Origin of the sequence: Bowmanella denitrificans (assembly GCF_002887595.1) — a bacterium.
GTDB classification, from domain to species: Bacteria; Pseudomonadota; Gammaproteobacteria; order Enterobacterales; family Alteromonadaceae; genus Bowmanella; species Bowmanella denitrificans.
In genome coordinates this window covers 459,574-574,916 of the sequence record NZ_PEBU01000001.1, presented here as the reverse complement: position 1 = coordinate 574,916, position 115,343 = coordinate 459,574, and the positions used below count along the sequence as shown (strand labels likewise).

Below are 115,343 nucleotides of genomic sequence, written 5' to 3'. Positions count from 1 at the left end.
TTGACTCATTGTGTGTCGCGCCCATTGATGATTCCAGTCTGTCCAGGCTGACGATCACCACTGTGGGTGATGACAAAGTCATTGAGCAGATCACCAAACAGGTGAATAAGCTGATTGACGTATTGAAAATTTCAGATCTTACCGACGGCAGCCATGTTGAGCGGGAGCTTATGTTGGTGAAAGTGGCCACCCGCAGTGATGCGATACGGGATGAAGTGAAACGCACGGTGGATATCTTCCGTGGTCAGGTGGTGGATATTACCCCGCGTAATTACACTATTGAGATAACCGGCACCAGCGACAAACTGGACGCATTCGTGCAAACCATGGCACAGACTGCAGAAATCGTTGAACTGTCGCGCACCGGCGTGTGTGGATTGTCTCGTGGCGAGAAAGCCATGCGCCCCTGAGCATTGAGCCAGAAACGAACACCCGCCCACAGTGCGGGTGTTTTTGTTTGCACGGCTTACTCGGTTTTTAACTTATCCAGTTGTTGTTGCAGTTGCTTAACACTGTCACTGATAGCGCCAGCGCTTTGTGTTGAAGAACTGGCCAGCTCCGCTACCTGACGGGTGGCGTCGCCAATGGACACCATATTCTGATTAATCTCTTCGCTCACTACGCTTTGCTGTTCCGCTGCGGTGGCCATTTGCATGATGCGATCAGAAATATGGGTAATTTCGCTGACGATATTGCTCAAATCGGCAAAGGCTTCCCTGGACTTATCCGCCGCCGAGCCAGCGCGGCTGCTGTTGGCGTCAATCACCCCCACTGTGGTTTTCACTTCTTGTTGCAAACCGGCAATCACATCGCCAATTTCTTTGACCGAGTCTGCAGTTTTAGATGCCAGTGCCCTAACCTCATCTGCTACTACGCTAAAACCGCGGCCATGATCGCCTGCTCTGGCAGCCTCTATCGCCGCATTAAGCGCCAGCAAGTTGGTTTGATCGGCTATCGCACCAATTACGTCGAGAATCTTGCGGATATCATTACTGCGCGATGCCACGGCGGATACCGCAGAGGCAGCCTGGCCCATATCTTCGGCCAGCTTGGTCACTTCGTCGACGGCAAATGACAGGGTTTGTTCTGTGGTATTAGCCGAATCTCTGGCCGATTGTGCACTGTCGGCGGCGTCGTTGGCATGTTTGGCCACGTCGCTGGCAGTGGCCGACATTTGTGTAATCGCTGTCACCACGCTGTCTATTTCTTCGTGCTGGCGGTTTATCTGGCTGCTGGTTTGCTCGGCATACCCAGAGGTCTGATGGGCACTTTGTGAAACATCACGACTGGATGATTTTACTGACTGCAGCAGCAGGCGAATTTTTTCCTGGAACTGGTTAAAACCTTCAGCCAGCTCAATCAATTCCTGGTGAGTACTGACATGCAGGCTGTTGGTCAGATCGCCACCCTGTCCTGCCAGTTCCTTCATACGCTGCGCTACCAGTTGAAGTGGACTGACAATACTGCGGGTAAACAGCCAGACGATGGCCAGTGAGGCACCCACCAGAATTAAAGCGATTAACAGAAGCTGGCCCAGCAGCGCAGAGACTTCCTCCTGAATAGCAGTGGAAACCTTGCCAACCGCTGCCATGGCAGAAGGGTAGTCCACGCCGATAATCAGTTGCCACTGAGTTTGTGCGGTTTTTATTTCAACTTGATTGGCAACATACAGGAAGTTATCCAGCTTCAACGTGTCACCTGACGTTGCTAAACCGCGCAGTTGTCTGGCCTGTTCGGCATTAACGACTTCGGCAAAAGGCCTGGCTAACTTATCCGGATTGCTGCTGGCGGCCACCAACATACCGTCCTGGCTGACCAGAAACACTTTGCTTTTACCGGCAAACAGTGACGCTGCCAGTTGCTCTGCTCTTTGTTGCAAAATGGGGAGGTTCATATCGGCACCCACCACACCGCGAAACCGACCCTGGGCAATCACCGGCACGGTCAGGCTGGTCATCAGTTCTTCATAGCCCGGGCGAATTTCGTAGTTGTAGGGATTGGTCAGACAAGGGCGCATTTTTTCCTGATTACACAAGTACCATTCTGCTGCGCGAAATCCGAATTCATCCCGCGTGGTGTCGTGTTTCTCATCAGCATCTTCTACCGGTTCCTGGTTGATATTGCCGTTAGACTCACGGACGAAATAAATCTCCAGTGTCCCGGCTCCAGGTACCGAATGGCTGGCATTGCTAATATAGTCCTGGTCTTTGTCATAAAAGCCTCCGGCTTCAAACTGGGCATACAAGGACGAAGACGGGCTGGCGCTTAAGGTATAGCGCACCAGGTCTTCCACCTGTTTGCGGGTTAGTGGTTGTGCCCCGGGGGTTTCAATGGTTTTGCCTAGCTGGCTGGCAACGGCTTTAGGGTACTGATAAACACTCTCTATGCTAGCGGCTACCTCGGCAGCGTGCATACCGGCTTGCGCTTTAAGGCTCTCTGTTACGCTGCTTTCCAACTGCTGCGACACCTGGCCGACTATGACCTGTTCAGAGCGATTCAGAGACCAGTTGCTGTAAAGTAAAAACGCCAGAGTGACCAGTATCAGCAACAAACCCACGGTGAGTAGCAGTTTAATGGCCAGTGAGGCTTGTTTAATGGAGAGGGTGGGAGAAGAAGGCTGTTTGGCGATTTTTTGCATAGCGGACCACAACTTGTTGTTATCTCAGAACCTAAGTAACAGTGATGCGATGTTCCTGAATCACTGCAGAAAATTCCAATTCCGTCTGAAAATTCTATTTCCCTGAACCACTTGTATCGTCAATTTTGGAAAAACTAGCAACAAAAAATTAAAACTAATGCAGTTAGTGTGTACAGAGGACTCAGAAAAGCCAAGTTTATAAGACAATTTTTTGCACACAATTTGAATTTTAATTTCATTTATTTATATGTAACGCGCTGCAAGGGGCGTCGGCAGCACATATTGTGTTTCATTTGGGACAGATTACAAATATTTAACTGATTGAAAACAATAGAGACACAGACCAAAAAGCAGAACCGGGTAGGCTTAATCAGGCAAGCATGTGCTTGTTCTTTAACGAGGTGAACCTATGAAAGCCCTAAGCCTGTTTTGTGCCACTACGTTGCTTAGCGCCCCTGTAATGGCCAACACTGATGACAAACCAATATCACGTTATGCATTTACCGGTGATGTGGCCTTTGCCAACTTTTGCCGCTCTGCACTGAAAGACGACGTAGCCTTATTGCGCCGCTCGGTATTTCAGGAAATTGGTCGGGTAGCCAGCAGTGAAAACGGTGTCTACCGGACGGTATTAGCTTTGGATGGCCTGAAATGTGATGGTCTTAATCTGGTGGATTTTGCCAGACAGCGTCAGGCTGAGTCAGTCTATCAGTATCTGAGCAAAAAGGCCCAAAGCCTATGACAACGCAGAATAAGGCCGCCTGCAAATTGCAGGCGGCCTGATCTTGCTGTTTTCTTCCTCTTTGCCCGGCTCTGTCAGTACGTTAAGGTAAGTAACATCAGTTTATTGCTTTTCTCAGTGTAAGGAGAAGCATTGCAACGTATCAGGCAAATAGAAACCGAACTTGTCCGTGTTGACGGTAAGCTTGGCGTGGGTAAGCACCGGAAAATGATCGCAAATCCCTATGTGTTTATGCGTGGCGCAGCTCAGCTGTTTTACGCTGACCTGGCCAGTGGCTTGTTGAATTTACCGCAAGCGCTACTTTCTGTTCCTTTGACGATCGTGATGGGGGATTGTCATTTGGGCAACTTTGGGTTTTTAACTGAAGAAGGCTCCCATGGCGATCAGGTTATTTTTTCTCCCAATGATTTTGACGATGCCTGTATTGGCCATGCGGTGTGGGATCTGGCGCGCTTTTGTTCCAGTCTGTTGCTTTGTGTTGATTATTGCCAGGGGTTGTCTGCAGGGCGCTATAACAATGGTACCCAATGCCAGGAGGACCCTGCGGTCAGCCCGGAGCAGGGACTACAGGCCATGCACGGATTTCTGGACCAATACCTGAACATCTGTAAAGCCAGTATCGATGTGCCTGAGTCGCGCATGCAGGTACTGAAGTTGTTTAAAAAGCCTCATCTGCTGGCTAAAAAGCAGAAGAAAGCCGTGGCACGAGCAGCCGGAGGTGAGCAATTTCACAGTAAAAGTGCGTTAGCCAAGGCCGTGGATCTGTCGCAGTTTCCGCCCAGATTTCGTCATCTACCGGATAAATTTCGCCCCCTGACCGCTGAGCTGGATGCCAGTGTGCGCCAGGCGTTTGCACCCTATATGGATGATGCGATTCTGGACATCGTACGGCGACTGGATGCAGGCACGGGCTCGGCCAATATGCAGCGTTTTTATATGCTGGTGGGGCCAGCCAATTGCGCTTCACCTGACGACCTCCCTCTTTGCCATGTGGTGGAAGTGAAGAAACAGCGCCAGGCCGCGCCATTGCATTGGTTTGCCGATTTAAGCCAGGTGAATCAGCTAAATCCGGCGCATCTTACCGCAGTCTGTCAGCGCCGCATGCAACGTCGGCCAGACTTACTGTTGGATGAAGTATACTGGCAGGGCGAGCACTACCTGGTGCGTTCCCGTCACCATGCCCGAGTGGGGATTGATCCTGAAGATATCGGTTTGGGTAATAAGGCCGTCAGCGGTGGTTTTGTTGCTTATGCACAGGCTTGTGGTCAGGCATTGGCGCTGGCCCATTGTCGCGGTGACAGACGTTCGGTGCGTTTTGAAACGGCGATGGCAGATTTGTTGCCCGGTCATAAAGAGGCGTTGATAAAAGCCGTATCTGACTATGCCAAATATCAATTGGATGATTGCAACCTGCTGAAATCCCTGTTAAAAATCAATTCGTGAGCGATACTCTTCCGTTAATTCTAGCCGGCCCTGTGCTTAGGCACTGCACAGATACCCAGTTAACCTTGTGGCTGGCAACCTCCCGTGCCTGTGATTTCGCCCTGCAACTTAACACCGCAGATGGCAGCGTTTTCTCTGCAAAAGCAACCAGAACAGAACAAATCCAGGTTGGTACACATTGTCATATCCAGCTACTGCACTTTCAACTGGATAGTCCGCTGCAGGAACACCAGTATGTGCATTATGACCTGCTGGACGAACAACAGCAGGGCCTGACAAAACATATTGATGGCTTGTGTTATCAAGGCGAAACACAGCCTGGCTATATGCTGAAGTCGCGCGTGGATAATCTGCTACATGGTTCTTGCCGCAAGCCGCACCACCCCAGCAGTGATGGCTTACTCGAGGTCGATAAATTGCTCGCCAGGCATCGCCATAGTGACAGCGAACGCCCTGCTATGCTGTTATTTTCCGGTGACCAGGTCTATGTGGATGATGTGGCCGGCCCTACTCTTTGGGCTATTCATCAGGTGATCGAAAAACTCGGTTTATACAGCGAGACCTTTGCAGGAGCGACGGTCACATGCAGTGATCAATTGCGTGAAAGCAGCCATTGCTACTACATGCGTGAGCAACTGCTACCGAAAAACAAAGCCAATGAAAAGCTGGTGGAGCGCTTCTTTGGTGGGGCCAGGAAACCTATTTTTACTTCGTCCGGGGCACATAATCATCTGATCTGCCTGGCTGAGATCGTTGCCATGTACCTGCTGGTGTGGTCTGACACTTGCTGGCAGTGGGTTGATTTGGCTAGTGGCAGAGCGCGGATTGACGACAAGTTTAAAGCCCGTTATGACAAGGAATGCCTGGCAATAAAGGATTTTGTCGCGGGCTTGGGCCAGGTTCGCCGGGCTTTGGCGCATATGCCAACCTATATGATCTTCGACGATCATGATATTACCGACGACTGGAACCTGACCCGGGGTTGGGAAGAATCCGCCTATGGTCACCCATTTTCCCGTCGCATTATTGGCAATGCCCTGATTGGCTATTTGCTCTGCCAGGGGTGGGGCAATCAACCTGAACGCTTTGACGAGCTACTGGCAGATATGCGCCAGAGTTTCCGTGACGGCCAGATACAAGCGCAGGATAGCTTGATAGACAAGCTGCTGGACTGGCAGGACTGGCACTATCACCTGGCCACCTCACCGAAAATCATTGTACTGGATACCCGTACCCATAGATGGCGCTCAGAAAGCAGTGCGGCCAAGCCATCAGGTTTGATGGACTGGGAATCATTGTCTGATTTACAACAGCAGTTAATTGGTGAACCGGCGGTGATTCTGGTGTCGCCAGCGCCGATCTTCGGTGTGAAGCTGATTGAGGCGGTGCAGCGCATTTTTACCTTTTTTGGCAAGGCTCTGATGGTGGATGCAGAAAACTGGATGGCGCATCCCGGTGCCGCCAATGTGATTCTGAATATTTTCCGCCATCACAAAACACCGCCACATTTTGTGATCCTATCCGGTGATGTGCACTACAGCTTTGTCTATGACATTACCCTGCGTTTTCGCAAACACAGTCCACAAATATTGCAGGTGACGGCCAGTGGTATTAAAAACTGTTTTCCGGCGGGACTGCTGCGCTGGTTTGATCGGATCAATCTGTGGCTGTATGGCAGTCGTTCACCGCTTAACTTTCTGACCAAGCGCCGTCGTATGCTGATAAAGCGCCGCCAGCCCCAGGGGCAGCCTGGTGTGCTGTATAACAACAGTGGCATTGGTCAGTTATGTCTGTCGGATCAATATGAACATATTCAGGCCCGGGTGATCAGTAAAGATAAAACCGTGGAGTTCAAGTAAGCTTTCCCTGAACTCCAGGGTTTATGGCCTGAGTTTAGGCTTGCAGTTCTTTGCGGACAATCTCAGCCCCGGCACTGAGCGCTTGCAGCTTGCCTCTCGCTACCTGGCGGGACAGCGGTGCCATACCACAATTGGTGCAAGGGTAGAGTTTGTCGGCGTCAACAAACTGCAGGGCTTTTCGCAGGGTGGCGGCAACGTCCTCTGCTGTTTCAATGGTATTGGTTGCCACATCAATGGCACCGACCATGACTTTTTTACCGCGAATCAGTTCTAGCAAATCAATTGGTACGCGGGAGTTATGACATTCCAGTGAGATGATATCGATTTTAGATTTTTGCAGTTTGGGAAAGGCCTCTTCGTATTGTCGCCACTCAGAGCCCAGGGTCTTTTTCCAGTCGGTATTGGCTTTAATGCCATAGCCGTAGCAAATATGTACCGCCGTCTCGCATTTAAGGCCCTCTATGGCTCTTTCCAGCGTGGCAATACCCCAGTCATTGACCTCATCAAAAAATACATTAAATGCCGGCTCATCAAACTGGATAATATCCACTCCCGCTGCCTCTAATTCCCTGGCTTCCTGGTTGAGGATTTTGGCAAATTCCCAGGCGAGCTTTTCACGACTTTTATAATGATCATCATACAGGGTGTCGATCATGGTCATCGGGCCTGGCAGCGCCCATTTTATCGGTTGTCTGGTTTGCTGGCGCAAAAACCTGGCATCTTCGACAAAAACCGGCTGTTGCCGGGAAACCGCTCCAACTACAGTCGGAACGCTGGCATCATAGCGATCACGAATCTTAACGGTTTTGCGATTCTCGAAGTCCACGCCGCTAAGGTGTTCAATAAAGGTCGTAACGAAATGCTGGCGCGTCTGCTCGCCGTCACTGACGATATCAATGCCAGCCTGTTGCTGTTCCTGCAATGACACACGCAAGGCATCCTGTTTACCGTCAATTAATTCCTCCCCCTGTAATTTCCAGGGGGACCAAAGTGTTTCAGGTTGTGCCAGCCAGGAAGGTTTAGGCAAGCTGCCCGCGGTTGAAGTCGGTAGTAAAGTTTTCATAATCGCTGCTGCTGTATCTTCTGATTAATTAAAGAGAGAAATTAGCTGACCACTGCTCAAGTATATTTTGGTAAGGTTTGATAAAGTGTTCTTCAGCAAATTTACCCTGCTTAATCGCCAGCTTGCTGCGCTCTTCCCGGTCATACACAATTTGAGTTAACGAATGGTCTGAGTTTTTCAGATTGGGTTTGTAGCACTTACCGGCAACCGCATTGGCGTTATATATTTCTGGCCGGTAAATCTTCTGAAATGTTTCCATCGTACTGATAGTACTGATAAGTTCCAGGTTGGTGTAATCATTAAGTAGATCACCAAAGAAATAGAAGGCTAACGGCGCAACACTATTGGGTGGCATAAAATAGCGAACCTGCAGCCCCATTTTTCTGAAATATTGTTCAGTCAGAGACGATTCATTGGGCTGATACTCAAAGCCTAATACCGGATGCTGATTTTCGGCACGGTGATAAGTCTTGTTATCCGACACGCTCAGACAAATAACCGGTGGCTTGTTAAAATTCTCTTTGTAAGCACTTGAGTTGACAAAGTACTTGAATAGCTTTCCATGCAGCTCACCAAAATTATCCGGAATACTGAATACGCTTTGGTCCTTATTGTGATTAAGCAGTAATACGCTAAAGTCGTAATCACGCACATAGGAAGAAAAATTATTCCCGACAATCCCTTCAATGTGCTCGTTGGTTTTATGATCAACAATATTGGTCTTTAATACTTCAATGGATGGGAAAGTCTGACCGCTACCTTCAATATCTATATCTACGGAAATAATTTCCAGTTCAATAGAGTAACGATCGCCGTTAGGGTTGTCCCAATGCGCTCTGGAATTAAAACTGTTGTCTATCATTTTTAAGGCGTTGCGCAAATTCTGCTGACGGCTTTCACCTCTGGCCAAATTCGCAAAGTTGGTAGTAATGCGTGTATTGTCTGATGGGTGATAATTCTCATCGAGACAGATACGTTTAATTGTGAAAGTAAAGTCATTATTCATTGTCATCTGGCATCCAATTTTTGAGATAAAACCTGAATTGAGTCCCTGCTCTTTGCTGACTTTCCAACTTCTTCTTCACATTATTGCAGTCAGTCGTTGTCACCACTTGATTGACTTGATTCCAATCGCATCATCAAGAAACCGCGGTGATCTTGTATAGAGTTGAGAGCATAGGGTGATTTATACTTGGACCATTTTATGAATAAAAATGATTTATTCTCATTGATTCATGAGTGATACTCATGATTTAAGGTTTGGAACGATTTCATGCTGGAACGTATTCATCTGGCGATCCTGTCCGCCATTGAGGAGCAGGGTACGCTGACCCAGGCGGCCGAGGCGCTGAATTTAACCCAGTCGGCGCTAAGCCACAGCATTAAGAAGCTGGAAGGACAGATTGGTACCGCCATCTGGGAAAAGCAAGGTCGTAACCTGCGATTGACCGCAGCAGGCAAGCGCATTCATGCCTTATCGCGCAGGTTGCTGCCACAATTTGAGCATACCGAATTATTACTTAAACAGATTGCCAAAGGCGAGATGGGCTCGCTACGTATTGGCATGGAATGTCACCCATGCTATCAGTGGCTGCTCAAGGTCGTGGCACCTTTTCTGGAGCAATGGCCTGACGTCGATATTGATGTCCGCCAGGAATTCCAGTTTGGCGGCTTACGGGCGCTGTTTGATTACGAAATCGATATGCTGGTGACCCCCGACCCGCTATTTAAACCGGAGCTGGAGTATTTCCCGGTGTTTGGTTACGAGCATCGCCTGGTGGTGGCCAAATCGCATGCATTGGCTGAGCTGGAATGGGTCAAACCCGAACAACTTAGTAATGAGGTACTGTTTACCTATCCGGTGGAACCGCAGCGCCTGGATATTTTTAGTCAGTTTCTCAACCCGGCCCAATGCACCGTGCGCCAGCACAAAGTGATTGAAACAACCGAAATCATGCTGCAAATGGTGGCCAGTGGCCGCGGCATTTGCGCCTTACCAGGATGGTTGGTTCAGGAATTTGAATCGACCCTGCCCATCGCCAGTTTGCGGATTGGCGAAACGGGGATTCAAAAAAGCATCTACTTGGGGATCCGCAAGGGCGATGAACAGATCCCTTATGTCAGTGAATTTATTCACCTGGCAGAGCAAACTTCGTAACAACGGCGCTGAATTTGTATTTATACAAGATACAGCCACTTAGCTGGAGCACCATTAAACCAGCGACGGTCAGTTGGTTAGGATGGCTGTCATTATTCAGCACAGGGATTCCTCTCAGAGATAAACAACCGCCATAGCCCGGTACGGCCATGTGCACCGGGCAGGATCTGAATATCGCAGGAGCAAAAACAACGCCCATCTATTTTTTATTTTTCAATAAGATAGATTTTCTTCCAAGTCGTTTCGCTTATAGAGTTCTTATAGGATGTGGGCCGTCAGGCAGGAATATAAAACGCCCAGCGCCGCTGTCCTTGCTTTTGTAGTTTACCGTCTTTGTAGAGTTTTTTAAGCAGATAGGAAGCACGGCCATGGTCAACGCGCAGCAGTGCCTGAGCAGTGTTATTGTCAATACGGCCTGTATTGTTGGCATAGTTCATCAGTAAGGCTTCAGCAGATTCAGTGTTGCTGTGCGGCTTAGCAGGTTCATGGTAAGGAAGGTCCACAGCACTTTGCTCGGCAGACAAGTCAACGAAGCGCAGGTGGTGTGCGCCAATAGGCCTGCCGCGACTGGCAATCAGGGCATATTCAATCAGATTCTTTAGCTCTCTGACATTGCCCGGGTAGTGGTACTGTTGCAGTGCCAGTAACGCCTGTGGCGTTAAGGTGGGGTAGTCTTTGCCCATTTGACGTCCCAGTGACGTCAGGAAGTGGTCAACCAACAGCGGAATGTCTGATAATCGTTCCCGCAGTGGTGGCAACTGAATCTGATAACCTGCCAGACGAAAATACAGGTCCTGACGAAATGCCTGTTTGCGGATCTTGTCACTGATATTGGCGTTTGTTGCCGCCACAATACGCACATTCACCCGTCGGCTCTGGCGTCCGCCTACCGGCGTTACAATACCGTCTTCCAGTACCCTTAATAATTTGGCCTGCAAATGTATTGGCATATCGCCTATTTCATCCAGAAACAGCGTGCCACCATCTGCCTGAACAAAGTAACCACTTCTGTCACTGGTTGCCCCGGTATAAGCGCCTTTTACATGACCGAAAAATTCTGCATCGGCCAGCTCGGCGGGAATGGCGGAACAGTTAACCGCGACAAAGGCGCTGAGTTTGCGTTTGCTGCCAAAATGGATGGCTCTGGAAACCAGCTCCTTACCCGTACCACTCTCACCTAACACCAGAACGCTTGTGTCGGGTGCCTGTTGCAGGTTGCGCACTTCCTCAAGCAATTCGGCGACAACACGACTGTCGCCGACGAAGGCATCAATGCCCCAATGTTCTGCTTCCTGACGGCTGAGCGCTGACAAACGTTCATCCGCCAGTTGCAATGCGTGCTCTACTTGTTGTCGCTTGTTTACCTGCTCCTGCAGTTCCTTATTTAATTGAACCAGTTGTTGATTTTTCAAACGTAACTGCTGCTTTTGCTGGCTAATGGTCAGATGGGCCTGAATGCGCGCTAATACTTCGGGGCGTTGGAAAGGCTTACTGATAAAATCCACTGCGCCGGCATCAAATCCCCTGACTTTGCTATCAGTATCGGTCAGGGCACTCATAAAAATAACCGGACAATGACGGGTTGTTGGCATGTTTCTGAGACGGTCACAGACTTCATAGCCGTTAAGACCTGGCATCATAACATCCAGTAGGATCAGGTCCGGCACATACTCAGCAGCTAATTCCAGGCCTTGTTCGCCATCGGTAGCCACCTTAAGTTCTAATCCACACTCGGCCAGGTAGTTGACCAATAGATCCAGATTGTCCGGTTTATCGTCTACCAACAACACCAGAGGGATAGATGACATAAAGCACTCGCGACAATAACGGTGCTTGTTAGTCTATAAGAATCTATAAGCAAAGGAAGTGTTCTATAAGCATATTCGCTATAGGATGAATGTGAAGTTGGATTAATGCGTTGATATTTAAGATTATTTCAAGTTGGCGGTGGTTTTGCATTGAGATGCCTTGTTTAACCGAATTTATTTGCACCGCGTCTGAGAGAATTGATGAGTATTAAAATGGAATTCAAGCAACCTACCGTACTGGCCGTCGACGATATTCCGTCCAACCTGGATATTCTGGTTGCGCACCTGATAGAGGAAGACATTGAGCTGATGGTAGCATTGTCCGGCGAGGAGGCCCTGGCATTGGTGCATCAGCGCCGCCCCGATCTTATCTTACTGGACATTATGATGCCTGGGATGGACGGCTATGAAGTGTGCCGTCGGCTAAAACAGGACCCGTCCACCGCAGACATTCCCGTTGTGTTTCTCAGCGCCCGGGACAATGAGGTAGATATGGAGAAAGGCCTGAGTTTGGGAGCCATAGACTATATCAACAAACCCTTTTCCATTCCGGTCCTCAAGGCCCGGTTGCGTAATCATCTGGCACTGAAACAAAAAGGCGATAAGTTGGCGGAACTGGCCTGCACCGACGAATTGACGTCTCTGATGAATCGTCGCCACTTTAATCAGGTGTTCCGACAAGAATGGTTAAGAGCAATACGCAACAAATCGCAACTGTCATTGCTAATGATAGATGTGGACCACTTCAAAGCTTACAACGACAGATTCGGCCATACGCAGGGAGATGCGTGTTTGCAAGCCATTGCCAGAGTTCTGTCTATGGGGCTGCGGGACCCGGCCGATGCGGTAGCCCGTTTCGGAGGTGAGGAGTTTGTGGTGTTACTGCCTGACACGGATCGCGAGGGGGCTGCCAAGGTGGCCGAGCGTTTACGTCGGCTGGTTCTTGCCGAAGCGCTGCCTCATCCGGACTCTTCAGGTTGCTTCGTCAGTATCAGCCTGGGCGGGGCTACATGTTCTCCAGAGCAAAATATGGCTGAGTTGGCATTGTTGCAACAGGCCGACGAGCAGCTCTACCGGGCGAAACGCCATGGTCGAAATTGTTACAGCATGGAGCACAGAACCTGGCAGGATTAAGTTGACTGACGGCAGAGCGGATAAAAATGTTTGTTTGCCGCCAAACAGGCCATTAACCTACTGAAAATTGCAGTAACGAGAGCATAATGACAACAAAAAATCATGCGATTAGTAGCCCCTTGGTGGTAATCACGTTTTTAACCACTTTTGCGTTTTGGCGGCCAGTCAGTGCCGAAAACCTGGAGGAAATGCAGGAAATGGCCGAGCTGATGGCCATGCTTGAAGAAGAAACCGCCCTGGCTACCCATAGCAAAATGAACGCTGATTATGTACCTGGTATGGTCAGTGTATTGCATGGTGATGATCTTACCGAACGTGGTGTGCACAATGTTGGCGCTGCCCTGGATCAGATTGCCGGTTTTTACACTATGGTCAACAACAGCGGCGACATGGTTAGCGTGGTCAGGGGCATAGGGGCAACGCTAAATGGCAGCAACCTGAAAATTCTGGTCGATGGCGTACCGGTCAACCGCCCGGTGGATGCCTCGGCCGACTGGCTGATGCGCTTGCCAGTTAGTCAGGTGGAACGTATTGAAGTGGTGCGAGGCCCTGGTTCGGCACTGCATGGGGAATTTGCCTTTGCCGGGGTGGTGAATGTGGTTACCCGGCAACAAAATAGCCTGCTACTAAGAGCAGGTAGTCAGGATTACGGTCAGATCGATCTGTCACTGAATCACCAATGGCAAAACGGCCTGTCAACCTCATTCAATTTTTCAGCCTGGGATCAGAACGATGTTGGCAGACTGACCAATCCGGATAATTTTGCTCGTGGAGGGCATGGTTACTCACCTGGTGAAATCTATGATCGCGAAAAAGGTCGATTGCTGCTGGCCCAGGGCGAATATCAGGGCTATCAACTAAACCTCCAGTATGCAGAGGTTGAACGTGGCGGGTGGTATGGAAAAAACGCAGCCATGCCCCAGGCACTGGAACCCAGACTGGAGACAGTGCAGGGGATTCAGTTAAGGAAAAACTGGACCCTGGCAACAGACATGGAATTGGGTTTGACGCTGGCCAGTATGCAGACCCGCCTGAATGAAGCGACTTACTTGCCTATTCCAGCCGGTATTAATGGGCCTGGTGGCAGGCCAGTGCTGCGGGATAATTTCGTTCGTGAAGGCAGTGAAGACTCCACCTTGCGAGCCGCACTTGACTTGCATTGGCAGTTTTCAGCCAATCATCAATGGTATGCACAAATAAGTCATAGCCTGAATAAGGTGGATAATGCCTTCCACCAACTATATGCGCTGGGGCAGCCCATTGTAGAAAGCCCGCCAGAGCGTGTGCTGGTGATGCCGGGAGTAGAACGACGCCTGACCAGTATTACGTTGCAGGACCAATGGCAAGCCACAGACAAGCTGGAGATCACATGGGGCGCACGCTATGACAATTATGACGATTGGGGTAATCAAGCTTCACCCCGCATAGCGGCGGTGTGGCGACACAGCGACAGTCATATTTTCAAGGCGCAGTATGCCGAAGCGTTCCGGCCGCCTACTCTGAAAGAAAGCTACCCGGGCAGTCTGTCTGTGGTGGCGTCACAGTCCACCAAACTTAGCGAAGAGTCTTTGTCATCCAGCGAGCTGGCATATATCTATCGGGCGCCGGGTTTTAGTTTTCGCTCCACCTTGTTTTTCACCAAGGTTACTGACCTGATTGAATACTATCTGCGCCCAGGTCAATCCCCTGTTTGGCGCAATCGAGGAGATATTGACAGTCGTGGTGTGGAACTGGAATGGCAACAGGATATCAATCGAAACTGGCATTGGTTTGCCAACTTGTCTTATGTGCATGCCAAGGACCATCTGGATGAAACCGACGGCAAACTTCTGGGAGCGGTGGATTGGCTGGGTAACCTGGGGGTGACCTGGCGTTCTGATAGCATGGCGACCCATCAGGTAATGCTTCGCCACACAGGCACACAAGAGGGCTGGGATGTGCAATTGCGTACACCTGTTACTCGTGAATTTGATGCACACACTACCCTGGATTACAGCCTGACCATTAACGAATTGTTTGACCAAAATGGTCTGACGTTCACCGCCAGTATCAACAACCTAACGGACCGGGAGTATGACATTGTGCCAAATCTGATTCAGTACCCTGAAGGACTGCCATATGGTGGACGTCAGGCTTATGTGCAACTGCAATATGCATTCAGATAGGATTTGTCGTCATCCTGAAACAAGGTGATGCGACAAGATTATGCAGCATATAAGGCGCTGGTTTGCATGTCTGTTGACACTGACTGTCTTGTCAGTGCCAGCACCTGTGCAGAGCCTATATCTGGCCGACGGTTATGGCCAGCATCGTGCCTATGTTGGTCTGAAACTGTTTCGAACCCTGGTGACCTCAGATCTTGGCCTGCACGAGCGAATTGCACAGGACCAGACGCTGGTGTTTTACCTGATTCATGTCAATTCCGATGAGGACGCGCAGCTTTACCGGCAAGTACTGGCAGACAGTTTCGAGCAGTTGCAGAATGCCAAAACCCGTGTAGAAGTTGTCACTCTGGAAGAGCTGCTTGCGTTGCCGGGCAAACAAATTGCCGGCGCTTTTATTACCCAACCGCTAAATGACGATGAACTTAAGGCACTGGTGGCGAAGAGTATCGCTGAACCTTTTGTGTTGTTCTCGCCTTTTGAAGGGGACGTTGAACAAGGGGTGCTTGGCGGCTTGTCGGTGCAGGCAACAGTGCGCCCCTACATTAATTTGCGCACGCTGAAACGCAGTGGCCTCAACATTAAGTCCTTCTATATGAAGGTAGCCATACAATATGAATAACAGGCAAATACAACGCTGGCTCAAAGGCAACAGCAATCTGGTCAATCACCTGGTGATTGCCATTATCTTTCTGACCCTGCTGGCGGTTTTTCTGTGGTCATTGGACAGGTACTGGCAAAAAACCTTACAGCCCAGATTGTATCTGGCGGCGAAAACCCAGGCCAGTATCCTGGCCCAGTCACAAGGCACGGTTTTATTAGGAACCTTGGAACACAGTAATGCCCTGGCTGAGGACTTGATGAATACCATTCGACAGATGCTGATTGTGGAAGATCCAGCAATTGGTGGGCGTTATATTCATCACTTCAGCCTGGAATTAAATTATGACGCCATCGGGGCCCCGGCAGGGAGCCTGGATTACAGTACCGAAGGCACCCCCTGTCCTGATTGCTTTCGCGTGGATATTCCGCTCATCAGCCACATGGGAGAATTGATGGGTGTGGCCATGTTTGATATTAGTGACGCCTATTTTCGAAGTTTAAGCGCGGAAATGAAGTCCAAGTTGTATGCTGAATCCAGCATTGCCCTGGGCTTGTTGGTGGCTGTGTGGTTGGCACTGGCCATTATGTTCCAGCGACTCAATTCCGCCAAACTGCTGATTGAGGCTTCTGATCAGGCTAAAACAAAGTTTATGGCCAATGTAACCCACGAGCTACGTACGCCATTGAATGCCATTCTTGGCTACACGCAGCTATACAAGCAAAACAGTACGCTGATGCAGGAACACAGTCACGGTATTGAAACCATAGACCGCAGTGCCGAACATCTTTTGTTGCTGATTAACGATATTCTGGAATTTTCCCGCACCGATGAGGACAGCCTGACAATCCACCCCCACGAGGTTAATTTACCCTTACTCCTGCGCACGCTGGTGGACATGATCAGTATCAGCGCAGAGGTGAAAAACCTGACGTTCACTCATGTATTTTCTGCAGACCTGCCGGATATGGTGCTGGTGGATGATAAACGCCTGCGCCAGGTATTGCTTAACTTGTTGCACAATGCGGTGAAGTTTACCCATTCAGGACAGATTAATTTTAGCGTCACGCACTTGAAACAAAGCCGCGATCATCGGCATAAGGTGCGCTTTAGTGTCAAAGACACGGGGATTGGCATCGCCAAAGAGCAACTTCAGCACATTTTTATTCCCTTTCAGCAATTGGACAACGACATTACCCGCGCCGAAGGCTCAGGCCTGGGTCTGACTATCAGCCAGCGACTGGTCAGGCTGATGGGAGCTGAATTAGAGGTGCGCAGCGTGCCGGAACAAGGTAGTGAGTTCTGGTTTGAACTGGAGCTGCGCAGTATTGCTAACGCGGCTGAGATGGAAAACGCGCCTGAGCCCAGTCAAATTAACACGCCGTTAGTGCTGCCGTCGCAGGACATTCTGCAGCAACTACAACTGCTGGCCCGGCAACACAATGTGTTGGGCATTCGGGAACTGGTTAAGGATCTGGAACTGCAACATGAATATCAGGCGTTTGTGCAAAAGATCCAACCTTTTATCCGCCAATACAGGTTCAAGCAACTGGTGGTCTGGTTAAATCAGTTGCCCTCAGACGACAGATAAAACGGGCTAATTTCCAAGGGGTATCAGCCTGTCATCAGTTGTTTCATTTCCTCTTCCGATTTGCGCTTATGGCTTTCCACATAGGTTTGCAGGAAATTAAACGTGGCTTTGGGGTGCTCGCCCTGAACTATCTTGATCGCGGCGTCCTTAATCAGGCTCTGGTACAGTAATATTTCATTACTGCGGGCGCTGAGTTTTTTCGCCAGTGGCGTGGTAATACCATTGGCAATCAAAGCACCGTATAAGGTGGTCAGTAACGCCACCGCCATTTTTGGTCCAATACTGGCAGGATCCTCCATATTTTGCAGCATCGCCACCAGGCCCACCAGTGTGCCTATCATTCCCATCGCCGGGGCGAATTCAGAAAAGGTCATCAGTACCTTAACGGATTGCTGATTACGCTCACGGGTCAGGTAGATCTCTTTGTTCAATAACGCTTCAACCGTTGTGACGTCATAACCATCAACCAGCATGTCCATGGCTTTTTTCACAAAAGGATCGGCATAGCTTTCCTGATCCAATGCCAGCAACCCGCCACGGCGGGATTTGTCAGCCAAACGTACACAGGTTTCAATGGCTTGCGTCATATCCAGTTGGTTGCGTCTGAAGGCATAAGCGATATTGCTGATGGCCTGAAAGAAAACCTCAGGGCGAACGCTGAGGATTACTGCGCCCAAAGTACCTATCAGCACGATGGAAACCGACGGGACATTAATGTAACTAAACAGTGATTCACCGCCACTGATAATACCCAGGATGATGGCGGTAACCACCAGAAGTAATCCGGCAACTGAACCTTTATCCATTGTGATTTCCTTGTTGAAGTTCGATTAAAGACAGCTCCCGATTGATGGCTTTCCCCTGACTTAAGGTGATTTCCACCCGACGGTTACTGGCCCGGTTGGCGGAGCTGGTATTGGGCAGCAGCGGCTGGGTATCTGCCAGACCTTCTACTTTTAAACGCCAGCGATTGGCCTCATTGCTCAGCACCCTGGCAATAGCAATGGCCCGGGCTGCTGACAACTCCAGGTTGTCCTGAAACAACTCATTACGCTGGGGTAGGTTATCTGTGTGACCGCTGACAATGATCTCCCCTGGTACATCACCGAGTATCCCGGCAATCTGTTGTACCAATGGTACAAACTGAGGTTGCAAAAAGGCACTGCCGCTGGCAAAGGCACCTTTTTCATGTATGCGAATGACCAATTGTTGTCCCAGATTGTCCAGCTCGAAACGGCCTTCTTTAAGGTGTTCTGCCATGTCGGTCTGAATGCGGGTTTGAGCCTGTTTAAGGGACTGACTCAGGGCGGCTTGTGCAACCTTAGCCTGGCCATCAAGCCTTTGTACCAGGGGCTGTGAATCGTTAGTGGTGTATTGGCGAACCTGATTGACAGGACTTGGCTCTGGCTTGCCTGGGCTGAATTCCTGGGCAATGACACTGGTCCCTTTGGGAATATCCTCTGCCGGAATACGTTGCTGTACGCCAAAGGCATGCTTCATTGACCCAGCCAGCTGTTTAAATTTGATCACGTCAATTTCAGAAAATGACAGCAGCAGCACGAAGAAGCACATCAATAGCGACATTAAATCAGCAAAGGTTGCTAACCAGCCTTGCTCACCTTCGCTGCGTTCGGTTTCGTGCAGCAGCTCCTGACTATTCATGTCTGGACTCCACTAACAGGTTAAGGCGCTTGATCAGCAGGCAGGCCAGTGGCGGTAAGCTGTAGCATATATGCAGCACCATGAAAGCCAACACGGGGCCAACTTGCCGGGCTGGCGGCGTGTACCAGAAGATATAAAGTTTGCCGATCAGATACGGCGTAAAGATAAGCATCATAAATATCCCCGTGAGTTTTGCAGTAGTAGTGCGATTGCGGTGGTAGCAATACCAGCCCATGGCAATGCTCAGCAAACTCCACAGCAGGGCGGGGGGATGCACTAAGAACCAGAGATCTTCCACCTCGGTCAGAGCCAGAGGAAACTGTGCCCAAATGGCGCTTTCCGTCAACAGCCCAGGAAGCTGGCCAGTAATTAAACGTTGCATACCTTGTTCGACGCCAGTGGGGAACTGGTCAAAACTGGATAACCAGGCAATAAAGGCAACCAGCACGGGCACTAATGCCAGGCTGGCATAGGTCGTATAACGCAGCAATTTTATGATGACAAGGGAATGCGTAACGACATAGGGCAGGCTATGTATTGTTTGTTGCCAGTACCATGCTCTTGCTGCTGGTATCGAAGAGACTGCCCGCTGTTGGAATTCTTCATACAGGTCGCCCAGTAAGGGGGCTGCCTTGGCCTGCCCGGCCAGTATTTGCAACAAACCCTGAGCAAGTAACGGCGGCTGCACAGGGGTGTTTTGACTAGTCATAAACCATCTCCCCTGAGGAACAGATTATGATGCCCTGCCACATAGTATCCAATGCGGCTTTACATTGTTTCAGGGCCAGTCTGCCTTTGGCGGTCACTTCAAAGTAGCGTTTAGCACGCCCTCCCCGCTCGGGAGTGGCATCGCCAAGCCAGGATCTGACTAATCCTTTCTTTTCCATACGCTCTAACGTGGCATATAGCGCACCTAGGGCGACATCCCGGCTAATTCTGCTATGCAACAATTGTCGTATCGCTGCACCGTAAGCACAGTTGTCCAGTTGCAGCAGTGCTAGCAGGGTCACCTGCTCAAACTCACCTAGTATCTTTCCGGGTTCAGCCATCACCTTTCCCCATCTATTCCTACTTTGTAGTAGAAATAAACCACGAGCAGGATTATTTCTACTACTTTGTAGTTTTTATGGATATGTTTAACGATACCTGTGACGAGCGATTAATATCTGGGACCGCGTTGGAAGAGCAATAAGTTGTCCGCTGAACCTTCTAACTTAAAGGGGCCAAGGGAAGAAAAACCGGCTCTTTCCAGTTGACGAATGGAGGCCTGATTGTCTGACTGGCAATAGGCCAGGATTTGCTTCAAACCTGTGGCGTCAGCATTTGCCAGCACCGCCTGAATGGCTTCCTGCGCATAACCTGCGCCACGGCCTGCCGGCAGAAATGCATAGCCCAGATCCGGGTGGTCAAGATAGTCACGTTTAAGCAGGCCACATAAACCTATGGCTTGGTCTGTGTCCCGCAGAGCCACCCTCAGCAGGCAGTAGCCATGGCTTCTATACATGGCTAACGGGCCATCCTGAATGTGCTGGCGGGCATCTTCCAGACTTCGCACATTTTTGTCACCGATATACTGCAAGAACGCCGGATCATTGAGCAGTGCGAGGATAAAGTCGGCATCCGCTTCGGTCAGCAGGCGTAAAGATAATCTTGGCGTCAATAATTGCATGGTGGGTGTACAAGTGTAGAAATCATCTCAGGCATCATAACTGGGAGAAAATATGTTGCCAATCAATGCTTTTCTAATGACTTTTTTGAGGGCAGTTGCCGGCGGACTCAAGCCGCCGGACAATAGAACAGCTTAATAGCCGCGGCGCTGGCGGTATGCCAGCACTGCCAGGCTTAACAGGAAGATGGCAAACAGTGACGGCTCTGGCACTTGTGCCACACTCAGGCTGTAATCGTAGACATCTATGCCTGGGCCAAAGTCATTGCCACCCACGGCCAGGGTATAGAACCCTGCAGCCAGGTTTATGCCAAACATATTGCCCATGCCTGGTACATAAGGTTCGCTGCCACCAACATAGGCAAGTTCTCCGTCGAACAAGCTGGTGAAGTTTTGATCATGGAAGAACAAAAAACCTGGGTCAGCGCTCAGGGTGCCGCTGAACAACGACAGGCCGAAGGTAATGGCTGAACTGACCGAAAATTCATAGTTGCCAGCCTGGGTGACTTCAAAAGTCCAGAAATCCACCCCGGCGGTGTCATCCATTTGCCAGGCATCCTCGCCAACCACTTGGCCCGTTACTGTGCCAGGCACGGTCATCGACATAATGGCCGCCTGAGTGGTAGTGCTGAGCATCAGCAGCAAAGCCAGGCCAGCGGATTTTATTAATGTTTGCATTGCTATTCTCCAATTAAATAAGGCGGGGCGCAGTGCGCCCCGGAGTCAATTACAGGGCGCCATTTTCCCAGGGACCGGTAATCGCAAATGTCACGCCAGGGGTCTGGATATTGACGAACAACCAACGATCATGGAAACAGGCTCCGGCCCACTCACTGCTGGTGAAGCTGCGGCGACTGGAACCATCGGTGGAATTGCCAACACTGGAGAGGAAGTTGGCACGAGTGCCAGGGTATACGGCATCAATAATGGCCAGGTCGCCCTGATCCAGCGCAATGCGGTTTTCAGCAAAATGGAACGTATTGCCTTCCATCGTTAAGCCGACCATACGCTTGGGATTGGAACCCCCATCTTCACACATCAGAATGTTGCCACGGGGGCTAACGGCGATATTGTCCGGGCCATCTACTTCATCACGGCTCTGAGACTCAAACACCAGGGTGAGTTGCTCTTTACGTGGGTCGTAGCAGAAGATCTGTCCCAAATTGGCTGCACCGCCAGAGGTGGAAACAAAGTAAATTTTACCATCGTCATACCAGCAACCTTCACCACGCTCGATAATGGCTGCGTCGGTTGCCTGGCTGAAACATCTCTCGTTAAAGGCATCGGGATCTGCAACTTCCTGCCAGCTCACGTTCCATGTACTGCCTTCAACCAAACCGCCGCGCAGGTCCAGGCGAGGCGTATTGTCCAGCACCATGGCATACAACTTACCGCCTGATTTCAGGTCGCCCCATTTACCGGCAGGAACAAATTTGTAGAACGCTGACTGACCCGCATCTTCGGTTTCGTACACTACGCCGGTGGCTGGGTCGACGGCAGCAGCTTCATGAGAGAAACGGCCCATTTCACGAATAGGTTCACCGTCAGACAGGCCAAATCCAGGTACTTCAAACACATAGCCATGATAGAAACCTTGCGCATTCTGATAGGTTTCTTCACAGGACATCCAGGTCCCCCAGGGCGTCAGTCCGCCAGCACAGTTGCGAATGGTGCCGCCCAGGCTGTTGTAAGAAGACAGGAATTTACCCTGAATGACATCAAACAGGATATTACTGGTACCGCCGCGCTGAGCGGAGTTGTAAACACCACGACCACCGCGAGGTGCGGAAGTATGGCCGCTGCCGCCTTGCTCATGGTTACGGACTAAACAAACTACGCTGCCTTTGGCGGCAACCACAGCCATGCCATCATGGGCGCCAGGGGTGGGCTGGCCATCCGCCTGGTTGTATCCGGTCCAGCCAAATGAGGTATATTCAAAACCTTCTGGCAGAGCCAGCAGCTCAAGGCCTGTGGCCTGACATGGCTTCATGGTCAGTGGGCCATAAGAATCAGAATACGGCAGACTGGCAGCAACAGCGCGATTAGCCATCATGGCAAAGGCGGTACTGGCGGCGACCATGCCGCTGCCTTTTACGAAGTCGCGTCGATTAACTACGGGTTGGATTTCATTGCTATCGTTGGAAAGATTACTGGTCATCATTGCACCTGCTAAACAGTTGTTTTTGAAATTCTTTGGGTTACCTGTAAACCTCAAGGCAACAACACCCAACTGGTTATTCCAGCCAAGCCAATGTAGCGGGGGCAGATGACAGTGTTCCGTCAAATAGTTGACACTTAGTGGAAAGTTTTATGACACCAAATGCAGAATTGATATGAGGGATAAATCGCTATTGCGGGTAGGTTAGATACTGGCCTGACGTCGCTGGCGGCTGCTGGCGTCGGCCTCGGTCCAGTGAATCAGCCAGATGGACAATTCGTACAACAGTAAAACTGGCAAACCCAAGGCAATCTGCGAGATAAGATCCGGTGGCGTGAGGAGAGCCGCCAGCAAAAAAATCGCCACTACGGCATGGCGACGATAGCGTTTCAGTCCTTCGGCACTGGCTATTCCGGCTTTGGCCAGTACCAGTAGCAGGATGGGCAGTTCAAAACACAGGCCAAAGGCCAGAATCAGCTTAATGACCAAACCCAGATATTCACTGACCTTGGCTTCCAGCTCCACACTGATGGCATCACCGCCGCCCGGTGTTTCAAAACTGATAAAAAAATCCCAGGCCAGTGGCATGACGATGTAAAACGCCAGGGCGGCCCCGCCAACAAACAATACCGGTGTCATGGCAAACAATATCGACAGGCTTTTTTTCTCATGTTGATAAAGCCCCGGTGCCAGAAAACGCCATAGCTGGATAAGCATCAGTGGCAGGGTAAAGAACAAGGCGCTGAAAAATGCCAGTTTCAGGTACGTAAAGAAGGCTTCATGCAGGCCTGTGTAGATCATTCTTCTGCCACTGTCTGGCCCAAAAATGACTAACAAAGGGCGCTGCAAAAAGTGATAAATATCCTGAGCAAACACATAAGAGAGGGCAAATGCCAGAGCGAAGAAGCCAAGGCAATACAACAGCCTGGTACGTAACTCCAACAAATGGCTGAGTAATGGTGCCTTGGACAAATCCAACGGGTCCTGATGGCTCATGGCTGTTGCTCTTTGCTCTGCATGGCCTGCTGCCGGGCTTGATCCAACTGAGTGCGACGTTCAGCATGCTGTTCGGCACTCATGCTGCCTGGCGTGAAGTCAGCCGGCAGGTTGCGCACTTCGTCGGGGAGCCACTGTCGCCATTGTTCGTCGGGCTGGCTGGTTTTACCGGAGGCCATATCCACCTCCCGCTCCAGTTGACTGATGCTGCCAAGCATATCCTTGTAGATGCGCCTGGCTTTTGCCATCAGCTTGCCACCGGTGCGAAACAGGGCAGGCAGGTCTTTGGGGCCAATTACAATCAGCGCCAGCACTGCGACAAACAGCAATTCCATCCAGCTAAGGTCAAACATGATCAGGAAGAGGGCTGTTGGGACTTAGTGTTTTGTTCGGCTTTATCGGCGATATGGCCCTGCTCGAGCCTGGAAGTTGTTTGCTCAGCTTCCTGCTGCTCTTCGCTCATGCCTTTCTTAAAGCTCTTGATGCCAGCGGCCAGGTCACCCATCAACGCAGGAATTTTGCCACGGCCGAACAGCAACAGGAATATCAATACCACCAACAGGATTTGCCAAACACTCAGGCCCATAACGCCTCCGTAGACAATTAACTATCCGGCAATCCTAGTGGTGGTTTATGTCGGGCACATGACGGAAATATGAACGATTTCAGTCAGCCAGATAATACTCAATAGTCGACACAACCCTGATGGTTTTAATATGTGGATTGTTCTTATCGCGATCTTCAATACTGAACTGGCCCTGAGAAGCTCGGCGAATCTTACCGACCTGGCTTTGCGAATCCTTGGCGAACTTCTCAGCTACGGCGCGGGCGTTGGTGGTGGCTTCCTGCACCATGGCCGGTTTTAATTCGTTCAGGCCGGTAAACTGGTATTCGGTCATATGTTCGTAGTTGTTGGCACTGAACACCAACCCTTGTTTACCCAGCTCAACAATATCCTGCATGGCGTCACGAACCAGCTCTATTTGCGGGGAATAAACTGTCACCACCTGAGTGGCCAGAAAGCGAAATTCTGCTTTTTCACCGCCACCCCATTGCTGGGCTGATTTGTCAGTAACGGATGGCGCGTTAATACTGACAGCGCTTTCATCTATGCCTTTGAGAGTGAGATAAGCGCGGATCTTTTCAACGTTTTTTTCCATATCCAGATACAGTTGCTCCAGGTCGTTTCCTGCTTCGGTAAAGGCAATCGGCCATATCACCACATCGGCCGATACCTCTCGTTCAGACAGGCCTTTAACGGTGACGGTGCGCTCATACTCTTTAACTTGAATGGCTGCATTGCCGAGCAAATAGCCGAGCAGCGCCAGGCCTAAGAAAACGCCCAGTGCCAGCAGACTGTTTTGTTGTTTTTGCATATGCTTTCTCTCTTGTATATATGTTGACCCGGATAGTTGGCCAAGCGTAACGCCAAATCCTGGCAATACTATGGCAGCAAAAAGATGAATAGGGGATGACGCAGGCTAGGAACGGGGCAAAAAACCGAACAAGCGCTTACTCCAGTCTTCAACATAGCCCTGCTCCAAACGCAGCCGGGCTTTTGCCTGCCAGCTTGCAGATAACGCATCGCAAGCCAGTAATTGCTTCAAGAATAATGAATTTAACGGGTGGTTGAAAAATTGCCAGGCTACTATGCGTACGGTTAACTCCGGCCAGTTTCGCTGCAACAAACTGACGCTATCACCGGGTGTTACCAAACCGGGCTCCAGCACCCGCAGCAGATAGCCAGCCCGGCCGGTCAGTTGCAATTGCAAGGCCATATCCGGCACCCCAAAGCGCAGATTCAACTTAAAGCAAGGGGAGCGTGGCTGACTGATTTGCACTGTTGCCTGGCCTATCTGAAACACATCGCCAATACAAACCTGTTCCTCTGTCATACCGGTCAGGCTGATATTTTCACCAAAAGCCCCCGGCACAAAGTCTGGATGCTCAGGGTATTGTTGCTGCCAGTAGGCATAGTGTTCCTGCGGGTAAATATGCAGGGCGCGATCCGGACCGCCGTGATGTTTCTGGTCGGCCTGCTCGTCCCCGGCAAAACCCTGTCGGCTAAGTAGCAAAGCTTGCTGCTGTTTATGCTTAAAAATAGCGCTTTGTATATCCTTACCAAGCTTACCTGACTGACCAACAAACAGGTCTAAATTCATACGCATACCTTTCCTGTAAATTAATACAATTCATATTACTTTTTGTGCTGGGCGCAGATTATTTGCAGGCCAGCAAAGGCGACTGTGTTGGCTCTATCAGCGATTTACTGAAACACCTGATGAAACGTGGACAGGTCCGGCAGGCGCCAGCCGAGCCCCTTGCCAGGCTGATACATGGCGGCCTGATGGATGCTGTCCTATGGATAGCTGACAGCGACCAACCTCAGCAAGCTCTGATGGATTCATTGCAGAGCCCGGATTTATTACTGGATGGGCTCAAAGTAGCGTAGTGCTGTCGTGCGGACAAGAAACTGGCTCTGTTAGCAAATTAAGTGCTAATAGTAAGTTGCTTCTGCGGGAATAGAGGCCTCCTGCATTATTTGGGTTAGTTTCTTGCGGTTTTTACGATATTCATTGAATCTCTACTATATCCATCACTTGGTTTTTCATTGAACGTAGAATTGTGAAACGTGAGTATGACAAAGGATATGCACGTGAGAAAGACAATATGGCAGGTTGCTGGCACCTTCTTCATCGGTGTCTTTGCCACTGGCCTTATTACATGGGACGTGGAACGAACCACTAAGGTAAGAATCGAAGAAGCCCTTGCTGACAGTCACAATAAAGCTGTCGCCGCCGTACTGGAGCGGATAAGACTCTACCAATATGGTCTGCATGGTGTGCGGGGGGCTGTTCATACTGTCGGGTTGGCAAACCTGTCCAGAGCCGCATTTTTGCGTTACACCGAAACCCGGAACTATAACCGAAACTTTCCTGGAGCAAGAGGCTTTGGTGTTATTCGCAAAGTGTTGCCTCAAGAGACTGAAGCATTTGTTCAACAAGCCAGGGATGATGGTTGGCCTTCTTTTAGCCTCACTGAGCTATCTGCCAATGCAAGCGAGCGCTATATCATTCAATACATTGAACCAGTAGACAGAAATGTTAAAGCGGTAGGGCTGGATATCGCATCAGAGAGAAATAGGCGAGAAGCGGCAAGAAAAGCGCTACTCACTGGTGAAGTGCAGATAACCGGGCCAATTACCTTAGTTCAGGTATCAGGGAAACATTTGCAATCATTCCTGATCCTCATGCCTATCTACCAAAGCACCACACTCCCCCCTGTTGCACAAAGAGAAGAACTGGCATTTGGCTGGAGTTATGCACCATTGCTAATGTCCGAAGTGCTGGCCGATATTAAGGTCGATACGGATACAAGTTTTCTACGGATTCAGGATATTACCGAGAGTGAATCAAGAGAGTACTTCTACGTCAGTGAGCCGTCGGATGAAGACATCATTCGTTGGCAAAGTTCGACTGTTGAGGTATTCGGACGAAAATGGAAGTTTGAATTTGGTATTAAGCCGGATTTCATATACCAGTTGAGTCCAGCAAACAGTATGCATTACCTGGCTGGAGGACTAAGTTTAAGCTTGCTTTTGTCTACCCTTGTTTATGTACTGGCATTGGGAAGAAGGAGCAGACAAGCGACTATTGATGCGCAGGCTAAGATGGCCTCGATTGTTGAGAATTCGGAAGACGGAATTTTAGGTCTGACAGCTAACCGGGAATTAATTAGTTGGAACCATGCTGCCAAAGAGCTGGTTGCCAATCAGAAGCCTTTGGAGCCTGGCGATGAGTTTCACAATCTTTGGGAGCCGCGATATCAGCCTTTTCTTGACCAGGCGTTTTCTGCATTGGACAAGGGGCAGCGCATTCATACTTTCCATATTCAACGGGAGCGTGATGAAAAAGTTCAATGGTTAGCGATCACGATCAGTGTTATTGGCGATACTGAACAAGGGTACTCAGTTGTGATCCGCAATGAGACAACGCAAAAAGAGGCTGAACTAACCATACAAAATGCCAATCTCCTGTTAGAGAAAAAAGTCGCATCCAGAACAACAGAACTTCAGAGTGTTAATCAGCTGCTCCAATCTGTATTAGATGCAGCGTCACAAGTTGTCATTATTGTTTTTACTGCAGAAGGTATTGTTACCTTGTTTAACCGTGGTGCCGAACAGGTGTTGGGGTACAACGAAGACGAGACCCTTGGCAGCAACATATTGGCGCTGTTCAATGACAATGAATTAAACGCCAGAAATGTCAAACTAGCCGCAGGAGTCAACTACTGCCCTGTTGGTTTAGCGGCACTCACCGGGCCTGCACAAACAGACGGTATTGAAAAGTTCGAATGCCACCTTATCAAGGCTAACCGCTCAACAGTACCTGTATCAATGGTTATCACGGCTATCAGAGGAACTGATAATGTCACATCGGGTTATCTTCTTATCGCCAACGACATCTCTGAACAAAAAAGCATAAAGGCGGCGCTGGAGGACACCAGGGATCGCTTGCTTATGGCAACGAGTGTTGCTGAGTTGGGTATCTGGAACTGGGATGTTCAAAGCGATGAGCTTAACTGGAACGACAGGATGTACGAAATCTATGATTACGGCACTGATATCAAATCGCAGGGCATCACCTATCAACATTGGCGCCGCAGAGTGCATCCTGACGATATAGAAATGGCTGAGTCAGCATTGATGGACGTTGTGCTAAGAGATCTGGAATACAACACGAAGTTTAGGCTTATCAGTCCCCAAGGTGAGATTAAGTTCATAAAAGCGGAGGCTCGCAGCGTAAAAGATAGTGACGGTCGGGTAATTTATGTAACTGGTATCAACATAGATGTTACTGACCAAGTGGAAGTCGAACAAAGTTTACGGCGTGCCAAAGAGAATGCTGACGCGGCCAGTGCCGCTAAGTCAAATTTTCTAGCCAATATGAGTCATGAAATCAGAACCCCAATGAATGCAGTGATTGGCATGTTACAACTCATTAATCAAACGTCTCTTACTGACAAACAGCAAGATTACCTCAGCAAAGCACAATCGGCATCAAAGTCACTGCTACAATTGCTTAACGATGTTTTGGACTATTCAAAAATTGAAGCGGGAAAAATTGATATCGATTTACATCCCGCAGACTTAGAATCCTTGATAAGAGAGCTCACCGTGGTGTTCAGCGGGAGTCAGATGAAAAACAGCGTAGAACTGCTGTATGACATTGATACTAATTTACCTAAGTCAGTGCTTGTTGACAGTCTCAGATTAAAACAGGTGTTGATAAACCTGGTCAGCAACGCCTTAAAGTTCACTATGGCAGGGACGGTCACCGTTGTGGTGAAACGACAATCTAACGGAGAAATTCAGTTTGGTGTTAAAGATACAGGTATTGGTATTACTGAGGCGCAACAAAAGAAAATATTTCAAAGTTTTAGTCAAGCCGATCCATCGACCGCCAGACGCTTTGGTGGCTCGGGCTTGGGGCTTGTTATTTCAAGACGCCTGACCAACTTGATGGGGGGAGAGCTTCAATTTACCAGTGAGGAAGGAGAAGGTAGCCACTTCTGGTTTTCACTCCCACTAGTGGCTGTAGATGACGCTAATACACCATCCATAACAACAGCCCAAGTTCTCTTTAAAAGGGTTCTAGTGATTGATGACAATCCCTATGCTCTCGAAATTCTCTCAGAGAGCTTAAAAGGATTTGGTCTTGAAGTTGACCAAGCGAAAACGGGCCAAGAGGGTATCGCAAAGTTTGAACACCATAGTAGATCGCATCCGATAGATCTATTGTTGGTTGACCTGCGCTTACCGGATATCAGTGGATTAGATGTGGCGCGCAGCGTACGTCGCTCTGCACCCTCATCGTTGCAACCTAAAATTGTAATGGTCACTGCGCATGGAAGGGATGAGCTAGAAAGTGAGTTAAACGGTGAGCAGCCTTCCTTTGACTGTTTTATCACCAAACCTGTAACGCCTTTACAGTTATTTGAGTTGATAAGTGCTGGGAAAAAAGATGAGGCAGTTAGTGAGAGGTCCAAGAATAGCCAAAAAGCTAAACGGCTTAGTAATGTGACTATTCTTTTGGTTGATGACAATGAAATCAACCGTGTTGTCGCCAATGAATTACTGTCTGCTGAAGGAGCCAAAGTCTATTGCGCTGAGGGCGGTGCGGAGTGCATTACTATGCTGAAAGCAAATAAAGAGCGCATTCAATTAGTGTTGATGGATATGCAAATGCCGGACGTCGATGGAATTGAAGCGACCACTCGCATAAGGAAAATCCCCGAATTTACTTCTCTACCTATAATCGCTATGACGGCCAACGTCTCAAAGGATGATATTCAGGCCTGTTTAGATGCAGGTATGAATGACCATATTGGGAAACCGTTTGATCTAGAGAACGTTGTTGAGAAGATTTTAAGCGTACTAGCTCGAACCTGATATAACTGCTAGCCAATAGGTAAATCAGCAGCATCAGTGAGTTGCTTCATCAAATCTGAATAGCTATTTTGTATTTTGGCGAGAAAAGGGGGAAATAAACTTGTATCCCCTCGTTTCGCCACATCTTCCAATTCGGACAGCTCTGATGCCAAATGTGAGGCACCGACATCACCCGCTAATCCCCGAAATGCGTGGGCCGTTTTTCTTACCGCATCAATGTCTTGTTTCTCTATAGAGCTATTGAGTAACTGCAGTTTCTCACCGGAATAATCAATAAACATTCGAACCACTTTGTCAAACAGCGTTTGGTTGTTCTGCATTCTGGTTAATGCTGCGTTTTTGTCCCATACCGGCAGGCTGCTACTTTCCCTGGGCGGCACTTTTTTAGGAACCTTCTTTCCATCACACCACTTAATCAGCTTATCTTCCAGGATGGTGGCTGAGATAGGCTTTGTAAGGTAATCGTTCATGCCACTGGCCAGACACTTCTCCCGCTCTCCGGCCATCGCGCCTGCCGTCATCGCAATAATCGGGATCTCAACCAGTTTGTCACCAACTTCACCTGCTCTTATCCTCTGTGTTGTCTCGAAACCATCTAAGATGGGCATCTGGCAATCCATTAAAATACAGCTGACTGATGGATGCTCAGACAATACATGCAGTGCCTCTTTTCCGGAGTTGGCAACAAGGATATCTACTGACAACGGTTCTATTAGCCCTTTTGCCACTTCAACATTGATGGCATTGTCGTCCACAATCAGGATGGTGTGCCCTAAAAGTGATCTATTGGAAGTTACTTGCGGTCTTTCGAGGGTTGATTGGACATTCGAGGTCACGGATGCCAAGCCTGCAACTTTTTCAAGTAGCTCTGTTTGGGTCAGTGGTTTGTTTAATATCGAGTAATCAACAGGAAGTGCTTTTTCCTCGTCCTTAAATAGGCCTAACAGCGCGAAGCAACGGAGTTGTTCTTGCGCTAACATGTCTACTACCTCTGTCAGTTCGGCATAGTTGTGATCAAATATGCAAATATCAGACTTCTCCAGAGCTTGTGGTAGTAAACTACTGTCCTCAGGAGCCGTTGCCGATGCGCCGAGTTTAACCAACAAGCGCTGCGTACACTTCCGCAGGACAGGGTGACCTACAAGAATGGTGACATGTTTGTCATTAAGGGCGGCGGAGACATCGTGAGTCAGTATAGGTGGCTTCTCTGGAACCACGTAAAATCTAAAGCAGCTACCCTCGCCTTTTTGGGACTCGAATTCGATTTCTCCTCCCAAGAGGTGGCAAAGTTGCCGACAGATAGATAGCCCCAGTCCAGTTCCACCATATTGCTCTGAAATGCCAGAATGCTCCTGGCTAAAAGCCTGAAACATCTTGTGCTTATTCTCATCAGCTATGCCAACACCACTGTCCTGAACCTCAAAGTGCAGTCGATCTTTTCCATTTTCATCTACGTCATTGAAAGCCGATAGCTTAATGTAACCATGCTCGGTGAACTTGGACGCGTTGGATAACAAATTGGTCAGGATCTGTTTCAAGCGCAGTATATCGCTTTGCACTTCATCAACATGCAGGTCAGCTAGGTCCAAAATAAATTCCAATCCCTGCTCTTGTATCTTTACCGCCATGGAACCTGCCAACGTTTCGAGCATATGTACAACATTGAATGAGGCTAGTTCAATATCCAATTTGCCGGCTTCAATTTTTGACAGATCCAGAATGTCGTTGATCAGCGTGGCTAAGGTGTTTGTGCTACTTTCGGTCATCGCCAGATATTTCTTCTGGTTATCTGTCAGGGCATCACGTTTTAATAACTGTATTGAACCCATCATGCCATTTAACGGGGTGCGCATTTCGTGGCTGACATTTGAGATAAAAGCACTTTTTATCTCGCTGGCCTGCACGGCCTTTTGGTGCGCAAGGGCCAGCTCAGCGGTTCGCTGCTTGACCTGTTTTTCCAGTTCTTCTTTGGCCAGCTGGCTTTTCTGCTCGGCTATCTTTTGTGCTGTTATATCCTCAATTGACACGGCAAAACCTTTCAAAGTACCGTCATTTGTAATCACCGGTGACAGGGATATCTTTGCATCTATTTGAGACGTCACCGTTTTAAATTGTGTTTCGGTAACTTCAACTGAACTGCTGTTAATTGCCTTATCTATGGCTTCATTTAGCTGTTTGTTGTTCAAAGCCGGTAAACTGTTATATACCGCCCCTAAGACATTGGCCGTAGACAAACCAAATAATCTCTGCGCTGCAACATTCCAAGTCTTAATGCGTCCAGCAAGATCTATGCTGAAGATGGCATCGGAGGCACCATTTACTATCGCTTCGGTTTCTGCCAGTGTCTCAGAAAGTTTGATTTGGGATCTAAGTTTCCCATTAAAGATCAATAAAATGGTTAAAAGTATGCTGGATAAAATAAACACAAAACCATAAGACGAAAGGCGTTCTTGCATTAGCATGAGTTGAATATTTGCTTGGGGATAAGCGAGGAGCAGTTGCAATATCCCGTCATCGGAGCTACCGCTAATGCGGATATCTTTACGGATAAACTGGAATGCCTTGGCGTCTTCCCTTGAAACGAGGCTTCCCCGGCGACCACTATCCGTGGTTGAAAGCATATACTCTGAATTCAACGATAATTCAGGGTTTAAATCTTCTGAATACTGCAGTCGTTCATCTGGGTGATAGATAAAGTGTCCGTCGTCGTCTAGCAGCATTAAGACAACCTCAGAATCCAGGGAATTAATCAAGCGGGTAAGCAATTCTTTCGCGCTGATGTTGATGATCAGGAAACCATACTGAGCGCCAGAGTCGTAAAAAATGGGCAGTGCCAATCTAAGCATTGGACGGTAAGGGTATTCAATTTTTCCGTACTCGCGATTTAGATTGATATTGGATATATAGAGCTCACCAGGGTGAGAGTCTTTAAGTACCTTAAAGTAACCGCTGTCAGATTTAGTTTGTAAGCGTTCTGTGGGGGTAGTTAACAGTGCACCAGCCACTCGATCAACTCGTACGACTTCCCTGCCAGCCCTTTCAGTACTGATAACTCTTAATTGATCAATCTCAATTCTATTCTGCATCAGAGCAGTAAATATTGTACTAAGGCGTTGTTTCCACTGTTCCAGTTTTGTGCCATCTAACGGGTCAACACCGTTGTTTTCTGTTGCTCGCGCTAAGCCTGAAATAGGGGGAGTGGCATGTAAAAAAAGTAGTTCTTGTCGGTATTGTCTAATCGCTTCGTTGACTAGATTAGCACTTAAAACTATGCCTTGCTGGAGCCGTTGATCTACCTCATCCTTAACTTCTTCATTGAGTCTCGATTCATAGTAAATCGTCAAAAGCACGGTAATAAATGCAACAACGGTCAGGGCGGCAGGCAGAAAGTACTTGAAGACATCTAAGCGTTTTACACCGCTATTAAACGCTACTCGCTTTTCATCTGAGCCTTCTGAGTCCACTGTCATTGTTTCTTCTCAATCTATTGGCCATTTGAGGTAACGCAGACATGATTACGTCCATCTGTTTTGGCCCTATACAATTGATCATCTGTACGTTGGAGCCAAGCCTCCCAATTCGCGCCATCTGACTCCTCAAGTTGTGAGAGTCCCCCGCTCAGCGTGACGACCCCAAAAGGGGATTCTGGATGACGTAATTCAAGTTGCTTAATCGCCGCTTTGATGCGTTCGACCACATTCAGTGCGCCATTTAAGTCTGTATCTGGTAACAGGCATAGAAATTCTTCACCACCATAGCGGACCAAGGCATCTGAGGGGCGCAATAGGGTACTTTTCAGTGCGTGTGCTACCTGTTTTAGGCACTGATCGCCCTGTATATGGCCAAAGTGGTCGTTGTAGCGTTTAAACCAGTCCACATCAAACATGGCTAAGCAAAAGGGCTGTTGCTTTCGTCTGGCTTGTCGAATTAATCGTGGCACGGCGTCGTTTAGCCAGTGTCGGTTATATACCCTGGTTAAGCCGTCCAGCACACTCTGCAGTTTAAGGAAGTCAGTTTGTAATTTCAGTGTCAAATGGGCTTTTACCCGATTGATCAAGGTAACCGCATTCACGGGCTTGACAACATAGTCGACGCAGCCAGCCTCCCAACAAGCTTGTTCGTCGTCGTCCTCGTTCAATGAGGTGATAAAAATAACGGGGATGTGCTGAAGGCCCGCTTCGGATTTAAGCAATTTACAGAAGGATAACCCATCCATTTCCTTCATTAAGATATCGGTCAATATAAGATCGGGAGGATTGCGAGAACAGTACCTGATTGCTTCTTCCGCACTGGCAACAACGGCAACCTTACAAAGATCGTCAAGATAGTTCGCAATAATTGTTCTGGTAATAGGTTCGTCTTCGACGATGAGTACCGTAGATGTACTTAGCTGGTAGGGAGTGTCGATCAAACTTTGCAAGGCCAAGCATCCTTAATATCACTTGCGAAACACTCATAAAATGAATGATTTATGCGCATTTACAGCAATTTACAGCAGCATTGATGAAAATAGTCGATACTCTGGGAAAGTGCCAGTACGGAGACGGCTTAACTATGTTGTTCATCCCACAAAAGCAAGATCTGCCCATCATTCTAATCGTGGATGATGAAGCAATTAACCGAATCATTCTTTCTGAGGCTGTGCAGGATCTCGGTAAGCTTGTGGAAGCCGAAACCGGCGAGCAGGCTTTGGAGCTGGCAGATAAATTGCGCCCAAAGGTGGTGCTGCTGGATATTGATCTACCCGGCATTGACGGTTTTGAAGTCTGTAGGCGTTTAAAAACCAATCCAAGCACGTCAGAGTGCGCTGTTGTTTTTGTGACATCTCACAGTGAATCCAGCTACGAATACCATTCCCTTAGTCAGGGGGGGATTGATTTTATTGGTAAACCAATAGATTTGGGTCTGTGTCGCCTGCGGGTTAAAAATCAATTAATACTGCAACAGCGCACAGAAGCGTTACAAGTCGCCAAAGATGACCTACATGAACTGGTGACACAAGTACCGGTGTTCATCTCCTGTTGGTCCAAAAAGCTAGAAAACTTGTTTAGTAACGATTTCGGAGGTGACTGGTTTGGTATCAACGCCAAAGCAATGACTGATCAATCTATGCAGCATGTATTCCCAGCAAGTCTCTACAATCAGATTCAGGAAAAAATACAAGAAGGTCTCCCCCTGGGTACGTTCACCGTTTACATGCCAGAGCGGCCTAATGACATTGAGTATGCGCAGGTTTACTTAACCGCCCGTCGGATGCAGGAAGAAGAAATTGGCTATCTGCTGACATTGGTTGATGTCACAAGTGTCAGGCGAGCCAAGCATGATTTAATGCTGGAGAAAGAACGGTTAAAAGTCACTTTAAATTCCATTGGGGATGCCGTTATCGCGACGGATACAGATGGCCGTGTGACGTTTATGAACCCTATTGCTGAAAGAATGACAGGGATGCGCTCCAAAGAAGCCGAAGGTGAGCATATCGAGTCAGTCATGAACCTTTGTGACGCAGATTCTAAAAAGCCCGGGATAAACCCGATCATGCTGGCACTTCAGGAGAAAAGAATTGTTGCCATGGCGCTGAACAGTCAGCTTACCGCTAAATCTGGCGAGGTATACAGAGTTGAAGACTCAGCTGCGCCCATTCGTGATGATGAAGGTAATATTATTGGTGCCATTATTGTGTTTCACGATGTTAGCGAATCCATCGCGATGGCCGTTAAGATGAGTTACCTGGCCAACCATGACCAACTCACGGATTTACCCAATCGCATTTTATTGCATGACAGGCTTGGTCAGGCCTGTAAACAAGCCAATTCGATGGGCAGGCAAGTGGCCGTATTCCTAATCGACGTCGACCATTTTAAATACCTGAATGACTCGCTTGGCCATCATCATGGTGATTTGATCATCAAACAAGTTGCCAAGCGATTGGAATCGTTGGTTGATGTCAGTGCAACACTGGCGCGAATAGGCGGTGATGAATTTGTTTTAGTGGTACCAGGTATTCGAAATTCAGGGATTGTGGATAGTATTGCCACGGCCATTGTTAAGGAAATGGCTGACCCGTTTATTATCGAAGCGCAAGAATATCGATTGTCAGTCAGTGTCGGTATTAGCCTCAATCCAACCGATGCTGATGATGAAGAAAGCTTAATGCGCCATGCTGATGTGGCTATGTATCGTGCTAAGCAAGAAGGACGAAATCGTTATTGTTACTTCTCGGAAGAGCTAGAAGCAAAACTATTACAGCGCCATAACGTAGAGTTAATCCTCAGGGCTGCAATCTCTAACGATGCGCTTGAGGTACATTATCAGCCTCAGATCGAATTAAACTCTGGGCGAATTATTGGTGCTGAAGCACTTGTCAGACTGCGCGATGACAAAGGTGGCCTGATTTCGCCGATACATTTTATACCATTGGCCGAAGAGACTGGGTTGATTACTCAATTAGGCCTACAGGTGATGCGTAAGGCCTGCATGGCGGCGAGCAACTGGCAACAGCAAGGGTTCGACATCAGAGTGTCCGTCAACATTGCAGCAAAACAATTTGTCGAGTCCAGTTTGAGTGACGATGTCGCCAGGCTTTTGGAAGAGACAAAATTATCAGCCACACAACTCGAACTTGAAGTGACCGAGAGTGCCCTGATGGACAACTTTGAAGAAACGCAGAATATTTTAACCAACTTGGTGGAAATGGGTGTTTCGATTGCAATTGATGACTTTGGTACCGGCTACTCTAGCCTGTCTTACATGAAGGCATTTCCCATTGATGTGTTAAAAATTGACCAGTCTTTTGTTCGTGACATGCTTTTGGATAAGCAAAGTCTGGATATCGTGAAAACCATTGCTTATCTGGCATCGTCATTAGGTCTGACGCTGATTGGTGAAGGTATTGAAGAAGAACAACAAAAGTTGGCACTTATGGATTTAAATTGCGAGCTGGGGCAAGGCTACTTATTCAGCAAACCCTTGCCTCTCGAATCGTTTGATAAGTTACTTTTAGCAGGGCAAGTGTGAACAATTATGGAGTGTTTATGGGCAAACATCGGTGTTTACCCTGCCTGCCCTATGTAAAGTATTCAAAGCGCCGGTAATTGATTTGTTTTAGCGCATCGTCACGTATTCTTCGGCACTGGTGGGGTGAATGGCGACGCAGGCATCAAAATCGGCTTTGGTCGCGCCCATTTTTATGGCCACGGCAAATCCCTGCAGAATTTCATCCATGCCTAAACCTATACCGTGCAAACCTACCACTTTTTCCTCTGGGCCCGCGCAAATCAGCTTCATCCGGGTAATCTGCCGATGGCGTGTAACGGCAGTGTACATAGCGCCAAAACTGGAGTTGTAGACTTTGATGTTGTCTTGTCCATACTGCTCAGCCGCCTGGGGTTCTGTCAGACCGATGGTGCCGATGGTGGGATGGCTGAATACCACAGTCGGCACCAGGTTATAGTCCATATGGGCCTGGCTCTGGCCATTAAACAGCCGCTCTGACAGCAGGCGACCGGCCTTGACCGCCACAGGGGTCAGTTCAACTTGCCCGGTGTTGTCACCAAGCGCATAAATACCTGGGGTGCTGGTGTTCTGGAATTTATCCACTTGGATGTAGCCAATGGCATCAGTGGCTACCCCGACTTTGTCCAGATTGAGCTTATCGGTGGCAGGCTTGCGGCCAATTGCCCAAATCAGGCAGTCCACCAGTAAACTCTGACCATTTTTAAAGGTGACATCCAATGCGCCATCGCCGCGCTTATCCACCCGCTGTACATCACTGTGGGTATGTAACTTAGGGCCATGCTGCGCCATCAGTTCTACCAGAGTATCGCTGAGCATAGGATCAAAACTGCGTAGTGGCTTTTCTTTACGTACCGCCAGATGGGTTTGGGTGCCCAGGCTATGTAATACACCGGCCAGTTCAACGGCGATGTAACCGGCACCTACCACTAATGCTCGTTTGGGCTGCTGGCGCAGGGCAAAGAAGCCATCCGAATCTATGCCATGCTCAGCACCCGGTACATCCGGCCAGCTAGGTCTGCCGCCAGTGGCAATCAGAATATGTTTGGCGCGATAGTGTTGGCCATTAACCTCAATGGTATTGCTATCCTCAAAACGGGCAAAACCCTGAATACGTTGGATGTTGTTGTTGCCCAGTACCCGATCATATGAACCGTGGATACGCTCAATATAAGCCTCGCGACTGTCCACCAGGGTTTTCCAACTGAAATTGTTCAGGGTCAGGTCAAAGCCATAATCCGGGGCGTAGAGCTTAATGGCCTCGGCCACCTGGGCACCAAACCACATGGCCTTTTTGGGTACACAACCCACATTCACACAAGTACCGCCAATTTTATTCGCTTCGACCAGGGCAACGTTGGCACCGTGGCTGGCTGCGCGGTTGGCCGAGGCGATACCGCCGCTGCCACCGCCTATACAGATATAGTCAAATTCTTGCATCTTGGGTGCTCACTTACTCTTGATACGGTGATTCTGCCAAACTTCATTGGCAATGTCAGAACATTAAGGGACCCGGCTATCTATGTTTGTCTTTCTACTTGGTAAATCTAATTGCGACGGCCCTATAGAAAGCACAGCCACGATTGCAAATTGATACAGTTTCTTCCATGCCAGGCTGGTCAAAGGTTAGCGAACTTTTTTTTCACTAGTTTGATTAAATGTGTGGCGATATTGTTAACAAAATGTTGACTGATAGGGGGGGAGTGATATGTTGGATTTGAGCGATTTTTGCTCACAAAGAAATAGATATCATCAAGGAGAATTAAGATGAAACAACAATCCCCTACCAAGCCTTTTGCCTTTCAACTGGCAGAAAAAACCAAATCCACCAATCAATGGAAAGTCCGTAAAAACGTTGCCGTAGCTGGTTGCTCGTTACCGGACTATCGTGCAGATCACCCCTGGACCGGTCGTCGTGATGCCGGTATGTGGTGCTAACCCCCCTTAGATCTGTCAAAGACTAAGGTAACAACTGTTCCAGACTATTTTCGCCCAGGTGTGTAAGGCCTGTTTGGCTTGTCGGACGATTGTGTCTGGAAATTTTTATTTCAAGGAGATAGACATGAATAAACAATCAGATAATAAAATTTTTGCCTTTAAAGTTGCTTCACAATCTGCGCCTGCCAAGCAGTCCTGGCAAGTCAGAAGCAAAGTATCAACTGCAGGTTGTTCAGGCCGCTTTACTCGTGCTGACAATATCTACACTGGTGCCCGTGATGCGGGCATTTATTGCTAGGTAGGCCTTCAACCCTGTCCCGGTCTAGGACCGGGACTTTCTAAGTTATTCTATGCAAAAAAAAATCCTGATTATTACCAACAGCCATGATTTGCATGCAGATCTGTTGGACAGCAAATTACAGCGCAAAGGTCATCAGCCTTTCAGGGTGAATCTGGATCATTTCCCCTGCGATTACCATATTCAACACACGTTCAGTCGTGGACAAGTCCGGGGTGAACTCACCCACCTGCCTTCATTAGCTAGCCTGAAACTAGAGGAGGTGGCAGCAGTGTGGCTGCGTAAGCCAGCCGATTACCGCTATTTCAGCGATGATTTGAGCGCTCAGGAACGTGCCTTTGCCAAGCTGGAAACCGATCAAGCCATGTTTGGCTGGCTTTATTGCCTGGACTGTTACTGGATAAGTCATCCCCTGAGTTTACGTGGGGCAATGTGGAAAACCGAGCAACTTAATCGTGCCCAAGCCCTTGGTTTCTGTATTCCTGACTCGCTAGTGACAAATTACCCGGATGACGTGAAAAGCTTTGCTGACCAGCTCCACAGCCCAATGATATTCAAAACCCTATCCTCGCCAGATCTCGGCGCAGATCAGGTCAATGACAGCGACGTGCACACGCCAGGCGGGCTTGCCACTACGTTGGTGAGTGAAGAAATGCTCGATTGTTTGGATGCGGTGCGCGAAGTGCCTTGCCATTTTCAGCGTTACATTGATAAAGAGTATGAGCTCCGAGTCACCATTATTGGCCAACATGTCTTTGCCGCGAAAATCCATTCACAGGATGATGAAAGAACGAAGGTAGACAGCCGGGATATGTCGGCAGAAATCTTATATGAAGCCACCCAGTTGCCTGCGGATGTTGAGAAACGTTGCCTGGCTCTGGTAAAAAGCTATGGCCTGAACTTTAGTGCGCTGGATATCGTTGTAACTCAGCAGGGGGAATATGTTTTTCTTGAGAACAACCCCAACGGCCAGTTTCTCTATGTAGAACAGTTAATCCCTGAATTTACCATGCTGGATTGCCTGGCTGACACTCTGATACAGGAAGTAAAATGTCGCAGTTAGAAACGACGTCGTTTTTCTCGTTAGTTCGTGCGGTTGAAGAACAGCGAAACAGCAAAGTCCTGGTGCTGGCTGCCTCCCATCTGGAAATGGAGTTGTTACCCCAGTTGTACGACCAACTGCAAAGCATGGGCCCATGCGAGCGTTTGGACGTATTAGTTCACGCCCGGGGGGGCGAAGTGAATGCAACCAGGCGTATTGCCTTATTGTTGCGTCAGCACTGCGATAAGCTGGGTTTTATCGTGCCTTATGTGTGTCAATCTGCCGCGACTTTGCTATGCCTTGTTGGCGATGAAATTCTTGCTGGTCCGTTAGCCATGTTTTCCCCTATTGACCCTCACTTGCATGGTGGCACAGAAACGGAACAAGAAGTTGCCATGTCCAGTGAAGACGTTCGTTTGTTTGGCGCAATGTGTCAGGAGTGGTTTGGTGTTGAAGCCGAACAGGCCAGGCAAGAATCCTTGCAACTGCTTTGTCAGAGCATTTTCCCGCCCAGTCTTACTGCTTTCTATCGTACGACCCTTGAAATCAAACAAATAGCCATGGAATTGCTTGCCTATCAATTACCCCATTTAGAGGATGCAACACGGGCTCAACTGATTGAAGAATTGGTCAGTGGCTATCATTCACATGGCTATGCCCTGAGTGGTCAGGAAATGCAGAGAATGGGGCTGAACTGTGTAACCCATCAAGATGTACAAGCCTTAGCCTGGCAGGTTTCTCGTCAATTACAGGCAACCGTAGGAGGCGCGCAACGCAATTCTGCGGATGAGCCATGGTGTGATGCCCTATTGGCCAGCAATAAAAGTGTACTGGTTCGTCAGCGCAACCATGCCATGTTAGCAGGATGTTGGCACAGCTTGGTGGACTGTCATGATTGACGCTGTATATATTAGTGAGCTGATCCGCTGCATGATTGGATTGCTGTTTTTACAGGCCGCCTGGAGTAAAAGCCGGGATATGTCAGCCTTTCGTGGCAATCTGCACGAAACCTTTGCTGTACCTGTGCCGTTGGCCAACTGGTTGGGACCCGCGCTGGCGTTAATTGAGGGGGCGGTGGCGATAACGATGCTCAGCAATTGGTTGGGGTACTGGAGTATGCTGTGTGCATCGCTGATGCTCACATTTTTTACCCTAAGACTAGCCTGGCCATACCTGCAGGGAGACCTGATCCGTTGTCATTGTTTTGGTTCGTCACAAAGACCCGTTTCTGCCTTCGATTTGCTAAGAAATCTGTTGCTGATTGGCCTGACAGTCACTTACTTACTCAATCCTGTTCCACCGTCTTTGCTACTTTCCGAACTCCTTCTTCTGGCAGCCCTGGCATTGGCATTGAACCCGTTGTTAATGCATTTTCATGAGTTAATGGAAATATTAAGGGATACGACAGGAGTCAAACATTAATGGAGCAATCGTTACTTTATCTTTGCCTGTTGCTGTTGGCATTGGGATTAGCACTCAATCTGAAACTGACATTCTATTTGTATTATCGTATCCATAATCCTCCGCCTCCTGTTGCGTTGACGCAAGTGCCACCAGGAGAGCGGCTGGTGCTGCCAAAAGCCAGGCAATGGCTGAGTGGTTGCAAAGTAGAGCTTGAGGCAGATCAGCAGGCCAGGGTTTTACTTTTTTTATCCAGTCGTTGTGACAAATGCAGAGAGAAGTTACCACAGCTGTCAACTTTGCCACCATTGGCCGAACAGGCCGGTGTCAGGCTCTGGCTGCTCAGCACCGAGCCGGACAAGCGTTTGCGGCGTTTTTTAACTGACAGTCCGTTGATTGATCACCTGTTAAAACTGGACAAGAAAGCTTATCAATCTTTGAATCCCTCCTGGTCCAGTCCCTTTTATCTGTTTATTGATCATGCCGGATATCTGCAGGCGGCGGGTACCATTGGCGATGAAGACTGGCAGTCCTTTATGCAGCAAATGGATGAGGTTAGCAGTGAAATGGAGGTCGCGTCTTGAGCAACTCGCACTTAAAACGCCTGTTTTTGTTAAAAGGCCTGGCGTCCAGACTGGCTCTTGGCTTGGTTGCAATGCTGACTACCATTGCCATCCAGCTTTATTATCCCAAAGCGTTATCGCACTTTATTGACAACATTGATGCGGCAATGGCGAGCGGCTGGCTGTCAGACTATGCAGTTGTGATGCTTGTGTTGTTGACCTTACAGGCGGGTGCCGCTGCGTTACGATACTATTTGTTTGAGTCTGCCGGCTTACTCGTTGTGGCTAAAGTGCGAACTTTGCTGCACCAGTCTCTGCTCTGCCAGCCTATCGCCTTTTTTGATCAGCATAATGTCGGTGAGATGACCAACAGATTGAATGCTGATACGGAAGTTTTGCATGACACCCTGACCATGGGACTGGCCATTTCACTGCGCTCCCTATGCATCTGTATTGGTGGCTTGATTATGCTGCTGAGCATTTCACCGATGCTATGTTTGGGATTATTGTTTTTTATTCCAACCAGTATGTTTCTGGGGCGGTGGCTGGGCCAGCGCATTCGCCTTCGATCTCAGGCCATACAAGACTGTCAGGCTGAATGTGGCAGAGTGGCTCATGAAAATTTTGCTAATGCCAGGCTGGTACATGCGTTTAACCAATGGTCGCTGGCACAGCAGCATTATCAGCAGGCAACAGACAAGGCCTTGCACAGCTCGTTGTCATGCACAGGTTTCCTTGCAATGTTTAATGGTCTGGCATCTTTTCTGATGTTTATGGCACTGCTGTTTACATTGTGGCTTGGCGGCAGCCTTATTAGCCAGGGAATGTTGACGGTGGGAGAACTTACCAGCTTTGTTATTTATGCCGCCATGGTCGCTTCTTCTGCAGAAGCGGTAAGTGGTTTCTGGAGCGATTGGATGCGAACGCTGGGGGCAACCGACAGAATTTTCAGCATTATTGATGACAGTTCTGTGCCCGCTAAAGTTAGCCAGACCCCGTTGTGTTTACAGGGGCATATCGTTATTGAACACCTGAGTTTCAGTTACCCACAACGCCCGCAAAACCTGGCGTTAAGTAATTTTAATCTGACTATTCAACCCGGCGAGAAAATTGCCCTGGTTGGGCCTTCCGGTGCGGGCAAGTCCACCTTGGCAAATTTGTTGCTGGGATTTTACCAACCAAATAGTGGCCGGATTTTGCTGGATGGGCAGCCACTCGCTGCGCTAAATCTTGCAGATGTGCGCAGTCAAATGGCGATAGTAGAACAGGAGCCCTCCCTGTTCTGGGGCAGTTTGTACGACAATATTGCGTTTGCGGTACCTGGTGGTCGGCCCAGTCAGGCGGAGGTTGAAGCAGCAGCCAGGCAAGCCAATGCCCATGACTTTATTCTCAACTTCCCGGATGGTTACCACACCATGGTGGGAGACCGGGGGGTGCAACTTTCCGGTGGGCAGAAACAACGTATTGCCATTGCTCGAGCACTGTTGCGTAACCCAAGGATCCTGATCCTGGATGAAGCGACCAGTGCGTTGGATGGTGATAGCGAAAAGCTGGTTCAGGATGCATTGGACCGGTTAATGGCGGGACGTACCACCATAATGATTGCTCATCGTCTGTCTACAATAGTTAAAGCAAACCGGGTGGTGGTTATAGATCGGGGCGAACTGGTGGAATATGGCAGTCACCGAGAGCTTAGCCAAAAAGCAGATACCCTGTATCGACGTTTAATGCATTCACAGAAATTGGAGTGCGATGCTCCCGCCTGACCTTCTTGTTAAGCCAACTTTTGCCTGAGCCAAACCTGTATTTGTGTATTGCTGTGATTAATTGATCCAGCACAAATTTTGTGCAAATCGGCCTTGAAGCAGGATAGACGCGCCACTATTTTCTAACTGCATTGGTAAATTACAGGAGGTCATCATGAGTATTTTTCCTAGTCTGTTCGGCCACCACAAACCAGAGGCCGTAACATCTTTACGCAGTCGCCTGGACAATGTCTTCGACGACTTTTTTAAAGACTGGCCCGAGGCTGGTGCGGCCAAGTGGTTGCGACCGGCTGTTGATGTCGCAGAAACCAAAGAAGGATTGGAAATCAAAGTGGATCTTCCGGATATGAACCGGGAAGACATTCAACTTGAACTGCACGGCGATCAACTGCTGATTCAGGGCCAGAGAGAGTTTAAAAAAGAACAGAAGGAAGACAAAGGTTATCACCTTATGGAGCGCAGTTACGGTTCCTTCCGGCGTGTGATCCCGTTGCCTTTTAGTTTAAGTGATAACAGTGATGTCAAAGCCAGCTATGAAAAAGGCGTGCTGACCGTGATGCTGCCAAAGCCGGTAGGTGAGCAGGTCAATAGCAAGCGCATCGAAATCAAATAGCCCTGCGGGGTAAGCTGCAAAGCAGGCGTCGATGGCGCCTGTTTTTTTCTCACGGCACTTGAGATCCGTGCGCCGGGCCCAATCTTGTCTGTATCTTTGCAGACAGGATTTACCATATGAGCGCAGCCCTTCTTCCGCAGTTTTCTGCCATCCAGCCAAAAGACATTCAGCCACAGGTTGAACAGGCCATTGCCCATTGCAAGGCCGAAATTGAACGTCTGGTTAAGCAGGACCATTTCAGTTGGGACAATCTGGTCGCCCCGCTGGATGAGGCCGATGACAGGCTCAACCGTTACTGGTCGCCGGTTTCTCATATGAATTCTGTGGTCAGTAATGATGCATTGCGCGAAGCTCATGATGCCTGTCTGCCATTGTTATCGGATTACGGTACTTGGGTAGGCCAGCATGAGGGCCTATACCGGGCCTACAAGGCCATTCGTGAAGGCGCTGAGTATCCCAAACTGACAGAAGCGCAGCGCAAAGTAATAGATAACGCCCTGCGGGATTTCGAACTATCCGGTATTGCCCTGGCGGATGATAAGAAAAAGCGCTTTGCCGAGATTCAAAGCCGCTTGTCAGATTTATCCAGCAAGTTCAGCAATAACCTGATGGATGCCACTCTGGGCTGGACCAAACATATTGAGGATCAGCAAGAACTGGCCGGTTTACCCGAGTCCGCTCTGGAAGCCGCAGCCCAGGCTGCCCGGCAAAAAGACTTGCAGGGCTGGTTATTTACCCTGGATATTCCCAGCTACTTGCCAGTCATGATGTATGCCGACAATCGCGAGTTACGCGAAGAAATGTACAAGGCCTACAGTACCCGCGCTTCGGATCAGGGCCCCAATGCGGGTAAATGGGACAATAGCGCGATTATGGAAGAAACTCTGGCGCTACGTCAGGAACTGGCGCAGCTACTAGGTTTTGACACTTATGCCCAGCGTTCACTGGCCACCAAAATGGCGGAGTCCACTGAACAGGTGATTGTCTTTTTAGACGATCTGGCCAAACGCTCCAAACCTCAGGCTCAAGCTGACTTGGCCGAATTACGTGAGTTTGCTAAAGACGCATACGGGGTCGATCATCTGCAAGCCTGGGACCTGGCCTATTACAGCGAAAAGCTCAAAGAGGACAGGTATGCGATTTCCGATGAACAGTTGCGCCCTTACTTCCCCGAGCACAAGGTGGTCAGCGGATTGTTTGAGGTGGTTAAACGTTTGTATGGTTTGCGTATCGAGCCGCGGGATGGCGTAGATGTCTGGCATAAAGACGTACGTTTCTTCGATATTTTCGACAAGAATAATGAACTGCGTGGCAGCTTCTATCTGGATCTGTATGCCCGCGCCCACAAGCGCGGTGGTGCCTGGATGGACGTCTGTCTGGACAGACGTTTGCTGGATGGCGGCGAGGTGCAAAATCCGGTGGCCTACCTGACTTGTAACTTCAACGGCCCGGTCGGCGATAAACCCGCTCTGTTTACCCATGATGAAGTGGTGACCTTATTCCACGAATTCGGCCATGGTATTCATCATATGCTGACCAAAGTGGCAGCCAGCGGCGTTGCCGGTATTAATGGTGTGCCCTGGGATGCGGTGGAACTGCCCAGCCAGTTTCTGGAAAACTGGTGCTGGGAAGAACAAGCCCTGAGCTTTATTTCCGGCCATTACCAGACCGGTGAGCCGCTGCCCAAGGCATTGCTGGATAAGATGCTGGCGGCCCGCAACTTCCAGTCCGCCATGCAGATGGTCAGACAACTGGAATTCAGTCTGTTCGACTTCCATTTGCATCAGGATTATCAGGCCGGTCAATCCGGTCAGGTACAGCAAGTGCTGGATAAAGTGCGCCAGCAGGTGTCGGTGGTGATCCCCCCAAGTTTTAATCGCTTCCAGCATAGTTTTGGGCATATCTTTGCCGGCGGCTATGCGGCAGGCTACTACAGCTACAAGTGGGCCGAAGTATTGTCGGCCGATGCCTTCTCGCGTTTTGAAGAGGAAGGTATTTTTAATCCGCGCACCGGCGAAGACTTCCTTACCCATATTCTGGAAATGGGCGGCAGCAAGGAGCCGATGGAACTGTTTGTGGCGTTCCGTGGCAGGGAGCCGCAGGTGGATGCTTTGCTGCGCCATAGCGGTATTGGTGGTTAACAAGTCTCAAGCAGTCAGACGTCAGACAATGTATGTTGTCTGCCAAATTAAAAAATGCTGTAGCAGACTTATTGCCGTGTCCTTTGCTGGCTATTCTACTTTGTGGCTTAGCCAGAATGCGGCAATCAACTAACACAACAGGCAGTCCTGATGGAATATGAAACTTTCGAGGCGCTTTATCAGCGTGCTTGCGAGCGCAAAGGCGGTGAGCAAGCCCTTGAGGCTATGCTGGGTAAACCTAAGTCTGCTGACGAACTTAAGGCAATCGGAGATGATCGCTTCTTAGCCGAGTTCAGCAAAAAGATCTTTCAGTCCGGTTTTGTCTGGCGGGTGGTGGAACAGAAGTGGCCAGCCTTTGAAGAATGCTTCTTCGGTTTTGATATCGACAAAGTGCTGCTGATGCCAGATGAAATGTTGGAACGCAAAGCTGCCAACCCCGACATTATCCGTAACTTCAATAAAGTGAAAACCATCCGGGATAATGCCCTGATGATAGATACCGTGCGCAAGCAACATGGCAGCTTCGGTCATTTTATTGCCGGCTGGCCGGGCAATAACATTATCGGTTTATGGGAATACCTAAAAAAGCATGGTGCCCGTTTGGGTGGCAATACCGGCCCTTATGCCCTGCGCTTTGTGGGGAAAGACACCTTCCTGCTGAGCCAGGACGTGGAAAGCTATCTGCGCGCCCACAAGATTATTGAAGGTGGTCTCACCAGTAAACGTAACTTGCAAGCCATTCAACAGTACTTTAACCAACTGGCGGCACAAAGTGGTCGTTCATTGCAGGAACTCAGCCGCATTATTGCCTTTAGCGTTGGCGACAACATTACCCAGCAATAACGTCGCTAAATGCCATGCCTGGGGCGGGGGATTCTGGTATTCTTGGCCCATTCGAGTACACTGGCGCGGCAATTTGCCCAGCCCACAGGACAGCGCATGAATCAGCAACCCGAATCCAATCAAACCCACTTCGGTTATAAGACGGTAGACAAGGACAGTAAGGCCTCTATGGTGGCGGGTGTGTTCCATTCGGTGGCGGCCAAATACGATCTGATGAATGACCTGCTGTCCATGGGTATTCACCGTATCTGGAAGCGCTTCACTATTGATTGCAGTGGCGTTCGCGCTGGTCACAGGGTGCTGGATTTGGCCGGTGGTACCGGCGACCTGGCGGCGAAGTTTTCCCGTCTGGTGGGGGAAAAAGGCCAGGTGGTGTTGGCCGATATTAACGACTCAATGCTTAAAGTGGGCCGCGACAAGCTGCGGGATAAAGGCATTGTCGGCAATGTAGAGTATGTGCAGGCCAATGCAGAATGCCTGCCCTTTCCCGACAATCATTTTGACCTGATTACCATTGCTTTTGGCCTGCGCAATGTGACCGACAAAGATAAAGCCCTGGCGTCTATGTTCCGCGTATTAAAGCCGGGCGGTCGTTTGCTGGTGCTGGAATTTTCCAAGCCAGAGATTGAAGCACTCAGTAAAGCCTATGATCTCTACTCCTTCCACGTGTTACCAAAAGTGGGGCAACTGGTGGTGGGTGATGCCGAAAGTTATCAGTATCTGGCAGAGTCTATCCGCATGCACCCGGATCAGGACACCCTGAAAGGCATGATGGAGACAGTGGGCTTTGAGCAGGTGACATACCATAACCTGACCGGTGGCATTGTTGCCCTGCACCGCGGATTTAAATTCTGATGCCAGCGCCGCAATTACTGGCCGGTGCCCTGGAGCTGGCCCTGAACAAGGTGCTGTCGCTGGATAACGCCAGTCAGCAGCGTTTAGCGCCGCTGTGTGGTAAGCGTATGCGCGTTAAACTCAAAGAACTGCCCTGGCCACTGACCTTTGTGTTTTCTTCGCAAATTGACTTGCTGATGGACGACGAGCAGCCGGTGGATTGTGCCATGGAGCTGTCATTAACCCATCTGCAGGAAATGCAGGACCCGGCCAACATCAGTGCCTTGATTCAGGATAAAAAACTCAGCCTCAATGGTGATATGCATACGGCACAAAGCTTCGCCGCCCTGCTCAAAGAACTGGATATTGACTGGGAAGAGCAGTTATCACGTTATACCGGTGACGTCTTTGCGCATCAGTCGGTACAACTGGCCAAAAGTCTGCATCAACGAGCCAAAGGCCATTTGCAGCAATTAGGGCAAATCATTAAAGACGGTGCATTGCATGAGAAACAACTGGCTGCGCACCCGTTGGCGGTGGAAGATTTCAGTCGTGATGTTAACAAACTGCGTGCCGATACCGCCCGATTCGAAGCCAGGCTCAGTCAGTTGGAACAATTAAAGGCCAGCCGATAGTGCGTTTGACCCGTCTTTACACTATTCAGAAAACTTTATTGCAACACGGCCTGGATGAACTGATTCCGGCTAAGTGGCTGCCTTGGTACGCCCGTGTGGCCAGAAGCAGCGCCTTCTGGTTGAGTAACAAGTACCCGGATAGAAACCGCGGCGAACGTATTCGCCTGGCCTTGCAATCCTTAGGGCCGGTGTTTATTAAGTTTGGTCAGATGCTGTCGACCCGCCGCGATTTACTGCCGCCGGATATCGCCGACGAGTTGACCTTGTTACAGGACAAGGTGCCGCCCTTCGATAGCGAACAGGCCCAGCATACCATCCGCAAGGCTTTGGGGCTGAACAGTCTGGATGAATTGTTCGACCAATTTGATGCCAAGCCGCTGGCGTCGGCGTCCATCGCTCAGGTGCATACCGCCCTGCTCAAACCTAATGGTGAAAGGGTAGTGGTCAAGGTGATCCGTCCGGATATCGAAGATACCATTCAGGCCGATATTGAGCTGATGCACACCCTGGCCCTGGCGGTGCAGAAGTGGCTACCCGACGGCAAGCGGCTGCGCCCGGTGGAAGTGGTCAGGGAATATGAACGCACTATTCTGGATGAACTTGACCTGCTGCTGGAGGCATCCAACGGGATTCAATTAAGGCGTAACTTCGAAGATTCTGACTCTTTATACATTCCACATATTTATAGTGACTACTGTCGTAAAAATGTGATGGTGATGGAGCGTATTCAGGGTATACCAGTGGCAGATGTAGATGCACTGATGGCCCAGGGCACCAATATGCAGAAATTGGCGGAACGGGGAGTAGAGGTGTTTTTTACCCAGGTGTTCCGGGACAGTTTCTTCCATGCCGACATGCACCCTGGCAATATTTTTGTCAGTACCGAAAATCCCCATGATCCCAAATATATCGGTATCGACTTTGGCATAGTCGGTACCCTGAACCGCGAAGATAAACGCTACCTGGCCGAGAATTTTGTGGCCTTCTTCAATCGCGACTACCGCAAAGTAGCCGAGTTGCATGTGGATTCAGGCTGGGTACCGGCTGACACCAATATTGATGAGTTTGAAGTGGCGGTTCGCACCGTATGCGAACCTATCTTCCAGAAGCCATTGGCGGAGATCAGTTTCGGTATCGTGTTGTTGCAGCTGTTTAATACCGCGCGGCGCTTTAACATGCAGGTACAACCGCAGTTGGTGCTGTTACAAAAAACCTTGCTGTATATCGAAGGCCTGGGTCGCCAGCTGTATCCACAACTGGATTTGTGGAAAACCGCCAAGCCGTTTCTGGAGAACTGGATGAAAGAGCAGATTGGCTTGAAAGCCATGCTTGGCAAAGTGAAGGCCAATCTGCCTTACTGGTCGGAAAAAATGCCCGAAGTACCGGATTTGTTGTTCGATGCCCTTAAGCAGGTGAAACAATTACCGCAGCAACAACAACAGTGGCTGGAGGCGTTACAACAGCAACAGCATCTGCAGCACCGCAGCCGTCGTTATCAGACCCTGGGGGCAACTTTGGTGGTGGTGGCGGTGTTATTGCCCTTGTATCCCATCAGCCTCGCTTATGCCGCTGCTGTCGGCGTGGCAGGTGGTTTGTGCTGGTTGCGTTCCTGGCTAATCCGCTAGAGCGGAATTAAGTGGTCAGTAATCAGTCGGCAGTTAGCTGAATTAAGTGGTCAGATGGCAGAAATCCGTTGACAGCGCGCGAGGGCGAGTCAGACTAAACTGCCAACTGCCAACTGCCAACTGCCAACTGCCAACTGCCAACTGCCAACTGCCAACTGCCAACTGCCAACTGCCAACTGCCAACTGCCAACTGCCAACTGCCAACTGCCAACTGCCAACTGCCAACTGCCAACTGCCAACCGCCAACTATACCGCCCCTTCGAAGCCCAACTGCCGCCAGGCTTCAAACACCATTACTGCCACCGCGTTGGACAGGTTCATACTGCGGCTTTGGGCACGCATAGGTATTCGCAATCGCTGCGCCTCGGGCAGTGATTCAATCACGGACATAGGCAGTCCGCGACTCTCTGGTCCAAACAGCAGGGCATCGCCCGGGCGAAATCCTGCTTCTGTATAGTTAGCTTTGCCTTTGGTTGTGCAGGCGAACAGCCTAGCGGGCTTTACCGTCGCCAGACAGTCTTCCAGACTGTCATGGCGCCCAACCGCAGCAAATTCATGATAATCCAGGCCAGCCCGTCGCAGGCGTTTATCGTCCCAGGCAAACCCCAGTGGGCCGATAAGGTGCAAGCGAAATCCGGTATTGGCACACAAGCGGATAATGTTGCCGGTATTGGGGGGGATTTCAGGTTCGTAAAGCAGAATATCCAGCATAGGCACGAGCTGCAGACAAAAGGTGGCCAAGAATAGCATTTTCTGTGCGCCTGTGCCCGGCCTGTGCATCGCTGGCACGTCGGGGTATACTGCTCAGCACAGCAGGAATGAAGGCAGGTGAAGGGTGATATTCAGCAAAAAAGCCAATACGGACAGTTATAGTTATTGGGTACGCCTGGCCAGCTCTTTTGCCCTTTTTGCCGCCTTTTGCATGATCCTGGTAAAAATCTGGGCCTGGTACAGAACCGATTCAGCCGCCATGCTGGCATCCCTGACCGATTCTTTCTTTGATGTGGCCGCGTCAGTGATCAATTTCTTTGTGATCCGTTATGCGCTGATGCCGGCAGATGATGATCATCGCTTTGGTCACGGTAAGGCCGAGTCCCTGGCGGGGTTAGCTCAGGCCGCCTTTATTTTCGGCTCAGCCCTGCTACTGGTGTTACACAGCGTTGACCGCTTAAAAAATCCTATGCCATTGCAGCAGCCCATGCTGGCTGTGTATGCCACCCTGTTTACCGTAGTCATGACACTGGCCCTGGTGGGGGTGCAGCGTATGGCCATTCGTCGCACCAGGTCTGTGGCAATTCGGGCCGATTCATTGCATTACCAGTCGGATTTGCTGATGAACCTGGCGGTATTGCTGGCCTTGTGGCTAAGCACTCAGGGCTATTTGTCCATGGATGCCTGGTTTGCTATCGGCATTGCCCTGTATCTGATGTGGGGAGCAAAAGGCATAGTGCAGGAGTCAGCCAACGCCCTGATGGATAAAGAGCTGCCAGAAAGCTTTAGTGAGCAGATTATGGCCCTGGCCACCAGCCATCCCAAAGTACACGGGGTACATGATATCCGCACCCGCCAGGCCGGCCGCACTATTTTTATTCAGTTTCACCTTGAACTGGACGACAACCTGCGCCTGCTGGAGGCCCACGATATTACCGTTTGGGTGGAAAACAAAGTGAAAGACGCCATACCGGAAGCCGAGGTGTTGATACACCAGGATCCGGTGTCTGTTACTGCAGAAAGTCCAGGATCTGCTGCATAGCAGGCTGTCGATACTGGTCGGCTTCCATCAGCAGTTCATGCTTGGCTTTGTCTATTTGCACTAGCCGACAGTTGGGCATCATGGCGCACACATGGTCCTGCGCGCTGTTTTCCACCACCATATCCGCGCCAGCCTGTAATACCAGTACTGGCGTCTGAATCTGCGCTGCCAGCTCCGCAATTCTGTCCATGGCCTGCACAGATGCAGCCAACCAGTTAAAGGTCACGCCACCTAATTGTAATCTGGGTTCTTGTTCATATTCCTGTCTGAAAATCTGATAGCGCGCTTTGCTGTGAGTCAGTACATTCAGGGCAAAAGGCACGGCCAGATAATCGCCCTGGCCAACAAAATACCAGGGTCTGGAGGCAAACCAGTGATTCAGGGTCTGACCGCTACTTATCAGCGCTTTGGCCAGCCACATTGGCAGTGGCGTTTTTATACCAAACATCGGTGAGGTAAAAGCCGCTTTGACAAAGTCCTGAGGATGTTGGTGCAGGTACAGCGCACCAATTGCACCGCCCATGGAGTGGCCCAATAACACAGGTTTATGCCGGGTGTTTGGCGTGACTACCTGGTCATAAAAGGTTTTTATATCCTGCACATAATCCACATAGTCCTGCACATAGCCATGGTGTGGATTATCACTCATGCGCCCGGACAAACCCTGGCCGCGATGATCAAGAATAAAGACAGAATAGTGGTTCTGATACAGATCGAAGATCACTTCCTTGTATTTAAGAAACCCCTCAATGCGGCCACTGCTTATTACAATGCTGCCGACTGCTTCCGGGTGCAGGCTGTAGGCGTAGCTAATGGGCACATTGTCGATGCCCTGGAATTCACCGATTGTGACCTGATTATGCCAGAACCCTTGAATTTGCATGGGGTAGCTGGATTCCAACTGACTTTCTTCGGAAAAATAGTAATCCATGGCCGGCAAGGATGAGCAAAAGCCTAAAGATAGCAGAAAGCCGTAGCAGATTGTCAGGACTTTATGGTGCAAGGGTATGCAGCTCCAGGTTAACCTGCAGACCACCACTGGGCAGGTTTTCTGCCCATATTCTGCCACCATGGGAGGCCAGGGCGCCAGCGGCAATGGCTAATCCCAGGCCGGTACCGCCGCTTTGCCGGGTTCTGGCGCTGGAAACCCGATAAAAAGGTTTAAACACCGCCTTAAGCTCTTGTTCTGGCAATCCCGGACCGTCATCGCAAATACGGATGCAAATCAGCTTACCTTGTTGCTCCGCATCTAAGACCACACGGCTACTGGCATAGCGCAAGGCATTACGTAGTACATTCTCCAGGGCGCTGCTGATAAGCCGGGTGTCGACTTGCAGCTTGACCGAGTCTGGATAGCTACAGGTAAATTCAACTTTACCTGCGTTGGCTTCAAATTGAATATCCTGACAGAGTGGTTGCAACAACTCATCAAGGGTAACGGTTTCCAGAACCAGTTTCTGCTGGCCAGCATCCAGTTTGGCCAGGGTCAGCACATGTTCCAGCATGGTATCGATGCGGTTGGCTTCCTGTTCGATTCGGGCCAATTCCGGAATGGTCTGCTGCTCGCGTTGCTGGGCGATGCCAATCGCCACCTGCAGTCTGGCCAGGGGAGAGCGTAATTCATGGGAAATATCTGCCAGTATGCGTTTCTGGCTGTCCACCAGAGCTTCAAGCTTATCGGCCATATGATTAAACTCGCGGCCTAGCTGGCCCACTTCGTCATGGCGATGAGCCACTCTGCTGGCACGACTTTGCAAGTTACCATCTGCCATGGCCTGAGTGGCGGCCTTTAACTGGCCAATGGGACGGATAATCGACCAGGCCAGCAGCAAACAAAGGGTGCCGCTCAGTCCTAACACCAGCGCTGCCAGCAGATAGGGATGCTCTTTGATCTGACTGAACAAACCCGGTGGACGATGACGGCCGGCAAACAATAAATACTGCTGGTCGGCCAGCATGATAGGTAGCGGGCCGGTAAACTGCCAGAACAGACCTTCAATCTGGATCATGCCGGTTTGTTGTTTCAGGGATAAAAACGGCTGGATGTCGAATCTGTCTTCACCGGGAAAGCCAGCGATAAAACTGTCGTCTGCAGGATTGAGCAGCAGCAGACCCATCCGGTGGCGCATGCCCATACCCCGCAGCAAGCGGTTCAGATCCTGCTGGTCGGCATCGCGTCGTTGCGCCACGTCCAGCACACGGCGGCCGATTTGCTGCAGCTTTTCCACCTGCTCGGCATTGGCCGGTGAATATCTAGCCTGTTCGGCAAGCTGCCGCGATGTCCAGCCTGTGGCCACTATCATGATCAATGCAGATAGCCAGAACCACAGAAAGATGCGGCCAAACAGGCTATTCAGCGGATTCAGTTTCAGCCACCATGTTGTCATGGTATTTCCACCAGCATATAACCCGCGCCACGGATGGTTCGGATTCGGTCTTCTTCCGCCACCATCGCAAGCTTGCGGCGTAAATTACTTACATGCATATCGATGCTGCGGTCAAAGGCACTGAGCTTGCGCCCCAGCACCTTCTCGCTGAAATCCTGCTTAGTCACCAGTTTACCCAGATTGCTCATCAGTAAATGCAACATGGCAAATTCGGTACCGGTTAACTCCAGCTCGGTATCGGCCAGACTGGCCTTTTGGGTGGACGGGTCCAGCTTTAACCGGTCGATTTGCAACACCTGCTGCTGGCTGGTGGCGGGCAATAATTCCATACGCCGTACGATGGCCTTGATACGGGCCGATAGTTCTCTGGGGTTAAAAGGCTTAGGCAGATAGTCGTCGGCACCCAGCTCCAGACCGAAAATACGGTCAAAATCATCGCCCTTGGCGGTCAGCATTAATACCGGGGTCAGATGCGTCTGGCGCAGTTTCTTCAGTACTTCAAAGCCATCCAGTTGCGGCAACATCACATCCAGCAGAATCACATCAAAGTGCTGGCCACTGGTGGCCATGGCCAGCCCCTGCCTGCCGTCGTGGGCCAGGGTCAGTTGATAGCCCTGGGGAGACAGGTAGTCACACAGCAGCGCCGTTAACTCGGTATCGTCATCGATCAGCAGCAGGGATTTATTCATATCGCTTAACCGTCAAGTGCTATGAGTTGGATGCTACCCGCGCGTGCAGAATTGTCAAAGCCAGCCTGCCATGCCTTTACACAAGCTTTACATTGGTTCTGTGCAGATCAGGGAATGATGGAATTTATGGGGTGATGAGACGATCTAGCGCAACTACTCAATTCGTGTTCGAACATATTGATTCTTAAAAAATCTTTCTGCTGTTAGACTGCCATGGAGAGGTTAACGAGGTTGAGAGGCACTGCTTAGGCAGTGGTAGCTGAAAGGTATGCCAAGAAAAAAAGAGTTCGATCCGGATGTCGCGCTGACAAAAGCCATGCATTTTTTTTGGCAGAACGGTTATGAAAATACGTCGATAAGAGACTTGATCTCAATCACTGGGGTCAACTTTTACGGACTATACAGCTCTTTAGGGGACAAAAAGGAGATTTTCCTTAAGAGTTTGGATGAGTATATCAAGATGTACATATCAGCACTGAACGCTCATAAAGTTGACTCTCAAGAGGTTAGCACTGCTGTCGCCGAGGTTTTTCATACCCTTCTGGGGTTTCTCGATAGCAATGGCCACATAGGTTGTATGGTATGCAACGCCGCGATTGAAGTTGCCCCGTCAGATAATGAAACCGCATTGAAGATGCAGACGCACAGAGAGCAAGTTGAAGCCTATTGGCGAAGCATGCTGGTTAAAGTGCTTGAGAAGGAAGAACTGATAAAGCCCGAACGCTTGATAAATTGTGCTGAGTTTTTATGTACACAGGTTTACGGCCTTTCAATGCTTCTCAGGGCACAGAGTGACAGAGCGTTGATTCAACGACATATTGATTTTTCAGCAAAACTGGCGGTTAGCTTACTCAGCGAAAAATAGCCTTTCCAAATTACATGCCGAAATCCCCTCAGCGGGCAAGAGACTAGCTCTTTATTGGTAATCTCATATTCTCTAACTTAGCGAAGTTAACCCAGACGGCCGCCATTGATTACTGTATTCAAGATCGGCTTATTCAGCTTCTAAGGATGGCAAGACTATGCCTTCCAGCGGGCAAAAACTGCCATGTCGAGGCAGCAATTGTCATAGTCTGTCAGTTTCCACCTGCCGCAAATTTATTTAATATCGACTGATAATTTATTTTCTGTATGTCTGTTTTAATTTCTTTTTGGTTGGCATGCTTATTTCATATCGTTCGATAAAATCATAGGAGATATGCAATGGTATCCATTTCTGATGCACAGGCAGCAGTGACTCAGCTTGTTAACTCACAAGCCTTTAGTCAGGCTGAAGGCATAAATGAAGAAAGGTTTTCTCAGCTTATACAGCTTCTCAACGGTGTGACTCAGTCTGATTTGTCTGCGTCAAGTAATACACCTGAGTCGAAAATAGTGTCGGATGCGTCACAGCAAATCACGTCTGCAGGCACTGCCACAGGTTCAGAGGATATATCTGTTATACAGAATTCACTCTTAAATGCCCTGCAACAGTCATTGTTCTCTAGTAATGAAACGGTTTCGTCAGAATCGGCAGCAGACGCCTCAGCAGCCAAAGAGCCCCAACAGAAGAAAGACGTTAAGCAAAGTACTGCTACAGAGGGTCTGCTGGACTTTATTGACCGTGCGGAAAAATACAGTTTTGGTGAGGACGGATTACAGGCTGAAGATCTGTTTGATGCCGTAAACATGCTGCACCACATTCCGGTAGTGTCTGATATTTATCACCACGTGACATCTGACAATGTCAGTTCTGCGTCTTCTTTGGTGGGGGGCTTCCTGTTTGCCGGACCGATAGGAGCTGCCTATTCTGCTGCCGATATATTAGTTGAAAAAATGACGGGGGATTCGATGCTGAGCAATGCCGTCAAGCTGTCGCAGGATGCTCTGTCAGCAGTCACAGGTAGCGGCCAGCAAAACCCGGAGGTGAGCACTACTGTAGAGAGTAAACCAGTTACCATGTCGCCAAACTCAAATCCAAAATTATCAAGCCGCTAGTAGTAATAAGAAGGTTATACCGACATGTCTGATTGGAATAGTGGTATTAAATGGTACTTGTGCTGTCTGAGCTGCTTTGCTGTGCTTCTATGTGGATGCCAAAGTGCACCATCTCCTGAGGAAAAGCTCGTCGAACAATTACCGACCAATCCGCAGGTAGAGGTGGAAGAGTTAAAAATGGCGACCAAACTGAGAGACACAATACCTGGGGACCCAAGATACACGCCGGTCCGTGAGGCAGCTATTGAGACATTGGTGCTCCCAACAGGTTCATTGTTTCGTGAAGATCGCTACATCGGACTCTTTGCACAGAAGCGTCATTATGCTGTAGGGGATATGATCCAGGTGTTTCTGGAGGAAGAAACCAAAGCCTCTAAGTCGCTTGAGATGGATAAAGACAAAAGCAGTGAATTCAGGCTTTCGCCGCTAGAAGTTAATGCCGGACCCATTCGTATAGAAAAAGGCAAGTTAAGTGTAGATCATAACCAATCCAGCGCTTTTTCCAGCGGATCCAGGGCCAGGCAATCTAACTCACTGGACGGCATAGTGAATGTTTTTGTCAGAGAAATTCTGAAAAATGGCAACTTGGTGGTGTCTGGTGAAAAATGGATAAAGCTAAATGAAGGGGAGGAATACATCCGTATCGCCGGGGAAATAAGGCGCAGTGATATTGATGCAGCGAATCGTGTCAGTTCTCAAAAAATCGGCAATGCCAAGATTGAATACAGCACAGAAGGAACACTGGCCGATAATCAGCAAGAGTCGGTGATTGGCCGAATTCTTTCGGTATTCAACTGAGTGCCGGCATATGAGCAAACTATCTTTTTTGTTGAGCATTTTACTTTACCCCTTATCCGTTTATGTCAATGCACAAGTTCATTGGATTTATGGCGAGGCCGCAGTAGCAGTGAAAGATGCGCCACTGGACAAGGTCAGAGTGCAAGCGATTAAAAATGCAGTCGCAGATGCGGCTTTCCAGTCTGGCGCCATGATTTCGGCAGAGGAAGTACTGCTTAACGGAGTTTTGGTTGGTAGTTCGGTGTCTATCAAAGCCAATGGTGAAGTCAATCGTGTGGAAGTGATAGACGAAGAACTCGACAATGGTCTGCTGACTGTGTGGGTAAAGGTAGATATGCAAAATCATGACCGCTGTGATGTACCAAGACTCGGGCCATCTGTTTTAGTTAGCCAATTTGGTCTTGACGATATGAAACAAGCAGTGTTCGGTGGTATTCAAGAGCTGGGGGCGCATGTTAGTAAACGTATAGAACAGCAATTACAAAGGGAGAACCCCAAAACCCGAACACAAATCCTTCCTCAACGTTTTGCTAATGCTTCGGAACTGGCCTGGGCATTTACCGAAGAACAAATAGAAAAGGCCACCTTACTCAGCCGTTCTTATGGCTACCAGTACCTTATCTTTGGGTCTATCCGGGATATCAGCCTGTTTAGCCGTAAGCGTAAAACCTGGCTATCTGAAGATGTACAAACGCAACGTAATTTTACCCTGCGTGTTTATGTATTGGATGTATTCAATCAGAGTATTGTGGTGGATGACAGCTATCATACCTCGGCAAGCTGGGAATTTGACTTGTATAGCCCGGTCGACCTCAATAGCGGTCTTTTTTGGCAATCAGCCTATGGCCGCTCAGTTCTGAATACCTTGAATAGTGTGGTGCAAGATGTCAAAGCTACTTTGAACTGTCGCCAGACATTGGCGCAAGTTGTCGCCGTCACTTCTGAGGAGGTCATCATCAACATTGGCGCTCGTCAGGGAGTCAGGTCCGGTGAATTGTTCTCACTGCAAAGGCCAAGTGCCAAACCACTAACTAACAGTCGCTCTCCTGCTTATGTTATTCCGCAAGTCAACAGCGCTCTTGAGGTGATTCAGGTGAACGCCGACTCAGCTATCTTGCGCGGCAAGAATATTGGTGTGCCAAGTAATGCCAGAATGTACGACCTGGTGCGTGAGTTAGACACTCAAGATAGCCTCGCGGAATATGTGTCTCAGCATTAGCATCAACTAAGGTGCGCTGATTCAATAACCACCGAAACACAGTTTGAGCCTACCACACCTTTACACAAGCTTTACATTGGCTTTGCGTTACTTTGCATTGCACTGGTTAGACTTATCTCAACGTCGCGATATGCGAATCAACCAAGGAGATTGTTATGAAACCATTGACCAAGTTGTTGCTGCCGTTGGTTGTCGGCTTGACCTTCGGCGCTGCCGTGCAAGCAAAAGAACCGCCCAGAGGCCATTTATTCAAGATGTTTGAAGCGTTACAGCTTAGCGAGCAGCAACGTCAGGATATCCGTACCCTGTTTAAACAAGGTCGTGAGGACATGGGCGTGTTTCGCGAAGACCGGCGGGCGATACATGAGCAGATGCAGGTGCTGATAAAAGCCGACAACTGGGATGCTCAGGCAGCGCAGACATTGCTGGAACAAAGCAGTGCAGACCGCCAAGCGGCCATGTGGGGCAAGGCACAAATGCGCCAGGCAGTCTGGCAGGTGTTAACTAGCGACCAGCGTGAGCAATGGCAGGACATCCAGGAACAGCGCTTTGACGGCCCCAGAGGGGAACCCTTCAATGGCCGCTGGCTGAAAAAGCTGGAACTGACTGACGAGCAACAGCAAAAGCTGGAAACCTTGCAAGTGGCTGCCAGCGCGGCCAGACAACAAAGCCAGACTTTGCGTCAGGGTTTTGCCGATGCCGAGCTGGACCTGATTGAGCAAGGTAAACTCAATGAGCAGAATTGGCAGGCCCTGTACAACCAGTACCAGCCACAATTTCTGAATCTGGAACTGCAAAAGCTGGCACAGCGCCATGATTTTTATCAATTACTGAGCGAAGATCAGCGCAGTGCATTGCAACAGCGTATGGAAAAACGCCAGAAACACAAACACCGTCAATCATAAACATACCGTTATGAGTGGTGTTTGACATATCAAGCTGATACACAGGGGCTGAATCATCGGCCCCTATTCTGTTCTGGGTTTTTTCGCCAACTTGCGCTGCAGAGTGCGTCGATGCATACCCAACTGGCGGGCGGTGGCAGAAATATTGCCCTGATTCTGCATCAACACCTGCTGAATATGTTCCCATTCCAGGCGCGACGTAGACATGGTGGGCAAGGCTAGCGATTCTGTGCACTGGCCAGCCAGGGCCTGTATCAAAGCCTGTGTATCCACTGGCTTGGCAAGATAGTCATCGGCGCCAATTTTTATCGCTTCTACCGCCGTGGCAATACTGGCATAGCCGGTCAGCAGAATAATCCGCGCTTCTGGTAATAGGTTTCGCAGGCTGGGTAAAATACTCAGACTGTTGTCCTGACCTACCTTCATATCCAGGATCACATGACTGGGCAGGTGAGCATGCGCCAGACTCAGGCCCTGGGCCAGGGTCGCAGCATGCAGGCTTTGATAGCCATGGCGGTGTAGACGCCGCTGCAGCACATCGGCAAAGCTTTGTTCGTCTTCAATCAGCAGTACGGTATTCATTGTACTGCCACCAGGCCAATACTGACCTCTGCCACCGCACCACCCTCTTTATGATTGTAAAGCTTCAACTGTGCGCCCAGGCGCTCCAGCGTGGCGTGGCTGAGCAATACACCCATGCCCAGGCCCTGTTCACTTTCCACCAGGCTGGCTCCCAATGCCAGTAGATTCTGTGGCGGCAAGCCCCGACCATAGTCCCTGATTTGCAACGTCAACTGCTGCCCGTTTACCTGGCTGCGCAACTGAATGCTTTGCTGGTGATTTCTTCGGCTGGCCTGCGCCGCGTTTTGAATCAGATTCAACAAGGCGGGCAGTAAGGTGGTATCGGCGCGAACTGCCAGATTGTTTTGTTCTGCCAATTGGTACTGGGGCTGAATATCGGCAAAATTCAGCTGCACTTCGTCCTGTAATTGTTTGAACAGCAGGGTAACGGGGATATCGCGTTTGCGATTGAGCTTCACCTCTTCGGCAATGGCGCGAAAATCCTGCAGATGACGGCTGCAGTGTTGCAACTGTTGCTGCAATTGCTGCAGCACCGGGGGATGATCTGCCAGGTCTTCCTGAAGCTCTTCGGTCAGCAGCGTAGCCGTAGACAATGGCGTAGCCATATGATGGGCAAACTGCGCCGCCGTGGTACCCAGGGCCACCAGTTGTTCCTGGCGCAACTGTTCCTCGCGCTGCTGGCTGAAAAAGCGCTCCTGACGTTGCATGGCTCTGGCTAGCGACGCCACCACTAATACCACTACCAGTGCGGATAATACAAAGTTCACCCACATGCCGATAAAGTGCTGCTGCATATCCATATTGTGCAACTGATGGGGATTAATGCTCAGCAGCAGCGCGGTATAAGCCGTTAAGGCCGCCAGACTGACCAGTAATAGCAAGCGACGAGACAAGGTGACGGCAGCAATGGCCACAGGTAAAAGTAACAGGGACACAAAAGGGTTGGTGGCGCCGCCGGCAAAATACAACAGCAGGGTCAAAAACAGAATATCCAGCAGCACCTGTAATAAATACTCGGCGGGATGCGCATTGCGGTTACCCCGGTAGCAAAAATACAGCAGCATATTCACGGTTAGCTCAACGGCCACTACCGCCTTTAAGCTGTGATAGGGTAGTTCAATGTCGAACCAGTGTTGTGACAGCAGAATGGCCAGCAATTGCAGCAGGATAAAGCCATATCTGAGTTTAATCAGTTGCAACAGGTGGCGGTTGGTCTGCAAATACTGCGTCAGCATCCGGTGATATCCAATTCAAAAAGAAGTCCACCAGGGCGATCCGAGCAGAAACCGCCCCGGTGGCAAAAAATTATTCACCAGTTTACCGCTTTTTTTACGGCTGTCAGTGATGGTGATGATGCTGCATGGTGGAGGCGTTGGGGTTGTCTTCCACTTTCACCTGAACTTCCAGTTGGCCGCTGCGGGCGAAGTGCAAGGTCAGGGGAAAGGTATCCCCTTCTTTTAACTGGGTCTTCAGGCCAATCAGCATAATGTGGGTGCCGCCCGGCGTTAAATGCAGATTACTGTTGGCCGCGATCAGAATGCCGTCTTTGGCTTCCCGCATCATGGTCATGTCATCCTGGTGCAGGGTTTGGTGAATTTGCACACTGGTTGCCAGGGTGTCTGCGACTGTGGCAGCGATTAACTTTTCGTCCTGGCTTTGCGGATTGTCGATATTCAGATATACCGCACCAGTGCCGGTGACCGCCAGGGTGGGCCGTGCCCAGGGATGGTCAATGCTGAGTTTGCTGTTGGCATAACTGTGGGTAAAGGCGCTGACAGACAGCAGTGCAAAAGGCAGGGTCAGCAGTAATCTCAATACATGACGCATCTGGAAATCCGTTTTCTATCAACAGGATGATACGACTTATTGTAAAAACTCCGGCGCCGCAGGCAATGCGGCATATTGTCGCACCTTAAAGCCAGCCAAATTGGCCACCTGCGACATTTTGTCGCATCCCCCTCAATGGCTTTTTTCAGTATGGTTTTCTAACTCACTGACAAGCAAGGGAAACACAATGCTCACCAGCCGGCGCACCCTTTTGGCAAGTTGCCTTGCCCTATGCCTGATACCACAAGCCTATGCGGATGATGCCAACCCTGATAACCATAATCAGCCACTCGAACGCATATTGGTACAAGGCGCACAGAGCAAGCTGGATATTGAGTCGGAGCAAGCCTTAACGCCAGGCGGCGTCAGCATTGTCGACAGCGAAGACTTTTATCAGCGCAATGTGGCGAATCTGGCCGATATGCTGCGCTTTGTACCTGGCCTTTGGGTGGCCAGCGGCTCCACCGGCGACTCCAGTTTTTTTTCCAGCCGGGGCTCGAATCTGGACGCCACTAGTTATGACGGCAACGGCATCAAATTGTTGCAGGACGGCCTGCCCATCACCGCCGCCGACGGCAATAATCACAATCGCAGCGTTGACCCGCTAAGTACCCGTTATGCGGTGGTAGCACGCGGTGCCAATGCACTGACTTATGGCGCCAGCACACTGGGCGGCGCGATTGATTTCATTTCCCCCACGGCCCATGATTTAGAGCCACTGCAACTGGTGATAAACGGCGGCAGCCATGGTCTTTGGCAAGGGCGCTTAAGTGCGGCTAAGGTGAGCGGTAATCTGGATGGGGTGGTCACTTTGGAAAGTCGCAAGTGGGATGGTTTTCGCGGCCATCAGCAACAAAACAGGCAAAGCCTGTATGCCAATGGCGGCTGGCAGGCCAGTGATAATCTTGCCACCCGCTTGTATCTGACCTATATCGACAACGATCAGGAACTGCCTGGCGCACTAAGCCGTGCTGAGTTTGATCAGGACCCATATCAGGGCCAGGCCGGTGCTGAGCTTGGGCATTATCAATACAATGTGCGTAGCTGGCGCGTAGCCAGTAAAACGCAGTGGGATATCAGTCCCGTCAGCAGCTTGTCGGTGGGATTGTCCCACGAGCAGCAGGCCCTGTATCACCCCATAGTGTATAACCCGTTCTTCAGCCTGCTGATTGACACCGACCAGCACAATAGCGGCTTGTCGCTGCGCTACAACCATCAATGGCATGCGCATGATGTGTTAATGGGGCTGAATTACGGCCAGACCAGTGTCAAAGGCGGAAATTACCGTCATGACAAGGGGCGCAGAACCGAGCTGATGACCAGGGTGGACAATGATGCCGACAGTCTGGAAGCCTTTGTAGTGGATCGCTGGCAATTTGCGCCAAACTGGAAGCTGATTTACGGCGTGCAGGGCGTGCTGACCAGCCGCGAGGTGCGCAACCTGAATGTCGACACTGGTGCTTTGTACCACCCGGATGCTGACTATCAAAGTGTTAATCCCAGGCTTGGTCTGATTTATCAGTGGCATGACAATATCGAAGTCTTTACTAATCTCAGTCGTTTATACGAGCCGCCGACAAATTACGAACTGGAAGACGATGCCAGCCCCGATGACAGCGCTCTTAAGGCCATGCAGGGCGAAGTGATTGAGATAGGTAGCCGCGGCAGTAATAACCTGGGGCAAAGTGGGCTATGGCATTGGGAGTTGGCGCTGTATTACGCCAGATTGCAGGATGAGATTTTGTCGGTGGACGATCCGGATGCACCAGGAACCAGCTTGGCCACCAATGTGGATAACACCATTCATGCCGGACTGGAAGCGATGTTGGCAGCCAGCCTGGCGCTTGGCAAAGGCGCGCATCGGCTCGAACCTAAACTCAGTCTGACCCTGAATGAATTCTCCTTCGACAAGGATAGCCACTATGGCAACAATACGTTGCCCTCCGCACCGGGGTATGTACTCAGAGGTGAGGTGATTTACCGGCACGACAATGGCTGGTTTATTGGCCCCACCTTTGACAAAGTGGATGCGCGTTATGCCGATTTTAACAACAGCTACGAGGTTGACGGCTACAGTCTGCTGGGATTGCGCGGTGGTTACAGCGGCAAGAGTTGGGAGATTTTTGCCGAGCTGCGCAACCTGACCGATCGCGCCTATGTGTCACTGGTCAGTGTCAGAAATCAGGCCAGTGCTGATGCGGCGATTTTACAGGCCGGTGAACCCCGTTCTTTTTATGCCGGTTTCAGGATGGGGTTTTAAGTGTTAAGCACTGCTATCGATAAGTCGGAGCCCCTGCCGACAGGCAAACAAAATGGCCGGTTTTATCAGGCGGTCTGGCGCTGGCACTATTATGCCGGGCTGCTGGTGGTGCCATTTATGCTGATACTGCTGTTAAGCGGACTGCTAATGCTGCTGAGCAAACCACCCGAGTCGTTGTTTGCCCAATCCAGTTTACAGGTAGAGGAAAACGCCAAACCACTGCCAGCCTCACAGTTGCTGGCAGTGGTCCGCCAGCATTACCCTGATGCCAGCGTTAAATTGTATATTGCGCCGCACAATGCCAGCAGTGCCGCGCAGTTTTATCTGCAACCGGCAGCTCATCATCAGGGCGGCCATGCTGGCCATGGCGCAGGTGGTGAACAGGTGTTTATTCATCCCTACAACGGCGAGATTCTGGCCAGCCAGCAGCCTGCTCACAGCTTGTATAACTGGCTGAAAGATCTGCATGGCAGTTTGTTTTTGGGCAAACTGGGTGATGCATTGATTGAGACCGCAGCAGGGCTGGGTGTTCTGATGGTGCTGTCCGGGCTTTATCTGGCCTGGCCCAGAACCGGATGGCGATCTTTAAGTATTCATTGGTGCCCGGCCAGTCGCAGCCAGTGGCGGCAGATCCACAAAGTGGTGGGGTTGGCGGTAACCTTGCCGCTGCTGTTTTTCCTGCTGTCCGGGCTGGCCTGGACCAATGTCTGGGGCGGTATGCTGGTGCAACCCTGGGGCTCATTGCCAGGTACCAGTTTTAAGGGCGCAAAAAGTGCGGAACAGCATCAGAGCATGAATCATGCAGGCATGCATCAGGTGCCCTGGGCCATGGAGCAAACCCTTATGCCTGCATCGGCGGGCCGCCTTGAAGCGCTGGATCTTGATCAGGTTGTCGCTATTGCCGCTCAGCAGGGCTTGACTACCTATAGGGTGCATTTCCCGTTGGATGACAGCGGCGTGTGGACTATTTCCGCCACCACCATGGCCGGGGATATCAACAACCCCTTGCAAGAACGCATTGTACATCTGGATAAATCCAATGCCGAGGTACTGGCGGATATCCGCTTTGCTGATTACCCCTTGATGGGACAGGCCATGGCCGCTTCCATTCCATTTCACCAGGGTGATTTGGGAGTATCGAACTGGCTGCTGAATGTGTTGCTGGTTTGCCTGATTTTGCTGCTGACCATCAGCGGCCTGATATTGTGGTGGAAGCGGCGTCCCAAACGCCGAGCACTGGCTGCGCCCCCTCAGGCCGAGCCCTCTTACAGTAACGCGGCTGCCGCTCTGATGTTGCTGGTAGCGCTGTGCTTCCCACTTTCTGCATTGTCTTTGCTGGGCATTATTTTACTGGACTGGTTGGTGGTCGTCAGAAGACCGGCATTGGACTAAGCTGCACTGACAACAGAAATCCAAATAAAGTCGGTAAATCAAGTAGAATGCCGGCAATTGGTTTGATGAAGGTGGTCGACGTGGCGTTACAGTGGTTTCCCGGGCATATGCATAAGGCCCTGAAAGAAATAAAAGAGTCTTTGCATCAGGTAGATATTCTGATCGAGGTATTGGATGCACGTATCCCCTATTCCAGCGAGAACCCTGAAATCGCCAAGATTCGTGGTGACAAGCCTTGCCTTAAGATCCTGAACAAATACGATTTGGCCGACCCGGATATTACCGCCCGCTGGCAGGCCCATCTGGAAAGTGAGCGCGGGGTAAAAACCATTACCACCTCCAGCGATAAACCGGCAGAAAGTAAACAGATTATGCAACTGGTGCGCAGCATCTGTGCGCAAAAAGATGCCTCGGTAAAAGCCATTAATGCCATGATCACCGGTATTCCCAATGTGGGCAAATCTACCCTGATCAATATTCTGGCCGAACGAGTTATTGCTAAAACCGGTAATGAACCGGCGGTGACCAAGAACCAGCAGCGCATTAATCTGGGCAGCGGCATTGTGTTGTATGACACCCCCGGCGTGCTCTGGCCCAAGCTGGAAAACCCCAATTCTATTTATCGTCTGGCCGCCTCCGGGGCGGTAAAGAATACCGCCATGGAATACGACGATGTCGGCTTTTACGCCGCCGACTATTTGATCAAAGCCTATCCGACGCAAATGCAGGAGCGCTTTAAACTGGAAGAATTGCCAGATACTGAGCTGGAATTTCTCGAAGCGGCCGCTAGAAAGCGCGGCGCCATTATGAGCGGTGGGCGGGTTAATCTGCATAAAATCTGCGAAGTGCTGCTGAACGAACTGCAATCCGGCAAGCTGGGCCGAATTAGCCTGGAAACCCCGGAAATGCTGATGCAGGAAAAAGTCGAGATGGAAGCGGCGGCGGCCAAGAAGGTGGCGGATAAGGCCAAACGCAAGCAGCGCTTTAAAGATGGCTCATTAACGCCGGATAAACAGGACCGCAAGGAAAAGCGCACCGAAAAACGCCAGGAACAAAGCCGCCGCATGAAAAAATGCTAATCATTATTTCAGAATTAACCACAGAGGCACAGAGAACACGAAGTGGTTGAAGGTATTGTTCCTCAGCGTCTCAGCGAGAAGCCTTCGATTATTTGCTGCAGAGACAAGTATAACGTCCAGTTATCAATAAAATAAATCGAGAGATCGCCTTGATCTCTCCGTGCCCTCTGTGTCTCTGTGGTGAAATCTTATTTCTCTTACAGAAAAGGCCGCTAACCCTTAAAGCCTTTGCCGACCAGATAGACTTCGCGGGAGCGTGGGCGGGACGCGGCCGGTTTGCGCACCAGCACCTGATTAAAGGAAGTGCGTACATCCTTAACGTACTCCTCATAACCCACGCCCTGGAATACCTTTGCACAAAAGCTGCCGCCGGGCTTCAGAACATTGCGGGCCATATCCAGTGCCAGTTCCACCAGATACATAGAGGCATACTGGTCGGTAGTATTCACACCGCTCATATTCGGTGCCATATCGGAAATCACCGCATCAACCTGGCAGTCGCCCAGGGCTTGCAGAATCTGCTCGTACACGGTTTCGTCGGTAAAATCGCCCTGGATAAAGGTAACACCGACAATGCCGTCCATCGGCAGAATATCCGAGGCAATCACCCGCCCGCTATCACCGACAATAGGCGCGACAATTTGTGACCAGCCACCAGGCGCTGAGCCCAGGTCCATTACCACACTGCCGGGGCGAAACAACTTATCTTTCTCATTGATTTCAAGCAGCTTATAACTGGCGCGGGAACGATAGCCGTCAATCTGGGCCTTTTTCACGTAGGGATCGTTTACGTGTTCGTCCATCCACTTTTTACTGGTTTTTGATTTGGCCATAAGATAAGTCTGCTGCTGTCGCTGAAACGGCGCATATTGTAAGCTTGCGCCCCTGAATTGCAAAATCCTTAGGCTGGGTTGCCGGCAGAAGGAAAAACCACAGAAAGCCAAACCACAGAGGCACGGAGTACACAGAGAGTGGAAAGCCTGGAGAATTAACTGACGCGGGGTAAAGGGGAATATCTCTGCTACCATCCCAGTATTCCCACAGTGCCCGAGCGTCGAGGGGAACAATAAGGCACAAGCACATCCTCATATTGGCACTCTCTGTGTTCTTCGTGTCTCTGTGGTAAGTATCTTTTTGTATTGGGTATCTTTATGAAACTGGACGACGTTAAAAAGCTGCATCAGAAAAAGTATCGCACCGAATTCGGCCATTATCTTGTAGAAGGCGAGCACTTGATTCTGGAGCTGCAAAAAGCCATCAAAACTCGTGCAGATGCAGGCCGGATGACCCTGTATATCACCGAGTCGCATCAGGATTGGGCCAGCCAGCTACCAGCGGATTTTCAATTGGTAGTGCTAAATGAAAAACAGATGGCCCAGCTCAGTGATACCAAAACCCCACAGGGCATGATTGCCTGTGTGCCATTGCCAGAACAGCGCAGCCTGCCAGCGCCGCAACAGGGTGAACGTTGTATTTATCTGCATGAGGTGCAGGACCCGGGTAATCTGGGCACTATTATTCGTACCCTGGCCTGGTTTGGACAGTTTCGTTTACTGCTAAGCCCCAACAGTGTCGACCCGTTTAATTCCAAAGTGGTGCGCGCCAGTATGGGCGCGATATTCCATCTGCCTGTTGAGCAGGATGTTTTGCTGGACGAGCTGCCGCAACGCTTCAGCCGCTTTGCCTATCTGGATTTGCAAGGGCAGAACATCAGTGCGCCGGGCTTTGCTGATTACCACTGCTATTTGTTCGGTAATGAGGCCCGCGGCGTGCCATCAGAAGCGCTGCAGGCCTTTAGCGCTGATGCTTTTACTATTGCCGGATGCGGTAGTATTGATTCGCTGAATCTGGCCAGCTCGGTGGGAATTTGTGCGTATCAACTTTCCTTAACCTGAACCGGCAAACCTGCATGCTTGGCTCTGTGTCGGTGAATTGCGTTACTGGGGCTTAACTCACAGGTAATTTATCGGCACCCAGCAGGGCAAGAATTTGTTCCTGCGCGGCCTGTAACAACTGTCGGCGTTCATCCTCATCGGCAATCACCCGCGCTACGGTTACCGCGCCAACCAGAGAGACCAGTACTACCCTGGCCCTGTTGGCAATCAGGCCCTGATCACTTGTTTGCGGCTGTTTATTCAGTCTGCTTAGCGCCTTGATTCGGGTTTCCAGCATTTTAACCAGGCTGCTGTAGGCCTGGCTGAATAAGGCCTGCACCTCATTGTTATTGTTGCCTATTTCATTAAACAAAATGGCTTCGGGGCCGGGCAATTCCAGGGATTTGGTTTCCTGCAGATTCCAGTAGCTGGTGGCCAGTGCCACCAGATTTTGAATAGACAGCGGCCCTTTGACCAATCTGGCAGTGCGGCTGGCCTTCAGGCTATCCACAAACGCCGCGCTATACAGCTCTTCCTTGGATTTGAAGTGATTATAAAAGGCACCATGAGTCATTTTCGCCCGGCGCATAATCTGATTAATCGAAACCCGGTCAAAACCATGCAGGCAAAACAAGTCACGGGCCGCCTGCAGAATGCTGCGACGTGACTGATGCTTATGGTCTTTGCTGTAGGGCATGATATCTCCTCTGCCGACGGCAGATTATTATCTTGATCATATATTGCCTGAGTTTAGGGTGCTTGCGTTGGCAACTTATCAGGAGTTTTTATGCATTCACCTATTGTAATCACCGGCATGGGTATGATCAGTCCTCTGGCTAACGGGGTCAAGGTAAACTGGCAAAGGCTGACTGCCGGACAATCCGGCATCAGAACCCTATCGCATATTGAGCTGGGCGATGTGCCCGTGCGTATCGGCGGCGTGGTGCCAGGTATTGATGAAGACAGTGAAGCAGGTTTTGATCCGCTTAGTGTGGTGGATAAGAAAGATCTGAAGAAGCTCGATCGCTTTACCCTGTATGCCATGGCGGCGGCGCAGGAAGCTTTACAACAGGCAGCCTGGTTGCCACAAACCGAGCAGGACAAAAGAGCCACTGCCACCATAGTGGCTTCGGGCATAGGCGGTTTTACCACCATCACCGAGGCGCAAAACACCCTGGTGCAAAGGGGATTTAGGCGCCTTTCGCCGTTTACCGTACCGGCATTTCTGGCCAACCTGGCGGCTGGCAATATCTCCATTCGTTATGGCTTTAAGGGCCCGCTGGGTTGCCCTGTTACCGCCTGCGCTGCCGGGGTACAAGCCATTGGCGATGGTATGCGCCTGATTCGAACGGGTGAAGCCAAAGTGGCGCTGGTGGGCGGGGCGGAAGCTTGTATCGACCCATTATCCCTGGCCAGTTTCAACGCCCTTAAGGCACTGTCATTGCAAACCGACCAGCCGACTCAGGCATCCAGGCCCTTTGATAAGGACCGCAACGGTTTTGTGATGGGAGAAGGTGCGGGCTTGTTGGTTATTGAAACCCTGGAACATGCCCTGCAGCGCGGTGCCACGCCACTGGCCGTGCTCAGTGGTTACGGCACCAGTGCCGATGCTCATCATATTACCGCCGGGCCGGACGACGGCTCAGGTGCTGCCATGGCTATCGAAACGGCCTTGGCTATGGCGAATCTCAGTACCGGCGATATTGGCTATATTAATGCCCATGCCACCTCTACTCCGGTTGGCGATCGGGCGGAAATTGCCGCCTTACGCAATGTATTTGGCGCGGCGCTGGCCAACGTGCCGATTTCCTCAACTAAATCTGCCACCGGCCATTTGCTCGGTGCGGCCGGTGGTGTGGAAAGTATTTTCTCGGCTCTGGCCGTCATAAATGGGGAGTTGCCGCCAACCCTGAATTTCCATGCCGCCGACCAAGAAATGCAGGACCTGGATTTTGTGCCACGCACCGCGCGTAAAGCCAATATTCAACATGCATTGTGCGACGGCTTTGGCTTCGGTGGGGTCAACGCCGCACTGATTGTCAGTCGTCTGCCATAACGCCGGTTTAGCCTAGCAAAATAGCAGCAATGGAAAAGAATCTTTGGGGCATCCGCCATAGCATGGCGATGAACCATTAGCTTTGGACGGGTTGTGAGCAGAGACATTCATACAGACAGGATCAACAGGGTTATTCGCTACATTGAAAACAACCTGGATGCGGACCTGGATGTGGGCAGGTTGGCGGATATTGCCTGTTATTCAAAGTTTCACTTTCATCGACTGTTCTGCGCGGCCTTCGGCGAGGGGGTGTATGCCTTTAAGAAAAGACTGTTACTGGAAAGATCGGTAAAGCACCTGCTGCATTCCAGTGACAGTCTGACCGAGATTGCCTTTAAGTGTGGATACGACAATCAGGCGTCTTTTCATAAGGCGTTTAAAAAGCAGTTTTGCTGTACGCCCAGTCAGGTCAGAAAGCTGGTGGTTCATATTGGTAACCATGCCATTCAACCAATTCCCACAAGGAGTATTGATATGCAACCTGATATTGTTGAACTGCCAGACATGCCTGTAATTTGTGCCAGGGCAGTTGGCACTTATGCCCAAGCGGCACCGCAAGCCTGGGCCAAGATAATGAAATTCGCGTATTCAAACCGCCTGATGAATAGCCAGGTCAGGCTATTTGGCATTCCCAGAGATGACCCGAATCTGACCCAGCCAGACCGGATTCGCTATGACGCCTGCCTGGATATTAATGCCGACCTGGGCGGCACCACTGACGTCAGTCAGCATGTGATTGAAGGCGGACGATATCTGAAGTTTCTGCATCGCGGCGCCCATGAAAAACTCAGTGAAACCTACACCAGCATATTTCATCAATGGTTGCCTGAGGGCAATTATAAGTTGCGCGATGTGCCGGTCTTTGAGCTGTACCTGAACCGCGACCCACGCAAAACCAAGCCACAAAATCTCAAGACGGAAATCTATATCCCGGTCGAATAATCCGCTGTTTCAAGGTAACTGGCAGAACAGCCCGTTACCTTTTGTTTTGCCTGTGCAGTGATGTTGAATGCCTTCAAGCGTTATTGAGGCAAGCTGCGTTTTCGTACCATCAGTAATATCAGCAGATAGAGTAAGGCGTAGTGCAGACTGCCACCTGAACGATTATCTGCTGCTTTTTCCGTTGCCCTTACCGTTACCTTGGCCTGCTGCGGGGTACTGGATAACAGGCCGTCAGAGGCCGTGACAGAAAACGACAAACTGGCACCCGCCGGGCTGTTTGGCGCGCGAAACTGTAATTGATTGGCATCCGTTGTCATGGATACCGCAGGTCCTGCTGTTTGTGTCCAGGTCCAGGTCAGGCTGTCGTTTTCTGCGTCGCTGCCCTGGGCAATCACGCTGACATCGGTGCCTGGCGCTACCAGCTGTGTGGCAATAGAGTCGATGCTGGGCGCATCATTAACCGCAGAGACAATCAGTGTAACCTGGGTCGCCGTTGACAATTTACCGGTTTGGTCAGCAACCTGATAAGTCAGGGTATCATTGCCATTAAAGTTTGGGTCAGGGGTGTAATTGATACGACCTTCTACAACCGCGGCACTACCCTGTAACGGCGCCGACACAATACTCAGAGTGGAGGCATCAAGCGGCGGCAAGGGTAAAGATACTAAACGCTGTGCCTCAGTGCGCTGTTTTGTGCCGGTCAGTTCGGCACTGATAACAAGGTCACGTGGAGGATTGTCATTTTTCAGCACATCAATGCTGACAGACTGATCTTCCTCGATACGGATCTCATCCGCCTGGGCCTGAATGCCCGCTGCTTGCAGGGCAATGGCATAGTGAATATCTGCCATGCCGGCCGGTTGTGAGGTTAAGGCCAGCGACACGTTGCTGCCCTGGATAGGAATGGGTAAGGCTAAGCCGTTGGTTTGCGGCGAATAGGTCACACCCAGGGTGGCATCATGGTTTTCCGCCCCTATGATGGCGTTAACTAACTGCGTAACGTGCAGATAGTTAAACAGAATCTGGTCGCTGTTGGCTTTAATAATGACCTGAAATGTATAAGGCTCATAGCCTTCCTCGTCATAACCAAACAACCCCACCTGATTCCATTCAACCACCAGATACTCCTCGCCCTGCCAACTGACCGTATCGATATAAAGTTCACCCTGGCCACTGTCGTCGGGGGTGCCGGGGTTACGCAGATCGTACTCGGCCCACAGCGGGGCAATAACGTTATTCAGGTTGTCTTCACTGGGCAACGTCATCACCGGATTGGCGTCAAACGGCCCAAGTTCCACCTGGCCTGCCACTATGAAGCCATTGCTGGATACCGTAATGCCCTGGTACTGCTGACCATGGTAAATAAAGGGAAAATCCACCTGTTTGGAAAAGGCGAAACAGCTGTCCTGGCAGGCCACCGGCGGCACGCCGCTGGCTTTTAAGCTTGGTGCGCTCCAGGCCGTAGTTGGTTGCAACTGCATATTGCCCGCGCTAAGTGTGCCCCGCCAAAGCAACTTGCCATCGCTGTTGATGGCCAGCTCGTTGGTTTGGCCGTTAGACGTGTCGGCGCGGATGCTGTCGGCCAGGATAGTGGCAAAGTCTGGCGTGCTGATACTCAGAGATGGCGGGCTGACAAAATCTACGTTTCTGACTCTGGTGGTGGCGTTTAACTGGCCATCTGGGCCGAGGGAAATATTGGAACTTAATGCCCGGGTGTCGCTGTTGTCATTGGCATAAACCGCGATTGGGAGTTGCTGAATTTTACCGTTACTCAGGGTCAACATCACTCTGCCAAATACCCAGGTAGCGTTTTCAACTGCCGAGGTGTCGATACTGAAGCTCAGATTGGCTGACGAGCCGGATGAACCCGCTGCAGATAAATCAAAATAAGGTTGCGCCAGCGTGTAAGACGCTAGCGGATGGTCCAGTTGAATACTGACCTGCACCGACTGGTTCTGGTCACTGACGTTGGTAAGTTGATTCGCAAAATGACAGCGCGCCACACAAGCACCATGGGCATGGGATGCGGATGTAAAGGTTAATGTTGCCTCGATGGCCGCCGCAATATTCAGCAGGCCCGCGCCTTGTTCAAAAGGAGTGGCAGTGGCTTGTTCTTTTTTGATGCTGGCGCTGGCGGTAGAGGTCAGCGCGGTTTTAATTTGAGCGGCGCTCCAGTCGGGATGTGCTTGGCGCAGCAGTGCGGCCGCACCTGCCACCTGGGGTGACGACATACTGGTGCCACTGATCAGGGCAAACACCGGCTGCTCATTATCCGGATCTGATATGGGCGGCAGGCCTGGCGGAAATATCACATCCGGGCGAGGTGCGGCGGCAGACAGAATATCTGTGCCTGGTGCGGTGATATCGGGCTTAAGCACATTGGGATTGGTATTCGGGCCCACCGAGCTGCCCGGATTTAACTGGTTATGCAGGCTTTGATCTACCAATGCCTCGCGACTGCCGGATATCGTGACACTAATTGGAGTCAGCGCCCGCTCCTGCAACATGCGCCCCTGTTCTCTGGTCAGGCCTAATACCGGTACGGGGAAATCACCGGAAATCTGGTTAAAGGGCCGCAGCGTCTCAAAATCAGATAAGTTTTCCTGATAAATCAACAGGGCCTGGCCACCGGCCTGTGCAACGTTGTGCGCCAGGGTATCCAGTGGGCAGCCGTTGTTGTAATCAATCAGTACTGCTGCCCCGCTAAATACCGCTGTGCTAATGCTGTTGCAGGCATCAGAACTGAGATTGCGGGCTGACATCAGAGGCAGTTGCAAGTCCTCAAAGGCCAGCTGATTATCGCCCGACGAGCTGGCAATCTGCGTATCCCCAAGGGTTATCTTATGCCCAAAAGTGCGGCCGTGAGTGCTGTTCGCTACCGTGATACCAGACTCGATACAACCCGGGCAATTAATCGCATTATCACCCCAGGCACCATTGTTCCCGGCGGAATTGACTATCACTATGCCCATTTGCTCTGCCGCAGCAAACACCGCAGCAAACACCGAGGCTTGCGGGTCTTCGTCCTGGATGGCGCCCCAGGAGTTATTAATCACGTCTGCGCCGTCTTTTACCGCGTATTCCAGTGCTTGCAGTAGCATGGCATCCGAGCCCCTGACAACGCCGCCATTATCAAACAGCGCCTTGTAGACCATCAGATAGGCACCGGGTGCCACGCCGGACAAGCTTACATTCACATCTTCGAAGGTGACATCAATAGGTACACCGGCGGCGATACCAGCCACATGGCTGCCATGGCGGTTGTTGTCCAATGGTGAAATCTCGACGCCAGGTTCTAAGTGAAATATATCGTCTTCCGAAGGCGGGAATACCCGGGCGATAATCACTTTATTGTTGCAAAAATTTGGGTCTCCCCCGACCTGACGACAATAGTCCGGGGTCTCCTGAAGCCAGCTATGCCTGGCCAGATCCGGCGCATCCAAGCCGTTGTCGGAAAACATTGGGTTACGCGGCTGAATACCAGAGTCGATAATGGCAATCTTTACCCCTTTGCCAGCATGCTGCTGCCCGCCCAGCAGTTGCCAGCCCTGTACACTACCGGTGACCTGATGACTGGCATCCAGATGGGCATAACGCATTCTTACCGGGTAAATCTGTTTCACTGCCGGTAGCGCCAATAAGGCGGGTAACTGGCTGTCGTCGATAGCCACTTCCACCGCATTGATCAAGGTATCAAAACGACGTTTTATGCGGGCGCCAGGCACCTGCCGTTTTACCTGCCGGGAAAATACCTGCTGCTGATGATGAACTTGCTGACGGGCAAGGGCAGAAACCGACTGGGTTGCCAGTTGCAGCTGATCAGACGGTGCTGAGATTGTCGGCGTGTCCAGAACAACGATATATTGGCCAGCAAGGCGCTCTACAGAACCCTGAGCATAGGTTGCTATCGCCATAAAAATGGCTAACGATTTGATTACAAAGACTAAATAACACCGGCAGAAATTACGCATTGTCCCTTCCATTGGCATGATGGGGCGAAAAGTTAGTCAGATGTTAATCAGAAAGTCAGAGCAAAAAACCAACAGTTAGTGAATAAGTGCTACAGGGTGTAATTGATTTGCCTGTCTGTATAAGAGCATCAAATCTTCATTGGGCATAACTAGGCATTAAAAAGGGAGCTGAAGGCCCCGAAGTGTGCGAGCTAAATAAAGTACGAAACTGAGATATCTCACTAAATGTATGATCTTTATAATAAAGTTCGATCCTGAGGAATCCCCACAAATAGTCGATAAAATTCATTGAGATAGGGAACATTCACGGCGTTTAGTGATCAGATCGTTCGCCAAAACAAAACCGTCAGGAAACGCCATGAATGTCCGTACTATGTTGACCAAGTTAGTCTCGCTTGTCACCTTCAATATGCACAAAACCAGACAACAAGCCGTGCTGGCCTGTGTGCATAGTTTGGCGAATGGCAGCGCTGGAACGGTGACGAGTATCGGGCGCGGTATCCGCTCAAAGGCCTATGAAAAACACCGGATAAAGCGGGCCGACCGGCTGCTGTCTAATCAGGCGCTCAGACAGGATATACCGGCACTTTATACCGCTATCAGTCATGTGTTTTGCCATGCTAAGCATCCGGTGATTGCCATAGATTGGTCTGATTTGGATGACCATAAGGGCCATTTCCTATTGCGGGCCGCAATGACGTTAAAAGGGCGCTCTGTCACCTTGTATCAGGAAGTGCACAGCAACAGCACCAAAGAGAAACCTGCCACCCACAAGCGATTTCTGGCCAAGCTGAGCTCTGTCCTGCCTTCTCAGTGCCAGCCCATTATCGTCACCGATGCCGGCTTTAAATCGCCCTGGTTTCGTTTGGTGCAGGCCATGCAATGGCATTTTGTCGGACGTGTACGCAAACCGCATTTCTACTCTGTTGACCAAGGGAGCCGCTGGCAATGTATTACCCATTTGTACCAACAGGCGACGGCGCGAGCCAAACGGTTTGAGCGGGCTAAGATTGCCCGGAATAGGCCTTTTGACTGCACCCTGGTGTTGATAAAGCAACCCAACAAAGGGCGACATGCCACCAACCCTGACGGTTCACACAAACAATCAGGGCAATCCATCAAACACGCACAAAGTGCCAATGACCCCTGGCTACTTGCTACCTCATTGCCGCTACATCGCAAGCTGGCTAAACAGGTGGTCGGCATTTACCGTCAGCGCATGCAGATTGAAGAGGGCTTTCGGGATATGAAAAGCCGTCGCTTTGGTTTGGGTGTCGAACAGAGCCATAGCATCAAACCCGACCGACTGACGGTCTTAATGCTGTTGACTACACTGGCATCCCTAATGATGCTGCTATTGGGCATGGTCATCTGGAAGAGCGGTAAACATCGACGCTTTCAAGCCAATACCTCAACCAGCCCAACACTATCGTGGCATAGCCTCGGACTGCGGGGCATGGCAACAGCGTTCACCTTTACCCACAGTCAATGGCAACGAGCTATGGATTGGTTCTATACTTGTATTGACGAGGCCTGGCTTGGACAAGGTAAAGTATGAATTCGTGGGGATCGGTCAGAGTTCGATCCCAAAAAATTATTAAAGTACAAAACTTACATACACTCGAAAAAGTTCGCTACTGACAATGATCGAAACAGCATTGAATTTTGATCATTTCAGGATGTTTATGTAACTTCAATTTATATGCGACCAATTATAAAGTAGAAATGGTCCAGCCTCCAATATCAAAGCAGTGCTAATCCAAATGAATTGTCAGTCTTGAGCCCTCACTTCTTCAAGTTCTCTCCGAGCTCTAATCAATTCTATTTCTTTCTTCAGCAACTCAATCTCGCTCTGCATTGCGTTTATTTGAGCCTGATTCTGACCAGTATTAAGAATAGTTTTAAGGTTATTATTGATTGTGGTTAGGTGGCTTTCTAACTCTGTTGCATAGCCTTTTTTCGCTTTATCGGCATTAAGTTGAGCAGTCAGCAAAGACACTTGAGACTGAAGAGATGCTATTTTTCTGTTGTTCTCAAAGGAATCTCCAGCTTTGTCCGCATTTAGTTGGGCTGTCAATAAAGATAGCTGTGATTCCAACTGGGAAACCGCAATATTATTTTCAAAATTGCCTTGGGCCTTAGCCAGATTAAGCTGGGCATTCAATGCGCTCAACTGTACTTGAGCAACAGACGCTTGCAAATTTGACTCTTGAGAAGCAATTTGATTATCCAAATTGTATTGTGATTGAAGTTTATCTAACGTCGAATCTAACGTTTTCTTATCAATTAAATCTTGCTCACTTGCAGTACCTGCATCTAATGAAATTCTTGCATCAAGAATTTTTTTCTCTTCAGTAAGGCGTTCATATTCTAACAGCAAATCATGCTTTGCAATTTTACGCTCGTTCTCTTTAAACTTGTTAATACCTTCGCTGATAGTACCCAAGTTTGCAACAGCAGAGGAAATACCTTCATTGAGAGCTGTCGTGGCAGCATTCGCAGAAGCAGTAGACCTTTTTTCTGCTTTCGTTAGCACCCCATCTCCTTGCGAAGAAAATGTAAGGATCATAGTACTATCAGCAAATGTAGATTCATCATAGGCTATAAATGAAGTTGATGGGCCCGGAAGAACTAAGTCTAATTTGTTATTATAAATAAGAGCTACTTTCTCTTCATCGCTGGTTGATTTCATCGTGTGGATGTTCAACTCAATAGGTTCTCTTTGTCGATAAAACACTACCGGGGTTTCACCGTAGTCATTAGCGATTTTTGAGCTAACTTCATTATATAAAATATCGGCAACTGAACTTGAGATATGTGCTTTAGGGTCAATAGAAATAACCAACCCAGAAGCATCATGAAACGATTTCATTTTTGTGAACTTTGAATCACTCTCGACTAAGGAGTTTAGGGCCTTTAGCAATTCAACTTTAGATTTTCCCGATTCAATCTTGTTTAAAGGAGGTATTTCATCGAGTTCAAAAAACATCTCGTGATTAGTTGTCGTGGTACTAGCAGTAAGCCCTAGTTGGCTTTTAAACGTATCTGTCGATGACTGCCATTGCTGAACCAGTATGGCTTGTTCATCGTTTAACTGTCCTAATGTTGCTTGATATAAAGCCAAGACCTTTATTTTTTTCGATATTTCCTCTAAATCTGTTGACGAAGAAATTGAACTTTGTAAGTTCAAGATTGATTGCTTTAAGTTATTAATAGCCTCTTTGATAGATTGTCTTTTTTGCCAAAGAGTAAAGGCACTCTGACTTTTTATGACCATTAGAAGTTCTGCTCGACTAAGTTCAAGCAATGGTGAGAAATACTGTTTAAAAGCGTTCTTGTCACTTTCACTATCGTTGCGCTTTTTAACTTCGCTGATTTCATTGAGATGTGCTGAATTTTCCAATTTTCCTTCTATTTTTTCTACAGTAACTTCATCGACAGACAAAAATCCGGCAATGGTCGAAACTGACGAGATAACATCTAAAGTGCTGTGTAAGACGTCTCCAGCTTTTCCTTGGCTGTTGCCATTTATCGTTTTCAAAACACCTGTATTTTCTGCTTCAATAATAAGATGACTGTCCATCAATGCCCGCATACTCAAATCTAACCAATATGTATAAGAGGAGTCTTTTTTATTAACTTTGCTAACTGTTAAGTTGCTGTAGCTTATTTGTTTATTTTCAACCGGCTCGATCTCCAGAGCAACGTTAAGGACTTTTTGAGTCGTAACTGATTTAGTTGCACTAATTTTGATCAAATCTTTACTCAAATAGTACTTAAATCCATCTTGAATGTTATTTTCCTTATTGCTATCTGCAAAAGAAATTGGTCCAGAAGTATCCAATGTTGAACTACAACTGGTTAAAGCTGAGATTGTGAATAATACAAAAAATAGTTGTCTCATGTTCGTCATTAAGAAATTTTCCTATTGTGCAATTGTCATACTTTCCAACACAGATCTCATTCGTTTGTAATCGTTAGCTCTATTGGTTTCACCTGCATCTATTAATACAGGTAGTACACTATCAATCATATTGACATATTGATCTCTATGTGTTTTAACCTTGTCTAACCCTTGACGGTAGAGCAGAAGTTGTAAGATACCGATATCAAAATCCAGCCACATTCGGCGAATAACGTGATAATGCCATTTCGGTTTTTCGTTAAAACCAATGACAGCTCTTGCACCGTATGCAAGAAGTTGATGTGTGAAATCTAAACTGGCTGTTTCACAACACATAAAGTAGAGGAAGCGGTTATCAGCTAATAGTTGCAAGTATTCCGGTGAATCATTCTGCGAAAGAAGGATGCCATTAGGGCTATCCCAATTATCGTGAACAATCCCAGGGCTGCCATGAGAAGAAAAAGTAATTGTGTGACAATTGGAAGCATCTTGCAGGCTTTCATAAAGTGCTGCTTTATTTGCAAATGAACTGTCTAGCATTCGAACTGAAGGACCATCAGAAACCGACTGGTAATACTCACTTCGTTTCAGCTCAAAAGGTTTGGTGTGAACATCCATTCCCGTATCTACGGATAGCAGAACAAAATTAGGCACGTATTACTTCCTTATAACCGCGTAAAATCTAATATATTGTTGGTTAAAAATTGTGCACGTGCAAGTTCGGGAGAAATTTTATGTACAGGATTTTGCAATAACAGTTCGGCTCCCCTTGTGTGTAATTATCACAGTCTCCCACTCTCCCGAAGATATGGTGTAGTGGTCTAATAAAACCAAACACCAAGTTAGGTGGTAGAATCCAACCATCAAATGAGGTGAATAATGGCAATGGGACGTCGGAGTTTCACTCCGGAATTTAAACGAGATGCAGCGGCATGAGTGGTAGAACAGGGCTATTCGATAATGGAAGCCTGTTCAGCGATGAGTGTGGGTGAAACGGCAATGCGCCGCTGGGTAGCGCAGCTACAAGCAGAGCGTCAGGGAATAACACCTGATGCCAAAGCCATGACACCAGAACAACAGCGTATCCAGGAGTTCGAGAAACGCATTAAACGCCTGGAGCTGGAGAAAGATATCTTAAAAAAGGCTACAGCTCTCTTAATGTCGGACGACTTCAAAAACATGCGCTGACAGACCAGTTGAGTGAGCAGTATCCAACCGCATTGGTCTGTCAGTTGTTTGACCTGCCCAGGTCGACGTTTTACGCACGGCTCAGTAAGCCCTTGGATGCAGAGCGCCAAGCACTGCGCTAGCGGCCGCTATAAAGTGATGCAACTGATGAAAGAGGCCCAATTGCACAGCAAGCAACCGGGCCCACACCGCTACAAAGTGGCTACGACTGAGCGGCTGGACATACCAAATACACTAGCGCGGGATTTTACGCCAATGCACCCCAATCAGGTCTGGACAGGGGATATTACCTATATCTGGGCGGGCCGTTGGCTTTACCTGGCCGTGGTTCTGGACTTGTATGCGCGGCGAGTGGTGGGCTATGCCTTGTCAAATAAGGCGGATACCCGCTTAACCCTGGAAGCCTTGGACATGGCCTGGCAGCAACGGGGTAAACCCAAGGGCGTCCTGTTTCATTCTGACCAAGGCTGTCAGTATACCGCGCTGGCGTTCAGGCAACGGCTGTGGCGTTATCAGATAAAACAAAGCATGAGTCGACGTGGGAACTGTTGGGATAACGCCCCGACAGAACGATTGTTTCGCAGTCTGAAGACTGAATGGGTGCCGAAAATGGGGTATCAGGATTATCTGGAGGCGGCATCACACATCAAACGGTATTTATTGGGATATTACAATCAACGGCGGCCACACAGTTTTAATGCAGGGCTGCCACCGGCGAAAGCAGAACAACCTAAACAGGCGTCTGGAAATAGTTGACCACTACAGCATGATAGACTTTTGGTGAGGCAACACATCTGGATATTTACGCCGTGGTAACTCTCTAAAAAGTTGATCTGGGCTTGCAGTTGCAGTAACTCTATTTGTTCTTTTTTTTAAAGGCCATATATTCCTTCCCTTCAATTGTTACTTTGGTAATCAGCTACTGCACTTAAGCTAGTTCAAAATTCAGTTTATTTATTCGATAATTACTGGCACACCAATCTGATTGGCGATAGGCGTATATAGATCGACATCGATATCGGGAGCACTAATTGAAACAATTAGTGAATATCTAACACGTTGATTGTAACGCTCAAGTGCAGGTCGTGTTTTCCACCACCCAAGTGATGGGTAAACTGCAATAGCGCCACGGCTTGCTAATTCTGCTGCGCTGCCTTTCCATCTATCGGAATGTAAAGAGCCTTTATGTCTGTTCTTTTTGCCAATCAACCAGCTTGGGTCATTGTCATTTCTGTTTACCCGCTCTTCATCATCTCTGGCCGCAGCATTTATCCTAGCTCGGAAATCAGCTTCACTTTCCAAGGGGCGTTTGACATCAAAACGAAGGCCATGAGACTCATATCGATATCGTGAAGCAACGCCACGTGCCGATGGGTTGGGCTCAATGAAGTACGACAACGTTACCCGCATTTCAACTGGTGTTTCACCAAGTGCTTCGAGTTCTTGCAAAGGCCATGGTAAACGATGTAGTTTCATATCACGTAATTGAGGCTCTTTTCCCTTTTCGCGTTTGAACGGGTTTAAAAATTCCTCACAAATAATTGTTAAAGAATTATCTGCGCTCCACATGGCTCTATCGAGACTGGGCTGACCAAATCCACAATGCCTAACCAACGCTGTCGTTTGTGCTTTGGCTGGTTTTCCTCTCGTGGGAAGAAACATACGTTTCATGGCATCTGTCCACTGAGCAGAATGCACTATCAGCCCACGAACACTCTCTGGCCATAGTTCGGGGTACCTTGCCATTAACTGTGCTGCCATCTGGGCACAAAGCGCTGAAGCAGCACTTGTTGCGTTGCTCGTTGTAAACATCCGCTCAGTAGGATTGAAATGAGTTGTTAGCAAGCTCAAGCTACTCATCCAGGCCGCACCTAAACCATCTCGTGCTGCATTCCCGCCTTCAAAAACCACATCGGGTTTTAATGGCCAATGTGATTGCCATGTCTGCGACGTCGTGCTGAATGGGCTTAGTCCACCAACCTCGGCTATAGGTGTATAGTGTTGCGCATCAGCTTCTGTGATTCTTACCATGTTAGTCATTGCACCAACTGTGAGGGCATTCCATGCTTGCGCTGGGTCATGTATGCCATCTGAGGTATTACTTTGTGGGTACTCCATCCAGGCATTTGGGTCTTTAATATTCCCTGCAGACACAACAAACAATTTTGGGGTTTCACCTTGTTCGTCAGCATCGTAGGCGAGCCGATCGATGGTTGCTGACCATGCGGAAGGCCGTCCACGATCGCGATTATCTCTGGCTGTAATTGCCATACTGTAAACTCTTTTACGATGTGGAGCAGTAATGGAAGGTCGATCCACCGCCTCGGAAGTCAGGTATCCGTGTAACTGAGGGTCTCCACCATTGGCACCATCTTCTGGAATAAGCTTAACGGATTCAAGACGATGCGAAACTACTACTGGTGTATTCGTTACAAGTATGTCGGTTAGATTTCCAAGGAGTGCAAGCCCGGCCATTTCCGTGCCATGGCCCTCGGTATCGTCAACTCCCCAAGCGGGTTCGATACTATGTTTATCAGCATCAGCAATCGAGTCTTGTAGCAAGGGGTGCCCATTGTTTACACCAGTATCAAATAGGCATACATAAGGTACATCTGCACCGTCTTCGGGTATTGATAATCGAGCATTTAGCTCATCTACCCACTGTGGTTGCTCATCAGGTGCTAAGTTATCAAAAAATTCTGCTGTTTCTTTGGCTCGTCGTAACTCTGCGATACTGTTTAATGTCATCATTGAACGTTTCATTTGGCCTACTGAACCATAAACCAGTAAAACCGAACGTTCAGGGAAGTAGAGCTCACCGGGTGCAATGCGAAAGTTCAGTCCCTCCGCCATTTCTCGGAATTGGTTCACGGTACCTTGGCGGTCACCTCGTGTTGGTAACCAAACCTCCCACCAAAGATGCTCATCGTCAGCTGTTGGCATAGTTTCGGGAGAGTCTGTCCATAGTGCTTGTATGGTAGCAGCGCGAATTTCGGAAATAGCGTTCAGCAGCTTACTGTGTGCTGGACCACTTTTTTTATCCTCGCTTTCGTCCAGATAGGCAGTGATAAGTTTTTCAAAAAACTGAAGTTTACCGTCAGGCACAAATACAGTAGCAAAGGTTTTATTATCGTCGTGACGGACATTTCGCAGTTCGATGCCTGAGCGCTCTCGGGCTAAGGATTCAAAAGCCAATTCAACATCAGGGAAGCTTTCAAATTCAATTTGCAGACCAAATCCTTCATCAGCACCAGCCAGCCTTTGCTGCTCAGCCGCATCATTCAAAACTGGCGTCAATTGTTGGAGCTTACTAAGTAACGCAACTCCATGTTCAATTCTGTCTCTGTCGGGTATTGGTGAGCCACCACCGCCTTTAGATGGCGAGGTAAAATGTTCTGAATGTGCGCTGTTGTGAAAAATAAAGTGCGGATGGTTATTCGGCTCCCTACCTGCCATAAAACGTCCTTATCGTTAACTGCTCTTATTTAATCTGTTTGATAGCTTTCGGCGTTCTTCCAGTGCTTGTGTAATATCTTTTTCTGATATCTTTTCTGCTCGCTCAATCAATGCTGTTTTCAGTACTTCATCCGCTGCTCGGGATAATTCCGCGTAACTTAGGCCAATGGCTTTGTTAGCCAATCGTTTCCAGGATGTATTTTTTATTGCCATGCGAGATAAACGAGATTTAAGCACACTGGCGATGTGCACATCATCAGGTAACTCGTAGTGCATCAGGTCATCAAAACGACGAAACAGGGCATTATCCAGAATATCTGGGTGATTGGTGGCACCAATTATGATGCTATGGGAATCATCCTGTTCAATCATTTGCAAAAAGCTGTTAAGGATACGTCGCACTTCACCGACGTCGTTTGCTAACCCTCGCTGAGAGCCTATTGCATCAAATTCATCAAAGAAGTAGACCCCGCGGGTCTGATGGGTGGACTCAAAGATCTGCCTCAGTTTGGCGGCAGTCTCTCCCATGAACTTGGTAATTAAACCATCTAGTCGCACTTGAAATAATGGCAGTCCTAACTCTCCAGCCAATACAGACGCGGTCATGGTTTTACCTGTTCCTGGTGGACCTACTAACAAAAGCTTGCGCCGAGGAGACAAACCATGCGACAGGATCTCGGCTGCATGGCGCTGCTCGCGAACAATGCGTTCTAATTGCTTGGCTAGATCGCTGTTTAGCACCATATCACCCAGACGTGCCTTGGGGTAACTGACGCTAAGCAGATTAGCCAGCTCGCCTCTTGGTTTACTGATGGGGACCGCTTTGCGCTCTGGCGTAATTACTCGACTGGCTTTGGCCTGATCAACTAATGTGCGCAGTTCTTCCGCAAGCTTGCCATGTCCTCGCTTGGCTTCATGAGCAGCGACTTGCATTGCGACGGAATAAAAACGGCTATCATCGCCCTCTAGATGCGACTTTAGCAGTGCCCTTAATTGATTTGCATTAGCCATAATATGGTCCTCCCAGTAAGGAATTATTATATCTTTTCAACTGTGCAATCACGACCAAAAACTTCAGGAGACTACCTTGATAACCATATTCACTCCATTGAATCTTATCATCGTACGCATGTGCTTATTGCTTTATTCAATGTAGGTCTGATTGCATCAGAATGCATAGACAACTCCGCTACGGAATGGCTGCTCTCAACCTCCTTATTGACCATTCGGGTTTCGAATTCTGAGTGTTAGGTTTTACCACTTGTATCCATCTACCAAATAGTCGGAAATATCCTGAGTTTCATTGACACTTTGATCCTTCAATATGAAGCACACTCAAGCAGTTAGGGACTGAATCTGCTGTGGCAACACCTTCGATTAGTCGCGCACTTATCAGTTTCGATCTCTATTAAAAGTTGCGCACATTAAACGTTGTTTCGAACATTATTTAACGTGCACAACACTAAATAATAGGTCTCATTATTCCACGGTCACAGACTTAGCCAGGTTACGCGGCTGGTCGACGTCGGTGCCTTTAATAATGGCGACGTAGTAGCTGAGCAGCTGTAGTGGCAGGGTATACACGATAGGCGCGATCACACTGTCCACATGCGGCAGGTTAATCACCCGCATGGTGGCGTCGCTGGCAAATTTTGCGTCTTTGTCGGCAAATACGTACATGATGCCGCCGCGAGCGCGTACTTCTTCAACGTTGGATTTAAGTTTTTCCAACAGTTCATTATTCGGCGCTACCACAATCACCGGCATTTCATCGTCAATCAGCGCCAGCGGGCCATGTTTAAGCTCGCCGGAGGCATAAGCTTCGGCGTGAATATAAGAAATTTCTTTAAGCTTCAGTGCCCCTTCCATGGCGATGGGATACTGATCGCCACGACCCAGGAACAGGCTGTGATGTTTATCGGCAAATTCTTCCGCCAGTTTTTCAATACCAGCGGATAGCGCCAGGGTTTCTTCCAGCTTGGCGGGCAGACTGTGCAGGGCACTGACAATCTTGCCATGGTCGCTGGTGGTCATGCCGTTGAACTGCCCCAGTGCCAGTGTCAGCATTAACAATCCGGTTAACTGGGTGGTAAAGGCTTTAGTGGAAGCCACGCCGATTTCTGCGCCCGCCAGGGTCATAAAGGCCAGATCGGATTCCCGTACCAAAGACGAGCCAGGCACATTACAAATGGTCAGGCTGGCCATATAGCCCAGTTCCTTGCCCAGGCGCAGTGCTGCCAGGGTGTCGGCGGTTTCACCTGACTGGGAAATAGTGACCAGCAAGCTGTCAGGGTGAACAAACGACTTGCGGTAGCGGAATTCTGAGGCGATCTCCACGTTGCAGGACACATTGGCATATTGCTCCAGCCAGTAACGGGCCGTCATACCTGAGTGATAGCTGGTGCCACAGGCGACAATTTGCACATGCTTAACCTTGGCCAGCAAATCCGGGGCCATGGCGCCGAAAATACGCGGATCCACCCCTTCGTCACTTAAGCGATCCTGCAGGGTATTGCGTACCACGGTAGGCTGCTCATGAATTTCCTTGAGCATATAGTGGCGATAGCCGCCTTTGTCACCGGCATCGTGTTCAATATCCGAGTCATGTACCGGGCGCAGTACTTCATGGCCGTCCTTGTCGAATATATGCACCTGGGTACGGCTGATCTGCGCCACATCGCCTTCTTCTAAAAAGATAAAGCGGCGGGTTACCGGCAGTAACGCTAACTGATCCGAGGCAATAAAGTTCTCATCAATACCCAGACCAATCACCAGCGGGCTGCCTGAACGGGCCACCACCACATGCCCGGGGTTTTGCTGATCCATCACCACTGTGCCGTAGGCGCCATGGAATTTTTTCACCGCACGCTGCACTGCGCTCAGCAGACTGTCGGCGCTTTGCAGTTCCAGCTCCACCTGGTGGGCAATGGTTTCGGTGTCAGTGTCGGAACTAAAGTGAAAGCCCTGGCCGCGCAATTGTTCACGCAGTTCCAGATAATTTTCGATAATACCGTTGTGTACCACCGCAATGCGTTCGGTGGAAAAGTGCGGGTGGGCATTGGCCTCGGTGACGCCGCCATGGGTGGCCCAGCGGGTATGGGCAATACCGGTACTGCCTTTAATGGGGTTGCTGGCCAGTGCATCGGCCAGTTCCTGCACCTTGCCGGTGCGGCGTACCCGCTGCAACTGACCTTCACTATCCAGCACGGCCACACCGGCAGAGTCATAGCCGCGGTATTCCAGACGTTTTAATCCTTCCAGCAAAATGCTGACTACGTTACGTTCGGCGATGGCGCCCACTATTCCACACATGTTGTTTCTCCGTTTATTCGGTTTTGGCGCAGATTACCTGTACGCCTTTCTGTTCAATCTGTTGTCTGGCAGCTGCCGGGATTTGATCGTCCGTGACCAGCACGGAAATTTGTGACCAGGGCAGCTCCAGATTGGGTATCTTGCGTTGCAGCTTTTCGGATTCGGCCAGCACAATCACTTCGCGCGCCACTTCGGCCATCACCTTGGATAACTGGGTTAGTTCATTAAAGGTGGTGGTACCTTTGTCCAGGTCCAGCCCGGCTGCGCCTAAAAAGGCCTGGTCAAAGTTATAGGCCCTAAGCATCTGTTCGGCCATCTGGCCCTGAAAAGAATGTGACTGGTTGTCCCATGTGCCGCCGGTCATTAACACGGTGGGCTCGTTTTCCAGCTCCAGCAAACTGGCTGACACATGCAGGGCATTAGTCATGACCACCAGGCCACGCTTATGATTGAGTTCCGGGATCAGGGCCGAGGTGGTACTGCCGCTGTCGATAATGATGCGGTTATGGTCGCGGATCAGTTGGCTGGCCGCTTTGGCAATGGATATCTTTCGAATCGAAACTTCTTCTTCCAATTCCGGGGCATCCTGCGGCAGCAACATCGCACCACCGTACTTACGCACTAATAGTCCACTGCGTTCAAGCTCGGTCAGATCTTTTCTGATGGTCACTTCGGAGGTGCTGAATTCCTTGGTCAGGGCATCCACTGTCACTTCTCCCTGCGACATCAGGCGGTCGACTATGGCGCGTCGACGAAATTGAGTGTTTCGTTTATACATCAAATCGAAATATTAAGTTTCACAACGAAACTTATGATAGTAGATCTTTTACTCTATGCAAGTAAAAAATGCCCAGAGGTCAGGTCGGCTTGTGTTTTGTCAGACCATCGCCATCCGGCAGCAAGGGTATCAGTTGGCGTAAACCGGCAACGCTTTGCTTTGGCCGTTATAAAGTTCCAGTTTTTTGCCGACATCACCCAGAGTTGCCGCATAACTGAAAGTATTAGATCAAATTAATGAAAGACTTTCAGTTTTGTCGAAAAAATATTCGCTTTGTTTGGCCAATAAAGCCTTTATTACTGTATGATGCGCGGCAAAAAATAATACTGAAATACCGTCTGAAAGTTTTTAATCTGGAGTACCCCGATGACCTCTGTTCCCCCCAATGTGTTAGTGGATTTAACCCCTGCCGAGTTAATTGAACAAGCGCTGGCCCGCGGCGAAGGAAAACTGGCCGCCAATGGCGCGCTGGTGGTGGAAACTGGTGCCCGCACGGGTCGTTCACCCAAAGATCGTTTTATTGTCAGGGAAGCCTCTACTGAACAGGACATTGAGTGGGGCGCGGTGAATCGCCCATTCGATGCAAGCCAGTTTGATGCACTTTGGGACAGAGTCGAAGCCTATTTACTGGGTAAAAGCCACTTTATGTCGCACCTGGAAGTGGGCGCTGATCCAGAACATTACCTGCCGTTGCAGGTACGTACAGAGACAGCCTGGCACCAATTGTTTGCCCGTAACCTGTTTATTCGCCCGCAAAACTGGAATCACGCCGGTAAAGATGCCTGGCAAATTCTGAATGCCCCAGGTTTTGTCTGCCAACCCGAGCGCGACGGCACCAACTCAGAGGGTGTGGTGATTATCAATTTCGCCAAACGCAGAGTCTTGCTGGCGGGAATGCGCTACGCCGGGGAAATGAAAAAATCCATGTTCTCGGTGCAAAACTTCCTGTTACCGGGCAAAGATGTATTACCCATGCACTGCAGTGCCAATGTTGGTGAACAGGGTGACGTGACATTGTTCTTCGGCCTGTCTGGCACCGGTAAAACCACGTTGTCAGCCGATCCTTCGCGTTTTCTGATTGGTGACGATGAGCATGGCTGGGCACCTGGCTCGGTATTTAATATTGAAGGCGGTTGTTACGCCAAATGTATCGACCTGTCACAACAAAATGAACCCGTCATCTGGGACGCTATTCGCTTCGGTACGGTACTGGAAAACGTGGTACTGGATGACAAACGCAAACCTGACTATCAGGATTGCAGCCTGACTCAGAACAGTCGCGCCGCTTACCCGCTGGAGCATATTGAAAAGCGTGAAGTGGCTAATCGTGCCGGTGAACCCCGCGCCGTAGTGTTTCTGACTTGCGATGTCAGTGGTGTATTGCCTCCGGTATCTATTCTGTCAGAACAGGCGGCTGCTTATCATTTCTTGTCTGGCTACACCGCCAAAGTGGGCTCCACCGAGATTGGTTCTACCGCCGCCATTGAGTCCACCTTCTCTACCTGCTTTGGTGCCCCCTTCTTCCCGCGTCCGGCTGGCGTCTATGCCGAGCTGCTGATGAAACGAGTACGTGAATTCGGTGCCAAAGTCTATCTGGTGAATACCGGCTGGACTGGCGGTCCTTACGGTGAAGGTAAGCGCTTTGATATTCCTACTACCCGTGCGGTGGTGGATGCCATTGTTAACAATAAGCTGGATGGGGTGGAAACCCAGCATATTGAACAGCTTAACCTGGATGTTCCAGTGGCTGTGCATGGTGTGGACAGCAAACTACTGAATCCCAGAAATACCTGGGCAGATCAGGCTAAATATGACGAGTACGCCAGCCGTTTGGCTGCCGAGTTTAAACAGAACTTTGCCAAATACGCCGTATCTGAAGAGATTCGTCAGGCTGGCCCTAAGGCCTGAGTCGCCTGCCGGACGGCGTCAGCCGTCCGGCATATCTATTGATATTCCATTCATATACCCCCGCTTTCACCGCAAAATAGCCGATAAACTTGCTGACAATATTCCGATTGCCAATTTATAAATAACCAGTATCTTAGTGGCCAATTGACATGGTAGGTCAATAAACCAACAGCCTTAAAGGAATCGCTATGGCTCGTTTCACCATAATGTCTTTCTCTCCTCACTAGCCGCACCAGTCCGGCTTTATTCCCTGTAATCAAATTTAGCTAAATGCACGCTTGCTGCGTTTGGCTGGATCCTGCTGTGTGCCGTTCAGTGCCGCTGAACTGGCTGATAGTAGGTATTTGTTCGATCTGATATTTAACTGATTGTATTAAAAGGAAATTAATGATGAGTTTTATAAAGAACAAGGTGCCGCCGCGCTTTGCTGGCTTAGGCACCTGGCTGATTGCTGCCTGCATGACGTTCAGCCTGCAGGCGCAAGATACACTTGATGCCGAAGCTGAAGCCTTTGCTGCGGGTGAATTGCTGCCACTGCGCGCTATCGACAGGGGGACCTTGCCCAACTCCAACCTGCAAAAGCAGGTGGAATTACAAACCCTGACCGCGCTGGAACTGCAACAGCTGGCCTTGGACACGCAGTTTAGTCCGGCAGTGTTGTATGAGAAGCTGCCAGTAGAGCAACAGTCGGCATTACTGAACAGCATAAGTGCCGATACAGAAATTACACCGGATATTCAGGCCCTGGCTAATTCACTTAGCAAAGACCCGGTTAAGATTTACGCCCATTTCAGTAACAACTTTACCTTTGAGCCTTACTATTTCGGCGCGCTTAAAGGCGCCCAGGAAACCTTATATCAAAAGTCGGGCAACGATTTCGATATTGCCTCGGCCATGATTGCCACCTTGAGGGCCTCGGGTCTGCAGGCCAGATATGTGGTCGGTAAGATTCGCACGCCTGCCGCCAGTGGAGCCAAATGGATTGGTACCACTGATGCACTAACGGCTGGCAACATCCTGGCCACAGCGGGATATCAAAGTACTATATTTGGGGATGCGCAAGGACGTCCAACCCAACTGGAAACCCAGCATGTCTGGGTAGAGTATTATCACAGTGCTACTGCCAGTTGGATAGGGCTGGCCCCGGCCTTTAAAGACCATAGCCTTCCTCAGGGTCGCAATATCAGTATCGAGGCCGGTAACGATCCGCAAACCCTGATTAACCGAATGTCATCTGCAGGTATGCTGGCTAACGCCAATGGCATTATGCAGCCTGACCTGAACTTGGTTGATGAATACATTCAGGAAAACGAGCAGCGTACTGCCAGCCATCTTAGTGGTGCGCCGCAAACCCGCCTGAGCGATCTGGTTAAGCCACGCAAAGCCATTGTACGTAACATCAGTCAGCTTCCCAGCACCTTGCCCTTCAGCATTCAGGGTACGGTGAGCAGGCTGAATGAATTAAGCGACAGCCACCGTCAGCATGTGCAGGTGGCATTGCCCGGTTTGAGTAAGCGCCTGGCATTGCCTGCCGTCTTAGCCAAGCGACTAACGGTGGATTACATCGCTGCCACGCCAACGGACCAGAATAAAATCAACAGTTACGGTGGAATACTGAACACCCCTTACAAGGGCGTTAACCTAAAGCCGCAACTTAAACTGGATGGTGCGGTGATGGCGACCGGCAGTGCCGTGAGCGTGGGCAGTTACCAGACCATGACGGTGTCTTTCTTTAAAGGCAGTGCTGCGGCCGGGGCGGTGCAGCACAATGTCACCGCTGGTGGGGTGTATGCCGTTGCGCTGGACAGCCAGAAAGTCAGCGAGCAGAAGTTCAAGCGCACCCTGGACAAGCTGAATGTGCTGAAAAATACCCATAAGAACAACCTGCTGCACGAAGAATTTGCCGGTGAGCTGTTGCATATGCTGGGCATGTCTTACTACCGCCAGTTGGACAATGTCATTGACAATATGAGCGCCACCTCCGGCAGCTTTATCTTCCATCAGGTTTCTGAAGCCCTGGTGTCCATTGACCTGACTACCAGACTCAATGCCAGCGGCCAGCATATTATGTCGGTGGGGGAGCGGGGCATCGACGCACCACGCAATATCTACTCGCTGTTCTCTGCCAGCAATGCCGCAGATTTTAATGCTGCCGGTCTGCTGTTTTCTGTTGGTATGGCCGCTTCGGCGCTGGAACATGCGGTATTTGAAAAGACCATGGGCTGGCCATCCGTATCCACCATGTCAATTTTGCGGGCGGCGGCCAATCACGAGATCCCGGTTTACCGAATCAACCGCACCAATCTGGAAGCGGTTATGTCGCAACTGGAACTGACCGACACCTACAAAAACAGTATGCGTGCGGCGGTGAATGCTGGTCGGGTGGTGATCACACCCAAGTCCACCATAAAACAGGGTAAGTGGCGCGGCTTAGGTTACATTGTGCTTGACCCGGCCACCGGGGCGGCGGGCTACCTGATTAACGGCGGCCATGCCGGCGGAAAGCAAAGCTTTAAGCCCATGGATCTTCAACAGGCCGGCATAGTGTTTGTTAAAGATGTCGGTGCTGTAGCCTTGGCCTTTGCGCAAGGGGCAATATACGGCGATTTTAACCCTAATGCTTACAACAGCCCAATTCAGGGGGGCGCTGCCGCACTGGGTACTTTTGTCGCTGACTTTTTTATTGTTGGTGATATCCGAAATGTCGGTGTAACCACCTGGGATCTGGTTGTTAACGATGGCAGCTTTTCTGATGTGGCTCTGGCAGCGGTCGGGTTTATTCCTTTATTTGATCTGAGTAAAACCGGTTATAAGGTCAGCGACGCAGTAATCAGCAACTGGAACCTGAGTGCGGTGGAGTCCAGTTACCGTTCGGTGTCTGCCAATTCAACCAATCTGGTGGCCAGTCTTAGCAAGAATGCCGATATTACCTCTGCCAGTATAGGTAAGCTATCCGGGCGCTTTGATGCGGTGATTACCCAGGCCAGCCGCAATGGCATGAATTTCAGCAGCGTTACCGTAAAAGACGGCCAGGGCTATGCCAGAAGCCTGGGGATTAACCCGGACAATATGACCACAACCACCAAAGCGTTGCTGGGTGAAAAAGCAGCGATAGATTACAGTACCAAGCAGCGCGGTATGACCTGCTACTTCTGCAGCGGCACACCCAGTCAGAACGGCATTGACAGTATTTACAAAGATGCCCAGGGTAACTTTGTGATTACCGAGTCCAAGTTTATCGGTACTGGCAGTAATTTTGGGCTGGGTTCGTTAACCGGCTCTGGTGTCAACAAGCAGATGACTGATAACTGGCTGTTTGGTGCAAGGGGACAGGGGGGACCAGATAGTGCGCTATACAGAACTCCAGGTATGACTCAGCAACAAAAAGAACAGCTCGTTGCTGCTTATGGCGCAGGTAAAGTTCGTAAGCAAATTGTAGTGGTTACCGATCAACACCGTGGTTTGGGGGTGACCGAAGCTTTGAGCAAACATGCGGAATTTGGAGGTAGCGCTGCGAAGTCGAAACTTGACCATATTGTTGTTATTGAATTACCAATTCGACCTTAAGTTCAGATGGCGGCTGCTAAGCAGCCGCTTTAACTGGGATATTTATGCAAACCACTATTAGTCTATCTGAAGAGTTTAACTACCGACTGTATTGCACCGAGTACATGTTGAAAATAGACCCGGATCAGGCCCTTGACGATGCCAAGTTTTTTGTCTGGATGAGGATATCCGGCCTGCTGCTGGACAGTTCCTGTACACTGACGATATTGCAGCGCGACCAGGAAGCAACACAAAGACGTCAGCAGGGCCTGCAGGCAGCAAAAACCGCCATGGGTTACGCCAATGACAGAGAATATTACGATGGTCTGATAAATTGTCTGTGTCATGCCATGCTGGCAGGCAACCAGCAAGAGGCCAGCAGCTGGGCAGAGATTATTCTAAAAAGCAACCAGCCCGATTTACTGGAGAATGATTTCTTTTACCTGCCCTTTTATAAGCTGCTAAGCGCGTTGTGGCTGGACCGGGCGGTGGCCTGGACCGGGCATTTAACCGCAATCAGTAAAATGCAGCAGCGAAAAAAAACCTACTTTCCTCCTGGTACGACTGATGCGTTGCAGGCCATTGAGCGGGGCGATGCCGCGGCGGCCGCAACGGCGATTGATTTGATACTGGTGTGGCATAGCCAGAAAGCACGCAAGGTTGGCAGTTTTATACACAATGGTTCTACAGGCTTTATCTGCGACACGGCTACCCTGCTTTGTATTACCGCTTTATGGCGGGGCCTGTCGCTAAAGCCGCTACTTAAGCAGTGCCAGGACAACTTAAAGCTGATGCCGCAGGACCTCATTCATCGTCCGGAACTGTCCCCTAAATGTCGCTTTGTTCTGCCGGTGGATTATGTGCCGGACTATTTGCTGGCCCCCTGGAATAGTGACAGCAGCTAAAAAAGGCAGGGAGCTGACTGGTACTCCCTGCTTTTACCCGGCAATGCTTTGCGATCTAGTTATGCTGCAAGGCTTCAATAGGGTCTAATTGCGATGCCTTGACCGCCGGATAAATACCAAAACCCAGGCCAATAGCGGTACAGATACTGAAGGACAGAATAATCGCGGCCAGTGACCAGCTCACTGCCCAACCACTAAACAGGGCGATAACTTCCGACAGGCCAATTCCAAATAAAATCCCCAGCAGGCCGCCGACAATGGAAATGGTCAGGCTTTCTGCCACAAACTGCACGCGAATATCCCGGCAGGTCGCGCCAACCGCACGCAGCAGGCCGATTTCTGTGGTGCGCTCTAATACGGTGGCCAGCATAATATTCATAATGCCAATGCCGCCAACCAGCAGGGAAATACCCGCCACACAGGACATCACGATATTAAAAATCTGCTGGGTTTGCTTTTGCTGGGCCAGCAGAGCAGCCGGCACCAGCATATCGTAGTCGTCAATCTGGTTATGACGCTGTTCCAGTAACCTGTTAATGGCCTTAGCCGCCACCATAGGATCAGTGTCTTCGCTAATTTTCAGCTTCAGGCTGCTGATTTCGCTGTCCAGCCATTCGGCCGGAAACTTACGCATGGCAGTTTGCAAGGGAATAAACACCTGGTTTTGTTCACCGCCCAGCTTAATCCCCTGGAATTCTTCTTTACTCAGAAACGGGGCTTGCAGCACACCTACCACCTTAAACCACAAGTGGTTAATCTTGATATTCTGCCCCAGCGCATCGCCGAGCGGGAACAGCTGGGCAGCGGTATTGGCCCCCAGCAACGCCACCTGAGCCAGATGGCGCTCGTCTTCGTCATTCAGTACCCGGCCATCGGCCAGGTCCAGCTTACTCAGTTCAAAATAACTGGCACTGACCCCGACGGCTTCACCGTCGCTGCGCCCGGACAGGCTGAATAACTCGTAGGTGTCCAGTTTGCGTTGTGCGGCGAAATCGCTGACAAAGGGCAGGCTGGTGGTGGCAATTTCACCGTCACGCAAACTCAGGCCGCGGGAATGCTTACGCTGTTCCTGTAAGGCTTCCTGCTCGAATTCCCGCGCATTAATGATCAGATTGCGCAGGCCCATGCTGTCGATCATACGCAGGGCTTCACGTTCGGCCCCGGCCCCGATATTCAGCATGGCAATCACCGCGCCAACACCGAAAATCATTCCCAGCAGGGTTAAAAAGGTGCGCAGGGCATGCTGGCGCAGCTCTTCCAGGGTATCCAGCAACAACATCAGGTACTTCATGGCTGTGCATCCTTAACATTCACCAACGCCACCTCATCGCCCTCTTCCAGACCGCTGAGGATCTGAGCAAACGACAAACTGGTACGTCCTATCTGCACGGGAACAGGGTCGAAGCCACTGCCGTTTTTGCGATAAACAATATGCTGGTTTTGTTGGTTAAACAGGCTTTGCAGCGGCACCACCAGGCTGTCTGGTTGGTCCAGCACCTGAATCTTTGCTTCCACTTTCCGCCCTGGCACCAAAAGATCCCTGTTCTGCTGATTCAGGCTGACGGTTACTTCATAATATTTCTGCGGATCATTGCGGCGGATGCTGGATGGCATAGGCGCCACCGCTTCCACCTCGCCTTTCAGTTCGGTCTGCGGTTGTGCCACCAGATACAGGCTGACAGCCTGCCCCGGGGCCAGGCTTAGCGCTTCGGCTTCCAGTACAAAAAGCTTGGCCTTGATCAGGCTTAAATCTGGCAGTGTGGCAATTTTCGAGCCTGGCCACATAGTCTGCCCGACACTGGGTTTTTGCCCAGACCAGTCGGCATAATACACCAGGGTGCCATCATGGGGGGCTTTGACTTCCAGCAAATCCAAACTGCTGGTAAAAGACTCCAGGCGCTGTTGGTGCTGAGATTTTTGCATGGCCAGCAAGCCCAGCTCACCGGCGGAACTTTGCTGGAAGCTGTCGTCTTTCCAATGCAGATATTCCTGCTTGGCACCCAGATATTCCTTGTCCTGCAAAGACTCCAGTATTTCCAGTTTAGAGCGGATCTGCAGGTCTTCGATGGCGAACTGCTCGGCAAAGGTTTTTTCTTCTCCCACCAGTTCGATGTCTTTGCTGATAGCATCGCCCTGGGTACTGAGTTCGGCATCTTTTTCCTGAATATCCAGGTCGCTCAGGGCCATGCGGTGTTGTGACTGCTCTGCCCGTAATTGCAAGCTTTCGGCGTCAAAACGGGCAATCACGTCTCCTTTGCTGACCTGGCTAAACTCAGGAGCCAGCCAGGCCAGACTTTGTGGGCCATTACGAAAGGCCGGGGCCGTTACCATTTCTGAACGGGCCGCAAACAACTCACCACTGGCGGGCACCACCACAGACAAGGTTTGCTGACTGGCCTCGTACAAGGGAATTTGTTCTGTATCTTCACTGCAGGCACCAAGCAGTAACAGGGCAAAAGGCATCAGTTTTTTCATGGCAGCACCCAATCCCCTTCGCTCAGACCCTGATTAATCACAGCCTTACCCTGGGTCAGTGACGTGACTTCAACATCCTGGCGGGAGCCGTCGGCCAGCATAACCCAATAACCCTGCTCATCCTTTTTCACCAGTTGCTGAGGTAAGGTCAGGGCTTCATCAAAGGTTTGGGTATGAATTTTAACCCTGGCGGTCATACCGGGTCGCATACTGTCCAGATCGACCGTATCCAGCACGATGGCGGCATCAATAATACGCCGTTTATCCTGGCGCGACATATTGCGAAATACCTGGCCAAGGGACTCCACCTTGCCGCTGACCACCACTTCCTGACTACCGGACAGAATAACTTCAACGCTTTGGCCGGGTTTCACCTGACCACTGTCGGATTCACGTACCTGGGCAATCACCTGTAGCTGGTCGGGCTTGGCAATTTCCAATACCGCCTGGCCAAAATTAACCGATTCTCCTACCAGGGGCTTTTCACCATTCCAGTCTGCCTTGTACAGCACTATGCCGGCAAAAGGGGCATGGATCTGTAACTTGTCGATAGATTGCTGTAACTCGCGTACTTCCCCTTGCAGGCGCTCTACTTTACCGCTGGCCAGTTTAATGTTGCGGGCCTTGGAAGCATGATGGTGATTGAGTTTCTCCTTGGCCAGATGCAGATCAATTTGTGCGATTTTAAAGTCCAGTACGCTTTTTTGCCGTTCCAGTTCGGAACGGGAGTTATCAACGATGTCAGCCCGGCGTTTGGCTTTATCGTAATTCATCTGCATTTCTGCCAATTGCAGTTTTAATTCCTCGCCATCGGCTTCTTGCTTGAGAGTCTGGTTTTCCAGTTCTTTTTCTGCCGTGGCCAGCTCTGCCTGCTTGTCCAGCAACCGGTCTCTGACCTGTTTATCGTCAAAGGCCAGTACCAGTTGTCCTGCTTCAACCCGGCTGTTATCCGGTGCCATATGCTTGATCTGGAATTGCCACATGCGTTCCACCGCAGGTGGTGCCAACACCGCACTTTGCAGCGGTTTCAGCTCACCACTGGCTTCCACCAGATTGGTTAGTTTTTCCCGCTGTGCCTGTTGACCTTGTGGTGGACTGCAGGCGGTTAACAGGCCCAGCCACAGCAGCGATAGCCATTTATACATCCTGTTCTCCCTGCAGTTCCAATTGTGCACTCATACCCGGCAGCAAGGTCAGATTGTCCGGCACATCAAATTCAAAGGTGGCACGGAAATAGGCATCATTACCCCATTCGCGTCGTTGTTCGGGTTGTTGCGAGACATCCTTGAGTTTTGCCTCAAAGCGCCGCTGGGGGAAGGCATCCAGGCTCAACCAGGCAGCCTGGCCGGGTTGCAGTCTTGCCTGGTCGGCTTCGTGCACCCAGGCCTCTACATATAAACCGGAAATGGCCGGAATTTCGGCAATACGCCAACCGGGCTGGGCAGTTGCGCCGACAAACATTTTTTCACCATTCCAGGGGTGATCGGCATAGATAACCGGGCCGCTACGCTGGGCGGTTTGATTCATCAGGGTCAGCTTGTGGCGGTGGTAGGCCAGTTGCCGCTCATGGTTTTCAATTTTAAGTTGCTGCTTCTCCAGGGCGGTCTGGTGGCTGAATTTGGCCTGATCCAGCTTATCCACCGCTTTGGTTTTGGCAACCAGGGCCTTTTCCAGCTCCAACTGATACTTCTCATAATCAAAGGTGCTGTGTGTGCCCTTGGGTACCGACGCATCCAGCCGTGCTTTTTGTACCAGCAGCTCGGCTCTGTCCAGGCCCGACTGGGCTTCCAGTACTTTTAACTCTCCATCTGACTGCTGGCGAACCAGCTCTTCTCGGGCATTGATCAGGCTGACTTCTTCCTGATCAATACTGGCCTGAATACCACTGCCATCGAATACCACTACGGGATCGCCGACCTGGGCAACCTGACCTTCCTTCATCATCCAGTCGACCTGCACACGCCAGTTGTCGGTGCGTGGTGCATAAAACACCTGACTGTCTGCCGCCCTGACCTGACCTGTGAGTAATAAGGGGCTGGCCAGCAAGGGACATGACAACCAGGCCAGCAATAGAATTCTTAATTGCATAAGCTGTCCTCCACTACCAGACCGTCTTTCATGCGGATAACACGGCCGGCATGGGCGGCAATATCTTCCTCATGGGTGACCATGACGATGGTTTGCCCTTGTTTATGCAGCCCGGTTAGCAAAGCCATAATTTCTTCGGAAGTACGGGTATCCAGGTTGCCGGTGGGTTCGTCGGCAAAAATCACTTTGGGTTGATTGACCAGAGCCCTGGCAATAGCCACCCGCTGGCGCTGCCCACCGGACATTTCAAATGGTTTATGGTGAGCGCGATGACCAAGGCCCACCTGAGCGAGAATATCACTGGCACGCTGACGGGCATCCTGAATACTGATATCTGAATAACGTAGCGGCAGCATGACATTCTGCACCGCATTTAATCGCGGCAATAAATGGAATGTCTGGAAGATAAAGCCAATCTGGCGGTTACGGATCCCTGACAGGGATTCATCATCCAGGCTGGCGATATTCTGGCCTGCCAGCCGGTAATGGCCCTTGGTGGGGGAATCCAGGCAGCCGAGAATATTCATCAGGGTGGACTTACCTGAACCCGATGTACCCATAATGGCGACAAATTCATTTGCATCGATACGCAGCGACACATCATCCAGTGCCGTTACCTGGGTTTCCCCCCTGCCATAGATACGACTCAATTTTTCTACTTCAATCATCCCTGCGACTCGTGTGGGGCTGTCGGTGCAGCAACATATTGCAATCAAAGGCCGCCGGTGCACCAAGGCACCGGCAAGGCCCTGGCCTTAGAGGCCGTAAACAGATTTAAGTTCGGCAACCTGACCAAGCTGTTGCTGCACAGCGGGGTCACCTACTACGACCAGGGTCATTTTATCCAGCGGCAGGTACTTTGCCGCCAGTGCGGAAATCTGCTGCGGGGTCAAAGCATTCACCTTCTGCAAATAGGTTTGCAGATGAGACAGCGGCAGGCCATGACTCTTCAGGTTCCACAACTGGTTGATAATGGCGGTGCGCGATGAATTCTGCAACACATAAATGCCAGACAAATAGTTTTTAAAACCGTCTAATTCTTGTTTAGCGGGCGCTTCTGTTTGCAGGCGTTTTATCTCTTTTATGATCTCGGCGATGGCCGCGCCGGTTGACTCTGCCGTGACATCAGCACCCTCATACCAAAGGGCAGCACCCACACGTGTGGCCAGGCTGCTGTTTGGTGAGTAGGTGTAGCCCTTGTCTTCACGAATATTGGAGGTAATGCGACTGGAAAAAGCCCCCCCGAGCAGGGTATTCATGGTGGTCAGGCCGACAAAATCCGGGTGCGACGGGTCCACCACGGGTAAGCCCAGGCGAATAGTGGACTGTGGGGCCTGTTCTCTGGCAATAAACACTAGTTCGGCTTCGGCCTGAAGGCTGGGTTTGGTCAATGTCCGCGCCTGACCACCGGACATATCGGCAAAGGCCTGGCGCACCGCCTGCTCAGTGCTGGCTTCATCAAACTGACCTGATATATACAGATGGCTGCGTTTGGCCACAAGGTTAGTACTGACAAAGCTCTGTACATCGGCCAGGGTCAGTGCCTCGACCTTGGCTTCATCGGCAAATACATTGGCATAGGGATGGTCGCCATACACGGCACGGTAGAAGGCTTCGGTTGCCTGGCTCTGGGCCTGAGATTTATTGACTTTCAGGTCCCGCACAAAGTTGGCCACGGCCCGTTGCAAGTCGGCTTCAGCAAATTTCGGACGGATAGCCAGGTCGGCCAGCAGGCGCACTGCATCCGGGGCAAATTCGCTCAGGACATCCATTTGCAAAAAGCTGGCATTGGTGGCCACCGAGGTATTCACCTGCCCGCCCATCTCTGCTGCAGCTTCGGCGATTTGTTTGGCGTTGAGGGTTTGGCTGCCTTCGGTCAGCAACTGATAGCTGATATCCGATACGGCGTCTTTACCCTGGTCATCCACGTTGCCGGTGTCGGTAATCAGGCGCAGAGTGACCTTGGGCGTTTTGCCATATTGCACAAAGGTCACAGTTAGACCGTTGTCCAATTGAATGTCGCGGGTTTGGGTCAGATTAAAATCCTGGGGTTGCCCGCCTTGTGGTGGCAGTTCCTTGGCCTGAACATGAATGTTCAGCAACAGGGCGCCACACAGCATGTACAAAGCGTTTTTCATTGTTGTTCTCCTTGCGCGGTGGCCTGGGACGGGGCTTCACCCGGTGTCAGGGTCAAGATGGTGCGATTGCCCGGACGTAAATACTCTTTTACCGTGGCTTTAATCAGCTCAGGGGTAACGGCCTTGAAGTTGGCTTCCAGTTCGTTAATGCGTGCCGGGTTGTCATCGAACAGGGCGAAGCTGGCCAGCAGGTCCAGTTTGCCAAAGCCATAGAAGCCATCGATGTTGTCATACAGATCTGAACGCAGTTTCACCAAAGCGCGCTGAATATCTTTTTCATCTATGGGTTGTTCGGCCAGTCTGGCCACCACCGCATCCACTGCTGATACCAGGTCTTTTTCGCTGTGTTGCTCGTCATGGGTAAATGAGCTCATCCACAACATGGGGCCATTATAATTAAACATATTGCCCAGCAAGTAGTTGATACCCCCGCCCACATCACCTGTCACCTGGCGCTCTTTGACCAGTTCCTGATGCAGCAGACTGTCGTCTCCTTGTACCAGCAACTGGTCGATTATGCCCATAGCATAATATTCAGGTGTGTTACGTGGCGGCATTTTATAGGCGAACGCAAAGGCTGGTTTGGGCGCTAACCGGTCAAATTTGTTAAAGCGTTTCTCCTGCTCCTGACGCAGTTCGGTCAGATCTGGCTGGGCCGCCAGTTCAGCACTGGGAATGGCCCCAAAGTACTGTTTAATCATGGCCAAGGTAGTGTCTACCTCTACATCACCTACCACCACCACCACAGCATTATTGGGCGCGTAGTACATGTCGAAGAAGGCTTTTACGTCTTCCAGGGTGGCGGCATCCAAATCAGCCAGGTCACCGTAGAAGTTATGTGCGTTATACCAGTTATTGAAGGCGTATTGCGGCATATCCAGCCAGGGAAAACCGCCGTAAGGCTGGTTAAGAACGTTCACTTTCACCTCGTTCTTAACTACCCCTTGTTGGTTTGTCAGGTTTTCCTGGGTGATGGCCAGGCCCTTCATACGGTCAGCTTCGGCCCACAGCATGGTTTCCAGCTTGTGCGCCGGGACAATTTCAAAATAGTTGGTGTAATCGAAGCGGGTCGAACCGTTCAACACGCCGCCATTGTTTTGCACCAGACTGATAAATTCCATCTTGCCCAGATTTTCCGAGCCCTGAAACATCATATGCTCAAACAAATGGGCAAAGCCGGTTCTGTCTTTGGGCTCTATGCGAAAACCAATGTTGTAGTAAACGCCAATTGTGGCGATGGGGGCGGTGTCATCCGGTGAGATAACCACTTTTAAACCGTTGTCCAGCTTGCTGTAGTGAACGGGGACATTAAAACTCACAGGGCTGGACATTGATTGGGCTTTATCAGCCAGTTTTTCCGCCAGGGTGTTGGTACTGGTGTCTGCAGGCTTTGGGCTGCAACCCAGCATCAACATGGCCGCGGCGAGCGCAACGACTTTAGATGCCATAATTATTCCTTACTATTGTTATATGAGGCTGTTTGTCATTTGTCGGCGATGATAGTCAGGCCCATAGTACCAGCCGCCCGGGCAGCCGCAATGTAAAGCAAGGGTGTGGTAGGTTAATGGCGTGATAAAATTGTAAAATTCTGTGTGTGCGCTGCTAAGGTAATTTGCCGCTGCTGTCAAGCTTGCTCGGCAAAGCCACTTTGGCAACCAGTCCTCCATCCGGATGATTTTCCAGCCTGATACTGCCAAGATGCATATCAACGATGCGTTTAATAATGGCCAGTCCCAGACCCGAGCCGAGGCTGCCCCTAGCCTTGTCGCCCTGCGTAAAGGGTTGAAACAGATTGTCGATTTGATCTTCAGGAATACCCGGGCCATGGTCACGCACACTAAAGCTCACTTCGCGGCGCTTTTTGTTATAGCCAGAACTAATCTCTATATGTGGGCTGCCGTAACGAAAGGCGTTTTCAATCAGGTTATCCAGCACGCGCTTAATCGCCACTTTGCGCAGCTGTAAGTCCGGCACCTCGGCCAGTTCAAGCTTGATGTGGTGATTCTCTTCTATATCCCTGACGCGCACTACATCGTCAATCAGGCTGTTAAGGTTAACTCTCTCCAGTTTCTCCTGACGGTCCTGGCGCACATAATTGATAAACTGGTCGATGATATCGTTCATATCCTCAATATCATGATTAATGCCATCGCGAATCCATTCCTGTTGGTCTGGTAACATTTCGGTGGCCAGACGGATACGGGTTAACGGCGTGCGCAAATCATGGGAAATGCCTGCTGTCAGCAATGCCCGGTCGTCTTCAAGCTGCTTAATACCCCGTGACATCTGATTGAACGCACGGGTTACCGCCATAATCTCACTTGAGCCACTTTCTTTCAGCGGGGCTGGAAAATTACCCCGGGCCACGGCCATGGCGGCATGTTGAAGGGCCTGCAGGGGTTTGTTAAGGCGCCGCACAAATAACCAGCCGCCCGCCACGCTGAGTACACCAATGACCATCAGATAGATGGTCAGTGGTGAAATGTCGGTTTCGCCCAGACCCTGCATGGGAATGGTGATCCACAAATTGGGGTCCTGTGGAGGATTGACCCAGAACATATAAGGATCGCCCGGCGTAATACGTACATCGGCACTGCCACCCAGGCGCTCCGACATTTGTCTGGATAATGACTGATAATGTCTGGCCTGGTCCAAACCCTGTTGTCTGGCCTCTGCTTCGGACAAAATGCGAATACCCGTGGCATCAAAGAATTCCCTGTGTAAATCAGGGTCCTGATGGTCCAGTCCTTCCAGGAAAATCACATTAACCTGATTAGCCAGCAGATGATTGATCTGCTGGTAAGTGGGACGAATAAAGTAATAGGTCACCGACAGGTAAGACACCACCTGGTTGATCAACAGCAATAAACCGATCAGCAGTACGGTCTGACCAAAGGCGCTCTTAGGCAATACACGCATAATGTTAATTGATATTCAGAACTAGGCGTTCTTCTTCTCACCATCCGGCACAAACACGTAGCCTAAACCCCATACCGTCTGAATATAGCGAGGGTTGGCAGGGTCGTCTTCCAGCATACGACGCAGACGCGAAACCTGCACATCAATGCTGCGCTCCAGCGCACTGTAGTCGCGGCCTCTGGCAAGGTTCATCAGTTTATCTCTGGACAATGGCACTCTGGGGTGGGTCACCAAAGACTTAAGTACGGCAAATTCACCACTGGTCAGTGTCATCGGCTGACCGTCTGCATTCATTTCACGGGTGGCTAGATTAAGACTGTATTTACCAAATGTGACCATTTGTTCTTCTTGCGAAGGTGCACCAGGTGCTTCGGTAGTACGACGACGCAATACAGCCTTAATGCGGGCCAACAGCTCACGCGGATTAAAGGGTTTGGGCAGGTAATCATCTGCACCCATCTCCAGGCCGATTATGCGATCTACTTCATCGCCTTTGGCTGTCAGCATCACAATAGGGATTTCATTTTCGCGCTGACGCAGGCGACGACAAATGGACAGGCCGTCTTCACCGGGTAACATCAGGTCCAGCACCATCATATGGAAGTTTTCCCGTTCCAGCAGCCTGTCCATTTGTTCTGAATTGGCTGCCGTTCTGACCTGATAGCCCTGCTCAACCAGATAGCGTTCCAGCAAGCTACGCAGACGCATATCATCATCAACTACCAGTACCTTAGGTGTTTCCTGTCCCATTGCTTATTTACCTGCAAAAAATACCGCTGATATCCAACACCAAAAGGGGACTTGGTGCAACTCAGCCACAATGTTTGTCACTATAAGGTAAAGCATAAGTAAATTAAAAGCTTGCCTGCCTGACATGTGCAGTTGTTACAAAGTTTGTGTGTCTGCATGGCGCTGGCGTAAAACCTTACCTTTAGGCAAAATAACCGCAAACAAACGCGTCTGGCCACAATGTGCCAGGCACTATGGAGTGAAACGAATGCAGGCATCAGTTAAGTGGGTGGATGGTTACCGCTTTGTTGGCACGTCAGACAGCGGCCATGCGGTAGTGATGGATGGTGACAAAAGTAGCGCCGCCAGTCCGATGGAAATGGTGATGATGGCCGCGGGCAGTTGCGCCTCGGTGGATGTGGTCAGCATCCTGAAAAAGGCCAAACAGAAAGTAACAGGTGTTGAAGTGAAACTCAGCGGTGAGCGTGCGGATGCCGTGCCCGCAGTATTTACCAAGCTGCATTTACACTTTGTGGTCAGTGGCCAGGATGTAAGTGAAAAACATGTGGAAAGAGCGGTCAATCTGTCGGCCGAAAAATACTGCTCTGTGTCTATTATGCTGGGTAAATCGGTTGCAGTAAGCCACAGTTTTGAAGTGCTTGAAGCCGAGTTCTGAGATTAAATCTATACTCAAAAGGTCAACACGCTCTACTTATGTCCAGTTTTTTTACAGCGCTAGGTTGGTATTTTTCCAGTACTGGCTTTTGATTATTTGTATCTCTTTGAATTGTATAAATATTGTCCGGCGTTTGGTTGCTGGCACTGACTATGCATAAGACGAATTTGGTCGGTTGTGAATCGGCATAGTGCCGGTCAGACTGTCAGTAATCTTTGGAGACGTTTATGCAAAAGTCCGTTATTTTTCGGCCAAAATCTCTGAGCCTGGCCGTTGCCACTATTCTGGGTGTGGCCGTTATGCCAGCCCAGGCAACACTGTTAAATTACACTATTTCCACTGAGACCGGATACCAGATAGGTGATCCGCTGTATGACGAGGACAGCAACAGCGATTCTGATCCAAGCTGGTCTTCGTCCTATATCGACAGATACGGCTCAGACGCCGACACGTCGGGTGGGGCCAGCGGCAACGATGTAGGTTGGATGTATTCCCGCTCTTATGGCGTGGGCGCGCATTACCATCAATTTTCTACTGTTACCCAATCCGTTGATGTTCTGAACAGCAGTGGCCTCGCCCAGCTATATAGTTATGATTTCAGCATTAACCGGGGCTCCCTGGATGCTGAAAACTATGGCTTTACCACGTCGGAAGAGTTTTCCACCGCGGGTTATATTGTTGATATCAGCGTAGACGGCAACTCGCTATGGAGCAGCATGTTTACTCTGGATACTGATATCAATGGGTCACAGGCAACCTATTCCGGCACTATGCTCGGCAGTTACCAGAATGGCGACAGCTACTACTGGTGGTCCGCCTTTTCCGACACCCTGAACCTTGGTGTATGGGGAGCAGGTGAGTCGTTCAATCTGACCTACAGTATCACGACCTTTGTGCAAGGTAATCACCTGAAAAGTTGCGACAACGGTTATGGCAATTATGGTACGGCAAACCTGGCAAGCGTCAGTGCGGTTACCGAGGATTGCGGCTATGGTGAATACGGCGAATATGGTTACTGGGGCTCTTACACTGGCTATACCTATGCGCAGTTTGGTGACCCAAATGGTTTCAGCACCGTGCCTGTTGCCTTTAACGACAACAATATCAGACAAAACTCCACCTCGGTGCCAGAACCTGCCAGTATCGCGCTGTTAGGTGCGGGCCTGGCTGGTCTGGCTTTCCGTCGGCGCAGGAAAACCCAATAGCATTATTGTATGGCTATGCAAAGCCCGGTGTTAAGCCGGGCTTTTTGTTTTCCAGCAAGGTTTGCAGTGCTTCCAACATTCCCTGCTTTTGCTCCTGATGAGAAAAACCCGCATAAGTGTTGGCAAATGCCGTCAGGTTTTGTCTGAGTGTATCGTCATTCAATATTCTGTTTATTTTGTCGGCCAGATTCTGGTAGTCGCCTTCGGGGGGGATAAAATATGCAAGATAGCGGCGACACAGTAGCTCCGCCAATATCCATTGTTCAAGCTGCTTGGGCAGCAATAGCAAAGGTACGGCATTAAGCAGCATACCTGACAGAGTACCATGGCCGGCATGACAGATGACTAAATCGCACTCAGCAGCTACCGCAGCCAGATTAACCGCATCCCGATGCCAGATAAACTTAGGGTATTGCGCCATTACATCCTGCTCTATACCGGAAATATGTAATGACACGGCCGCATCCAGTTCATGCAATTGCTGCAAAATGGTTGGCATGGCAACGAAATCCTGGTGCAGATAAACAAATATTCTGGGTTTATTTTCCTGTGTCCACTGCGGCAAAGCACCCTGCTCAAAATCGAAACAAGGGCCCCAATATTCTGCGTCCTGGCGTTGTGAGTAATGATCAAACTCTGGCAGAGTACAAAGAAAACAATCGTCGGCCTGGCCAAACAACTGACTAAAGTACGCCAGGGGCGGCTTCTTGGCACTTTTCAGGAAAGCATTGCACTGTGACAGGACCTGGTCTTCGGCACCACTTTGTTGTTCACCAAGCAAATGACTCAGTAAGAAGGGTAAGGGTTTAGTGTCGGGCGGGATAAAAAAGCCGGTGCCCATTAGCACTCTGGGGATGTCGGCAGCATGGCTCACCAACAACGCTGTGGGAGCATGATCTATCAGCACAATATCGGGTTGCAGCTCAGTGAAAATATCCAGCCAGGCCTGGCAGCGATTTAACGTGTTTTGTTGATCATGAAAGCCGTTGTTAACCAGAATTTCCGCCAGATTGCGGGTTGGGTTATGTTTAACTTGTCTGTCTGTGGCCGGTGTGGCACGGATATCCTGGATCTCGGGTAGCATTTTACGGCTGACGTCCAGGTTTTTTGTCACACAACTCACCCGCCAGCCTTGTTCCAGCAAACGCAATGCCAAGTGCCGGAAATTCAGCACATGACCGTAGCCCTGACCCAATTCCCAACAATAAAGCAGATGCGGGGCCATGTTTGTTCCTTATTTTTCCGCCACCCAATCCATCTGGAAACTGGCGCGGCGTTTTTTATCCATCAATTCTTCGATTAGGGGAGACAGGATCAATTCCATTGCCAATCCCATTTTGCCCCCAGGTACCACTATGGTATTGATTCTGGACATAAAGGCACCTTCGATCATCTGCAGCAGATAAGGGTAATTGACATTGCGCATTTCACGGCGAAAACGTACCACCACAAAACTTTCGTCATGGGACGGAATTTCCCTGGCGCTGAAGGGGTTGGAGGTGTCTACCGTGGGCACCCGCTGAAAATTCACATGGGTACGGGAAAACTGCGGGGTAATGTACTGGAAGTAGTCGTCCATACTGCGCACGATACTGCTCATCACCGCCTCGCGCGAGTGACCGCGGTCGGTGGTGTCGCGCACAATTTTCTGGATCCATTCCAGGTTAACAATAGGCACCATGCCGACCAGAAGATCCACATGTTTGGCGGCATCGGCTTCGTCTGTTACCACGCCGCCATGTAAGCCTTCGTAAAACAGCAGTTCGGTACTTTTGGGCAAGTCCTGCCAAGGCGTAAAGGTGCCGGGCATCTGATTGAAGGGCACTGCGTCGTCAAAGCTATGCAGGTAATGGCGGTATTTTCCTGAGCCGGTCTCACCATATTCCTTAAACAGGTTCTCAAGTAGCACAAAATCATTGGCTCTGGGGCCAAAATAGCTGATATGCCGACCTTGTTCCTGGGCCTTGCGGATCTCCACTTCCATTTCCGGACGGGTAAAACGGTGGAAACTGTCTCCTTCCACAAAGGCCGCATTCAAACCCAGATTGCGGAAAATATGGCGTATGGCATTGGTGGTCGTTGTGGTGCCTGCACCGGAAGAACCCGTAATGGCAATAATGGGGTGCTTTGCTGACATGATTATGTTGGTTTGGAAACCGAACGCTATTTATAAGCAAGGCGACTTAGAGGGTCAAGGAATTCAGTGTCAGTCTGGTGATTCAATGAGGCCATTTGTTTCACTTGAAAATTCTCTGCTCAACCCCAAATACAGGCTAATCTCATATGAATATCCGCCAGACGGATACGAATTCTTAAGGAGTCCGGGTGACTACGATAGTTTCAGTTAGGCGCAATAATCAGGTTGTCATCGCTGGCGACGGCCAGGTGTCTCTTGGCAATACCGTAATGAAGGGCAATGCCAGAAAAGTTCGCCGCCTTTATCAGAACAAAGTTCTGGCTGGATTTGCCGGTGGTACGGCGGATGCGTTTACCTTGTTTGAGCGCTTTGAATCCAAATTGGAAATTCATCAGGGGCATCTGATGCGTGCTGCGGTGGAATTGGCTAAAGACTGGCGTACTGACCGAATGTTAAGGCGTCTGGAAGCATTGCTGGCGGTGGCTGATGAAACCGCGTCGCTGATTATTACCGGTAACGGTGACGTATTGCAGCCTGAAATGGATTTAATCGCCATTGGCTCGGGTGGCCCTTTTGCTCAGGCTGCGGCAACCGCTTTGCTGCAAAATACCGAACTCAGTGCTCGTGAAATCGCCGAAAAGAGCCTGACCATTGCGGGTGATATCTGTGTGTTCACCAACCACAATCATACCGTTGAGCAACTGGATTACTGATCAATTTTCAGGGGGCCTGAACTGCTTAGGCACCCTGATACCCATAAATTTTGCAATATAAGGTTTATCCATGTCGGAAATGACCCCCAGAGAAATTGTCCACGAACTGGACCGCCATATTATCGGCCAGCAGGGTGCCAAACGTGCCGTGGCCATCGCCTTGCGTAACCGCTGGCGACGTATGCAATTGAATGAAGAGCTGCGTCATGAAGTCACCCCCAAAAATATCCTGATGATTGGCCCAACCGGGGTGGGTAAAACCGAAATCGCCCGTCGCCTGGCCAAACTGGCAAACGCCCCATTTATTAAAGTAGAAGCAACTAAGTTTACTGAAGTGGGGTATGTAGGTAAGGAAGTGGAAGCCATCATTCGCGACCTGGCCGATATCTCGGTGAAGATGACCAAAGAACAGGAAATGGCCAAAGTACGCTACCGTGCTGAGGAAGCGGCCGAGGAGCGCGTACTGGATGCCCTGCTACCCCGTCCTGAAAATGTCTGGGGTGAACGTGAAGAAGGCCAGGACAAGGGCACGCGCCAGGCGTTTCGTAAGAAACTGCGTGAAGGGCAGTTGGACGACAAAGAAATCGATGTGGATGTAGCGCTGCCGCAGATGGGGGTGGAAATTATGGCCCCACCCGGCATGGAAGAGATGACCAACCAGCTGCAAAGCATGTTCCAGAACCTGTCCGGTTCCCACAAAAAGAAGAAGAAGTTAAAGGTCAAAGAAGCCTTTAAGCTGTTGATTGAGGAAGAAGCTGCGCGTTTGGTGAATCAGGAAGATCTGAAAGAGAAAGCGCTGTATAACGTTGAGCAGAACGGCATCGTATTTATTGATGAGATAGACAAAATCTGTAAAAGGGAAAATACCAGTGGCGCTGACGTTTCCCGCGAAGGCGTGCAGCGTGACCTGCTACCACTGGTGGAAGGCTCAACCGTCAGTACCAAGCACGGTATGGTGAAAACCGATCATATTCTGTTTATTGCCTCTGGCGCGTTTCAGATGGCCAAACCATCGGATTTAATTCCGGAGCTGCAAGGTCGATTGCCCATCAGGGTAGAACTGAGTGCGCTTACTGCCAATGACTTTATTCGTATTCTGACCGAACCTAATGCCTCACTAACCGAGCAGTATTCGGAGCTTATGCGTACCGAAGGGGTGGAAGTAGAGTTTACTCAGGATGGTATTGAGCGCATTGCGCAGGCGGCCTGGCAAGTCAACGAGCGTACCGAAAACATTGGGGCCAGACGATTGCATACGGTGATGGAAAAGCTGATGGAAGACATTTCCTTCAGTGCGTCTGAAAAACAGGGCGAGAAATTGCTGATCGATGCCGACTATGTCAAAGGCCACCTGGACAGCCTGGTGGAAGATGAAGATCTAAGCCGTTTTATTTTGTAAAGTTAAGGGCCTGCGGGCCCTTTTTTACTGGGTTGGAACAAAATCTATACTTGAAAGATAAACAGCCCCTAGCCTGTGTTGGTCCTTTTGGTATGGTTGTGCAGCCGTATTTGCAACTGAGCGTTTTTCCATGCCCATACCGATAGCAGCACATGCAGATTAAGCATCAATATCAGTCCCCATTCCACCGCATTTTCCAGTCTCTGATACTGCTCGCCCAGGCTGGCGTCCAATAACAGAGAAAACAGCGCCAACAGCAAGGTCATTGCACTAAGTGCGAATAAGCGACGACCATCCGTGCGGGTTTCTGTTTGCCTGGCAAGGGTTGACGCGAGCAGCAACTGGCAAATAAAAGTCAAACCAAGATAAGTGATCACGCCGCTACGTCGCAGCAGGTAGGGAATGTTGCCATCATGGCCGAGGCTGAGTGTGTAGCTAATTAAGGCCACACTGGCCAGACCGCCACACCAGCCCAGGGCCCTGTTTTTTTGTCCGGTCAGACCCTGAAGCCAGGCTTGGTTGATCAACCAGTATAGCGCCAGCAGCACCATGGCGGTGATCATACCGCCCTTAAACACAAAGTAGGCAGTGCCCTGTCTGCCGGTGGCGCTAATGCTATAGCAGTCCAGCCAATAGGGGTTGCACCAGGCCAGATAATTCTCATAACCACTGAGCAGCAGACAAATATGTGTGGTAAACAGTGGCAGCAGCGCCGTCAGCAAGCCTAACCGGTAAAGTTGAAGCTGGGCTAAATCAGACACACACGCGGTTACGACCCAGGTCCTTGGCCTGATAAAGACGGTTATCAGCCTCAACCAACATGCTGTGGCCCAAATCGCTGTCCAGCTTATCACTGATACCGAAGCTGATAGTGACATGCAGTTCACTGGCCAGTTGATGCCAGGGCCAGGCTTCTACCTTGGCACGGATTCTGTCAATTAAACCCTCTGCCTGGCGTTTATCGGTATGGGCCATCAGGATCACAAATTCCTCGCCACCGTATCGGGCTAACACGTCGGCCTCCCGAATTTCTTTTTGCATCAGCACTGCGACCTGCTTTAGCACGGCGTCACCAATATGGTGTGAGAATCTGTCATTGATTTGTTTAAAGTTATCAATATCGCCTAAGGCTAAAGCCAGGGCGTCCTGATAGCGAATCGCCTGGTGATGCATCAAGCGAAATTGTTGATTGAAGTAGCGACGATTATGCAGGCTGGTCAGCTCATCACGCAGTGACAGCTCCTGCATGGCTTCCGCCTGAGCTTTGATGGTTTCATTGGACGCTTTAAGCTCAGCGTAGGTGTTATTCAGCTCCTGGGCCATACGGTTGAATTCCCTGGCCAGCAGCGCAACTTCATCCTTACCTTCCACCTGCACTCGCTGATTCAGGTTGCCTTTGCTCATTTCAATGGCTGCCCGGGTCAGAGCCTGTAAGTGTTTTACCAGCTGGCTACCCATGGTTAAACTTAGCAGCAATGTCACGGCCAGACCTGCTGCAGCTCCAATCAACATACTGCGGCTTTGGATCAGCAAATAGGACTTATCCTGGTCGGTAAGCGGAAGTTCACCACCACCTAATGCATACCCGACTAATTCACCATCCAGGGTCAGTGGATTGGCTTGTTGCAGTTGCTCAGCACTAAGTTGCTGACCTAATTCATATTCAAAAAACGGGAGAAAAACAAACCCCTGGTGATCGGTCAGAACGAAGCGAAAACTGTTGGAAACTGTTGGTCGCTGATCGCTAAGGGCTGGTCTGATTGGAGCCGCTTGGCGATTGCTTAGATACTGATTGATCAGAAGTGCAGATTGACGACCACCCCACTCCTGATGATCCTGGCGGAACTCTTCGATTGCGCGCACAAAACCCTTGAAGTGCACTTCCCTGGCTTCATTGACAAACCTTTGCTCCAACAACCAAGGCGTAATCAGTGCCATGACACTAATTGCGGCAAGGCTGGTGATCAGCATAGATAAGGTCAGTTTAGTGCGCAACGAATTCAACAACGACTTCTCCTGCAAATTCCTTGTCCCTGGTTATTCACCAGATGTTCCCCCTCAAACTAAGAGGTGGTTGTTTGCTGGCATGATAGAACAATTTACCGGCAAGTACAGCGGCAATGCCCTGGCTGAAGAAAATTACTGCGGGTAGTGTAATAAAATTGCCTGCCATTGGCGCGATATTTGCCAAAATCACAGGGCAGAATAGATTTTATTTTGGAAACTTTTGCCAATCGTGCTATATCGCAGCACAATTTAAGCAAGCACAAAGCCTTTGGCTTAAATCCAGGACAAACACATGATGACACTCGGCTGGAGGGAATGGGGCGGTTTACCCCAATTGGGCATAAAGCAAGTTAAGATGAAAGTGGATACAGGCGCGAAAACATCCTGTCTGCACGCATTTCAATTAGATCCTTTTGAACGGGATGGGCAGACATGGATTCGCATTCACCTGCACCCGGTTCAGGATAACAACGACATTGAACATGTGTGCGAAGCCAGAGTCGTTGACAGGCGCAAAGTGAGAGACTCGGGTGGGCACGAAGAAGAGCGATTTGTGGTGGAAACCGAACTGGAAATCGGCGGACAACGTTATCCCATCGAGCTGACTCTGACTAACAGAGATTCCATGCGCTTTCGCATGTTGCTGGGGCGACAGGCCATGTGCGGACGTTTTTTGGTTGATCCACAAGCTTCCTATCTGCTTGGCCAAGCTTTAAGCTGAGGAAATCAAAAAGGAAAACGCTTCCCGTTGAATTGAAAAAGCGTCAGGTGACTGCCACACTGAGGCCGGCACATTGCCGTGCGTCGGCGCCTGACGACCGGGATTGCACAGTATTTCAGGTCCAGTGCCTGCTGCAGGCCAGGGTCATTATCATTTTATTACAAGGTTTCGTACCATGAGAATCGCCGTTCTTTCGCGTAACAACAGTCTGTACTCCACCAGGCGCCTTAAAGAAGCCGGTGAAGCAAGGGGCCATGAAGTGCATGTGATTGATCCCTTGAAATGCTACATGAACATCAATATGCAGAGTTCTTCTGTACATATTAAGGGCAAGGAACTGCCTGAGTTTGATGCCATTATCCCGCGTATTGGTGCATCTATTACTTTTTACGGCACCGCCGTGCTTCGTCAGTTTGAAATGATGGGGGTATACCCGCTGAATGAGTCGGTGGCCATCAGCCGCAGTCGCGACAAGTTGCGCTCTTTGCAACTACTATCCCGCAAGGGCATCGGGTTACCTATCACTGGTTTTGCTAACCAGGCCAGCAATATACCTGATTTGATTGAGATGGTGGGCGGTGCACCG

96 protein-coding genes and 1 pseudogene (2 of these 97 only partly in view) are annotated in these 115,343 nt (G+C 50.0%); 48 read left to right on the top strand and 49 right to left on the bottom strand.

Translation table 11 applies throughout. The features are described 5' to 3' along the window. On the top strand, positions 1-410 hold the 3' portion of the coding sequence (gene ilvN / locus CSR04_RS02635) for an acetolactate synthase small subunit (RefSeq protein WP_102794663.1). The gene continues 88 nt to the left of window position 1, outside the view; the window shows 410 of its 498 coding nt (coding positions 89-498); its start codon lies beyond the left edge, outside the window; its stop codon occupies positions 408-410. 56 nt (positions 411-466) lie between these two features. On the opposite strand, the gene CSR04_RS02630 is transcribed toward ilvN, so the two are convergent. Continuing rightward, the gene (locus tag CSR04_RS02630) at positions 467-2,638 is read right to left on the bottom strand and encodes a methyl-accepting chemotaxis protein (protein WP_102794662.1); all 2,172 of its coding nucleotides are present in this window, start codon (positions 2,636-2,638) and stop codon (positions 467-469) included. 409 nt (positions 2,639-3,047) lie between these two features. On the opposite strand from CSR04_RS02630, the gene CSR04_RS02625 reads away from it, so the two are divergent. The 3 genes from CSR04_RS02625 (at position 3,048) to CSR04_RS02615 (ending at position 6,682) form a co-directional block, all read left to right on the top strand. Beyond that, entirely contained in the window at positions 3,048-3,380 is a 333-nt protein-coding gene (locus CSR04_RS02625) for a DUF3718 domain-containing protein (RefSeq protein WP_102794661.1), read from the top strand. Between the two features lie 132 nt (positions 3,381-3,512). After that, positions 3,513-4,823 carry a DUF2252 family protein gene (locus CSR04_RS02620; protein WP_245921308.1) on the top strand — a complete coding sequence of 437 codons (1,311 nt, stop codon included), beginning with the start codon at positions 3,513-3,515 and terminating at the stop codon, positions 4,821-4,823. A gap of 32 nt (positions 4,824-4,855) precedes the next feature. Next, positions 4,856-6,682, top strand: coding sequence for an alkaline phosphatase D family protein (locus tag CSR04_RS02615; RefSeq protein WP_245921306.1), 1,827 nt, complete (start codon positions 4,856-4,858; stop codon positions 6,680-6,682). A gap of 34 nt (positions 6,683-6,716) precedes the next feature. Here CSR04_RS02615 and CSR04_RS02610 read toward each other — a convergent pair whose 3' ends face one another. After that, positions 6,717-7,745, bottom strand: a complete 1,029-nt coding sequence (locus CSR04_RS02610; RefSeq protein WP_102794659.1) for a methionine synthase — start codon at positions 7,743-7,745, stop codon at positions 6,717-6,719. 28 nt (positions 7,746-7,773) lie between these two features. Continuing rightward, positions 7,774-8,751, bottom strand: coding sequence for a DUF1852 domain-containing protein (locus tag CSR04_RS02605; protein ID WP_102794658.1), 978 nt, complete (start codon positions 8,749-8,751; stop codon positions 7,774-7,776). Between the two features lie 267 nt (positions 8,752-9,018). Here CSR04_RS02605 and CSR04_RS02600 point away from each other — a divergent pair, with 267 nt between their 5' ends. Beyond that, positions 9,019-9,903: a LysR family transcriptional regulator gene (locus CSR04_RS02600; RefSeq protein ID WP_102794657.1), complete on the top strand. Its 885-nt coding sequence runs from the start codon at positions 9,019-9,021 to the stop codon at positions 9,901-9,903. A 275-nt stretch (positions 9,904-10,178) separates the two neighbouring features. Here the strand turns inward: CSR04_RS02600 and CSR04_RS02595 are convergent, their stop codons facing one another. Next, entirely contained in the window at positions 10,179-11,711 is a 1,533-nt protein-coding gene (locus CSR04_RS02595; RefSeq protein ID WP_102794656.1) for a sigma-54-dependent transcriptional regulator, read from the bottom strand. Positions 11,712-11,912: 201 nt separating this feature from the next. On the opposite strand from CSR04_RS02595, the gene CSR04_RS02590 reads away from it, so the two are divergent. The 4 genes from CSR04_RS02590 to CSR04_RS02575 all read left to right on the top strand — a co-directional run bounded on the left by CSR04_RS02590 (position 11,913) and on the right by CSR04_RS02575 (position 17,199). After that, positions 11,913-12,845, top strand: a complete 933-nt coding sequence (locus CSR04_RS02590; protein WP_216362495.1) for a diguanylate cyclase — start codon at positions 11,913-11,915, stop codon at positions 12,843-12,845. A gap of 86 nt (positions 12,846-12,931) precedes the next feature. Then, on the top strand, positions 12,932-15,010 hold the full coding sequence (locus tag CSR04_RS02585; protein WP_102794655.1) for a TonB-dependent receptor plug domain-containing protein: 2,079 nt from the start codon (positions 12,932-12,934) through the stop codon (positions 15,008-15,010). 73 nt (positions 15,011-15,083) lie between these two features. After that, on the top strand, positions 15,084-15,629 hold the full coding sequence (locus CSR04_RS02580) for a hypothetical protein (RefSeq protein ID WP_146027086.1): 546 nt from the start codon (positions 15,084-15,086) through the stop codon (positions 15,627-15,629). After that, positions 15,622-17,199: a sensor histidine kinase gene (locus tag CSR04_RS02575; protein WP_102794653.1), complete on the top strand. Its 1,578-nt coding sequence runs from the start codon at positions 15,622-15,624 to the stop codon at positions 17,197-17,199. Before CSR04_RS02580 ends, CSR04_RS02575 begins: the two co-directional genes overlap by 8 nt. A gap of 23 nt (positions 17,200-17,222) precedes the next feature. Here CSR04_RS02575 and CSR04_RS02570 read toward each other — a convergent pair whose 3' ends face one another. The 12 genes from CSR04_RS02570 to CSR04_RS02515 all read right to left on the bottom strand — a co-directional run bounded on the left by CSR04_RS02570 (position 17,223) and on the right by CSR04_RS02515 (position 25,849). Beyond that, complete coding sequence (locus CSR04_RS02570; protein WP_102794652.1) at positions 17,223-18,005, bottom strand: motility protein A; 783 nt, start codon at positions 18,003-18,005, stop codon at positions 17,223-17,225. Then, the gene (locus CSR04_RS02565; protein WP_102794651.1) at positions 17,998-18,861 is read right to left on the bottom strand and encodes a MotB family protein; all 864 of its coding nucleotides are present in this window, start codon (positions 18,859-18,861) and stop codon (positions 17,998-18,000) included. Before CSR04_RS02565 ends, CSR04_RS02570 begins: the two co-directional genes overlap by 8 nt. Further along, the gene (locus CSR04_RS02560) at positions 18,854-19,570 is read right to left on the bottom strand and encodes a hypothetical protein (RefSeq protein ID WP_102794650.1); all 717 of its coding nucleotides are present in this window, start codon (positions 19,568-19,570) and stop codon (positions 18,854-18,856) included. The genes CSR04_RS02565 and CSR04_RS02560 overlap by 8 nt, the downstream gene beginning before the upstream one ends. Next, positions 19,563-19,910, bottom strand: a complete 348-nt coding sequence (locus CSR04_RS02555) for a PadR family transcriptional regulator (protein WP_102794649.1) — start codon at positions 19,908-19,910, stop codon at positions 19,563-19,565. The genes CSR04_RS02560 and CSR04_RS02555 overlap by 8 nt, the downstream gene beginning before the upstream one ends. Positions 19,911-20,020: 110 nt before the next feature. Then, complete coding sequence (locus tag CSR04_RS02550; protein WP_102794648.1) at positions 20,021-20,530, bottom strand: GNAT family N-acetyltransferase; 510 nt, start codon at positions 20,528-20,530, stop codon at positions 20,021-20,023. A gap of 132 nt (positions 20,531-20,662) precedes the next feature. Further along, positions 20,663-21,205: a hypothetical protein gene (locus CSR04_RS02545; RefSeq protein WP_102794647.1), complete on the bottom strand. Its 543-nt coding sequence runs from the start codon at positions 21,203-21,205 to the stop codon at positions 20,663-20,665. Between the two features lie 49 nt (positions 21,206-21,254). Then, complete coding sequence (locus CSR04_RS02540; RefSeq protein ID WP_102794646.1) at positions 21,255-22,688, bottom strand: alkaline phosphatase PhoX; 1,434 nt, start codon at positions 22,686-22,688, stop codon at positions 21,255-21,257. Positions 22,689-22,889: 201 nt separating this feature from the next. Further along, positions 22,890-23,681 (bottom strand): twin-arginine translocase subunit TatC, encoded by a 792-nt coding sequence (gene tatC / locus CSR04_RS02535; RefSeq protein WP_102794645.1) that lies wholly within the window; start codon positions 23,679-23,681, stop codon positions 22,890-22,892. Next, positions 23,678-24,034, bottom strand: coding sequence for a Sec-independent protein translocase subunit TatA/TatB (locus tag CSR04_RS02530; RefSeq protein ID WP_102794644.1), 357 nt, complete (start codon positions 24,032-24,034; stop codon positions 23,678-23,680). Before CSR04_RS02530 ends, tatC begins: the two co-directional genes overlap by 4 nt. A gap of 2 nt (positions 24,035-24,036) precedes the next feature. Beyond that, positions 24,037-24,267 carry a twin-arginine translocase TatA/TatE family subunit gene (gene tatA, locus CSR04_RS02525; protein ID WP_102794643.1) on the bottom strand — a complete coding sequence of 77 codons (231 nt, stop codon included), beginning with the start codon at positions 24,265-24,267 and terminating at the stop codon, positions 24,037-24,039. 79 nt (positions 24,268-24,346) lie between these two features. Beyond that, positions 24,347-25,057, bottom strand: coding sequence for an SIMPL domain-containing protein (locus CSR04_RS02520; RefSeq protein ID WP_102794642.1), 711 nt, complete (start codon positions 25,055-25,057; stop codon positions 24,347-24,349). Positions 25,058-25,162: 105 nt separating this feature from the next. Beyond that, positions 25,163-25,849 carry an MOSC domain-containing protein gene (locus CSR04_RS02515; RefSeq protein ID WP_216362494.1) on the bottom strand — a complete coding sequence of 229 codons (687 nt, stop codon included), beginning with the start codon at positions 25,847-25,849 and terminating at the stop codon, positions 25,163-25,165. A gap of 38 nt (positions 25,850-25,887) precedes the next feature. On the opposite strand from CSR04_RS02515, the gene CSR04_RS02510 reads away from it, so the two are divergent. Continuing rightward, positions 25,888-26,133: a hypothetical protein gene (locus CSR04_RS02510; protein WP_102794641.1), complete on the top strand. Its 246-nt coding sequence runs from the start codon at positions 25,888-25,890 to the stop codon at positions 26,131-26,133. 204 nt (positions 26,134-26,337) lie between these two features. Then, positions 26,338-30,132, top strand: a complete 3,795-nt coding sequence (locus CSR04_RS02505; protein WP_172449207.1) for a PAS domain-containing hybrid sensor histidine kinase/response regulator — start codon at positions 26,338-26,340, stop codon at positions 30,130-30,132. An 8-nt stretch (positions 30,133-30,140) separates the two neighbouring features. On the opposite strand, the gene CSR04_RS02500 is transcribed toward CSR04_RS02505, so the two are convergent. Together CSR04_RS02500 and CSR04_RS02495 are read right to left on the bottom strand one after the other, a co-directional pair. After that, positions 30,141-33,602, bottom strand: a complete 3,462-nt coding sequence (locus CSR04_RS02500; RefSeq protein WP_102794639.1) for an ATP-binding protein — start codon at positions 33,600-33,602, stop codon at positions 30,141-30,143. Positions 33,603-33,616: 14 nt separating this feature from the next. Continuing rightward, a complete protein-coding gene (locus tag CSR04_RS02495) occupies positions 33,617-34,552 on the bottom strand; it encodes a diguanylate cyclase (RefSeq protein ID WP_102794638.1) in 936 nt (311 codons plus the stop codon). An 83-nt stretch (positions 34,553-34,635) separates the two neighbouring features. On the opposite strand from CSR04_RS02495, the gene CSR04_RS02490 reads away from it, so the two are divergent. Next, a complete protein-coding gene (locus CSR04_RS02490) occupies positions 34,636-37,146 on the top strand; it encodes a two-component system response regulator (protein WP_245921303.1) in 2,511 nt (836 codons plus the stop codon). 87 nt (positions 37,147-37,233) lie between these two features. Here CSR04_RS02490 and gorA read toward each other — a convergent pair whose 3' ends face one another. Continuing rightward, positions 37,234-38,583, bottom strand: a complete 1,350-nt coding sequence (gene gorA / locus CSR04_RS02485) for a glutathione-disulfide reductase (RefSeq protein ID WP_102794637.1) — start codon at positions 38,581-38,583, stop codon at positions 37,234-37,236. 327 nt (positions 38,584-38,910) lie between these two features. Here gorA and CSR04_RS24860 point away from each other — a divergent pair, with 327 nt between their 5' ends. From CSR04_RS24860 to ubiB, 13 genes are all read left to right on the top strand, one after another. Beyond that, positions 38,911-39,081 carry a hypothetical protein gene (locus CSR04_RS24860; RefSeq protein WP_172449206.1) on the top strand — a complete coding sequence of 57 codons (171 nt, stop codon included), beginning with the start codon at positions 38,911-38,913 and terminating at the stop codon, positions 39,079-39,081. A gap of 124 nt (positions 39,082-39,205) precedes the next feature. After that, a complete protein-coding gene (locus CSR04_RS24855; protein ID WP_172449205.1) occupies positions 39,206-39,379 on the top strand; it encodes a hypothetical protein in 174 nt (57 codons plus the stop codon). A gap of 52 nt (positions 39,380-39,431) precedes the next feature. Beyond that, complete coding sequence (locus tag CSR04_RS02480) at positions 39,432-40,442, top strand: MvdC/MvdD family ATP grasp protein (protein ID WP_102794636.1); 1,011 nt, start codon at positions 39,432-39,434, stop codon at positions 40,440-40,442. Further along, positions 40,430-41,320, top strand: a complete 891-nt coding sequence (locus CSR04_RS02475) for an SDH family Clp fold serine proteinase (RefSeq protein ID WP_102794635.1) — start codon at positions 40,430-40,432, stop codon at positions 41,318-41,320. Before CSR04_RS02480 ends, CSR04_RS02475 begins: the two co-directional genes overlap by 13 nt. Then, positions 41,313-41,843, top strand: a complete 531-nt coding sequence (locus CSR04_RS02470; RefSeq protein ID WP_102794634.1) for a MauE/DoxX family redox-associated membrane protein — start codon at positions 41,313-41,315, stop codon at positions 41,841-41,843. The genes CSR04_RS02475 and CSR04_RS02470 overlap by 8 nt, the downstream gene beginning before the upstream one ends. Then, positions 41,843-42,406, top strand: a complete 564-nt coding sequence (locus CSR04_RS02465; protein ID WP_102794633.1) for a thioredoxin domain-containing protein — start codon at positions 41,843-41,845, stop codon at positions 42,404-42,406. The genes CSR04_RS02470 and CSR04_RS02465 overlap by 1 nt, the downstream gene beginning before the upstream one ends. Beyond that, positions 42,403-44,151, top strand: a complete 1,749-nt coding sequence (locus CSR04_RS02460) for an ABC transporter ATP-binding protein (RefSeq protein WP_102794632.1) — start codon at positions 42,403-42,405, stop codon at positions 44,149-44,151. The genes CSR04_RS02465 and CSR04_RS02460 overlap by 4 nt, the downstream gene beginning before the upstream one ends. 154 nt (positions 44,152-44,305) lie before the next feature. Then, positions 44,306-44,764: an Hsp20/alpha crystallin family protein gene (locus tag CSR04_RS02455; protein WP_102794631.1), complete on the top strand. Its 459-nt coding sequence runs from the start codon at positions 44,306-44,308 to the stop codon at positions 44,762-44,764. Positions 44,765-44,880: 116 nt separating this feature from the next. Next, positions 44,881-46,905, top strand: coding sequence for an oligopeptidase A (prlC, locus tag CSR04_RS02450; protein WP_102794630.1), 2,025 nt, complete (start codon positions 44,881-44,883; stop codon positions 46,903-46,905). Between the two features lie 150 nt (positions 46,906-47,055). Beyond that, positions 47,056-47,748, top strand: a complete 693-nt coding sequence (locus tag CSR04_RS02445) for a DNA-3-methyladenine glycosylase I (protein WP_102794629.1) — start codon at positions 47,056-47,058, stop codon at positions 47,746-47,748. A 96-nt stretch (positions 47,749-47,844) separates the two neighbouring features. After that, positions 47,845-48,603 (top strand): bifunctional demethylmenaquinone methyltransferase/2-methoxy-6-polyprenyl-1,4-benzoquinol methylase UbiE, encoded by a 759-nt coding sequence (ubiE, locus tag CSR04_RS02440; RefSeq protein WP_102794864.1) that lies wholly within the window; start codon positions 47,845-47,847, stop codon positions 48,601-48,603. Then, positions 48,603-49,217: a ubiquinone biosynthesis accessory factor UbiJ gene (locus tag CSR04_RS02435; RefSeq protein WP_102794628.1), complete on the top strand. Its 615-nt coding sequence runs from the start codon at positions 48,603-48,605 to the stop codon at positions 49,215-49,217. The genes ubiE and CSR04_RS02435 overlap by 1 nt, the downstream gene beginning before the upstream one ends. Beyond that, positions 49,217-50,842, top strand: a complete 1,626-nt coding sequence (gene ubiB, locus CSR04_RS02430) for a ubiquinone biosynthesis regulatory protein kinase UbiB (RefSeq protein ID WP_102794627.1) — start codon at positions 49,217-49,219, stop codon at positions 50,840-50,842. The genes CSR04_RS02435 and ubiB overlap by 1 nt, the downstream gene beginning before the upstream one ends. Positions 50,843-50,884: 42 nt before the next feature. On the opposite strand, the gene CSR04_RS24850 is transcribed toward ubiB, so the two are convergent. Then, positions 50,885-51,088, bottom strand: coding sequence for a hypothetical protein (locus tag CSR04_RS24850; protein WP_102794626.1), 204 nt, complete (start codon positions 51,086-51,088; stop codon positions 50,885-50,887). Further along, positions 51,089-51,553, bottom strand: coding sequence for a tRNA (uridine(34)/cytosine(34)/5-carboxymethylaminomethyluridine(34)-2'-O)-methyltransferase TrmL (gene trmL, locus CSR04_RS02420; protein WP_102794863.1), 465 nt, complete (start codon positions 51,551-51,553; stop codon positions 51,089-51,091). It abuts the gene before it with no gap. Positions 51,554-51,677: 124 nt separating this feature from the next. On the opposite strand from trmL, the gene CSR04_RS02415 reads away from it, so the two are divergent. Continuing rightward, positions 51,678-52,595: a cation diffusion facilitator family transporter gene (locus CSR04_RS02415; protein WP_245921300.1), complete on the top strand. Its 918-nt coding sequence runs from the start codon at positions 51,678-51,680 to the stop codon at positions 52,593-52,595. On the opposite strand, the gene CSR04_RS02410 is transcribed toward CSR04_RS02415, so the two are convergent. Genes CSR04_RS02410 through CSR04_RS02400 form a run of 3 tightly spaced genes read right to left on the bottom strand, consistent with a single transcriptional unit; the run spans position 52,564 to position 55,671 of the window. Further along, positions 52,564-53,598 (bottom strand): alpha/beta fold hydrolase, encoded by a 1,035-nt coding sequence (locus CSR04_RS02410; RefSeq protein ID WP_245921298.1) that lies wholly within the window; start codon positions 53,596-53,598, stop codon positions 52,564-52,566. The genes CSR04_RS02415 and CSR04_RS02410 overlap by 32 nt on opposite strands. Next, positions 53,588-54,982: an ATP-binding protein gene (locus CSR04_RS02405; protein WP_102794625.1), complete on the bottom strand. Its 1,395-nt coding sequence runs from the start codon at positions 54,980-54,982 to the stop codon at positions 53,588-53,590. The genes CSR04_RS02410 and CSR04_RS02405 overlap by 11 nt, the downstream gene beginning before the upstream one ends. Beyond that, positions 54,979-55,671: a response regulator gene (locus tag CSR04_RS02400; protein ID WP_102794624.1), complete on the bottom strand. Its 693-nt coding sequence runs from the start codon at positions 55,669-55,671 to the stop codon at positions 54,979-54,981. Before CSR04_RS02400 ends, CSR04_RS02405 begins: the two co-directional genes overlap by 4 nt. A gap of 268 nt (positions 55,672-55,939) precedes the next feature. Between CSR04_RS02400 and CSR04_RS02395 the strand changes: the two genes are divergently transcribed. The 5 genes from CSR04_RS02395 to CSR04_RS02375 all read left to right on the top strand — a co-directional run bounded on the left by CSR04_RS02395 (position 55,940) and on the right by CSR04_RS02375 (position 60,570). Beyond that, a complete protein-coding gene (locus CSR04_RS02395; RefSeq protein WP_102794623.1) occupies positions 55,940-56,536 on the top strand; it encodes a TetR/AcrR family transcriptional regulator in 597 nt (198 codons plus the stop codon). A gap of 338 nt (positions 56,537-56,874) precedes the next feature. After that, the gene (locus tag CSR04_RS02390; RefSeq protein ID WP_102794622.1) at positions 56,875-57,648 is read left to right on the top strand and encodes a hypothetical protein; all 774 of its coding nucleotides are present in this window, start codon (positions 56,875-56,877) and stop codon (positions 57,646-57,648) included. A gap of 24 nt (positions 57,649-57,672) precedes the next feature. Next, positions 57,673-58,446 carry a flagellar basal body L-ring protein FlgH gene (locus CSR04_RS02385; RefSeq protein WP_102794621.1) on the top strand — a complete coding sequence of 258 codons (774 nt, stop codon included), beginning with the start codon at positions 57,673-57,675 and terminating at the stop codon, positions 58,444-58,446. Between the two features lie 10 nt (positions 58,447-58,456). After that, on the top strand, positions 58,457-59,665 hold the full coding sequence (locus tag CSR04_RS02380) for a flagellar assembly protein T N-terminal domain-containing protein (protein WP_102794620.1): 1,209 nt from the start codon (positions 58,457-58,459) through the stop codon (positions 59,663-59,665). Between the two features lie 155 nt (positions 59,666-59,820). Next, positions 59,821-60,570: a Spy/CpxP family protein refolding chaperone gene (locus tag CSR04_RS02375; RefSeq protein ID WP_102794619.1), complete on the top strand. Its 750-nt coding sequence runs from the start codon at positions 59,821-59,823 to the stop codon at positions 60,568-60,570. Positions 60,571-60,633: 63 nt separating this feature from the next. On the opposite strand, the gene CSR04_RS02370 is transcribed toward CSR04_RS02375, so the two are convergent. The 3 genes from CSR04_RS02370 to CSR04_RS02360 all read right to left on the bottom strand — a co-directional run bounded on the left by CSR04_RS02370 (position 60,634) and on the right by CSR04_RS02360 (position 62,979). Then, positions 60,634-61,152 carry a response regulator transcription factor gene (locus tag CSR04_RS02370; RefSeq protein ID WP_102794618.1) on the bottom strand — a complete coding sequence of 173 codons (519 nt, stop codon included), beginning with the start codon at positions 61,150-61,152 and terminating at the stop codon, positions 60,634-60,636. After that, on the bottom strand, positions 61,149-62,387 hold the full coding sequence (locus CSR04_RS02365; RefSeq protein ID WP_102794617.1) for a sensor histidine kinase: 1,239 nt from the start codon (positions 62,385-62,387) through the stop codon (positions 61,149-61,151). The genes CSR04_RS02370 and CSR04_RS02365 overlap by 4 nt, the downstream gene beginning before the upstream one ends. Positions 62,388-62,490: 103 nt before the next feature. Beyond that, positions 62,491-62,979 carry a copper chaperone PCu(A)C gene (locus CSR04_RS02360; RefSeq protein ID WP_102794616.1) on the bottom strand — a complete coding sequence of 163 codons (489 nt, stop codon included), beginning with the start codon at positions 62,977-62,979 and terminating at the stop codon, positions 62,491-62,493. 187 nt (positions 62,980-63,166) lie between these two features. Here CSR04_RS02360 and CSR04_RS02355 point away from each other — a divergent pair, with 187 nt between their 5' ends. The 3 genes from CSR04_RS02355 to ylqF all read left to right on the top strand — a co-directional run bounded on the left by CSR04_RS02355 (position 63,167) and on the right by ylqF (position 67,710). After that, positions 63,167-65,239: a TonB-dependent receptor family protein gene (locus CSR04_RS02355; RefSeq protein ID WP_102794615.1), complete on the top strand. Its 2,073-nt coding sequence runs from the start codon at positions 63,167-63,169 to the stop codon at positions 65,237-65,239. After that, entirely contained in the window at positions 65,240-66,631 is a 1,392-nt protein-coding gene (locus tag CSR04_RS02350; protein WP_216362493.1) for a PepSY-associated TM helix domain-containing protein, read from the top strand. A gap of 80 nt (positions 66,632-66,711) precedes the next feature. Next, complete coding sequence (ylqF, locus tag CSR04_RS02345) at positions 66,712-67,710, top strand: ribosome biogenesis GTPase YlqF (protein WP_102794859.1); 999 nt, start codon at positions 66,712-66,714, stop codon at positions 67,708-67,710. Positions 67,711-67,922: 212 nt separating this feature from the next. Here the strand turns inward: ylqF and rlmE are convergent, their stop codons facing one another. Then, entirely contained in the window at positions 67,923-68,543 is a 621-nt protein-coding gene (rlmE, locus tag CSR04_RS02340; RefSeq protein WP_102794614.1) for a 23S rRNA (uridine(2552)-2'-O)-methyltransferase RlmE, read from the bottom strand. 318 nt (positions 68,544-68,861) lie between these two features. Between rlmE and CSR04_RS02335 the strand changes: the two genes are divergently transcribed. Further along, positions 68,862-69,605 (top strand): TrmH family RNA methyltransferase, encoded by a 744-nt coding sequence (locus tag CSR04_RS02335; protein WP_102794613.1) that lies wholly within the window; start codon positions 68,862-68,864, stop codon positions 69,603-69,605. Between the two features lie 52 nt (positions 69,606-69,657). Here CSR04_RS02335 and CSR04_RS02330 read toward each other — a convergent pair whose 3' ends face one another. Continuing rightward, positions 69,658-70,281: a TetR/AcrR family transcriptional regulator gene (locus CSR04_RS02330; protein ID WP_102794612.1), complete on the bottom strand. Its 624-nt coding sequence runs from the start codon at positions 70,279-70,281 to the stop codon at positions 69,658-69,660. Between the two features lie 90 nt (positions 70,282-70,371). Here CSR04_RS02330 and fabF point away from each other — a divergent pair, with 90 nt between their 5' ends. After that, positions 70,372-71,640 carry a beta-ketoacyl-ACP synthase II gene (gene fabF, locus CSR04_RS02325; protein ID WP_102794611.1) on the top strand — a complete coding sequence of 423 codons (1,269 nt, stop codon included), beginning with the start codon at positions 70,372-70,374 and terminating at the stop codon, positions 71,638-71,640. A 93-nt stretch (positions 71,641-71,733) separates the two neighbouring features. Next, positions 71,734-72,582, top strand: a complete 849-nt coding sequence (locus CSR04_RS02320) for an AraC family transcriptional regulator (protein WP_102794610.1) — start codon at positions 71,734-71,736, stop codon at positions 72,580-72,582. Positions 72,583-72,662: 80 nt separating this feature from the next. Here the strand turns inward: CSR04_RS02320 and CSR04_RS25340 are convergent, their stop codons facing one another. Further along, a complete protein-coding gene (locus CSR04_RS25340) occupies positions 72,663-76,496 on the bottom strand; it encodes a S8 family serine peptidase (RefSeq protein ID WP_172449204.1) in 3,834 nt (1,277 codons plus the stop codon). Positions 76,497-76,911: 415 nt separating this feature from the next. Here CSR04_RS25340 and CSR04_RS02310 point away from each other — a divergent pair, with 415 nt between their 5' ends. Further along, positions 76,912-78,111, top strand: a complete 1,200-nt coding sequence (locus CSR04_RS02310; RefSeq protein WP_102794608.1) for an IS4 family transposase — start codon at positions 76,912-76,914, stop codon at positions 78,109-78,111. A gap of 213 nt (positions 78,112-78,324) precedes the next feature. Here the strand turns inward: CSR04_RS02310 and CSR04_RS02305 are convergent, their stop codons facing one another. Continuing rightward, positions 78,325-80,466 carry a hypothetical protein gene (locus CSR04_RS02305; protein WP_102794607.1) on the bottom strand — a complete coding sequence of 714 codons (2,142 nt, stop codon included), beginning with the start codon at positions 80,464-80,466 and terminating at the stop codon, positions 78,325-78,327. A gap of 12 nt (positions 80,467-80,478) precedes the next feature. Further along, on the bottom strand, positions 80,479-81,111 hold the full coding sequence (locus CSR04_RS02300; RefSeq protein ID WP_102794606.1) for a hypothetical protein: 633 nt from the start codon (positions 81,109-81,111) through the stop codon (positions 80,479-80,481). Between the two features lie 282 nt (positions 81,112-81,393). Here CSR04_RS02300 and CSR04_RS02295 point away from each other — a divergent pair. Beyond that, a pseudogene (locus tag CSR04_RS02295) lies at positions 81,394-82,401 on the top strand (IS3 family transposase). 198 nt (positions 82,402-82,599) lie between these two features. Here CSR04_RS02295 and CSR04_RS02290 read toward each other — a convergent pair. From CSR04_RS02290 to CSR04_RS02275, 4 genes are all read right to left on the bottom strand, one after another. After that, positions 82,600-85,101, bottom strand: coding sequence for a S8 family peptidase (locus CSR04_RS02290; RefSeq protein WP_216362492.1), 2,502 nt, complete (start codon positions 85,099-85,101; stop codon positions 82,600-82,602). Between the two features lie 15 nt (positions 85,102-85,116). Beyond that, on the bottom strand, positions 85,117-86,112 hold the full coding sequence (locus tag CSR04_RS02285) for an AAA family ATPase (protein ID WP_102794605.1): 996 nt from the start codon (positions 86,110-86,112) through the stop codon (positions 85,117-85,119). Positions 86,113-86,580: 468 nt separating this feature from the next. Beyond that, positions 86,581-88,413, bottom strand: coding sequence for a glutamine--fructose-6-phosphate transaminase (isomerizing) (glmS, locus tag CSR04_RS02280; RefSeq protein WP_102794604.1), 1,833 nt, complete (start codon positions 88,411-88,413; stop codon positions 86,581-86,583). Between the two features lie 13 nt (positions 88,414-88,426). Next, positions 88,427-89,191: a DeoR/GlpR family DNA-binding transcription regulator gene (locus CSR04_RS02275; protein WP_102794603.1), complete on the bottom strand. Its 765-nt coding sequence runs from the start codon at positions 89,189-89,191 to the stop codon at positions 88,427-88,429. A gap of 366 nt (positions 89,192-89,557) precedes the next feature. Here CSR04_RS02275 and CSR04_RS02270 point away from each other — a divergent pair, with 366 nt between their 5' ends. From CSR04_RS02270 to CSR04_RS02260, 3 genes are all read left to right on the top strand, one after another. Then, the gene (locus CSR04_RS02270; RefSeq protein ID WP_102794602.1) at positions 89,558-91,099 is read left to right on the top strand and encodes a phosphoenolpyruvate carboxykinase; all 1,542 of its coding nucleotides are present in this window, start codon (positions 89,558-89,560) and stop codon (positions 91,097-91,099) included. A gap of 387 nt (positions 91,100-91,486) precedes the next feature. Continuing rightward, positions 91,487-94,666 (top strand): transglutaminase domain-containing protein, encoded by a 3,180-nt coding sequence (locus CSR04_RS02265; protein WP_102794601.1) that lies wholly within the window; start codon positions 91,487-91,489, stop codon positions 94,664-94,666. Between the two features lie 44 nt (positions 94,667-94,710). Beyond that, positions 94,711-95,550, top strand: a complete 840-nt coding sequence (locus CSR04_RS02260) for a hypothetical protein (protein WP_102794600.1) — start codon at positions 94,711-94,713, stop codon at positions 95,548-95,550. Between the two features lie 55 nt (positions 95,551-95,605). Here the strand turns inward: CSR04_RS02260 and CSR04_RS02255 are convergent, their stop codons facing one another. The 9 genes from CSR04_RS02255 to ompR all read right to left on the bottom strand — a co-directional run bounded on the left by CSR04_RS02255 (position 95,606) and on the right by ompR (position 105,920). Continuing rightward, positions 95,606-96,841: an ABC transporter permease gene (locus CSR04_RS02255; RefSeq protein WP_102794599.1), complete on the bottom strand. Its 1,236-nt coding sequence runs from the start codon at positions 96,839-96,841 to the stop codon at positions 95,606-95,608. Continuing rightward, the gene (locus CSR04_RS02250) at positions 96,838-98,025 is read right to left on the bottom strand and encodes an efflux RND transporter periplasmic adaptor subunit (protein WP_102794598.1); all 1,188 of its coding nucleotides are present in this window, start codon (positions 98,023-98,025) and stop codon (positions 96,838-96,840) included. Before CSR04_RS02250 ends, CSR04_RS02255 begins: the two co-directional genes overlap by 4 nt. Then, a complete protein-coding gene (locus CSR04_RS02245; RefSeq protein ID WP_102794597.1) occupies positions 98,022-99,170 on the bottom strand; it encodes an efflux RND transporter periplasmic adaptor subunit in 1,149 nt (382 codons plus the stop codon). Before CSR04_RS02245 ends, CSR04_RS02250 begins: the two co-directional genes overlap by 4 nt. After that, complete coding sequence (locus CSR04_RS02240) at positions 99,163-100,113, bottom strand: HlyD family secretion protein (protein ID WP_102794596.1); 951 nt, start codon at positions 100,111-100,113, stop codon at positions 99,163-99,165. Before CSR04_RS02240 ends, CSR04_RS02245 begins: the two co-directional genes overlap by 8 nt. Further along, positions 100,104-100,781 carry an ABC transporter ATP-binding protein gene (locus CSR04_RS02235; RefSeq protein WP_102794595.1) on the bottom strand — a complete coding sequence of 226 codons (678 nt, stop codon included), beginning with the start codon at positions 100,779-100,781 and terminating at the stop codon, positions 100,104-100,106. Before CSR04_RS02235 ends, CSR04_RS02240 begins: the two co-directional genes overlap by 10 nt. 87 nt (positions 100,782-100,868) lie before the next feature. After that, positions 100,869-102,251 (bottom strand): M16 family metallopeptidase, encoded by a 1,383-nt coding sequence (locus CSR04_RS02230; RefSeq protein WP_102794594.1) that lies wholly within the window; start codon positions 102,249-102,251, stop codon positions 100,869-100,871. Next, on the bottom strand, positions 102,248-103,699 hold the full coding sequence (locus CSR04_RS02225; RefSeq protein WP_216362491.1) for a M16 family metallopeptidase: 1,452 nt from the start codon (positions 103,697-103,699) through the stop codon (positions 102,248-102,250). Before CSR04_RS02225 ends, CSR04_RS02230 begins: the two co-directional genes overlap by 4 nt. A 154-nt stretch (positions 103,700-103,853) precedes the next feature. After that, complete coding sequence (gene envZ / locus CSR04_RS02220; RefSeq protein ID WP_102794593.1) at positions 103,854-105,170, bottom strand: two-component system sensor histidine kinase EnvZ; 1,317 nt, start codon at positions 105,168-105,170, stop codon at positions 103,854-103,856. A gap of 21 nt (positions 105,171-105,191) precedes the next feature. After that, positions 105,192-105,920 (bottom strand): osmolarity response regulator transcription factor OmpR, encoded by a 729-nt coding sequence (gene ompR / locus CSR04_RS02215; protein WP_102794592.1) that lies wholly within the window; start codon positions 105,918-105,920, stop codon positions 105,192-105,194. A 247-nt stretch (positions 105,921-106,167) separates the two neighbouring features. Between ompR and CSR04_RS02210 the strand changes: the two genes are divergently transcribed. After that, entirely contained in the window at positions 106,168-106,575 is a 408-nt protein-coding gene (locus CSR04_RS02210) for an OsmC family protein (RefSeq protein ID WP_102794591.1), read from the top strand. Between the two features lie 227 nt (positions 106,576-106,802). Continuing rightward, entirely contained in the window at positions 106,803-107,780 is a 978-nt protein-coding gene (locus tag CSR04_RS02205; protein WP_102794590.1) for a PEP-CTERM sorting domain-containing protein, read from the top strand. Positions 107,781-107,793: 13 nt separating this feature from the next. On the opposite strand, the gene CSR04_RS02200 is transcribed toward CSR04_RS02205, so the two are convergent. Together CSR04_RS02200 and CSR04_RS02195 are read right to left on the bottom strand one after the other, a co-directional pair. Continuing rightward, on the bottom strand, positions 107,794-109,005 hold the full coding sequence (locus CSR04_RS02200; RefSeq protein WP_102794589.1) for a glycosyltransferase: 1,212 nt from the start codon (positions 109,003-109,005) through the stop codon (positions 107,794-107,796). A 9-nt stretch (positions 109,006-109,014) separates the two neighbouring features. Next, a complete protein-coding gene (locus CSR04_RS02195; protein WP_102794588.1) occupies positions 109,015-109,917 on the bottom strand; it encodes a phosphoribulokinase in 903 nt (300 codons plus the stop codon). Positions 109,918-110,105: 188 nt separating this feature from the next. Here CSR04_RS02195 and hslV point away from each other — a divergent pair, with 188 nt between their 5' ends. Together hslV and hslU are read left to right on the top strand one after the other, a co-directional pair. Continuing rightward, on the top strand, positions 110,106-110,630 hold the full coding sequence (hslV, locus tag CSR04_RS02190; RefSeq protein ID WP_102794587.1) for an ATP-dependent protease subunit HslV: 525 nt from the start codon (positions 110,106-110,108) through the stop codon (positions 110,628-110,630). A gap of 70 nt (positions 110,631-110,700) precedes the next feature. Next, positions 110,701-112,029, top strand: coding sequence for an ATP-dependent protease ATPase subunit HslU (gene hslU / locus CSR04_RS02185; RefSeq protein WP_102794586.1), 1,329 nt, complete (start codon positions 110,701-110,703; stop codon positions 112,027-112,029). A 68-nt stretch (positions 112,030-112,097) separates the two neighbouring features. Here the strand turns inward: hslU and CSR04_RS02180 are convergent, their stop codons facing one another. Together CSR04_RS02180 and CSR04_RS02175 are read right to left on the bottom strand one after the other, a co-directional pair. After that, positions 112,098-112,790: a hypothetical protein gene (locus tag CSR04_RS02180; protein ID WP_102794585.1), complete on the bottom strand. Its 693-nt coding sequence runs from the start codon at positions 112,788-112,790 to the stop codon at positions 112,098-112,100. Further along, positions 112,783-114,036, bottom strand: coding sequence for a GGDEF domain-containing protein (locus tag CSR04_RS02175; RefSeq protein WP_102794584.1), 1,254 nt, complete (start codon positions 114,034-114,036; stop codon positions 112,783-112,785). Before CSR04_RS02175 ends, CSR04_RS02180 begins: the two co-directional genes overlap by 8 nt. A gap of 292 nt (positions 114,037-114,328) precedes the next feature. On the opposite strand from CSR04_RS02175, the gene CSR04_RS02165 reads away from it, so the two are divergent. Then, positions 114,329-114,757, top strand: coding sequence for an ATP-dependent zinc protease family protein (locus CSR04_RS02165; RefSeq protein ID WP_102794582.1), 429 nt, complete (start codon positions 114,329-114,331; stop codon positions 114,755-114,757). 175 nt (positions 114,758-114,932) lie between these two features. After that, a protein-coding gene (gene rimK, locus CSR04_RS02160; protein ID WP_102794581.1) for a 30S ribosomal protein S6--L-glutamate ligase crosses the window boundary here: on the top strand, positions 114,933-115,343 show its 5' end (the start). 495 nt of this gene lie beyond the right edge of the window; 411 of the gene's 906 nt are visible here — the first part of the coding sequence; the start codon lies at positions 114,933-114,935; the stop codon falls past the right edge of the window.

Coding starts and splice junctions, on each gene's coding strand:
- CSR04_RS02630 (WP_102794662.1), bottom strand. CDS start 2,638: ATGCAAAAAATCGCCAAACAGCCTTCTTCTCCCACCCTCTCCATTAAA.
- CSR04_RS02625 (WP_102794661.1), top strand. CDS start 3,048: ATGAAAGCCCTAAGCCTGTTTTGTGCCACTACGTTGCTTAGCGCCCCT.
- CSR04_RS02610 (WP_102794659.1), bottom strand. CDS start 7,745: ATGAAAACTTTACTACCGACTTCAACCGCGGGCAGCTTGCCTAAACCT.
- CSR04_RS02605 (WP_102794658.1), bottom strand. CDS start 8,751: ATGAATAATGACTTTACTTTCACAATTAAACGTATCTGTCTCGATGAG.
- CSR04_RS02600 (WP_102794657.1), top strand. CDS start 9,019: ATGCTGGAACGTATTCATCTGGCGATCCTGTCCGCCATTGAGGAGCAG.
- CSR04_RS02595 (WP_102794656.1), bottom strand. CDS start 11,711: ATGTCATCTATCCCTCTGGTGTTGTTGGTAGACGATAAACCGGACAAT.
- CSR04_RS02590 (WP_216362495.1), top strand. CDS start 11,913: ATGAGTATTAAAATGGAATTCAAGCAACCTACCGTACTGGCCGTCGAC.
- CSR04_RS02585 (WP_102794655.1), top strand. CDS start 12,932: ATGACAACAAAAAATCATGCGATTAGTAGCCCCTTGGTGGTAATCACG.
- CSR04_RS02575 (WP_102794653.1), top strand. CDS start 15,622: ATGAATAACAGGCAAATACAACGCTGGCTCAAAGGCAACAGCAATCTG.
- CSR04_RS02570 (WP_102794652.1), bottom strand. CDS start 18,005: ATGGATAAAGGTTCAGTTGCCGGATTACTTCTGGTGGTTACCGCCATC.
- CSR04_RS02565 (WP_102794651.1), bottom strand. CDS start 18,861: ATGAATAGTCAGGAGCTGCTGCACGAAACCGAACGCAGCGAAGGTGAG.
- CSR04_RS02560 (WP_102794650.1), bottom strand. CDS start 19,570: ATGACTAGTCAAAACACCCCTGTGCAGCCGCCGTTACTTGCTCAGGGT.
- CSR04_RS02555 (WP_102794649.1), bottom strand. CDS start 19,910: ATGGCTGAACCCGGAAAGATACTAGGTGAGTTTGAGCAGGTGACCCTG.
- CSR04_RS02550 (WP_102794648.1), bottom strand. CDS start 20,530: ATGCAATTATTGACGCCAAGATTATCTTTACGCCTGCTGACCGAAGCG.
- CSR04_RS02545 (WP_102794647.1), bottom strand. CDS start 21,205: ATGCAAACATTAATAAAATCCGCTGGCCTGGCTTTGCTGCTGATGCTC.
- CSR04_RS02540 (WP_102794646.1), bottom strand. CDS start 22,688: ATGATGACCAGTAATCTTTCCAACGATAGCAATGAAATCCAACCCGTA.
- tatC (WP_102794645.1), bottom strand. CDS start 23,681: ATGAGCCATCAGGACCCGTTGGATTTGTCCAAGGCACCATTACTCAGC.
- CSR04_RS02530 (WP_102794644.1), bottom strand. CDS start 24,034: ATGTTTGACCTTAGCTGGATGGAATTGCTGTTTGTCGCAGTGCTGGCG.
- tatA (WP_102794643.1), bottom strand. CDS start 24,267: ATGGGCCTGAGTGTTTGGCAAATCCTGTTGGTGGTATTGATATTCCTG.
- CSR04_RS02520 (WP_102794642.1), bottom strand. CDS start 25,057: ATGCAAAAACAACAAAACAGTCTGCTGGCACTGGGCGTTTTCTTAGGC.
- CSR04_RS02515 (WP_216362494.1), bottom strand. CDS start 25,849: ATGCGTATGAATTTAGACCTGTTTGTTGGTCAGTCAGGTAAGCTTGGT.
- CSR04_RS02500 (WP_102794639.1), bottom strand. CDS start 33,602: ATGACAGTGGACTCAGAAGGCTCAGATGAAAAGCGAGTAGCGTTTAAT.
- CSR04_RS02490 (WP_245921303.1), top strand. CDS start 34,636: ATGAAAATAGTCGATACTCTGGGAAAGTGCCAGTACGGAGACGGCTTA.
- gorA (WP_102794637.1), bottom strand. CDS start 38,583: ATGCAAGAATTTGACTATATCTGTATAGGCGGTGGCAGCGGCGGTATC.
- CSR04_RS24860 (WP_172449206.1), top strand. CDS start 38,911: ATGAAACAACAATCCCCTACCAAGCCTTTTGCCTTTCAACTGGCAGAA.
- CSR04_RS24855 (WP_172449205.1), top strand. CDS start 39,206: ATGAATAAACAATCAGATAATAAAATTTTTGCCTTTAAAGTTGCTTCA.
- CSR04_RS02480 (WP_102794636.1), top strand. CDS start 39,432: ATGCAAAAAAAAATCCTGATTATTACCAACAGCCATGATTTGCATGCA.
- CSR04_RS02475 (WP_102794635.1), top strand. CDS start 40,430: ATGTCGCAGTTAGAAACGACGTCGTTTTTCTCGTTAGTTCGTGCGGTT.
- CSR04_RS02470 (WP_102794634.1), top strand. CDS start 41,313: ATGATTGACGCTGTATATATTAGTGAGCTGATCCGCTGCATGATTGGA.
- CSR04_RS02465 (WP_102794633.1), top strand. CDS start 41,843: ATGGAGCAATCGTTACTTTATCTTTGCCTGTTGCTGTTGGCATTGGGA.
- CSR04_RS02455 (WP_102794631.1), top strand. CDS start 44,306: ATGAGTATTTTTCCTAGTCTGTTCGGCCACCACAAACCAGAGGCCGTA.
- prlC (WP_102794630.1), top strand. CDS start 44,881: ATGAGCGCAGCCCTTCTTCCGCAGTTTTCTGCCATCCAGCCAAAAGAC.
- CSR04_RS02445 (WP_102794629.1), top strand. CDS start 47,056: ATGGAATATGAAACTTTCGAGGCGCTTTATCAGCGTGCTTGCGAGCGC.
- ubiE (WP_102794864.1), top strand. CDS start 47,845: ATGAATCAGCAACCCGAATCCAATCAAACCCACTTCGGTTATAAGACG.
- CSR04_RS02435 (WP_102794628.1), top strand. CDS start 48,603: ATGCCAGCGCCGCAATTACTGGCCGGTGCCCTGGAGCTGGCCCTGAAC.
- trmL (WP_102794863.1), bottom strand. CDS start 51,553: ATGCTGGATATTCTGCTTTACGAACCTGAAATCCCCCCCAATACCGGC.
- CSR04_RS02405 (WP_102794625.1), bottom strand. CDS start 54,982: ATGACAACATGGTGGCTGAAACTGAATCCGCTGAATAGCCTGTTTGGC.
- CSR04_RS02400 (WP_102794624.1), bottom strand. CDS start 55,671: ATGAATAAATCCCTGCTGCTGATCGATGACGATACCGAGTTAACGGCG.
- CSR04_RS02395 (WP_102794623.1), top strand. CDS start 55,940: ATGCCAAGAAAAAAAGAGTTCGATCCGGATGTCGCGCTGACAAAAGCC.
- CSR04_RS02390 (WP_102794622.1), top strand. CDS start 56,875: ATGGTATCCATTTCTGATGCACAGGCAGCAGTGACTCAGCTTGTTAAC.
- CSR04_RS02385 (WP_102794621.1), top strand. CDS start 57,673: ATGTCTGATTGGAATAGTGGTATTAAATGGTACTTGTGCTGTCTGAGC.
- CSR04_RS02380 (WP_102794620.1), top strand. CDS start 58,457: ATGAGCAAACTATCTTTTTTGTTGAGCATTTTACTTTACCCCTTATCC.
- CSR04_RS02375 (WP_102794619.1), top strand. CDS start 59,821: ATGAAACCATTGACCAAGTTGTTGCTGCCGTTGGTTGTCGGCTTGACC.
- CSR04_RS02370 (WP_102794618.1), bottom strand. CDS start 61,152: ATGAATACCGTACTGCTGATTGAAGACGAACAAAGCTTTGCCGATGTG.
- CSR04_RS02365 (WP_102794617.1), bottom strand. CDS start 62,387: ATGCTGACGCAGTATTTGCAGACCAACCGCCACCTGTTGCAACTGATT.
- CSR04_RS02360 (WP_102794616.1), bottom strand. CDS start 62,979: ATGCGTCATGTATTGAGATTACTGCTGACCCTGCCTTTTGCACTGCTG.
- CSR04_RS02355 (WP_102794615.1), top strand. CDS start 63,167: ATGCTCACCAGCCGGCGCACCCTTTTGGCAAGTTGCCTTGCCCTATGC.
- rlmE (WP_102794614.1), bottom strand. CDS start 68,543: ATGGCCAAATCAAAAACCAGTAAAAAGTGGATGGACGAACACGTAAAC.
- CSR04_RS02335 (WP_102794613.1), top strand. CDS start 68,862: ATGAAACTGGACGACGTTAAAAAGCTGCATCAGAAAAAGTATCGCACC.
- CSR04_RS02330 (WP_102794612.1), bottom strand. CDS start 70,281: ATGCCCTACAGCAAAGACCATAAGCATCAGTCACGTCGCAGCATTCTG.
- fabF (WP_102794611.1), top strand. CDS start 70,372: ATGCATTCACCTATTGTAATCACCGGCATGGGTATGATCAGTCCTCTG.
- CSR04_RS25340 (WP_172449204.1), bottom strand. CDS start 76,496: ATGGCGATAGCAACCTATGCTCAGGGTTCTGTAGAGCGCCTTGCTGGC.
- CSR04_RS02310 (WP_102794608.1), top strand. CDS start 76,912: ATGAATGTCCGTACTATGTTGACCAAGTTAGTCTCGCTTGTCACCTTC.
- CSR04_RS02305 (WP_102794607.1), bottom strand. CDS start 80,466: ATGACGAACATGAGACAACTATTTTTTGTATTATTCACAATCTCAGCT.
- CSR04_RS02290 (WP_216362492.1), bottom strand. CDS start 85,101: ATGGCAGGTAGGGAGCCGAATAACCATCCGCACTTTATTTTTCACAAC.
- CSR04_RS02285 (WP_102794605.1), bottom strand. CDS start 86,112: ATGGCTAATGCAAATCAATTAAGGGCACTGCTAAAGTCGCATCTAGAG.
- glmS (WP_102794604.1), bottom strand. CDS start 88,413: ATGTGTGGAATAGTGGGCGCCATCGCCGAACGTAACGTAGTCAGCATT.
- CSR04_RS02275 (WP_102794603.1), bottom strand. CDS start 89,191: ATGTATAAACGAAACACTCAATTTCGTCGACGCGCCATAGTCGACCGC.
- CSR04_RS02270 (WP_102794602.1), top strand. CDS start 89,558: ATGACCTCTGTTCCCCCCAATGTGTTAGTGGATTTAACCCCTGCCGAG.
- CSR04_RS02265 (WP_102794601.1), top strand. CDS start 91,487: ATGATGAGTTTTATAAAGAACAAGGTGCCGCCGCGCTTTGCTGGCTTA.
- CSR04_RS02260 (WP_102794600.1), top strand. CDS start 94,711: ATGCAAACCACTATTAGTCTATCTGAAGAGTTTAACTACCGACTGTAT.
- CSR04_RS02255 (WP_102794599.1), bottom strand. CDS start 96,841: ATGAAGTACCTGATGTTGTTGCTGGATACCCTGGAAGAGCTGCGCCAG.
- CSR04_RS02250 (WP_102794598.1), bottom strand. CDS start 98,025: ATGAAAAAACTGATGCCTTTTGCCCTGTTACTGCTTGGTGCCTGCAGT.
- CSR04_RS02245 (WP_102794597.1), bottom strand. CDS start 99,170: ATGTATAAATGGCTATCGCTGCTGTGGCTGGGCCTGTTAACCGCCTGC.
- CSR04_RS02240 (WP_102794596.1), bottom strand. CDS start 100,113: ATGCAATTAAGAATTCTATTGCTGGCCTGGTTGTCATGTCCCTTGCTG.
- CSR04_RS02235 (WP_102794595.1), bottom strand. CDS start 100,781: ATGATTGAAGTAGAAAAATTGAGTCGTATCTATGGCAGGGGGGAAACC.
- CSR04_RS02230 (WP_102794594.1), bottom strand. CDS start 102,251: ATGAAAAACGCTTTGTACATGCTGTGTGGCGCCCTGTTGCTGAACATT.
- CSR04_RS02225 (WP_216362491.1), bottom strand. CDS start 103,699: ATGGCATCTAAAGTCGTTGCGCTCGCCGCGGCCATGTTGATGCTGGGT.
- envZ (WP_102794593.1), bottom strand. CDS start 105,170: ATGCGTGTATTGCCTAAGAGCGCCTTTGGTCAGACCGTACTGCTGATC.
- ompR (WP_102794592.1), bottom strand. CDS start 105,920: ATGGGACAGGAAACACCTAAGGTACTGGTAGTTGATGATGATATGCGT.
- CSR04_RS02210 (WP_102794591.1), top strand. CDS start 106,168: ATGCAGGCATCAGTTAAGTGGGTGGATGGTTACCGCTTTGTTGGCACG.
- CSR04_RS02205 (WP_102794590.1), top strand. CDS start 106,803: ATGCAAAAGTCCGTTATTTTTCGGCCAAAATCTCTGAGCCTGGCCGTT.
- CSR04_RS02200 (WP_102794589.1), bottom strand. CDS start 109,005: ATGGCCCCGCATCTGCTTTATTGTTGGGAATTGGGTCAGGGCTACGGT.
- CSR04_RS02195 (WP_102794588.1), bottom strand. CDS start 109,917: ATGTCAGCAAAGCACCCCATTATTGCCATTACGGGTTCTTCCGGTGCA.
- hslU (WP_102794586.1), top strand. CDS start 110,701: ATGTCGGAAATGACCCCCAGAGAAATTGTCCACGAACTGGACCGCCAT.
- CSR04_RS02165 (WP_102794582.1), top strand. CDS start 114,329: ATGATGACACTCGGCTGGAGGGAATGGGGCGGTTTACCCCAATTGGGC.